The 115,343-nt window shown below is 42.4% G+C and carries 103 protein-coding genes (1 of these 103 running past the window's edge); 45 read left to right on the top strand and 58 right to left on the bottom strand.

The annotated features are described in order from the left end of the window. Nucleotides 1-481 carry the 3' portion of a superoxide dismutase family protein gene (locus WAZ74_RS02205; RefSeq protein ID WP_422305337.1) on the top strand. It extends 77 nt beyond the left edge of the window, so 481 of the gene's 558 nt are visible here — the last part of the coding sequence; the start codon falls outside the window, past its left edge; its stop codon occupies nucleotides 479-481. 118 nt (nucleotides 482-599) lie between these two features. Here WAZ74_RS02205 and topA read toward each other — a convergent pair whose 3' ends face one another. Together topA and WAZ74_RS02195 are read right to left on the bottom strand one after the other, a co-directional pair. After that, nucleotides 600-3,290 (bottom strand): type I DNA topoisomerase, encoded by a 2,691-nt coding sequence (gene topA, locus WAZ74_RS02200; RefSeq protein ID WP_422305335.1) that lies wholly within the window; start codon nucleotides 3,288-3,290, stop codon nucleotides 600-602. A gap of 282 nt (nucleotides 3,291-3,572) precedes the next feature. After that, nucleotides 3,573-4,169 carry a hypothetical protein gene (locus WAZ74_RS02195; protein ID WP_422305333.1) on the bottom strand — a complete coding sequence of 199 codons (597 nt, stop codon included), beginning with the start codon at nucleotides 4,167-4,169 and terminating at the stop codon, nucleotides 3,573-3,575. Nucleotides 4,170-4,512: 343 nt separating this feature from the next. Here WAZ74_RS02195 and WAZ74_RS02190 point away from each other — a divergent pair, with 343 nt between their 5' ends. Continuing rightward, nucleotides 4,513-5,052, top strand: coding sequence for a DUF2799 domain-containing protein (locus WAZ74_RS02190; protein ID WP_422305331.1), 540 nt, complete (start codon nucleotides 4,513-4,515; stop codon nucleotides 5,050-5,052). Between the two features lie 268 nt (nucleotides 5,053-5,320). Here the strand turns inward: WAZ74_RS02190 and WAZ74_RS02185 are convergent, their stop codons facing one another. The 3 genes from WAZ74_RS02185 to WAZ74_RS02175 form a co-directional block, all read right to left on the bottom strand. Next, a complete protein-coding gene (locus tag WAZ74_RS02185; RefSeq protein WP_422305329.1) occupies nucleotides 5,321-5,722 on the bottom strand; it encodes an ExbD/TolR family protein in 402 nt (133 codons plus the stop codon). Between the two features lie 103 nt (nucleotides 5,723-5,825). After that, entirely contained in the window at nucleotides 5,826-6,515 is a 690-nt protein-coding gene (locus WAZ74_RS02180) for a MotA/TolQ/ExbB proton channel family protein (protein ID WP_422305327.1), read from the bottom strand. An 84-nt stretch (nucleotides 6,516-6,599) separates the two neighbouring features. After that, nucleotides 6,600-7,613: a TonB family protein gene (locus WAZ74_RS02175; protein ID WP_422305325.1), complete on the bottom strand. Its 1,014-nt coding sequence runs from the start codon at nucleotides 7,611-7,613 to the stop codon at nucleotides 6,600-6,602. A 406-nt stretch (nucleotides 7,614-8,019) separates the two neighbouring features. Between WAZ74_RS02175 and WAZ74_RS02170 the strand changes: the two genes are divergently transcribed. The 4 genes from WAZ74_RS02170 to WAZ74_RS02155 all read left to right on the top strand — a co-directional run bounded on the left by WAZ74_RS02170 (nucleotide 8,020) and on the right by WAZ74_RS02155 (nucleotide 12,267). Continuing rightward, nucleotides 8,020-9,072: a siderophore ABC transporter substrate-binding protein gene (locus WAZ74_RS02170; protein ID WP_422305323.1), complete on the top strand. Its 1,053-nt coding sequence runs from the start codon at nucleotides 8,020-8,022 to the stop codon at nucleotides 9,070-9,072. Between the two features lie 89 nt (nucleotides 9,073-9,161). Beyond that, nucleotides 9,162-10,280, top strand: a complete 1,119-nt coding sequence (locus WAZ74_RS02165) for an ABC transporter permease (protein ID WP_422305321.1) — start codon at nucleotides 9,162-9,164, stop codon at nucleotides 10,278-10,280. Between the two features lie 62 nt (nucleotides 10,281-10,342). Continuing rightward, nucleotides 10,343-11,401, top strand: coding sequence for an iron chelate uptake ABC transporter family permease subunit (locus WAZ74_RS02160; RefSeq protein ID WP_422305319.1), 1,059 nt, complete (start codon nucleotides 10,343-10,345; stop codon nucleotides 11,399-11,401). Between the two features lie 107 nt (nucleotides 11,402-11,508). Next, complete coding sequence (locus tag WAZ74_RS02155; RefSeq protein WP_422305317.1) at nucleotides 11,509-12,267, top strand: ABC transporter ATP-binding protein; 759 nt, start codon at nucleotides 11,509-11,511, stop codon at nucleotides 12,265-12,267. A 38-nt stretch (nucleotides 12,268-12,305) separates the two neighbouring features. On the opposite strand, the gene WAZ74_RS02150 is transcribed toward WAZ74_RS02155, so the two are convergent. Beyond that, the gene (locus tag WAZ74_RS02150; protein WP_422305315.1) at nucleotides 12,306-13,643 is read right to left on the bottom strand and encodes a PepSY-associated TM helix domain-containing protein; all 1,338 of its coding nucleotides are present in this window, start codon (nucleotides 13,641-13,643) and stop codon (nucleotides 12,306-12,308) included. A 203-nt stretch (nucleotides 13,644-13,846) separates the two neighbouring features. Then, complete coding sequence (locus WAZ74_RS02145) at nucleotides 13,847-15,916, bottom strand: TonB-dependent receptor domain-containing protein (RefSeq protein ID WP_422305313.1); 2,070 nt, start codon at nucleotides 15,914-15,916, stop codon at nucleotides 13,847-13,849. Nucleotides 15,917-16,596: 680 nt separating this feature from the next. On the opposite strand from WAZ74_RS02145, the gene WAZ74_RS02140 reads away from it, so the two are divergent. Further along, entirely contained in the window at nucleotides 16,597-18,009 is a 1,413-nt protein-coding gene (locus WAZ74_RS02140) for a uracil-xanthine permease family protein (RefSeq protein WP_422305311.1), read from the top strand. Nucleotides 18,010-18,368: 359 nt separating this feature from the next. Here the strand turns inward: WAZ74_RS02140 and WAZ74_RS02135 are convergent, their stop codons facing one another. Then, complete coding sequence (locus WAZ74_RS02135) at nucleotides 18,369-19,034, bottom strand: TetR/AcrR family transcriptional regulator (protein ID WP_422305309.1); 666 nt, start codon at nucleotides 19,032-19,034, stop codon at nucleotides 18,369-18,371. A gap of 302 nt (nucleotides 19,035-19,336) precedes the next feature. Between WAZ74_RS02135 and uraD the strand changes: the two genes are divergently transcribed. From uraD to WAZ74_RS02080, 11 genes are all read left to right on the top strand, one after another. Next, nucleotides 19,337-19,858, top strand: a complete 522-nt coding sequence (gene uraD / locus WAZ74_RS02130) for a 2-oxo-4-hydroxy-4-carboxy-5-ureidoimidazoline decarboxylase (RefSeq protein ID WP_422305307.1) — start codon at nucleotides 19,337-19,339, stop codon at nucleotides 19,856-19,858. Between the two features lie 40 nt (nucleotides 19,859-19,898). Beyond that, the gene (gene uraH, locus WAZ74_RS02125) at nucleotides 19,899-20,267 is read left to right on the top strand and encodes a hydroxyisourate hydrolase (protein ID WP_422305305.1); all 369 of its coding nucleotides are present in this window, start codon (nucleotides 19,899-19,901) and stop codon (nucleotides 20,265-20,267) included. A gap of 208 nt (nucleotides 20,268-20,475) precedes the next feature. Continuing rightward, the gene (locus WAZ74_RS02120; protein WP_422305303.1) at nucleotides 20,476-21,810 is read left to right on the top strand and encodes a urate hydroxylase PuuD; all 1,335 of its coding nucleotides are present in this window, start codon (nucleotides 20,476-20,478) and stop codon (nucleotides 21,808-21,810) included. A gap of 233 nt (nucleotides 21,811-22,043) precedes the next feature. After that, complete coding sequence (puuE, locus tag WAZ74_RS02115) at nucleotides 22,044-23,036, top strand: allantoinase PuuE (protein ID WP_422305301.1); 993 nt, start codon at nucleotides 22,044-22,046, stop codon at nucleotides 23,034-23,036. 412 nt (nucleotides 23,037-23,448) lie between these two features. Beyond that, entirely contained in the window at nucleotides 23,449-24,009 is a 561-nt protein-coding gene (locus WAZ74_RS02110; protein WP_422305299.1) for an ureidoglycolate lyase, read from the top strand. 212 nt (nucleotides 24,010-24,221) lie between these two features. Continuing rightward, complete coding sequence (locus WAZ74_RS02105) at nucleotides 24,222-25,058, top strand: bifunctional allantoicase/(S)-ureidoglycine aminohydrolase (RefSeq protein ID WP_422305297.1); 837 nt, start codon at nucleotides 24,222-24,224, stop codon at nucleotides 25,056-25,058. Between the two features lie 270 nt (nucleotides 25,059-25,328). Continuing rightward, a complete protein-coding gene (locus tag WAZ74_RS02100; RefSeq protein WP_422305295.1) occupies nucleotides 25,329-25,604 on the top strand; it encodes a Trp family transcriptional regulator in 276 nt (91 codons plus the stop codon). A 65-nt stretch (nucleotides 25,605-25,669) separates the two neighbouring features. After that, nucleotides 25,670-27,088 (top strand): anthranilate synthase component I family protein, encoded by a 1,419-nt coding sequence (locus WAZ74_RS02095; RefSeq protein WP_422305293.1) that lies wholly within the window; start codon nucleotides 25,670-25,672, stop codon nucleotides 27,086-27,088. A 36-nt stretch (nucleotides 27,089-27,124) separates the two neighbouring features. Continuing rightward, entirely contained in the window at nucleotides 27,125-27,772 is a 648-nt protein-coding gene (locus tag WAZ74_RS02090; RefSeq protein WP_422305290.1) for an anthranilate synthase component II, read from the top strand. A 7-nt stretch (nucleotides 27,773-27,779) separates the two neighbouring features. Continuing rightward, nucleotides 27,780-28,538: a hypothetical protein gene (locus tag WAZ74_RS02085; protein ID WP_422305288.1), complete on the top strand. Its 759-nt coding sequence runs from the start codon at nucleotides 27,780-27,782 to the stop codon at nucleotides 28,536-28,538. A gap of 323 nt (nucleotides 28,539-28,861) precedes the next feature. After that, on the top strand, nucleotides 28,862-30,121 hold the full coding sequence (locus WAZ74_RS02080; RefSeq protein WP_422305286.1) for an MgtC/SapB family protein: 1,260 nt from the start codon (nucleotides 28,862-28,864) through the stop codon (nucleotides 30,119-30,121). Between the two features lie 579 nt (nucleotides 30,122-30,700). Here WAZ74_RS02080 and WAZ74_RS02075 read toward each other — a convergent pair. The 4 genes from WAZ74_RS02075 to WAZ74_RS02060 form a co-directional block, all read right to left on the bottom strand. After that, a complete protein-coding gene (locus WAZ74_RS02075; RefSeq protein ID WP_422305284.1) occupies nucleotides 30,701-31,444 on the bottom strand; it encodes an amino acid ABC transporter ATP-binding protein in 744 nt (247 codons plus the stop codon). A 73-nt stretch (nucleotides 31,445-31,517) separates the two neighbouring features. Beyond that, nucleotides 31,518-32,201: an amino acid ABC transporter permease gene (locus WAZ74_RS02070; RefSeq protein WP_422305359.1), complete on the bottom strand. Its 684-nt coding sequence runs from the start codon at nucleotides 32,199-32,201 to the stop codon at nucleotides 31,518-31,520. A gap of 68 nt (nucleotides 32,202-32,269) precedes the next feature. Continuing rightward, a complete protein-coding gene (locus tag WAZ74_RS02065; RefSeq protein ID WP_422305282.1) occupies nucleotides 32,270-33,106 on the bottom strand; it encodes a transporter substrate-binding domain-containing protein in 837 nt (278 codons plus the stop codon). Nucleotides 33,107-33,351: 245 nt separating this feature from the next. Then, nucleotides 33,352-34,143, bottom strand: a complete 792-nt coding sequence (locus WAZ74_RS02060; protein ID WP_422305280.1) for a UTRA domain-containing protein — start codon at nucleotides 34,141-34,143, stop codon at nucleotides 33,352-33,354. A 374-nt stretch (nucleotides 34,144-34,517) separates the two neighbouring features. Here WAZ74_RS02060 and hutU point away from each other — a divergent pair, with 374 nt between their 5' ends. The 5 genes from hutU (at nucleotide 34,518) to hutI (ending at nucleotide 42,009) form a co-directional block, all read left to right on the top strand. After that, a complete protein-coding gene (gene hutU, locus WAZ74_RS02055; RefSeq protein ID WP_422305278.1) occupies nucleotides 34,518-36,233 on the top strand; it encodes a urocanate hydratase in 1,716 nt (571 codons plus the stop codon). A gap of 46 nt (nucleotides 36,234-36,279) precedes the next feature. Beyond that, nucleotides 36,280-37,677 (top strand): YjiH family protein, encoded by a 1,398-nt coding sequence (locus WAZ74_RS02050; protein ID WP_422305275.1) that lies wholly within the window; start codon nucleotides 36,280-36,282, stop codon nucleotides 37,675-37,677. A gap of 115 nt (nucleotides 37,678-37,792) precedes the next feature. Beyond that, complete coding sequence (gene hutH, locus WAZ74_RS02045; protein ID WP_422305273.1) at nucleotides 37,793-39,352, top strand: histidine ammonia-lyase; 1,560 nt, start codon at nucleotides 37,793-37,795, stop codon at nucleotides 39,350-39,352. Nucleotides 39,353-39,423: 71 nt separating this feature from the next. Further along, nucleotides 39,424-40,491, top strand: a complete 1,068-nt coding sequence (hutG, locus tag WAZ74_RS02040) for a formimidoylglutamase (RefSeq protein WP_422305272.1) — start codon at nucleotides 39,424-39,426, stop codon at nucleotides 40,489-40,491. Nucleotides 40,492-40,689: 198 nt separating this feature from the next. Then, nucleotides 40,690-42,009, top strand: a complete 1,320-nt coding sequence (gene hutI / locus WAZ74_RS02035; RefSeq protein ID WP_422305270.1) for an imidazolonepropionase — start codon at nucleotides 40,690-40,692, stop codon at nucleotides 42,007-42,009. Nucleotides 42,010-42,255: 246 nt separating this feature from the next. Here the strand turns inward: hutI and gdhA are convergent, their stop codons facing one another. Beyond that, complete coding sequence (gene gdhA, locus WAZ74_RS02030; RefSeq protein ID WP_422305268.1) at nucleotides 42,256-43,602, bottom strand: NADP-specific glutamate dehydrogenase; 1,347 nt, start codon at nucleotides 43,600-43,602, stop codon at nucleotides 42,256-42,258. Between the two features lie 683 nt (nucleotides 43,603-44,285). Here gdhA and WAZ74_RS02025 point away from each other — a divergent pair. The 5 genes from WAZ74_RS02025 to WAZ74_RS02005 all read left to right on the top strand — a co-directional run bounded on the left by WAZ74_RS02025 (nucleotide 44,286) and on the right by WAZ74_RS02005 (nucleotide 47,490). Continuing rightward, entirely contained in the window at nucleotides 44,286-44,648 is a 363-nt protein-coding gene (locus WAZ74_RS02025; RefSeq protein ID WP_194197747.1) for a roadblock/LC7 domain-containing protein, read from the top strand. Nucleotides 44,649-44,882: 234 nt separating this feature from the next. Beyond that, a complete protein-coding gene (locus tag WAZ74_RS02020; RefSeq protein WP_422305264.1) occupies nucleotides 44,883-45,377 on the top strand; it encodes a PAS domain-containing protein in 495 nt (164 codons plus the stop codon). 3 nt (nucleotides 45,378-45,380) lie between these two features. Continuing rightward, complete coding sequence (locus tag WAZ74_RS02015; RefSeq protein ID WP_422305262.1) at nucleotides 45,381-46,130, top strand: PhnD/SsuA/transferrin family substrate-binding protein; 750 nt, start codon at nucleotides 45,381-45,383, stop codon at nucleotides 46,128-46,130. 74 nt (nucleotides 46,131-46,204) lie between these two features. After that, nucleotides 46,205-46,822 (top strand): hypothetical protein, encoded by a 618-nt coding sequence (locus WAZ74_RS02010; protein ID WP_422305260.1) that lies wholly within the window; start codon nucleotides 46,205-46,207, stop codon nucleotides 46,820-46,822. 53 nt (nucleotides 46,823-46,875) lie between these two features. Continuing rightward, nucleotides 46,876-47,490 (top strand): hypothetical protein, encoded by a 615-nt coding sequence (locus WAZ74_RS02005; protein ID WP_422305258.1) that lies wholly within the window; start codon nucleotides 46,876-46,878, stop codon nucleotides 47,488-47,490. 367 nt (nucleotides 47,491-47,857) lie between these two features. On the opposite strand, the gene WAZ74_RS02000 is transcribed toward WAZ74_RS02005, so the two are convergent. The 7 genes from WAZ74_RS02000 to WAZ74_RS01970 form a co-directional block, all read right to left on the bottom strand. After that, nucleotides 47,858-48,379, bottom strand: coding sequence for an HdeD family acid-resistance protein (locus WAZ74_RS02000; RefSeq protein ID WP_422305256.1), 522 nt, complete (start codon nucleotides 48,377-48,379; stop codon nucleotides 47,858-47,860). A gap of 163 nt (nucleotides 48,380-48,542) precedes the next feature. Beyond that, nucleotides 48,543-49,109, bottom strand: coding sequence for a GNAT family N-acetyltransferase (locus WAZ74_RS01995; RefSeq protein ID WP_422305254.1), 567 nt, complete (start codon nucleotides 49,107-49,109; stop codon nucleotides 48,543-48,545). A gap of 32 nt (nucleotides 49,110-49,141) precedes the next feature. Further along, entirely contained in the window at nucleotides 49,142-49,927 is a 786-nt protein-coding gene (locus WAZ74_RS01990; RefSeq protein WP_422305252.1) for a nucleotidyltransferase family protein, read from the bottom strand. Beyond that, a complete protein-coding gene (locus WAZ74_RS01985; protein ID WP_422305250.1) occupies nucleotides 49,924-51,345 on the bottom strand; it encodes an XdhC family protein in 1,422 nt (473 codons plus the stop codon). Before WAZ74_RS01985 ends, WAZ74_RS01990 begins: the two co-directional genes overlap by 4 nt. 122 nt (nucleotides 51,346-51,467) lie before the next feature. Further along, entirely contained in the window at nucleotides 51,468-53,888 is a 2,421-nt protein-coding gene (locus tag WAZ74_RS01980) for a molybdopterin cofactor-binding domain-containing protein (RefSeq protein ID WP_422305248.1), read from the bottom strand. A 2-nt stretch (nucleotides 53,889-53,890) separates the two neighbouring features. Then, a complete protein-coding gene (locus WAZ74_RS01975; RefSeq protein WP_422305246.1) occupies nucleotides 53,891-54,883 on the bottom strand; it encodes an FAD binding domain-containing protein in 993 nt (330 codons plus the stop codon). Continuing rightward, nucleotides 54,880-55,542 carry a 2Fe-2S iron-sulfur cluster-binding protein gene (locus WAZ74_RS01970; RefSeq protein WP_422305243.1) on the bottom strand — a complete coding sequence of 221 codons (663 nt, stop codon included), beginning with the start codon at nucleotides 55,540-55,542 and terminating at the stop codon, nucleotides 54,880-54,882. The genes WAZ74_RS01975 and WAZ74_RS01970 overlap by 4 nt, the downstream gene beginning before the upstream one ends. 397 nt (nucleotides 55,543-55,939) lie before the next feature. Between WAZ74_RS01970 and WAZ74_RS01965 the strand changes: the two genes are divergently transcribed. Next, on the top strand, nucleotides 55,940-56,593 hold the full coding sequence (locus WAZ74_RS01965) for a DsbA family oxidoreductase (protein WP_422305241.1): 654 nt from the start codon (nucleotides 55,940-55,942) through the stop codon (nucleotides 56,591-56,593). Between the two features lie 27 nt (nucleotides 56,594-56,620). Continuing rightward, on the top strand, nucleotides 56,621-56,869 hold the full coding sequence (locus tag WAZ74_RS01960; protein WP_422305239.1) for a DUF2164 domain-containing protein: 249 nt from the start codon (nucleotides 56,621-56,623) through the stop codon (nucleotides 56,867-56,869). Nucleotides 56,870-57,012: 143 nt separating this feature from the next. Here the strand turns inward: WAZ74_RS01960 and WAZ74_RS01955 are convergent, their stop codons facing one another. Further along, complete coding sequence (locus WAZ74_RS01955; RefSeq protein ID WP_422305237.1) at nucleotides 57,013-58,143, bottom strand: S-(hydroxymethyl)glutathione dehydrogenase/class III alcohol dehydrogenase; 1,131 nt, start codon at nucleotides 58,141-58,143, stop codon at nucleotides 57,013-57,015. 227 nt (nucleotides 58,144-58,370) lie between these two features. Here WAZ74_RS01955 and WAZ74_RS01950 point away from each other — a divergent pair, with 227 nt between their 5' ends. Further along, on the top strand, nucleotides 58,371-58,547 hold the full coding sequence (locus WAZ74_RS01950) for a helix-turn-helix domain-containing protein (protein ID WP_422305235.1): 177 nt from the start codon (nucleotides 58,371-58,373) through the stop codon (nucleotides 58,545-58,547). Nucleotides 58,548-58,579: 32 nt separating this feature from the next. Then, a complete protein-coding gene (locus tag WAZ74_RS01945; protein WP_422305233.1) occupies nucleotides 58,580-59,128 on the top strand; it encodes a LysR substrate-binding domain-containing protein in 549 nt (182 codons plus the stop codon). A 37-nt stretch (nucleotides 59,129-59,165) separates the two neighbouring features. Here WAZ74_RS01945 and WAZ74_RS01940 read toward each other — a convergent pair whose 3' ends face one another. From WAZ74_RS01940 to epmB, 9 genes are all read right to left on the bottom strand, one after another. Further along, nucleotides 59,166-59,456, bottom strand: coding sequence for a DUF4031 domain-containing protein (locus WAZ74_RS01940; RefSeq protein ID WP_422305231.1), 291 nt, complete (start codon nucleotides 59,454-59,456; stop codon nucleotides 59,166-59,168). A gap of 182 nt (nucleotides 59,457-59,638) precedes the next feature. Further along, nucleotides 59,639-60,058, bottom strand: coding sequence for a PACE efflux transporter (locus tag WAZ74_RS01935; RefSeq protein WP_422305229.1), 420 nt, complete (start codon nucleotides 60,056-60,058; stop codon nucleotides 59,639-59,641). 88 nt (nucleotides 60,059-60,146) lie between these two features. After that, nucleotides 60,147-62,414: a transglutaminaseTgpA domain-containing protein gene (locus WAZ74_RS01930; RefSeq protein ID WP_422305227.1), complete on the bottom strand. Its 2,268-nt coding sequence runs from the start codon at nucleotides 62,412-62,414 to the stop codon at nucleotides 60,147-60,149. Continuing rightward, nucleotides 62,411-63,472, bottom strand: a complete 1,062-nt coding sequence (locus WAZ74_RS01925) for a hypothetical protein (protein WP_422305225.1) — start codon at nucleotides 63,470-63,472, stop codon at nucleotides 62,411-62,413. Before WAZ74_RS01925 ends, WAZ74_RS01930 begins: the two co-directional genes overlap by 4 nt. A 33-nt stretch (nucleotides 63,473-63,505) precedes the next feature. Further along, entirely contained in the window at nucleotides 63,506-64,465 is a 960-nt protein-coding gene (locus tag WAZ74_RS01920) for an AAA family ATPase (RefSeq protein ID WP_422305223.1), read from the bottom strand. Between the two features lie 56 nt (nucleotides 64,466-64,521). After that, complete coding sequence (locus WAZ74_RS01915) at nucleotides 64,522-64,980, bottom strand: c-type cytochrome (protein WP_422305221.1); 459 nt, start codon at nucleotides 64,978-64,980, stop codon at nucleotides 64,522-64,524. A gap of 193 nt (nucleotides 64,981-65,173) precedes the next feature. Beyond that, nucleotides 65,174-67,267, bottom strand: coding sequence for an EAL domain-containing protein (locus WAZ74_RS01910; RefSeq protein WP_422305219.1), 2,094 nt, complete (start codon nucleotides 67,265-67,267; stop codon nucleotides 65,174-65,176). Between the two features lie 241 nt (nucleotides 67,268-67,508). After that, nucleotides 67,509-69,368, bottom strand: coding sequence for a hypothetical protein (locus tag WAZ74_RS01905; protein WP_422305217.1), 1,860 nt, complete (start codon nucleotides 69,366-69,368; stop codon nucleotides 67,509-67,511). A gap of 184 nt (nucleotides 69,369-69,552) precedes the next feature. Then, nucleotides 69,553-70,560 carry an EF-P beta-lysylation protein EpmB gene (epmB, locus tag WAZ74_RS01900; RefSeq protein ID WP_422305215.1) on the bottom strand — a complete coding sequence of 336 codons (1,008 nt, stop codon included), beginning with the start codon at nucleotides 70,558-70,560 and terminating at the stop codon, nucleotides 69,553-69,555. Between the two features lie 224 nt (nucleotides 70,561-70,784). Between epmB and efp the strand changes: the two genes are divergently transcribed. Then, entirely contained in the window at nucleotides 70,785-71,360 is a 576-nt protein-coding gene (gene efp / locus WAZ74_RS01895) for an elongation factor P (RefSeq protein WP_422305213.1), read from the top strand. Between the two features lie 167 nt (nucleotides 71,361-71,527). Here efp and WAZ74_RS01890 read toward each other — a convergent pair whose 3' ends face one another. From WAZ74_RS01890 to WAZ74_RS01840, 11 genes are all read right to left on the bottom strand, one after another. Continuing rightward, nucleotides 71,528-73,366, bottom strand: a complete 1,839-nt coding sequence (locus tag WAZ74_RS01890) for an ATP-binding protein (RefSeq protein WP_422305211.1) — start codon at nucleotides 73,364-73,366, stop codon at nucleotides 71,528-71,530. 21 nt (nucleotides 73,367-73,387) lie between these two features. Further along, the gene (locus WAZ74_RS01885) at nucleotides 73,388-74,221 is read right to left on the bottom strand and encodes a tRNA threonylcarbamoyladenosine dehydratase (RefSeq protein WP_422305357.1); all 834 of its coding nucleotides are present in this window, start codon (nucleotides 74,219-74,221) and stop codon (nucleotides 73,388-73,390) included. A gap of 121 nt (nucleotides 74,222-74,342) precedes the next feature. Continuing rightward, nucleotides 74,343-75,419 carry a TatD family hydrolase gene (locus tag WAZ74_RS01880; protein WP_422305209.1) on the bottom strand — a complete coding sequence of 359 codons (1,077 nt, stop codon included), beginning with the start codon at nucleotides 75,417-75,419 and terminating at the stop codon, nucleotides 74,343-74,345. Between the two features lie 164 nt (nucleotides 75,420-75,583). Further along, nucleotides 75,584-75,721, bottom strand: a complete 138-nt coding sequence (locus tag WAZ74_RS01875) for a hypothetical protein (protein ID WP_422305207.1) — start codon at nucleotides 75,719-75,721, stop codon at nucleotides 75,584-75,586. Nucleotides 75,722-76,026: 305 nt separating this feature from the next. Continuing rightward, on the bottom strand, nucleotides 76,027-78,291 hold the full coding sequence (gene gspD, locus WAZ74_RS01870) for a type II secretion system secretin GspD (protein WP_422305205.1): 2,265 nt from the start codon (nucleotides 78,289-78,291) through the stop codon (nucleotides 76,027-76,029). Nucleotides 78,292-78,446: 155 nt separating this feature from the next. After that, a complete protein-coding gene (locus WAZ74_RS01865) occupies nucleotides 78,447-79,349 on the bottom strand; it encodes a type II secretion system protein N (protein WP_422305203.1) in 903 nt (300 codons plus the stop codon). Further along, nucleotides 79,350-80,177: a type II secretion system protein N gene (gene gspN, locus WAZ74_RS01860; protein ID WP_422305201.1), complete on the bottom strand. Its 828-nt coding sequence runs from the start codon at nucleotides 80,175-80,177 to the stop codon at nucleotides 79,350-79,352. 265 nt (nucleotides 80,178-80,442) lie between these two features. Next, entirely contained in the window at nucleotides 80,443-80,766 is a 324-nt protein-coding gene (locus tag WAZ74_RS01855; protein WP_422305199.1) for an H-NS family nucleoid-associated regulatory protein, read from the bottom strand. 491 nt (nucleotides 80,767-81,257) lie between these two features. After that, the gene (gene ssb / locus WAZ74_RS01850; RefSeq protein ID WP_422305197.1) at nucleotides 81,258-81,932 is read right to left on the bottom strand and encodes a single-stranded DNA-binding protein; all 675 of its coding nucleotides are present in this window, start codon (nucleotides 81,930-81,932) and stop codon (nucleotides 81,258-81,260) included. Between the two features lie 271 nt (nucleotides 81,933-82,203). Then, a complete protein-coding gene (locus WAZ74_RS01845; RefSeq protein ID WP_422305195.1) occupies nucleotides 82,204-82,827 on the bottom strand; it encodes a DUF3833 domain-containing protein in 624 nt (207 codons plus the stop codon). 54 nt (nucleotides 82,828-82,881) lie between these two features. Continuing rightward, a complete protein-coding gene (locus WAZ74_RS01840; RefSeq protein WP_422305193.1) occupies nucleotides 82,882-84,246 on the bottom strand; it encodes an MFS transporter in 1,365 nt (454 codons plus the stop codon). 648 nt (nucleotides 84,247-84,894) lie between these two features. On the opposite strand from WAZ74_RS01840, the gene uvrA reads away from it, so the two are divergent. Beyond that, complete coding sequence (gene uvrA, locus WAZ74_RS01835) at nucleotides 84,895-87,801, top strand: excinuclease ABC subunit UvrA (protein WP_422305190.1); 2,907 nt, start codon at nucleotides 84,895-84,897, stop codon at nucleotides 87,799-87,801. Between the two features lie 201 nt (nucleotides 87,802-88,002). On the opposite strand, the gene WAZ74_RS01830 is transcribed toward uvrA, so the two are convergent. The 3 genes from WAZ74_RS01830 to WAZ74_RS01820 form a co-directional block, all read right to left on the bottom strand. After that, complete coding sequence (locus tag WAZ74_RS01830; protein ID WP_422305188.1) at nucleotides 88,003-89,256, bottom strand: hypothetical protein; 1,254 nt, start codon at nucleotides 89,254-89,256, stop codon at nucleotides 88,003-88,005. 941 nt (nucleotides 89,257-90,197) lie between these two features. Further along, nucleotides 90,198-90,479, bottom strand: coding sequence for a DUF503 domain-containing protein (locus WAZ74_RS01825; RefSeq protein WP_422305186.1), 282 nt, complete (start codon nucleotides 90,477-90,479; stop codon nucleotides 90,198-90,200). A 109-nt stretch (nucleotides 90,480-90,588) separates the two neighbouring features. Then, a complete protein-coding gene (locus WAZ74_RS01820; protein ID WP_422305184.1) occupies nucleotides 90,589-90,957 on the bottom strand; it encodes a hypothetical protein in 369 nt (122 codons plus the stop codon). Nucleotides 90,958-91,206: 249 nt separating this feature from the next. Between WAZ74_RS01820 and WAZ74_RS01815 the strand changes: the two genes are divergently transcribed. Beyond that, on the top strand, nucleotides 91,207-91,416 hold the full coding sequence (locus WAZ74_RS01815) for a hypothetical protein (RefSeq protein ID WP_422305182.1): 210 nt from the start codon (nucleotides 91,207-91,209) through the stop codon (nucleotides 91,414-91,416). Between the two features lie 9 nt (nucleotides 91,417-91,425). Here the strand turns inward: WAZ74_RS01815 and WAZ74_RS01810 are convergent, their stop codons facing one another. Both WAZ74_RS01810 and WAZ74_RS01805 read right to left on the bottom strand, forming a co-directional pair. Beyond that, nucleotides 91,426-92,052, bottom strand: coding sequence for a GNAT family N-acetyltransferase (locus WAZ74_RS01810; protein WP_422305180.1), 627 nt, complete (start codon nucleotides 92,050-92,052; stop codon nucleotides 91,426-91,428). A gap of 92 nt (nucleotides 92,053-92,144) precedes the next feature. Continuing rightward, a complete protein-coding gene (locus WAZ74_RS01805) occupies nucleotides 92,145-93,830 on the bottom strand; it encodes an FAD-dependent oxidoreductase (protein WP_422305178.1) in 1,686 nt (561 codons plus the stop codon). 377 nt (nucleotides 93,831-94,207) lie between these two features. On the opposite strand from WAZ74_RS01805, the gene truD reads away from it, so the two are divergent. After that, a complete protein-coding gene (gene truD, locus WAZ74_RS01800; protein ID WP_422305355.1) occupies nucleotides 94,208-95,404 on the top strand; it encodes a tRNA pseudouridine(13) synthase TruD in 1,197 nt (398 codons plus the stop codon). Between the two features lie 62 nt (nucleotides 95,405-95,466). Here the strand turns inward: truD and WAZ74_RS01795 are convergent, their stop codons facing one another. Beyond that, nucleotides 95,467-97,029 (bottom strand): diguanylate cyclase, encoded by a 1,563-nt coding sequence (locus WAZ74_RS01795; protein ID WP_422305176.1) that lies wholly within the window; start codon nucleotides 97,027-97,029, stop codon nucleotides 95,467-95,469. 267 nt (nucleotides 97,030-97,296) lie between these two features. After that, on the bottom strand, nucleotides 97,297-98,178 hold the full coding sequence (locus WAZ74_RS01790) for a PHP domain-containing protein (protein ID WP_422305174.1): 882 nt from the start codon (nucleotides 98,176-98,178) through the stop codon (nucleotides 97,297-97,299). Between the two features lie 218 nt (nucleotides 98,179-98,396). Here WAZ74_RS01790 and ispZ point away from each other — a divergent pair, with 218 nt between their 5' ends. The 4 genes from ispZ (at nucleotide 98,397) to mnmD (ending at nucleotide 102,149) form a co-directional block, all read left to right on the top strand. After that, entirely contained in the window at nucleotides 98,397-98,948 is a 552-nt protein-coding gene (gene ispZ / locus WAZ74_RS01785; RefSeq protein ID WP_422305172.1) for a septation protein IspZ, read from the top strand. A gap of 203 nt (nucleotides 98,949-99,151) precedes the next feature. Beyond that, nucleotides 99,152-99,493 (top strand): YciI family protein, encoded by a 342-nt coding sequence (locus WAZ74_RS01780; RefSeq protein WP_422305170.1) that lies wholly within the window; start codon nucleotides 99,152-99,154, stop codon nucleotides 99,491-99,493. Then, on the top strand, nucleotides 99,490-99,960 hold the full coding sequence (locus tag WAZ74_RS01775) for a hypothetical protein (RefSeq protein ID WP_422305168.1): 471 nt from the start codon (nucleotides 99,490-99,492) through the stop codon (nucleotides 99,958-99,960). The genes WAZ74_RS01780 and WAZ74_RS01775 overlap by 4 nt, the downstream gene beginning before the upstream one ends. Before the next feature lie 71 nt (nucleotides 99,961-100,031). Further along, on the top strand, nucleotides 100,032-102,149 hold the full coding sequence (gene mnmD, locus WAZ74_RS01770) for a tRNA (5-methylaminomethyl-2-thiouridine)(34)-methyltransferase MnmD (protein WP_422305166.1): 2,118 nt from the start codon (nucleotides 100,032-100,034) through the stop codon (nucleotides 102,147-102,149). A gap of 39 nt (nucleotides 102,150-102,188) precedes the next feature. Here mnmD and yiaA read toward each other — a convergent pair whose 3' ends face one another. Continuing rightward, complete coding sequence (yiaA, locus tag WAZ74_RS01765) at nucleotides 102,189-102,749, bottom strand: inner membrane protein YiaA (protein WP_422305164.1); 561 nt, start codon at nucleotides 102,747-102,749, stop codon at nucleotides 102,189-102,191. A 165-nt stretch (nucleotides 102,750-102,914) separates the two neighbouring features. Here yiaA and WAZ74_RS01760 point away from each other — a divergent pair, with 165 nt between their 5' ends. Together WAZ74_RS01760 and WAZ74_RS01755 are read left to right on the top strand one after the other, a co-directional pair. Beyond that, a complete protein-coding gene (locus tag WAZ74_RS01760; RefSeq protein WP_422305162.1) occupies nucleotides 102,915-103,547 on the top strand; it encodes a hypothetical protein in 633 nt (210 codons plus the stop codon). Nucleotides 103,548-103,720: 173 nt separating this feature from the next. Continuing rightward, nucleotides 103,721-104,341, top strand: coding sequence for a hypothetical protein (locus WAZ74_RS01755; protein ID WP_422305160.1), 621 nt, complete (start codon nucleotides 103,721-103,723; stop codon nucleotides 104,339-104,341). Between the two features lie 117 nt (nucleotides 104,342-104,458). Here the strand turns inward: WAZ74_RS01755 and WAZ74_RS01750 are convergent, their stop codons facing one another. From WAZ74_RS01750 to ffh, 7 genes are all read right to left on the bottom strand, one after another. Continuing rightward, the gene (locus WAZ74_RS01750) at nucleotides 104,459-105,136 is read right to left on the bottom strand and encodes a DUF4112 domain-containing protein (RefSeq protein WP_422305158.1); all 678 of its coding nucleotides are present in this window, start codon (nucleotides 105,134-105,136) and stop codon (nucleotides 104,459-104,461) included. After that, nucleotides 105,129-106,052, bottom strand: a complete 924-nt coding sequence (ubiA, locus tag WAZ74_RS01745; RefSeq protein WP_422305156.1) for a 4-hydroxybenzoate octaprenyltransferase — start codon at nucleotides 106,050-106,052, stop codon at nucleotides 105,129-105,131. Before ubiA ends, WAZ74_RS01750 begins: the two co-directional genes overlap by 8 nt. 111 nt (nucleotides 106,053-106,163) lie before the next feature. Beyond that, nucleotides 106,164-106,403, bottom strand: coding sequence for a hypothetical protein (locus WAZ74_RS01740; RefSeq protein ID WP_422305154.1), 240 nt, complete (start codon nucleotides 106,401-106,403; stop codon nucleotides 106,164-106,166). Nucleotides 106,404-106,468: 65 nt separating this feature from the next. Beyond that, nucleotides 106,469-107,371, bottom strand: a complete 903-nt coding sequence (locus WAZ74_RS01735; protein ID WP_422305152.1) for a class I SAM-dependent methyltransferase — start codon at nucleotides 107,369-107,371, stop codon at nucleotides 106,469-106,471. Between the two features lie 67 nt (nucleotides 107,372-107,438). Beyond that, on the bottom strand, nucleotides 107,439-108,281 hold the full coding sequence (locus tag WAZ74_RS01730; RefSeq protein ID WP_422305150.1) for an undecaprenyl-diphosphate phosphatase: 843 nt from the start codon (nucleotides 108,279-108,281) through the stop codon (nucleotides 107,439-107,441). A 145-nt stretch (nucleotides 108,282-108,426) separates the two neighbouring features. Continuing rightward, nucleotides 108,427-109,110 carry a tRNA (adenosine(37)-N6)-threonylcarbamoyltransferase complex dimerization subunit type 1 TsaB gene (gene tsaB, locus WAZ74_RS01725; protein WP_422305353.1) on the bottom strand — a complete coding sequence of 228 codons (684 nt, stop codon included), beginning with the start codon at nucleotides 109,108-109,110 and terminating at the stop codon, nucleotides 108,427-108,429. Between the two features lie 210 nt (nucleotides 109,111-109,320). Further along, complete coding sequence (gene ffh, locus WAZ74_RS01720) at nucleotides 109,321-110,868, bottom strand: signal recognition particle protein (RefSeq protein WP_422305148.1); 1,548 nt, start codon at nucleotides 110,866-110,868, stop codon at nucleotides 109,321-109,323. Between the two features lie 344 nt (nucleotides 110,869-111,212). Between ffh and WAZ74_RS01715 the strand changes: the two genes are divergently transcribed. Beyond that, nucleotides 111,213-112,019, top strand: a complete 807-nt coding sequence (locus WAZ74_RS01715) for a cytochrome C assembly family protein (RefSeq protein ID WP_422305146.1) — start codon at nucleotides 111,213-111,215, stop codon at nucleotides 112,017-112,019. Between the two features lie 162 nt (nucleotides 112,020-112,181). Here the strand turns inward: WAZ74_RS01715 and purU are convergent, their stop codons facing one another. After that, nucleotides 112,182-113,126, bottom strand: a complete 945-nt coding sequence (gene purU / locus WAZ74_RS01710; protein ID WP_422305144.1) for a formyltetrahydrofolate deformylase — start codon at nucleotides 113,124-113,126, stop codon at nucleotides 112,182-112,184. Between the two features lie 184 nt (nucleotides 113,127-113,310). Continuing rightward, entirely contained in the window at nucleotides 113,311-114,354 is a 1,044-nt protein-coding gene (locus tag WAZ74_RS01705) for a hypothetical protein (protein WP_422305142.1), read from the bottom strand. 484 nt (nucleotides 114,355-114,838) lie between these two features. Here WAZ74_RS01705 and rpmB point away from each other — a divergent pair, with 484 nt between their 5' ends. Both rpmB and rpmG read left to right on the top strand, forming a co-directional pair. Beyond that, nucleotides 114,839-115,075 (top strand): 50S ribosomal protein L28, encoded by a 237-nt coding sequence (rpmB, locus tag WAZ74_RS01700; RefSeq protein ID WP_010201401.1) that lies wholly within the window; start codon nucleotides 114,839-114,841, stop codon nucleotides 115,073-115,075. A 133-nt stretch (nucleotides 115,076-115,208) separates the two neighbouring features. Then, nucleotides 115,209-115,343, top strand: a 135-nt coding sequence (gene rpmG, locus WAZ74_RS01695; protein ID WP_422305351.1) for a 50S ribosomal protein L33, incomplete at its 3' end; no start/stop codon positions are given.

Genomic DNA, 115,343 nt, shown 5'->3' with positions numbered 1-115,343 from the left:
TCAAATGCAAACGGGCAATCCTTTGAGCCAGCCTGCTCTAAAGTCGACCATTAATGCTGTCGCTGGTAACAAAAACGAAGTGGGACAAGTTTTCTTACGCCCAGTCGATGGCGGTGTACAAGTTTACGGTAAGCTAATGAACTTGCAGCCGGGCAAGACAGTATCCCTACATATCCATGAAACGGGTAGCTGTGGTGATATGGGTAAAGCAGCAGGTGGTCACTTTAATCCAGATAATAAGCCTCATTCTAATCCAGACGATATGAATGGTCATGCTGGCGACTTACCTAATCTGACTGCCAATGCTGATGGCGTTGCAACGATTAACTATGTGAATAAGAAAATCTCTGCCGCTGAAGCGGGTAAATATAGCGTCAACCGCTTAGCCTTTATCGTGCATAACGGTGTTGATGATTACACAAGCCAGCCAGCGGGTAACGCAGGTGATCGCGTCGCTTGTGGTATCATCGAAAAGAACTAATAGTATTTAATAGAAAGCTTTGTCTTTAATGTAAAAAAGCGATATAAAAAAACCTCTTAGATTATCTAAGAGGTTTTTTATCGTTTAAAACTACCTACGGCTTAAAGGTAAAAGAGCTTTACTCCTCTACCCACTCGCCTTTACGCCAATACACACCCCAACGTGTCGCCTTGCCATTTTTCTCAGAGCCAATATACTGCTCTTTTTTCTTACGCGACCAGCGCAGAATCGTTGCATTGCCATCAGGATCTTCATCGGGTCCTTCAAACAGATACTGGAATTTATCTTCCATTTTATCTTTGATTTCGCGTAGCTCAGCAAGCTTTGGCGGACGCGTCTCTCGTACTTTTGGAAACTTAGACGCGGCTAAGAACATACCCGCCGCGCCTTCACGCAAGATAAAGTAATCCTCATGCTTCACTGATTTGAGCTCTGGCAGATGGATAGGATCCATACGTGGTGGCGCTGCCTCGCCCGTTTTTAATACTTTACGCGTATTGTCACATTTCTGGCAAGCAAAGTAAGGACCAAAGCGTCCAGTCTTCAGCTCCATTTGTCCATCGCACTTATTACAGTCAATGGTTGGAGAATCAGAACCAGGAACTTCGAATTTACCTTCTTCTAAGATATAACCGTCACAATCAGGATTATTACCACAAACATGTAGCTTAAGACCGCCATCAACAATATAACCATTCATTGCCGTACCACATTTCGGGCAACGCTTTTTCTCCATCAAATCTCGGACTTCTGCCGCTTCATCATCGCCTTCCGCGTCATCAAGATTGGCAAAAGCTTCGACTGGCATTAAGTTCTTAGTACCTTTACAGCGCTCTTTTGGTGGTAGGTTATAGCCTGTACAACCTAAGAATACACCTGTTGAACCCGTACGCAGTTGCATCGGGCGATCACAAAGATCGCAATGTACATCTGGTACATCAGTCGGATCATTCGGGCGCATACCGTCTTTTCCTTTGGCGCGATCGAGTGTCGTCTTGAAATCTCCGTAGAAATTATCAAGGACGTCTTTCCAATCTGTATCGCCATCAGCAACATGGTCAAGCTTGTCCTCTAACGCGGCAGTAAAGGTATAATCCATCAAGTCTGGGAAACTGGCTATCAGTCTATCGGTGACAATATCACCCATTTTTTCAGCAAATAAGCGTTTATTCTCTAACTTCACATAACCGCGATCTTGAATGGTCGAGATAATAGAAGCGTAAGTCGATGGACGACCGATGCCTTTTTTCTCAAGCTCTTTAACCAAGCTTGCTTCAGTAAAACGCGGTGGCGGCTTGGTAAAATGCTGACTCGGATCAAGCTTATCTACCGTTAATTTATCGCCTTTTTTGACATCAGGTAATAAGGTATCATCTGTTTTCGCTGGTGGCATAACTTTGGTATAGCCATCAAATACTAGCGTACGACCGCGGGCTTTTAGCTCGACATCCTCAGCAGCAACGAATAAGTTCACTGACAGGTATTTTGCTGGCAGCATCTGACAGGCGACAAACTGACGCCAGATTAGCTCGTACAAACGTATCGCATCACGCTCAACAGCTTTAAGCTGAGTTGACTTCATATTGACATTAGACGGACGAATGGCTTCATGCGCCTCTTGTGCGCCTTGCTTATTGCCATAGAAGGCTGGTTTTTCTGGCACATATTTTGCGCCGTAGCTATCTTCGATATAACCACGCACAGCGGCTAACGCATCACCAGATAAAAACGTCGAATCGGTACGCATATAAGTAATATGACCCGCTTCGTACAAACGCTGCGCCAAAATCATGGTTTTCTTAACTGAAAATCCCAATCGTGTACTGGCTGCTTGTTGCAAAGTCGACGTAATAAAAGGCGCGCTTGGACGTGACTGTGTGGGTTTCTCTTCGCGTTCTTTAACGATAAAGTCGCTTGCTTTAAGCACCTCTAATACTTTATCGGTCTGTTCTTTATTAACCAGTTTTAGTGTTTTTCCACCTTGTTTGGTCGCTTCCAAACGAATCGCAATTTGCTCAGCGTCTATGTCTTTTTTGGCTTTGCTATCGGCAATATGCGTATCTGCATGAATCTGCCAATACTCTTCTGGAATAAAGGCGCGGATTTCATGCTCACGCTCAACAACCAAGCGCATAGCAACGGATTGCACGCGACCGGCAGATAAACCGCGAGCGACCTTTTGCCATAATAATGGTGACACCATAAAACCAACGACACGGTCTAAAAAACGTCTCGCTTGCTGGGCATTAACGCGATCGATATCGAGTTTGGAGGGTTGTTTAAAAGCATTTTGAATGGCTGTTTTGGTAATCTCATTAAATACCACGCGTTCATACTTACTATCTGGACCGCCGATAACTTCTTTAAGATGCCACGCAATCGCTTCCCCTTCTCTATCCATATCCGTTGCGAGATAGATTTTGTCAGCGTCTTTAGCTAAGGCTTTTAGCTCTTTAATGACCTTGGTTTTATTTGGCAATACTTCATAGACTGCCGCCCAATTATGCTCAGGGTCAACGCCCATGCGCCGTACCAATGCTTGCTGAGTTTTCTCTTCTTTGGTCAGACTGTCATCTTTTTTGGTCGTTGCTGGTTTCTTTGCGCTTTTGCTCGCGCCAACAGGTAAATCTCGGATATGACCGATACTAGAGCGTACGATAAAATCATCACCCAAGTATTTATTGATGGTTTTTGCTTTAGCAGGTGATTCTACAATCACCAAAGATTTGCCCTTTGGACTGGCTTTTGGGCTGCCTTTAGGTTTGTCAGCAGCCGGAGCTGCGCTTTTTTTGGTTGTGGTTTTTGTCATAGGTGACGGCACCATAATAAGTAAATTAGAGTAAAAATACATTCAGCAGCATGGCCATTTATAAGCGTTAGCTATAATGACTCAGCGAATTATTGTAGTAATGGCTGCTAGTAAAATTGGTTATAAAATAAACGATAACCATAACGAAAGGTTTCAGTTATAAAGACGTTACACTGCTAAGGCTTAAACTGTCAACTTAAAATGACTGAGCGTCTGTCAAAAGCACTTGCATATTGTCCATTAATGGAGACGAAAAAACAATTTGCTACCCTGACGCAATTTTTATAAGCTCTTTTGCATCTGTAGCGCCCATTGTTCAAGCTTTTCTTTAAGTACCAACAAATCACTCTCAATCAATTTTTGCTGGTAAGTAGGATTGGTCGCAGGACGCACGTAAGCGATATCTTCCCAATAAATCACAATGCTATTAGCCTTCGTCAATAAGCCTTTGACATAAGGCTCAATACTGACTGGTAAATCTAGTGGCATCTTATCCAAACTGAAATTAGTCTTCTTGACCGTCGTATGTTTATTGCTTTGACTAGACCGAATAGCACTTGGAATATTGAGCTTAGTCGCATCTGTAGCGGTATCGATAAAACTGCTATCTGGTCGCCATTGCCCATCAATCACTTGATAGCGTGTATATGGCAGCTGCATATCTTCTAGCACTAAGCAATATTGACCCATCATCCCGCGACCATACTCGTTGTCTTTACCCTTTATCCAGTCAGGACAGCCAATGAGCTTTGGATTCAATTGTAAGCGGCGCGCAGTCATGCGCAGCTTATCCAAACGCTGATCAATACCGTTAGGTTTGAGCGCCATCATACTCCCTAATACGAATAGTACAATGGCGATCGCAATCCACATTCCCATGACAATCTGACCTTTTTGCTAAAATAAAACGGTGCAAGTCGCACATAAAAGCCGCTATTTTTTATAGGATCGACCTTTATATGAGTGTTTAATATTGAGCGCTTAATATTCTGAGTGCTTAATATACAGCTACTTATAATGCGCACGAACCGTTAAAAATCAAGCATCAAATTTTGACTGCTACTCAACAACCTGTCATCTGCCTTATAGTAGAACAACTATTTATATTGGCAGATCAAACACTTAGCGCAGCTGAGAACAAGCATGATAACAAGATACAAAAAGTCGTGCATATAAAAAGGTGCTATGATAAACCATAATTTTAAACGCGCGCAGGTTTATTATGAATAATATTATTAAGCGAAACTCATCGACCGCTGTTTTTACTAATAAATTGGTCAGTAAAATTACGAGTAAATCTAGCCTTTCACTATCGTTGATGGGTGCGGCATTGTTCACCTTGTCAGGCTGTGCCACCACCCAAAGCCTAACGCCGCAGCAGTGTCAAAGTAGCAACTGGCAAGAAGTAGGCTATGCTGACGGTATCCGAGGACGCTCAGGCGCTTACTTTGGGCACTATGCTGATAGCTGCACCAAGGTAGGCGGACCAATGCCTAATCGCATCCAGTGGGAGCAAGGTCGCCAGCAAGGGCTTAAAAACTACTGTACTGAGCTCAATGCCTACAAACTTGGTCGCGAGGGTTATGACTGGCAGCCCGTCTGTCCACTTGAGGGTATCGAAAAGCTTGAAGAAGCGTATTCGCAAGGGCGTTATTATTATATTCGCCAGCGCGACCTTGATTACCTACGCTCGCCTTATCCATTTGGTTATGGCCCTAGACCCTTCGGTTATGGCTATCGCCCGTTTGGTTATGGTTGGTAATAACTTATGCAGGGTAATACCCCATATAAATGTGATTAATTTTGACTTAGTTTGAGACGAGTTATGGCGAGCATTCAGTCAGTGATAAAATAAAGGAACTTTACATAAAGAAAACCTCACAAGGTTACCCATGTGAAGCCGGAGAAAAAATTTATTATTTTATTTATTTTTCTTGTTATTTTGACAATATTTTTGCTGATAGCCGCGCTAGTTTATATAGGTAGCTTGCTACTGTAGCTGGTTTATTCATATAAATTTATATGAAAAACTATTCATTCACAAAAGCTATTTTAGTCAATCCTGCTTGACTCGCCGCCGCTAATACTTGCGCAACCGTATCGTATTTGCCTTCTTTATCAGCGCGCAGTTGTATAGAAGGGTCTTTGCCAGTGGCGCTTTGTTGTTGCAAGCGCATCTCTAGCGCTTCCATGCTAATGGGATCGCTGTCCCAAAATATCCCTGCATCTTTATCAATACTGATTTGAATGGCCTCTGGCGGTGTTTCATTTACCTCAGCACTGGTCTTTGGCAAATCTAATGGCACCGTCGGATTCAGTACAGTCGCCGTCAACAAAAAGATAATCATCAATACCAGCATGACATCGATCAGCGGAATGAGGTTCATCTCATTCATGCCTTGGACGTCATCATCACCTAATTGAAATGCCATAATTATTCTCAATAACTTTCTTTATAAACATTGCAGCTATGACTTTATAGCTTCTCTGTAGCTTTGCTTGCTCTTAACTTACAACCCTATCAATCAATAAGGGTTAGGGCTGCGATGGTACTGATTTGTGATAATGTTCTTTTTGTTGAGTAGCCTCTTTATCTGTATTAATACCTTTCGCTGGCTGAGCTTGAGTAACGCTAGATTTACTGTCTATCGACGGCTGTTGTGTGGCTGCTAGCTCCGTAGATTGCGCCAGTAAATCATGCGCTCTATCATTGGCATGGTACATCACACGGCGATTGATACGTACTGCAAGGTTATAAAATACCACCGCTGGAATCGCAACGGCAATCCCCAAACCGGTCATAATAAGCGCCTCACCAACCGGTCCTGCGACTTGTCCCAACCCCGCTTGTCCACTCACCCCAATATTATGCAGCGCATGAAAAATACCCCACACCGTCCCAAACAAGCCAATAAAAGGCGCAATCGCTGCCGTCGTACCAAGTATAGGCAATCCACGCTCGCTGGCAAAACGGTAGCGACCAATGTGCTTGAGCAAGGTCTGCTCAAGCACCAAACGCCGCGTCGCAGCATCTGAATCTCTTAGCTCAACTTGTTTAACCTGAATTTGCTCACTCAAGTCGTCGGCAACATTGGCAGCCAGTTTGCGGCTTTGTAGCACACGGATGATGCCAGTTACCCAAGAGGTGATAGATAAAGCGAGTAGTAAAAAGAACAAGGCTCTTGTCACCAAGTCGCTGTATTGCCAGTAGGTTGTAAAGTCCACGTCAGACTCCTTAAAGTGTTATTGCATTACTTGCTATTTTTTTATTGATGACAGTAGCGTAAGTTAATATTTTATGCCGTATTTCTATGGGACAGTATAAGCGATGGGTAATGTGACATTGCCGACGACTGCTGCACCATCTTTCATAAAGGGTTTAAATTTGCCGGAGCGTACTTGACGCTGGGCTTCTTTATCTAATATGGCATTTCCAGAAGACTGAGCGATACGCACACTATCAATGCCGCCCTGTTTATTGACTCTCAATACCAGCACAACGTTGAAAGTATCACCTGAATGAGCTCGACGGGCTGCGCGATCGGGAAAGTTAAAGTTCGGTGCAGATGACCAATTTGCATTACTGGCAGTAAAGTTTACAGGTGTATCATTTGCGGCAGCAGCAGCTTTGGCAGCAGTGTCTGCTTTGGCTTTCGCTCGGGCAGCCGCTTCTGCTTCTTTAGACGCGCTTAATTCTGCCGCTTCTTTTGCGGCTTTGGCATCTGCTTGAGCTTGAGCATCCCGAGCGTTCTTTGCATCTACTAACCTCTTGGCATCTTGTACTGTTTGAGCATATGCTTCTTGTGCAGCTTTTTCCGCCTGCGCTGCCACTATGCTACGTTGTTCATTAGCTCGTTGCTCATTAGCTCGCTGCGCATCGGCTATTGCCTTATCGATATTAGGATGCTGCTTCTTTTCTTGTGGCTTGTTCTCTTGTTGCGTTTGTTTCTGCAACGGTTTTTCTTGATTAACAGTCGCTGTTTTCTCTTGCTTAACTCTTGCTGTAGTATCCGGTTTTTTCTCTTGCAGCTTTTGTTCTTTAGATTTTTGTTCCGGTTTTGGCTTTGGTTTTGATATAGGCTGCGGTTTTGGCGCTGCTTCTTGTAAATTCACCTCAACTGCCTCACTCTCAACAGGTAATGTGGCAGCCAATGAAATCATTTCTATTTCAATAGGCGGTTTTTCTTTTACCAACGCCACCTTAGGCGCTGCTGGTTTTATCGCTACTAACGCGACTGCCGTGAGCACATGTAGCCCGACTACTATGAAAATAGCCATCAGTATTGATCTAAGTGGTGGCGCGTCTAAATCCATTGAACTCATAACACCCTAACATTTAACCGTCATTGAATGAGGGTGATAATAATGCAAACGATAATTATTATCAATAGTAAATTTCTAATATTTCAGGTACTGTTCGTGATTTTTCAAACCAAACCTAAGCGAAACACACGACTTTACAGGGCTGATACCCTTAAAATCAGCTATGTTAATAAAAATCATTATCATTAATATTGATAATAAGTCTCAATTACTTTACCATGGCGGCTCGTTTGTTATTCCCGTTATAAATAAATAGCCGAAAAAATGAAGACTATAAACGGTCTAACCCTCGATAAAAATTATGATCAAAACCAAAACTTATTTCATTAGCGCCAAACAAGCTATTGTATTTTTATCTAGCAGATTTTATAAAAACTGCCCAAACCCATGATATACCGAGTTATCTATGTCTACTATCCTATCTTCTAGCCACGCGGCTCCCCCTCTTTTTAAACGTCCTTTATTGGCTGCTATGATGACCGCACTCCTTGCTACTGTCAGTTTGGCAGGTTGTAGCTCGGCTGACCCTAGCGATGCTGCATCATCAGACACAAATGCTGAAAACCAAACCGCTGATAAGGCCTCAAATGTTGCCGATAATACTGCTGTCGCTGTGACTACTGTCGATATCGATACGGTCAAAGGTAAGGTTAGCTTACCAATTAATCCATCGCCTATCGTGGTGTATGATATGACGTTGATGCAAGATTTGGCAGCGCTCGATGTGGCTATCGATGGTAAGCCAAGTAATCTAAAATTAGATAATTTGCAATCAAAAAACCAGCCCAATCCCAAAGAAGTGGGCACGGTATTTGAGCCAGACCTCGAAGCACTAAATGCGATGCAACCACAAGCTATTTTAGTCGGTTCGCGGATGGCTGAGAAATATAATGCGCTATCAAGTATTGCGCCAACCCTAGATATGACTATCGACACTGCCAATATTTATGAATCGAGCAAGCAACGTTTGCATGACTTAGGTGCTTTGTTTGGCAAAAGCGACGAAGCATTAAAGCTACAACAAAATATCGATGGTCTTATTGATGAGACTAAAACTTTGACCAAGAATAAAGGTAATGGCTTATTGGTCATGGTCAATGGCAACAAGCTATCAGCATACGGTGATCAGTCACGTTTTGGTTTTGTGCATACCGTACTGGGTGTACCAATGGTTGACAATCAAATATCAGATGCCCGTCATGGTCAGCCAGTATCATTTGAATACTTACAAAAAACCAATCCAGACTGGTTATTCGTATTAGATCGCAGTGCTGCTATTGGTGAAGACGGTGCCGGGGCAAAAGCGGTGTTAGACAATCCATTAGTGGCGCAAACCACCGCATGGAAAAAAGGCCAAGTCGTCTATCTTAGCCCAGATTCTTATTTGGCTTTCGGTGGCTATCAGCAGTGGATGCAAGATTTGACCAATATCAAAGATGCCTTTAGCCGAGTTCAGTAATGTCTGATCTCGCTATCAATGCTCGTTTTAATAAATGCTGTCTTAAGAACAATGATGGTAACTAACAAAGCCGTAGGTTGTAACTCGTTATGTCGTTATTTTCTAACCATGGCAATAACAGCGTTATTGCCAACCATAGTGATAGCTCTTCCCTGCCAACCACGTCATCGTGGCGGCAGCGAGGTGTTAGTAATAGTGGCTTTAATAAGCATAAACAGCGCCGCGCCGCATTACCACCATGGTTAATTAACACCGGTAGCCTCATTATAATGGGGCTTTTGGTGTTGCTGAGTCTATCTATTGGGGTGGCAGACTTTTCATGGTCTGGTATGTTCCATAGTCTTATTAATCATAGCGCTAACTCAGACAGCTCACTGATGTTGGTCAGCCGTTTGCCTCGTACTATTGCTATCATTTTGACCGGTATTGCGATGGCGGTTGCCGGCATGATTATTCAAGTGGTGCTCAAAAACCGTTTCGTTGAACCGTCAATGGTTGGTGCGACGCAGAGCGCGGCACTTGGGTTATTAGTAGTTAGTCTCTTGTTTCCTGCCAGCGCGCTCATTATCAAAATGAGCGTAGCAACTATCGCTGCGGTGTTCGGCATGATGCTATTTATGCTGCTCATTCACCGTATTCCGCCGACTGACTTTTTAATGATTCCACTGATCGGTATTGTCTTTGGCGGTATTATTACTGCAATTACCACTTTTATTGCGTATCAAACTGAGACGTTACAGATGCTCAGCGTTTGGCAATTCGGTGACTTTTCAGCGGTATTAGCTGGTCGTTACGAGCTGCTCTGGTTAACTGGTGGTCTGTGTGTCATCGCTTATATTATCGCTGATAAGCTCACTATCATTGGCTTAGGCGATAATATCGCACTCAATTTAGGTATTAGTAAACGCCATGTAACGTGGATTGGGGTTGGGATGGTCGCAATGATGAGTGCGGTGGTAGTAGTCACGGTTGGGGTCATTCCTTTTATTGGTCTAATTGTCCCTAATATTGTCAGTCGCATCATGGGTGATAAGCTCAGACGTAGCTTGCCAGCCGTTGCCTTACTTGGCGCTTCGGCAGTTTTACTCTGCGATATTATTGGTCGCTCTATTAGATATCCGTTCGAAGTGCCTGTTGCTACTGTGTTTGGCGTAGTCGGTACGGTGGTATTTTTATGGCTATTATTACGTGCCCCTGCTGAATCCTAAACGTTCTAAACCATTTATGTTTTCATTATTTTATTTGCCATTCTCTTTTATAAGATTAGCGTATGCTTTTACATTCTGCCCCTACAACAACAGATATAGATACTGATATTGAGTCACCTGAACATGCAAAGTTATCAGGATTTTGGGCGCAGCGGTGGGCACGACTTTGGGCAATAGTCACTCAACACCCAAAATCTATCGCTACCCTCATTTTACTTATTTCAGCTATTTTATTTTTGACCGTTAATGTTCATGGACATTGGGACTTTGCGCTACCATTACGTGGTAAAAAACTACTAGCGCTAATGGTGGTTGGCTATGCGATTGGAGTTTCAACCTTACTGTTTCAAACCTTAACCCATAATCCTATCTTGACCCCGTCTTTACTTGGTTTTGACTCGCTGTATGTATTATTACAAAGCTTATTGGTATTTTTCTTAGGCTCAATTAGCTATACCAGTATTAATCCAATAGCAAAGTTCGGGCTTGAGATTGTATTGATGTTTGGCGCGTCGTTATTGTTGTTTAAACTGCTATTCTCGAAGAGCAGTCAGGACTTAACGCGGCTGATTTTAGTGGGTGTTATTTTTGGCGTACTGTTCCGTAGCTTATCGGCACTAATTGCAAGGCTGATTAATCCCGATGACTTTGTGGTGGTGCAATCAGCCAGTTATGCACAGTTCAATACAGTCAATCCTGATTTACTTAGCATTAGCATCATCATCTGTGCTATTAGCGCGGTATTCATCTGGCGCTGGCGTTATCAATGTGACGTGTTAATGCTCGGTAAAGACCAAGCGATTAACTTAGGCATCAACTATCAGCGCTTGGCCTTTGGGCTATTAACGGTTATTGCTATTTTGGTGGCGACTGCGACGGCATTGGTCGGTCCGGTAACCTTTTTTGGTTTATTAGTCTGCGCCTTGACCAATCGGCTCGCCCGCCATATGTATCACAGTGAACGGCTAATACTAGTCAGCTTAGTAGCGATGATTTGCTTGGTATTAGGTCAAACGGTATTTGAGCAAGTCTTAGGAATGGCTGGAGTATTGTCCGTAGTCATTGAGCTGGCAGGTGGTTTAGTATTCTTAGTATTAATATTTATGACCCATCGCCGCTAGTTATTTACTTATGTGACTTATTAACAGTGCTTTACTTATTAATGCAAAAAAAACCTAACATTTAGTAAAAAACTTATCGCCATATTTAGAATTAAATAAGAACGACTATGATTAAAATAAATAACGTATCGCATCATATCGGTAAGCAGCAAATCTTACATGACATCAGCTTATCACTGCCAAGCTCACAAGTGATTGCCCTTATTGGCCCTAATGGCGCAGGCAAATCTACTTTTTTTTCGGTGATGGCACGTCTGCAACCGTTACAGGCGGGAAAAGTTAGTTTTGCGGAGCACGATATTGTCAGCGGTAATGCGCGTACCCTTGCCACTACCGTCGCCATGCTCAGTCAAGACAACCAAGTACAAGGGCGATTGCGCGTCCATGAGTTACTGATGTTCGGGCGCTACCCGTATCATCAAGGCCGCCCAACTGCCCACGATCAGCAAAAGGTCGATGAGATTATTGAGCGCTTTGAGTTAGAGTTATTAGCCGATCGTTTCTTATCGGCTCTCTCTGGTGGACAGCGGCAGCGAGTACTGATTGCGATGATTGTCTGCCAAGATACACCGTATCTATTACTTGATGAACCACTGAATAATCTCGACATGTATCACTCTGGGCGCTTGATGCGTGAGCTGCGCGAGTTAAGTCATAGCCAGCAAAAAACGGTAGTGATTGTCTTACATGATATCAATCAAGCCGCGCAGTTCGCCGATACCGTAGTGACGATGAAAGACGGTCAAATAATGGCAATTGGCCGTCCGGTTGATGTCATTACTCAAGAAACCATGAAAGATCTGTATAACGTTGACGTTACGGTACTTAATCATCAAGGACGACCGGTGATTGTCGATAGTGTTTAGTTAATAGTTTTTGATTAACAGCTATTAGTTAATAGCGATCAACTAACCGTTGCTGCTCCTTTTTGGATATTTTGTGAGATTTTTAACCGTTGTTGCCGTCCTTTCCACCATAAATAAACGCCTGTGCCAGATAATACTGCTACTGCCAAACCAACCAATGCTAAAAATATTTGATACAGCAAATGACCTGCACCACCACTGATATGCCCCATGTGTAAGGTTGATAGCCATTGATCTGTTTTGCTGCCAAATGACGAGCTTTGATACCCAAAGTTGACGCGCTCGACACTGCCTGATCCTGCATTTACTGTTATAGATGAAGCGCCGCCCTTTTTACCAATATCTTGATTGGTTTTAAAGCGCAGCTGCCATTGGTTGTCCTCTTCTATCCAACGAATACCCAATAATTGCGTGACGCTTAAACCATTTTTTTGCGCGGCTATATTCGCCTGCGCGCTCAAATAGGCAATACTATTAGCTTTATTAACAACATCTTGATTAACAGTATTTTGATGAACAGTATTTTGGCTTGCCACTTTAGCATTCAGTGTGGGCAAATCTGTGGATTTATTTGGCTTTTCTCCCCTTGGCTCAAGCCCCACAATCGCTTGCATAACAGGCTGATAAACTTGCTTTAAATTAAAACCAACACTTGACCATGCAACGACAAATAACATGAGCCAAAGCCATAATCCAAATGCATGATGCAAATCATAATTGAGCTTAAACGTATTGGTTTTGGTACGGACTTTCCAAGCAGGTAGCCAACGCTTCAATAATGAGCTGCGTTTTTTAGTCGCATGCTTATTTTGGTTTTGCTTCGCTTGGTTGTTTTTAGTTTTTCTCGGCAAGGTCAGATAAAAACCGATAAAGCAGTTAAGTGTCCACACCAATGCAACGATACCCAATATCAGCTTACCGATGTCACCAAGCAATAGGTCACGGTGTAGCCAAAATACCTTCCACATGGTATTGCGCCACGCCCACTGCTCTTTATCACGAGTGCCAATAATGTCAGCGCTATAAGGATTGATATAGACTTCTTGGAATAGAGGTTCAGGCTCTACTTTTACATCGCCCTTATATTTATCAACAACAAACACAACGGCGCGGTTAGGCTCGATTGTCACTGGCATCGTCGAAAAACCATATTCTGGATAGCGATTAATTACTTTGTCATGAAGGGACGCGATAGAGAGTTGCGGCGTTTGCAGCTCATCGACATAAGCCAAGCGCTGATTGAAAATATTATCAAGCTCATCATGAAATGCCAGTAGTGTGCCGGTGATACTGGCGATAATTAAAAAACCGGCCATCGCAAGTCCGGTATAACGATGAATCCATAGGCAGGTTTTGCGAAGGCTAAATGAAGTCATTGGTCATAATTCTTTATTAATTTTGGATTTAAAATGGCTATTAAAGACTGTCTTTCGCTGAAGAATACTTTAGTCTTAAAAGTGGTAGGTTTAAAAAACAGTAGATTTTAAAAGTGGTCAATTTAAAAGTAGTTTGACACTAAAAAAGCCAGCTCTCCTTCAAAGACAGCTGGCTTTTTACATACAATCAAATGATCGTCAGATTAGAACTGATACGTTAATGACGCTTTGATATTACGACCTTTCTCAAAGTCAGTAGCAACATCATCAATCGGATTTAGACGAGATGAGTGGCTGGCATAAGCTTCATCAAACAGATTATAAACGCCGACCGTCGCTTTTAATCCATCAACTTGTCTTGGTGAATAGTTCATAAAGATATCATGGACGTTATAGCTTGGTTTTTTAATATCATTTCCAGCAGTATTTGGCATCACTGAAGCGACATAGGTACTGCGCCAGCCAACATCTGTCGTCTCTGTTGGGCTATAAGCCAGATTGACCATATATTTATCGCCTGATTCTGAGCTGCTTCCGGTCACTGATGGAATGCTGTAGCCCGTGTTTTCACCTTTACTGCGTGCGCGCGAATAGCTCAAACCCATACTAAAATCATTCATTTTATAATCAGCAGCGAGCTCGACACCTTTGATCTTATAATCTTCATCTTTATTGATGACACCTTGGCAAGCGCCAACTGGCTGTCCGTTTTCACAGTTTAAGCCCGGTCTTGTACCACCTGATCTCACAAATTCAATATAGTTTTCGATATCGGTTTCAAAGTATTTACCGCTTAGTTTTAGTGCATCACCCACTACCGTTAGGTCACGCAAGGTTGTGACGATACCCACTTCAGCGTTAGAGCCTTCTTCTGCTTTTAAGTCCTTATTAACGTAAGTTTTATCACCACTTGAATTAAAGATGGTTTGGCTTAAATCAGGACCATTAAATAACTGCGTATAGCTGGCAAATATTTGTGTCAATGGTGCAATCTCATAGCTTGCGGCAAGTGCACCGACGACATTATCATAGGTTTTGCCACCAGCGATAAACTCAGGAGATTTGTAGCGGTCATAACGCACACCAGGTGTTAAAGTGAGCTTGCCATTTCTCCACTGATCTTCTAGATAAATAGAGGTGTTTGTTGCCTCATCTGAGCCTTTTTTGACGAAGTCGCGCTCCATCTCGGACTCTTTTTTGTAGTGCTCAACACCAGATATCAGCTTGTGTGTGCCAACATTAGTAGTGATGTTACTGGTGTTTTGGATTTTTACGCCTGTAGTTTGAACTTGTGCGTTAAAATCAAACCCTGGTTTTGTAAGATACTCAGAATCACGCAAAATACGGGTTTTGGTTTGATAGACATTGGCATCTATATCAATCAGTGGATTGCTAGGATTAAAGCTATAGTCAATACCATAAGTATCGCGCTTCACCTGTTGCGGAATTGGTGCCTCAGAGCGACTAGGAAAGTCTGGGCGGAATGGGAAAATACCTGTCTTTTCAGTTCGGCTAAAGTTTGCACCAATACGATGGTCATCTGCGATGTAAGCACCGGCTTTTAATAGGATGCTTTCAGTTTTACTGTCTTCAAACAGCTCACGACCGTTACCATCTTCGCCAGAATTCGCATCGCGCTTGCCATAATAAGCAAGCAAATCGATATTTTCTGTTGGCGCGGCAAACACCGTCGCTGAGGTTAGTAGCTCGTCATTATTACTAGCGTATCCTGCATGAACTTTAGCCCCTATTTTTTGACCCGGTTTTAGCAAATCCACTGCGTCAACGGTTTTAAAAGCAACCGCACCACCGATCGCATCATTTCCTAGCGTGACAGAATTGTTGCCAACCGAAACATCGGCTTGCTTGAGCAAGTCAGGATCAAGGGTCAAATCACCCATATGATAAAAAAGTTTACCTTCTTGACGGGCACCATCGATAGTGACTTTAAGGTTGCTGTCTTCAAGACCACGAATACGAATACGCTGATTGACCGCTGAGGTACCACCTACGGTAACCCCAGGAACGACATTTAAAAAATCGCTCAAATGACTCGCTTGTGCAGCTGGCGTGTAGTCATCTATATAAACGGCATCCTCTTGGACATCGTTTCTCACTGACTTATTAGCCGTCACCGTGATGGTCTGTAAGGTGGTAATAGGCATGTCTTTTACAGTGCTCGTAGTCGCTGCTTGCGAACCTTGTGACCACAGTACCGCTGCCACACCCATGGACAATACGGTCAATCGACTAGAAAACTTTACTTCACGCATAACACACTCACTTTATTTACGATCAAAAATTAGGATTTTGAGAACAGTTTTTAATCATTACTTTTAAAAATTATGTATTCATGGTCTTTGCCAAGACAACCTTTAAAAAAGCTTGGTATTTAAATAACAATCAAGCTAGATATGCGAATAACATTATTAATGTTAATGATAATGATTAGCGTTTAAATAATGACAGGCATAATAACGAAGTATTAACAATTTGGCAATAATTAATATTAGAAATTTTATATCGATAAACTATGTATGCTTTTGACCTCATCTCTATTATCTATGTAAACCTTGAAGGGACTGCGCTCGTAGTGATTTTAGCCACCAACAAGTTGCGCTAATACATTAGCTATATTCAATAAATAAACCTGTTATATAAAAAAGTCATTGCAATAGATGGTCGTTTGCCTATACCCTTAGATAGTTGACTAATTAGTCAGGTTTACAATCATGACTATTAGTGAGATTAAGAAAAAGCTATTAGTCAGATTAAAAAGCAGCTATTTGCTTGTATTTATTAACATAAGGATAAGGACAACTCTTTGGTAGATAGATGAGAAATGTAAATTTTCAGAGAGTTAGCAATTTGTCTCTCTTCTCTTTTTATTCGAAAATTTGCTTCATTGTCTGCACAGAGCTTGGACTAAAACTCACTTCACAAGGAAGTTAAGATGAGTGAAAATACTCAAGGGAATCCCGATTTATTATATGGACTGCATGACCGTCCTGCCCCTGCAAAAGCATTTTTAGGCGCAATACAGCACGTACTTGCCGCTTTCGTCGGTATTATTACCCCATCATTAATCATTGGCGGTGCTTTAGGTTTAGGTGAACACATCCCCTACCTCATCAGCATGTCTTTAATGGTATCTGGGGTGGCAACCTTTATTCAAACGCGTAAGGTTGGTCCGGTAGGGTCCGGCCTTATGGCATTACAAGGCACCAGCTTTGGTTTCTTAGCCGCCGTACTTGCCGCTGGTTTTGTGGTAAAAAACAAAGGCGGTAGTCCAGATGAGATTCTCTCTGTCATCTTTGGGGTCTCATTCCTTGGCGCATTTATTGAGATATTCTTAAGTCAGTTCATCACTAGGCTCAAATCGTTGATGAGCCCTATCGTGACTGGTTGCGTCATTGTGACTATTGGTCTGTCATTGACCAAAACCGGTCTGACCGATTTGGCAGGCGGCGTTGGTGCTGAGAACTTCGGTAGTATGGAAAACCTACTACTGGGCGGCGGTGTGCTGGTAAGTGTGGTACTGATTAGTATCATCGATAACAAAGTCATTCGCTCTAGTGCCATCTTTATCGGTCTGATGCTAGGTTTGATTGCAGCGTTATTTATGGGACGTATTGACTTCTCATTAGTCTCTGAAGCCCCTTTACTGACTATCCCAGTCCCTTTTAAATTTGGTTTTGGCTTTGACTGGCAGGCTTTTATTCCTATCGCCTTTATGTATGTCATCACCAGTATTGAGACCTCAGGTGACTTAACGGCGACTTCGATGATTTCAGGCGAGCCTATTAAAGGTCCGGTATACGAAAAACGTATTAAAGGCGGTGTATTAGGGGATGGTGTCAACTCTTTGATTGCTGCCGTATTTAACACTTTCCCAGTGACGACCTTTAGTCAGAATAACGGCGTGATTCAAATGACCGGTATTGCCAGTCGCTATGTGGGTCTTTATGTCGCTGCTATCATCTTCACGATGGGTCTGTTCCCTGTCCTTGGTGCTATCTTTACCCAACTACCAAAACCGGTCGTTGGCGGCGTCACGCTATTGATGTTTGCGACTGTAGCCACTGCCGGTATTCGCATTTTATCAACGGTTGACTTTACCCATCGTAATATCTTGATTATTGCGACCACGCTAGGTTTAGCAATGGGTATTGCCTTTGTCCCTGATGTATTCGCCCAAACGCCGCAGCTATTCCGTAATATCTTTGGTTCGGCCGTAACCATGGCAGGTGTGGTCGCTATCACTCTTGATATGATTTTACCGAAAAACTATGGGTCTGAATACGATACACCAGAGCAAAATGCTAAAGTTGAAGAACAGATAAACCTTCTGAAAAAAGCCTCTTAAGAAAGCACTGTTATTGATAAGATAAAATAAAGACTCAGCAGAATATTCTGCTGAGTCTTTATTTCCGTCTTAATCACACCAGCCTTAATTACACCAGCCTTAATAAAGCGGCTATGATTAAAGTCGTTTTATATACGTATAGTTATATCAAACGCATTGACCCTGAATTAATGTTATAGGTCTAAACAAAGCTGGCTAAGACTGGCAAAACGGTTATAGACTTAAAGGCGTCTCAAGCTATTAAGCGTTGCTCAAGACAGTAAGAGCCAAACGTCATAGCAGCAATTTATCGCTAAGCTATTGATTATCGCTAAGCTATGACTCTATGAAATACCACTGTTTTATTTAATGCCACAACGTTATTCAATACCACAACCGCGTAAGATAAACGGTACTAAGAAATCAGCTGCACGGGCTTCATCTTGCTCATCGTAGGCATCTTTTTGCATTAAGCCGACGATTTCAGTTTCAAATTCTGCATAGCGTTGGGTCGTTGCCCAAATTAAAATCAATAGCTGAAGCGGATCAGCAATACCAATTCTGCCTTGCTCGTGCCATGTCTTCATCACCTGTGTTTTATCAAGCGCCCAGTCTTTCATAACGCTTGACATAAAATCATGTAAATGCGGTGCGCCGCCGATGACCTCAAGGGCAAACAGCTTATGGCGATTTGGATGCGCAAACGCTTGATGTAACTTGGTACGGACAAACTTTTCGATGACGGTTTTTGGATCACTATCCACTGTCATCGTCACTAGCCCTTCATTCCATTCTTGAATAATAGAACGCAACACAACTTTATAAAGATTTTTCTTATTTTTAAAGTAATAATGAATATTGGCTTTTGGTAGCCCTGCTCGATCGGCGATACCTTGCATCGTGGCACCACGATAACTTTGTAGCACAAACTCTTCTTCGGCGGCTATCAAAATCACCGCTTGGTTTTGTGCACGAATATCCTGCTGATTACGATGAACCGTATTCTCAGAAGAAGTAGATGCATTTGCTTTATGGTTTTGAGTCATGGAATGAGCCGTTAGACATTATGGTGAATAAACGACCATATCCCAGTATATTATTAGGACAGACAGTAAATTGTCGCCCCAATTTCATGAAATATAGTCAATAATAGAAATTATTTTGCATAAAGTAGTTGACCATTTGGTCAGGTTTAAGCAGAATGGTTAATATTAAACCAATTACCACTCAACCGATACCACTTTAGCATGAGTTTTTTACTTCTGATTTATATAATCAAGAGACGTGATGCTTTCGCTGTAAATTCATACTAAGCAAAAATGCTGTATCAAAAAACAAGGATGTTACCGTGAGCTTATCACTATCTCAATTTAATGCCCTCTCGCAAACCGATGCGACCTCGCAACTATTGACCTGTTGTACCAGCACCAGCTGGGCGAATAATTTAGTAGGCGGACGTCCTTTTAAGGATATAGACGCGCTACTTACCTCTAGCGATGCAGCATGGCAACAAGCACAAACCGAAGAAGACAATTTGCTAGAAGCGTTCGATGGTCATCCACAGATTGGCAATGTCGATTCATTAAAAGAAAAATACCGCAATACGCAAGACAGTGCCGCTCATGAGCAATCAGGTGCCAATAACGCTGATGACGCAGTGATTGAAGCGTTGGCGCAAGGTAATCAAGATTATCTCGATAAATTCGGCTTTATCTTTATCGTCTTTGCCACAGGTAAAAGCGCCCAGCAAATGCTGGATTTATTGAAAGCGCGCATGCCAAACGATCGTGATACAGAACTATTGAATGCAGCCACTGAGCAAAATAAAATCACGCGTTTGCGCTTACAAAAACTGCTAAGCGACGCTTAAATCTTGCCCAATTAGACCAACATATATAAAAGGAATTATCATGTCAGGTACTCTTTCATCACATATTTTAGATACCCATCTTGGCAAGCCTGCCGCTGATATCGCTGTGACGCTACATCGCGTGAGCGCCAGCGGCGAGCCGTCATTATTGGCCAATGGTATTACTAACGCTGACGGTCGCGTGACTACCGACGGTTGGGTATTTAATCCAGAAATTGATATTGCCGAGTATCATTTAGATATCGGCCGTTATACGCTAACTTTTGATACCCAAGCGTATTTTGATGCACAGAAACTAACAGTATTTTATCCGCAAGTGGTCATCGATTTTATGATACAAGATAACGGTCACTACCATGTGCCACTACTACTTAGCGCTCACGGCTACGGCACTTATCGCGGATCATAATTTTATAGCTTTATTACTCAAAGCCTTATAAGAATAAGGCTATACGAGCGCTGGAAACTTTAAAGCTCTGACAGTGAGGTCAGAGCTTTAAGACCAAATAAATAATGCTGGTATCGCTACGTTGTATCACAATCTTTTATAATAACGAAGGTGAGCAAAAGTCGTTACGAGTTACCAAGATATAATAATATAAAAGGACATTGACAACATGGGTGCATATCTTCTCGATTGGCTAAGCTTATTCTTCCGCTGGTTTCACGTTATCGCTGGTGTAGCGTGGATTGGCGCATCATTTTACTTCGTATGGCTAGACATGAGTCTTCAGAAGCCACCAGAATGGAAAGCTAAAAAAGGCATTTCAGGCGATCTTTGGGCAGTGCATGGTGGTGGTTTCTACGAGATTGCCAAATACAAGCTTGAACCTGAATCTATGCCAAAAACCTTGCATTGGTTCAAATGGGAAGCCTATACCACATGGCTGACCGGTATGGCGATGCTGATTATCGTTTACTACATCAATGCGACGGCTTACTTGATTGATCCGAGCAAAGTTGATTTTGGTAGCAACGTTGGTGCTATCTCGACCAGCCTACTGTTCTTATTCGGTAGTTACTTTATTTATGAAGTCATTGTACGTAGCAATGTCGGCAAAAATAAACTGGCTTTTAGTGTCACTATTTTTGTACTAATGATTATTGCCACTTGGGGCTCATATCAGCTATTTAGTGATCGCGCGTCCTTTATCCATGTCGGTGCCATTTTAGGTACTATCATGGCAGGTAACGTCTTCTTTGGTATTATGCCGGCTCAGCGTGCACTCGTAGATTGTGTACGTCGTGGCGTGAAACCAGGTCCAGAAGTAGCAGATTTAGCATTGATGGCCAGAAACCGCTCATTGATGAATAACTACTTTACCCTACCGCTCATCTTTATCATGATTAGTAATCACTATCCAATGATGTATTCACATGCGCATGGTTGGTTGGTATTGGTATTCGTCGGTATCATCACGGCAACGGCTCGTCATTATTTCAACGAAAAACACTTGGGTCGCAGCAGACCAAAATTCTTAGTGATTCCTGCGATAGCAACCATATTACTGATTATTTGGATGCGTCCAGCACCTATTGAGCCAGTACCAGTTCCTGTCATACCTGTGGCTTCTGCAGCAGAGACGACTGCACCAGCACCGACAGATACGCCACCTGCTGTAGCCGGAGAGCCAGCTGCCGTAGCACCTGCTACTGCTGCTGCTCCTAGTACAGATACGACTGCTGCAGTGGTACCTGTTGCTGCTTCAGCTGACGACGCTATCATAAAAGTGGTACAAGCAAAATGTAGCGTTTGCCATATGGCACAACCAACACAGGCTGGATTTAATGCGCCGCCAGCGGGTATTATCATCCAAACCCCTGAAGACATGAAGACTCATAAAGCTAAGATTGTGACTGCCGTACAAAGTGGCTATATGCCACTAGGTAATATCACTCAGCTAAGCGATGAAGAACGTCAACAGATAGTCGCTTACGCTTCAGGGTTATAGTAAATACGGTCTCAATGCTTAAAGCAGTGATTATAAAAACGATATTTATAAAAGATGGTTATAAAGAAAATGTTCTCATTATTGGTAACGCTGATGTCCATAAAATTCAGCGTTACCAACATCTAATTTTATCGATATGTATCATTCAATGATTACTGCCCAAGCAACAACGGTATCCCCTGCCCCAGCTTAATCTTATTTCATCCAGCTTTAGTTTATCTAGGATAATGACAATGACAAAAAAAATAACCAGCGACTTTGATCAAGCGAGCTATCCGCGTGATTTGAAAGGCTATGGCGACAATCCACCCAAAGCCAATTGGCCAGGTGGCGCTAAAATAGCCGTACAGTTTGTACTCAATATCGAAGAAGGCGCAGAGAATAGTGTGCTTCACGGTGACGGTCAATCAGAGCGTTTTTTATCAGACGTTTTAGGCACGCCAGAGTTTACCAATCGTCACCAGTCGATTGAATCAGCCTTTGAATACGGTAGCCGTGTCGGCGTTTGGCGCGTATTAGACACCTTTAAAGAATATGGTTTGCCCATTACTACCTTTACTTGTGCTGCCGCTGCTGAAAAAACACCGCATATCGTCGAGCGCATATTAGAAGACGGTCATGAGATTGCAAGCCACGGCCTGCGCTGGATTACCTATCAATATATGTACCGCGAAACTGAACGTGAGCATGTACGCCGCGCCACTGAAATCTTTGAGCGTATGGTCGGCAGTCAGCCTCTTGGCTGGTATACCGGTCGCGATAGCCCAAATACTCGCGAGCTGGTCGCAGAACAAGGCGGCTATATTTATGACTCTGACTCTTATGCTGATGAGCTCCCGTACTGGCTCAACGTTAAAGTAGAAGAAGGTAATAAGATTGCCCGCAAACCGCATTTGGTCATCCCCTACACGCTTGAGACCAATGACATGCGTTTTTCTTCAAGCCCTGGGTTTACCCATGCCGAACCTTTTTATCAGTATTTAAAAGACAGCTTCGATACTCTTTATGAAGAAGGCGCTAAAGAAGGTAAAAACCAACCTAAAATGCTAACCATTGGTTTGCATTGCCGCATTATCGGTCGTGCTGGTCGCATCAAAGCGCTCAAACAATTTTTACAATACATCACCAGCAAACCCGATGTTTGGATCTGTCGCCGCGATGAAATCGCTAAGCACTGGTATGAAAACCATCCAGCTACGGCTGATAACACCGCCAACTGGATGTAGCTATACTGGATGTAGCTATACTGAATATAACAATCATCAGACGTATCATCATATTCACAAGCACATACGTATAGCAACTACGTAAGCGAACGGATGATACGCTCAAGGCAGTTTTTATACCTCAGCTGTTTCATTGCGCCAAAATCATCTCTTGTGTCCTGTGTTTCCCTCGTTTAAATAAGTAAGTGCTAGCGACACTGACACTGGGTTTGATTGTTCGGTACTATAATTATTTGTTATTATAAATAACAAACTGCCTGACTATCATAATCGTGCAGCGCTAGAAAAAGCTCAGGAATGAAAACCACGAATAAAAATATAATACCGCTATCGACCACTGACGGTCTATCACTTAATAAGTTGCTAACATAGCTGAATAAATGATATTGCTAACTAACATAAAGGTGAACTTATGAAAACCACAATAATTGCGCAACCTTTAACCAAAGCTGCTTTTGCGCCTTATGGCTCAGTGATTGAGCCTTATGATGATCAAGAAAAGTGTCCTGAAAACAGTTGGGATATCAATCGCGGCTTTGCCTGTCGCCATGATTCTATCTCAAAAGTTCAAAATGACGGCGGAGAAGTCGGTTTTAGTATTTTTCGTACCAAAAGACGCGATTGTCCGATTACGTTATCAGTGATGGAATACCATCCGTTTGGTAGCCAAGCCTTCTTTTCTATGAATAGCACAGACTATATCGTTGTTGTCGCAAAAGCTGGCGAGCCACCAAAATCAGTTGATGATTTAGAAGTGTTTTATGCCCGTTCGTATCAAGGTGTACAGTACGATGCCAATGTTTGGCATCATCCCCTACTGGCGCTAAAAGCGGATTGTGATTTCTTAGTAGTCGATCGTATCAATGGTGATGGTAATAACTGCCATGAGTTCGAAATTGATGATTGGGAAGTTTGCGTTGATGTCTCTGCTGAGGAAGCTAAGTCAAATAGAGCAAAGGAAAATGCTGTTTAGAAGTTAAATAAATAGTATTTTGATTGTGCTTTAATTTGATGATGCTTTAATTTGACTGTACTCTAATTTTATTGCGCTCTAAAAAGCTCACTGGCAACAGACATAGCAACAATCGATATAAAAGAATATTAAATAAAATTCTCTAGAATAATTATCAAGATTTTTAGAGAAACAACACTCTGTTTTAACGAAGACAACAAGGAAATCCAATCATGTCAACTAAAAGTACTTATTACGCACCTACAGGCGGCTTACCACCACAAACACAATTACTATCAGATCGCGCTATCTTCACCGAAGGTTATGCGATTATTCCAAAACGTGTACTAACCGACATTGTTATTAGCTATCTGCCGTTTTGGACAGGCATGCGCATGTGGGTGCTTGCACGTCCACTTACCGGTTTCTCTGAAACCTTTTCACAATATATCGTCGAAGTAGAGCCTAATGGCGGCTCAGAAAAACCTGAGCTAGATGCAAATGCCGAAGGTGTTGTATTCATCGTTGAAGGCGAAATGGATATCACTATTGAAGGTGAGTCTCATCATCTTGAATCAGGTGGTTATGCATTTTTACCACCTGGCTGCAAATGGACGCTGAAAAACAATAGCGACAAACATGTTAAATTCCATTGGATCCGTAAAGCTTATCAATTTGTAGACGGTATCGATGCGCCTGAAGCCTTTGTAACAAGCGATCACGATGTTGAAGCGATTGAGATGCCAAACACAGGCGGCGTATGGACAACCACTCGATTTACAGAGCAGTCTGATATGCGTCACGACATGCATGTAAACATTGTGACTTTCCAGCCAGGTGGCGTGATTCCCTTTGATGAAACGCATGTGATGGAACATGGTTTGTATGTATTAGAAGGTAAAGCCGTCTATCACTTAAACGGTGAATGGGTAGAAGTTGAAGCAGGTGACTTTATGTGGCTGCGCGCATTCTGCCCACAATCTTGTTACGCCGGCGGACCTGGTCCATTTAGATACTTACTATATAAAGACGTGAATCGTCATATGCCGTTTATTCGTCCAGTAAGATAAATAATCTAGAATAAACAATATAAAGTCATAATTGTTCATTCGAATAGATCATTTATTAGTTTTTAGAACACTACCAAAATTTTTAATAATCAAGCTAGCTAATTACGATTAGCTGGCTTTTTATTTTTATGCTGAATTGAATGTTTTTAAACAGCGCTTTAATCAAGCAATGCTAAAATATTAATCACTTTACTTGTTTTTTATGTACTACTGTACTAGAATACTGAAACAAGATAGCTATTATCTCTTTTTTTATGAAGATTAAATATTATGAGTACTGACCCCTATCGCAGCTTATTAAACCATTTAGCCAATTGTCATGACAGCACCGATATCGACATGCTGCTCAATGCGCTACTAACCGATAAAGAGCAATTTGAGATTGCCAATCGTATTCGTATTTTTGATTTATTAGCGCGCGGCGTTACCCAACGTGAAATATCTGAGCAGTTAGGCGTCGGTATTGCCACGGTCTCTCGCGGTGCCAAGGCCATGCAAATTCACGATGTCAGTGCACTGCTCACGACCCACAGACAAGATTCTTAATGCATTAACCAACAATTCCTGATTTTATTTTAGCACTACCTATTTGAATTACTTTGGACCTCGTTATGACCTCTTTTAAGCCCCAACATGACAAACCTGTTGCTATTGATATTCCAAGCAAGCCGCAGCGGATAAAGCTGACGCAAGATATTGATTTTTTCGCCTTATTTAAACGGATTGAACGGGTTTTCGACACCTGTTATTTGCTCGAATCCTTGGGCGAAGACAGTCATATGTCACGCCATCATGCTATTGGTTTTGATCCAGTCATGACTATTGCAGCGATTGACCGCACGACGCTTGCCATTACCGATAATAAAAGCGCTGAAACCAAACATTATCAGACAGAAAACCCCTATCAGCTGCTACGTACTATCACGCCACAGCACGTCATTGCCCGTGAGCAAAGCGGTGGTTTGGTTGGTTACTTGGGTTACGACAGTGTCAATTTCTTTGAGCCAAGTGTCAATGCGAAGCCTAGCGATGATTTTGAGCCGTTTAAATTCGGCGTCTATCTAGATGGCTTGACGCTCGATAAGATGACGGGTGAAATTTTCTATTTCTATTACCCAACCGCTCAGCAAGACAACCGTATCGAACAAATCAAAGCGTTACTTGATGCACCAATTCCAAGCTATGAGCCACCCACCGTTCAGTTTTTGGGTGATGGCATGAGTCAAGAAGAGCACGCTAAAGTCGTCATGCAAGTCAAAGAAGACATCATCTCTGGGCGTATCTTTCAGTGTGAAGTTGGCTTTAAGTCCAAATATCGTATTGCTGGCGATAAGATGCCGATTTATGAAAAGCTGCGTGCGGTCAATCCATCACCGCACATGTATTTTATGAAGTTTGCTCAGCAGTGCATTATAGGTGCCTCGCCTGAATTGCTGTTTCGCTTGCGTCAAGGCGAGATGGAAACGTATCCGCTCGCCGGCACGGCAAAGCGCGGCATCGACGTGGCTGAAGACCGTCAACTTGCTAGAGCATTACTCAACGATGCCAAAGAGATTGCTGAGCACAATATGCTGGTCGATCTGCATCGCAATGATATTGGGCGCGTCGCACAATTTGGTACCGTAAAAGTGCGTAATTTAATGGATATCAAACGCTTCTCACACGTACAGCATATCTCCTCTGAAATCGTCGGTATTCTACATCCTGATGAGGATATGTTTAGCGCCCTTGCTAGCAATTTCCCTGCTGGTACCTTGTCAGGTGCACCAAAAGTTGAAGCAATCAAAGTCATTAATGAGCTAGAGCCAGATGGTCGTGGTGCTTATGGCGGTGCGCTTGGATCCTTTAACTTTAACGGTGACTGTATTTTTGCCATTCCTATCCGCAGCTTATTCATTAATGGCGAGTCCGCCTACGCACAAACCTGTGGCGGCAATGTCTACGACTCTAATCCTGCGGATGAATATTTAGAAATTCAGCGTAAGCTTTCTGCGATGAAAGTGGTATTAGACAGCTTTATGCAGCCGTAATTAAATATATATAATTTATCAAAGAGTTTATGACCCATGAATGTTTTAATTATCGATAATTACGACTCGTTTACCTTTAATCTTTATCAATATATTGGTGAGATTTTGCAAACGATGGGCGGTGATAAAGAATCTAACGTCATCGTTAAACGCAATAACGAGATTACTTTAGCAGATGTACAGGCGATGAATCTTGACCGAATCATCATCTCACCCGGTCCTGGCGCACCTGATGATCCTGCTTATTTTGGTATTTGTGCCGAAGTGATTGAGGTGATGGGTAAGACGACGCCGCTATTGGGCGTCTGCTTAGGTATGCAGGGTATCGCTCATGTATTTGGCGGTGACGTGATACGTGCTAGTGTACCGATGCATGGCAAAGTCTCAGCCATTCGCCATGATGGCGCAGCCGTTTATAACGATTTGCCGCAAGAAATAGAAATCATGCGCTATCATTCATTGATGGTACAAGCAGATACGCTACCGGATTGTTTGACGGTCACAGCTGTCGTTGCCAGTAATGAGCATGCTGAGCTAAGCTTGACTGATGCAGCGCTAGCAGGTGATGAGATAATGGGACTACAGCATAAAGACTATCCGATTCAAGGCGTACAGTTTCATCCTGAATCATTTGCGACTGAAGGGGCCAAGCGTTTGCTCACGAACTTTTTATTGCAGGTATAAATATATTATGGTTATCTTCAACCTAAATAAATCGAGCTTACTGACCTATCAATGGCTATACCGTGCGAGTTTATTCGTCAGTCCGATGCTAACCGCTTCTTTTAGCTCAGCCGTGACGCCTGTAAAAGCAAATTTTATATTAGGAATGGATGTACAAGGTCAACGCTTAAACCTTTACCATGGTTGTGGTGAAGGCAGTGTCAGTTGTGATGATATGCTACTGGTTGCACCAGATTTGGGACGCTTATTGCAAACCAAACAACTTAGAAAAAGACAAAGTAAATCACCCTATGTCGTCAAGCTATATTCTGCTAAGACCAAGCATAGCTTATGTAACGATGGCGTGGCCCCTTGTGGCTTTCAAGGTTATCGCTTCAAGGGTGAGGATGTTAATGGATTTATAGAGCCAGCAAATAATGAAATATATATAGAGAATAATCGGACGCAAGATAGCGCTACTTTCTCCTATCAAGAAAACTCAACTTATTTGCCATTGGTTTCGCAAGCTGGGCTTATTGATAGCTTATACAAGAATTCTGACAAGGCATTAAACGATAACTATCTATCAGTTCGACGCGACATAATAAACAACTACGGGCAAACCTCGGCAAATAACTTTAAAGAAGACCAACTTAAATGGGTTATCAATCGTTCAAAAGACTGTGGCGCTGATACTAAACATCTTCCAAGAACCCAAGCTGAAAAAGTATGTTTTATTCAAAAAAATACTGAGCGTATGGAAAGCTATTTCTTATGGATCGATTAAGGCGTGTCCTCACTTTGAGAATAGACTTATCGCTTAAGTCGGTGCCTTAGCAAGATTTATCACGCAGTATTAGGCAACTTTAAGCATCAGCAATACCCATTTATGAATCGTTAAACCCACCCTAATAAAGTGATTCCATTATAGCGGTCTATTTTAAGTAGTCTATTAATGGATTTGAGGGGTGAAATGACTGGCTCCGTTGTGGTATAGATCGCTAAGACAGGTGTGGTGTGGTATGGTTTGATTTTTATCGTCATGCTGCGTAATCGAAATCTCCCAAGTTTAGTTATACGGATTTGACAGCAGGGGTCATAGAGAGTGGGATGAATTTCATAATGGTTAATGCATTTACGATTGAACCTGTCCAAAATTTAATTACTGCATCTACTGCAGCATTAGGTTGTGGACTACTCATTGGTCTAGAAAGAGAACGTAGCAAACAACGTGAAAATCAACACAGCTTTGCAGGTATTAGATCTTTTGCAATTTGCGCTCTATTAGGAGCAATTTGTTTTTCTTTCGGTTTATTTATGGGACTCGTAGGGGCATTGATAGTAGGTGGTATAAGTATCATCTCTACTAATAAACAAATTGAAGATCCAGGTGTAACCACTGAACTTGCTTTTATACTCACCTATTTTATAGGTGGACTATGTTTATGGCATATTCCTTATGCAGCTGCACTTACAGTCGTCCTTACCTTCCTTTTAATGACAAAGCATTCAATGCATGGAGTAGCGGTTAGATGGATTACTGAGCGTGAATTCAAAGATGGTATCTTTTTACTGGCTTTACTTTTAATTGCACTTCCTTTAATCCCCGATAGGGCTCTTTGGGGTTCAGTACTAAATCCTTATATTATTTTAAAATTATTGACATTGATTTTAGCAGTGCAAGCACTAGCACATATAGCAAAGAGGCTTCTACCATCACGCCACGCCATGTTTGTATCTGCTTTAGCATCAGGATTTGTATCCAGCACAGCCTGCGTTGCAAGCCTTGGAATAGAAGTTCGTCAAGGTCGTGCAGATGCAAAAGAAAATGCTGGAGCTGCCCTTATATCCTGTGTCGCAACAGTGGTACAACTTCTTATTATTGTTGCAGGTGTAAGTTTTAGTTGGCTTAAAATTTTATTATTCCCATCTATTACTGCCATTATAATTTTAATTATTCCTGGAATATGGTTGATGAGAAAAACTCGATCTGAAAAGAAAGTTAAGTTAACTGATACACCCATGTTTAGTTTAAAAGAGGCGGGTATCATTGTAGTTTCACTTACTATTATTCAAGTACTTGTTTATGGTTTAAGTTTATGGCTGGGTGACGCAGGTCTTATAGCAGGAACCGTACTTAGTTCTATGTTTGAGGTGCATGCAGCAATGGCTGCCGTAGTAATGCAAGGGAACCCAACTAACCCTATTTTATTGCTCGCCTTATTATTAGGCTTAGCGACACATGCAATTTCTAAATCAATTAATGCGGCAATTACTGGTGGTTTCCAATACGCACTTGCTTTTGTTCCAACCCAAATTATTCATATGACTGTTTTAATTATCTTGATATATACTATGACGAATAATTAAAATATTTCTCTAATTTATTGGCGTAATGGACATTTTTCATGCTGATACAGGGTCTAATGACATATGTACAGTTACGTCAGAGCGTTTCTAAAATTTTAAGGTAAGTTGCTTCACACCCTTGAATTGAGGTCGAACCCATCGAAAAACTTTGAGATATCATCAACAAGTACACTGTGATGTATACTTAAAGCAACAATCTACAGTTAATAATATAAATATCAGCAACTTACCTATCAAGCATGGTACCCGCAGAGGGAACTACATCTTTTAATGAACAGTAAGCTACTGGGCAACAGTACCCACCCATAGTTAAAGAGTTATGTTAAATGAAAATTGGTATAAAAAAGCTACTGTGTCGGTTGCGCTAAAATAGCGATATCTTTAGACAAGTATGTTTAACAGGTATTAGGGTATATTGAATACAGACTCATATCGAACGTAAATGATAAAGACTTATGCAAAAGGTCTAATGCTGATAAAAATGAGGAATGAGCCAAAAAAAATCATCAGCCGATTGACTGATGATTTTTTTACAACTGAATACGTTACAACTAAACACGTTATAACTGATTAAGCGGCTTACAGCTGAATACGCTGTAAAAATGCCTGCGTACGTGGGTGCGTTGACAGCTCAAACATCTGCTCAGCGCTACCCTCTTCGACTACTTGACCATCTTCAATCAAGACTACATGATCTGCAACATCGCGGGCAAAATTAATCTCATGCGTCACCACAACCATCGTCCAACCCTCAGAAGCTAATTGCTTCATGGTTCCCAGCACATCTTGTACCAGCTCAGGATCAAGCGCAGACGTCGGTTCATCGAATAACAACAATGACGGCTCGATAGCGAGCGCACGGGCAATACCAATACGCTGCTGCTGACCGCCCGATAGCTGAAATGGGTAAAGATCAGCCTTATCTGACAATCCTACCTTATCAAGTAATGCCACTGCCTGCTCACGCGCTTGCGCTTTGCTGCGTCCTTGTACCACCGTCGGTCCAAGCATCAAATTTTCAATCGCTGTCTTATGCGGAAACAAATTATAAGACTGAAAAACCATACCTGACTTACGCTGCAAAGCCAATAAAGTTTTCTTTTTGGGTTTGGTGGCAAAATCGACCGTCAAGCTGCCATCATCAAAAGCTATCACCCCTTGATCAGGAATCTCAAGCGCATTCAAACAACGCAAAAAGGTGGTTTTACCAGAACCTGACGGTCCTAATATCACCACCACTTTACCTTTATGAATAGTCAAATCAATGCCTTTGAGCACCTGATTGCTGCCAAAAGCTTTATGAATATTGGTGATTTGAATCATAAGAGGTCCACTTGCAAATTAAAAAACACACGGATTAAAGAGATGAGCAATGTAGCATCGATTGATAGCGATATCATTTGGCAACATAACGATCAAGACGCGTTTCCAGCCTACCTTGGATAAAGGTCAAAAACAGACAAATACCCCAGTAGATAACGGCCGCTTCGATATAGACCAACATAAACTCATAGTTACGCGCGGTGATAATCTGCGCTTGTTTAAATAGCTCAGTCACCAACACTAGCGATGCTAATGAGGTATCTTTTACCAAACTGATAAAGGTATTAGATAGCGGCGGTACGGACACGCGCAATGCCTGCGGCAAAATAACGTGGCGAAAGGTCTGTAAATACGTCAAGCCAACGGTTGCACCCGCTTCCCACTGCCCTTTTGCAATAGACAAGATAGAAGCGCGCACGGTCTCTGACGCATAAGCACCAATGTTCAGCGAAAAAGCAATAATCGCTGACGGAAAAGGGTCAAGCTTAACCCCAACGCTCGGTAAGCCATAAAAGATAATAAACAGCTGCACCAGCATCGGCGTGCCGCGAATGGCAGACACATAAATGCGAGCAAGCCGGTAAACAATCTCGTGAATCCAACCAGCGCGCGGCACAATACGAATCAGTGCTACACTCAAAGCAATAGCCATACCGATCGCAAATGAGATCAATGCCAGCGGTATCGAATAATAGATACCGCCTTTAAGCATCGGCCAAAAGGACGAGATAACAATCTGCGCCCGCTCAGGACTCATAAATGGCAAGAGTGCCAATAAATCTGCTAACCCTGACGTTATAGAAGCTGGCATAATAGAAGCAAGCATTATTTTTGCTGACTTATATCAGCACCAAAGAATTCTTGGCTCAATTTGGTAAGCGTGCCATCAGCTGCCAATGCTGCCATGGCTTCGTCTAACTTTGCTAACACCGCATCATCACCTTTTATCAATACCAAGCCCGAACCTGTTTGCTCACTGACAGGGGCTGTCAGTTTAATCTCAAGCGCCGCATCTGGGAATTTCTTTAGATAATCCAATATCGCAAGATTGTCATTCATGGTAAAGTCAGCGCGGTCTTGTTTGACCAACTGAATCGCTTGCGCCATACCATCAACAGGGACGATTTCAGCTTGATAACGCTCTGCAAGCTCGCCATAGTTACTGGTCAGAGATTGAGCGCTACGCAAACCTTTTAACGCTTCCCACGAGCTATAACGGTTATCATCCTTTGGCGCTAAAACGACTGCGCCTGACCAGCTATAGGCTTGCGCTTTGTCATACTTCGCTAAACGCTCAGGCGTAGTCAAGCTAACTTGGTTGGCGACCATATCGAAGCGTTTTGAATCAAGACCTGCCAGCATCGCATCCCACTGAGTTTCTTGAAACTCTACTTCAACACCCAATTTATCAGCAACAGCACGTGTCACTTCAACATCATAGCCGGTCAACTTACCGCTCTCGTCATGATAGGTGAACGGAGGATAAGTGCCTTCGGTACCAACGTTGATGGTGCCACCACTATTGATACGCTGTAGCAAATCAGAACCACCGCTTGCAGCGGTGTCGGTTGCCTTGGTTTCAGTATCGTTAGTATTAGACTGGCCACAAGCGGCGAGAAATAAGGTACTAGCGGCAAGCGCTAAGAGAGTACGACGTTTCATAAGACGTCCTTATAATAGTGAATAAATGAGCGTTATTAGATAAAACGGTATTATTTGGCTTTGGCTGTCCGATTTGAGGATTCTTGGCACCTGTTTCAATGCTGTTTTTATATTATCTTCAAATATTTGCAGTCTTTTAGGTTAGTTTTTGACGTTATCGATGCTAATCAAATAGTCGCTCATCCATATACTAGCTCACTTCAGAAAGAATAAACGTACAAAAACAGTGAGTATGCGTAAGGTTATTATAGTTCTCCTGAGAATTGGTAGCGATCTCCTGCATGCCACATTTTGACAAACGTTAATACGCGACCGAACGAATACGTCTGGCGGCGTAACACTAAGGTCGGCGACTGAGGCGCAATCTTTAGCGCTTCGGCAACCTCAGTCGGTGCCGCTAAAGCTCTTATGGTATAGCTGCCACGCTCTAGGGGACTTTTTGCAATTAAATAGTCGCTGGTATTAACCAGACTAAAATCCTGCTCAATGAAATGAGGTACTTTCCTCGCATCGACCCAGCGCTCTTCAAATTGTATTGGTTGATCATCAGCAAAATGAATAATTTTAACTTCGTACAACACAGGCTGGTCATCATCATTAACGACGCCATTCGTATTATTGTTATCCATCTGCTCTTGAGCTGACGATGCTGTATCGTCAATATCAAATTTTTTGCGCATCCAATCATCAAGCATGGCAGCGGTAATGGTGCGTTTACTGACTACTTGCGCCTGATAATCACGATTGGCTGACTTTAAGTCTTCAGCGATATTGCGCACTTCTACAAAGGTATGATTAAACTGCTGCTGTGCAACAAACGTCCCCGACCCTTGCCGACGCTCTAGTACGCGCTCCTCACTCAATTCTTTTAAAGCGCGATTGACGGTCATTCTTGATACGCCAAACTCTTCTGCCAACGCCATTTCTGTCGAAATCGCATTGCCCGCTTGCCACTTACCAGAGTGAATATTATCTAATATTGCATTTTTGATGCGTTGATACGCTGGAACTGTCTTTTCTGTATTCAGTTTTACCATGCCGATTTTACCTTTATTACTTCTATTTCTAATTGTCAGTTTTAATCGTCCATTGCACACACATTAATGCCGCCATAATATCACGTCATCGTCAAAATCATGGCTTACTTGCTAGCCGATTGCAAATAATTGCATCCTAAATAAAAAAAGTCCTTGCAACATAAAATCATTTTTGATAATTTGTATATACAACTTCTAGATAATACTAACAGGTTCTTAGCTTAATTTAGCGTCATTGAGAAAGCGTTATTAACTGCTCTTGGTTAATTACCCTTGATTAGTTACCTAACGTTAGAAAAAATTTAGACCCGTGTTTTAAAGACTTTATATTAATTACCTTTTTTGCTATGAACAGATGATCTCAAGGAATGACGATGACTACTAATGGAATAAATCAGAATAACGAATTTACGCGCCGTGATGAGACACGCAATATTGCTGCCCCTACTGGTAGCACCTTGCATTGCAAAAGCTGGCTGACCGAAGCTCCTTATCGCATGCTACAAAATAATCTTCATCCTGATGTCGCTGAGAACCCTAAAAGTTTAGTGGTTTATGGCGGTATTGGTCGCGCTGCCCGTAACTGGGAAAGCTATGATCAAATTTTGGAATCCTTAAAAGTCTTAGAAGATGACGAAACTCTATTGGTACAGTCGGGTAAACCAGTGGGTGTTTTTCAGACTCACGAAAATGCACCGCGTGTATTAATTGCCAACTCAAACCTAGTGCCGCGCTGGGCGACGTGGGAGCATTTTAACGAGCTCGATCGCAAAGACTTGATGATGTATGGGCAGATGACGGCGGGTAGCTGGATATACATTGGCACTCAAGGCATCGTGCAAGGTACTTATGAGACCTTTGTCGAAGCAGGCCGCCAACATTACGATGGTAGTTGGGCTGGACGCTGGATTTTAACTGCGGGTCTTGGTGGTATGGGCGGCGCGCAGCCATTAGCCGCGACTTTTGCGGGTGCGACTTCGCTAAATATTGAATGCCAACAATCCAGCATCGATTTTCGTCTACGTACCGGCTACGTCGATAAGCAAGCGGATGACTTAGACCACGCTTACGAGCTGATCAAACAACATACGGACGCTGGTGAAGCGGTCTCTATCGCCCTACTGGGTAATGCCGCCGATATCTTACCTGAAATGGTCAAACGCGCCAATGCAGGTGGCATGAAGCCTGACTTAGTGACTGACCAAACCTCAGCTCACGACCTAATCAATGGCTATCTCCCTAGTGGTTGGACCGTTGATGAATGGAAAGCCGCGCAAGAAGATCACAGTCAACATGCGGCACTGACTAAGGCTGCGGCTGAGTCTTGCGCCGTCCATGTACAAGCTATTTTAGACTTACAAGCGATGGATATTCCAGCAACCGACTACGGTAATAATATTCGCCAAGTCGCGTTTGATGAAGGGGTTAAAGATGCCTTTAACTTCCCAGGTTTTGTACCCGCTTATATTCGCCCGCTATTTTGCCAAGGTAAAGGCCCATTCCGCTGGGTGGCGCTATCAGGTGATCCAGAAGATATCTATAAGACCGATCAAAAAATCAAAGAGCTATTTCCTGAAAATACCCATATCCATCGCTGGCTTGATATGGCAAAAGAGCATATTCAGTTTCAAGGGTTACCCGCACGTATTTGCTGGTTAGGTTTGGGTGAGCGTGATAAAGCAGGACTTGCCTTTAACGAGATGGTCAAAAGCGGCGAGCTAAAAGGCCCTATCGTTATTGGTCGTGACCATTTAGATACCGGTTCAGTTGCCAGCCCTAACCGTGAAACAGAAAGCATGAAAGATGGCTCAGATGCGGTATCTGATTGGGCATTATTAAACGGTATGCTCAATGTCGCAGGCGGCGCCACTTGGGTATCACTACATCATGGCGGCGGCGTTGGCATGGGTTACTCGCAGCACTCAGGTATGGTTATCGTCGCTGACGGTACGGATGCCGCAGCCAAACGCTTAGCTCGCGTATTGGTTAATGATTGCGGTTCAGGTGTGATGCGTCATGCCGATGCGGGTTACGAGCTGGCGATTAAAACGGCTAAGGACTATGGCCTAAATCTTCCTATGATTAAGTAGCGTTTCCTTATAAGCGTATAAATAACATTTTATCAAGGAGGATAATATGGTTGAGCAAGATACTATTGAGCAAAATACTACTCAGCATGGGCAGCATGGGCAACCTGCTAACACTACGCCCGATATAACGCCACCTGAAAAGCTACTATCAACACCTATCGCAATATTACAGCTGATCGTATTTAGCGCGATAGGTTTGGTAATGTTTTTTGTACCGTTTACTATCGGCGAAAAAAGCACCATCTTATTTGATCACGGGGCAACTTATCTGGTCACTCAGCAGCATACTCTTGCAATAGTGCTGTTATTTTTACTCATGATTTATGGGGTGGGTAAGCCTTTTTATGATGGCTCGTGGCGTAAAAATATTACCAATACGATATTGACCGTCTTTAAAGTCATTGGCTTGGTACTGGCTATTATGTACGTCACTGGTGCCGCACCTGACTTTATGATGGAAAAGGATATGCTGCCGTTTCTATTTGAAAAACTGGCGCTGCCGGTTGGTATGATTGTTCCTATTGGTGCATTGATCTTAGCGTTTTTAGTCGGCTTTGGCTTACTTGAAACGGTTGGCGTACTGATGCAACCTATCATGAAGCCCATTTGGAAAACTCCGGGTGCATCCGCCATTGATGCCGTTGCCTCTTTTGTCGGTAGTTATTCTATTGGTCTATTAATTACCAACCGCGTTTATCTACAAAAACAATACTCTGCACGTGAAGCGATCATTATTGCTACTGGATTTTCAACCGTGTCAGCAGCGTTTATGGTGATTGTTGCTAAAACATTAGGGCTAATGGAATTTTGGAATGTATTCTTTTGGTCGACACTGGTCATTACTTTTATCGTTACCGCTATCACTGCTCGTATTCCACCGATTAGTCGTGCTGATAATGAAGTAGAGCGTCCAGAATTAACTTATAAAAAAGGCACGCGTTTAGCAGCCGCGTTAGATTTAGGGATTGCGACTTCACGCCAAGCGACCGATTTAAAACATATTTTATGGTCTAACTTTAGAGACGGCATCACGATGGCTGCTGCTATTGTGCCCTCTATTATTGCGGTTGGTTTAACGGGATTGTTGTTGGCAAAATATACCCCTGTTTTCGACGTGCTAGGCTTATTACTTTATCCGTTTACTTGGTTGGGCGGATTACCAGATCCGCTAGTCGCTGCTAAAGGAATGTCAGCAGGGCTTGCTGAGATGTTCTTGCCTGCCTTGTTACTCAGTGATGCCGAGATTTTGACCCGCTATGTCGCCGGTGTGATTTCAATTAGCAGCGTACTGTTCTTTTCCGCGATGATTCCGTGTGTGCTTGCAACCGAAATCCCATTGTCAGTGGGCAAAATGGTCATTATTTGGTTTCAGCGGGTGGTACTGAGTATTCTACTGGCCGCAGCGTTTGGACAGTTGGCCCTATATTTTGGTTGGATTGCCTAGCTTTCTTTTATCAAAATATTATGACGCTTTAATCACACTTTAATCCCGTTTTAATCACTTTTTCAAGCGTATCAATAAAACGAATTATATAACCAATATAAACAGGAACACCTTTATGACCACTATAAAAAAACTAATGCTAAACCCACGCCAATTAAGCTTTGAGATGTTACGCGGTATTTATGATCAGCCAGTATCCTTAACGCTGCCTGATAGCGCTTATGAGGCGATCGATGCCTCGCACGAAGATGTACGTACCATCATTGCTCGTGATAAAAGCGCCTATGGTATCAATACCGGTTTTGGCTTATTAGCAAAGACTCGAATTAGTGATGATCAGCTTGAATTACTACAGCACAATCTTATCGTGTCGCATTCTGTTGGTACTGGCGAACCCTTACCAGACAGCGTGGTTCGACTGATTATGGTCATGAAGGTTGCCAGCTTAGCACAAGGCGTTTCTGGCGTACGACGCGTCGTCGTCGATGGTTTATTGGCATTGATTAACCATCAAATTACTCCGCACATTCCGGTTAAAGGCTCAGTCGGTGCGTCCGGTGATTTAGCGCCTTTGTCCCATATGACGCTAGCGCTAATGGGCGAAGGAGATGTCTATGTCGATGGTCAATGTGTGCCAGCCGCTGACGCTCTAGCGCAGCATGGCCTTGAGCCCATCACCCTTGCCGCGAAAGAAGGTTTGGCATTAATCAATGGCACGCAAGTGTCAACTGCACTTGCGCTACGGGGCTATTTCTTAGCGCGTGACTTATTAGAATCGGCAACTATCGTTGGTTCACTGTCTATTGACGCGGCAAAAGGCTCGGATGCACCATTTGATGCCCGTATCCATGAAGTCCGTGGTCATCATGGGCAAATTGAAATTGCCAAAGCGCATCGCCAATTGATTAGAGGCAGTGCTATTCGCGCCTCTCATGATGGCGAGCAAGACGATAGAGTGCAAGACCCTTACTGCTTACGTTGTCAGCCGCAAGTGATGGGCGCATGCCTTGATATTATCAATCAAGCAGGCCAAACCTTATTAATCGAAGCCAATGCCGTCACTGACAATCCGCTAATCTTCACCAACGATGATGGTCCCGTTGCTATCTCAGGCGGTAACTTCCATGCTGAACCGGTGGCATTTGCCGCTGATATTTTAGCCTTGGCGATTGCTGAAATTGGTGCGATGTCTGAGCGCCGCGTGGCATTATTAATTGATGCAACCTTGTCCGGTTTACCGCCATTCTTGGTCGATAATGCTGGCTTAAACTCAGGCTTTATGATTGCGCACGTGACCGCAGCGGCACTAGCATCAGAGAATAAGTCCATCGCCCATCCGGGTAGTGTCGACAGTATCCCAACTTCTGCCAATCAAGAAGACCATGTGTCGATGGCCACTTATTGCGCACGCCGTTTATACGAGATGGCGCAAAATACCGCGACCATTATCGGTATCGAGCTACTAGCTGCCGGTCAAGGTATCGATTTCCAGCGCGGGCTTGAAACCTCAGAGCCATTGACGACAGCTCATCAGCTTCTACGCGCGCAAGTTACTTTTTATGATAAAGACCGCTACTTAGCGCCTGATATCGAAGCGGCAAAGCAGCTAATACTCAGTCGTACTTTAACCGACCATTGGCAGGATCTACGTGGCGACTGGTATCTTTCTAAATAAAGATGACTTTTAAATAGGAAGTTTTTCTAAATAAATAGCTAGCTTTACATTTCTTTTAAAGGAGATCAGTGATGACCATCATAACCGTGAATCACACTGCCGCTGATATGAGTCAATGGACTGGACGCGCTGAGCCATTTGAAAGTGAGCGCGCCTGCTATTGGTATCAACTGGCACAGCCTTATGCGTATGATAGCGATATATCAAGTGCAGGACAGCGTATTGGGCTGGTCGGCTTCGCCTGTGATCAGGGCGTTAGACGTAATCAAGGGCGCGTGGGCGCAAGAGCCGCACCGCCACTGATTCGAAGTGCTTTTGCTAAGCTACCGGTTATCGCTGAGCTACAGAAAAACTTTGGTGGAAATTTAGCGACCTTATTAGGTGATGCCGGTGACATTCACTGTCAAGATAACGATGATTTTGCTGAGCAACTGCTTGAGCAAGCTCAGCAGCAATATGCTAGTGTTGTCAGTAACGTTATTCAACAAGGCAGTCTACCTATCGGTCTTGGCGGTGGTCATGCGATGGCTTATGGTAGTTTTTTGGGATTGTGGCAGGCACTTCAGCAAGCAAACGTCAACGACCATCCAGACTCTGCGCCTATTATTGGCATCATTAACTTTGACGCCCATCTTGATATTCGTCAGTCTGATGTGGCGACGTCTGGTACACCTTTTCGCCAAATTTCTGAGCATCTAACCGAGCATCAGCAGCCGTTTCATTACTGCTGTATTGGTGTCAGTCGCTTCTCTAATACCGCCGCGCTATTTGATCGTGCTGACGAACTAGGTGTGCTCGTTATCAGTGATGAAGATTGTACCAATAAGAAATGGAAAAAAATTGCTGCTCAAATAGTAAGTTTTATCGATAGCGTTGATATTATTTACTTAACGATTGATATGGATTGCTTGCCATCAAGCATCGTACCCGGTGTCAGTGCGCCAGCTGCCTACGGTATTGAGCTGAGCTTCGTTGAACGCGCGGTCAAACTTATTATGGCGTCCGGTAAAGTAAAAATAGCCGATATTGCTGAGATTAATCCGACCTATGATATTGATGCTCGCAGCTGTAAAGTTGCGGCGAGACTATTAGCCACAATTATTGAACAGTACTTATTAACATCGGAAAGCACTTATTAACCTTATAACTGGCATATAGGCTGGCTGTAATCATTTCAAAATAAAACAGATATGAATACGCGTAGCTGATAAAAACTTTCTTGCGTGCTGTTCGTCAGCGTGACAGAGGCTGCAAAAAATGCTATCAGCCACACTGCATCTGTTTTAAAGCGAACCGACTATTGGATATAAATAATTAACGCCTAGCAGGAGTATATTATGACTAACACTACAAACCAAACGACGACTGATACCACAATCATAACGTCTTTCGATCAAATTATTATCAACGCCAATCTTGCCACCTTTTCAGCGAATTATGGTTTTGATGTACATAGCAACAGTAAAGAAAACGGTAAATCAACATCGGAAAACTGCGCACCTTATGGTCAATTAGAGAATGCCGCTATCGGTATCAAAGATGGCAAAATTGCATGGATTGGGTCGAACGAACAGATGACGCCGCATCTTTCTCATTATCAAGCTACTCAAATCAAAGATGCTAACGGCAGCTGGATAACACCGGGCTTAATCGACTGCCATACGCATTTGGTCTATGCAGGTAATCGTAGCAATGAGTTTGAAGCGCGTCTGCACGGCGCCAGTTATCAAGATATTGCCGCGCAAGGCGGCGGTATTGTTGCGACGGTCAGTGCCACTCGCGATGCCAGTATTGAGGAAGTCTTTGCCCAGAGTGAAAAACGTCTTGTGGCACTGCTTAAAGAAGGCGTGACCAGTATCGAGATTAAATCTGGCTATGGCTTGGACTTAGACACTGAGCGCAAAATGCTGAGCGTCGCCCGCCAACTGGGCGATAAGTACGACATTCATGTTAGCACCTCTTATCTCGCTGCCCACGCCTTACCCCCCGAATATAAAGACTGCGCGGACGACTATATTGAGCAAGTCTGCGAATGGTTGCCTATTTTGCATAACGAAGGTCTAGTCGATGCGGTTGATGGATTTTGTGAAAATATTGCTTTTAGTACAGAGCAAATCAGACGTGTTTTTGATGTTGCACGCTCATTAGGCTTGCCTGTCAAGCTCCACTCTGAGCAGCTGTCTGATATCGGTGGCAGTGCCTTAGTGGCTGAATTTCAAGGACTATCTAGCGATCATTTAGAGCATTTGTCAGAGACAGACATTAAGAAAATGGCGGCCAGTAATACCGTTGCTGTGCTATTACCGGGCGCATTTTATACTTTGCGTGATACTAAGCTGCCACCGATAGCAGCACTACGTAAGCATCAGGTTGCTATTGCTATTTCAACCGACTGTAATCCCGGCACGTCACCGCTGACCTCGCTATTACTGGCGATGAATATGGGCTGTACGTTATTTTATTTAACACCTGAAGAAGTGCTAGCCGGTGCAACTGTTCATGCTGCACAAGCATTGGGCTTATCACATAAAGGTAAAATAGAAGTCGGTTGTGATGCCGATCTAGCACTGTGGGATATCACTCGCCCTGCGGATTTGTGCTATCAAATTGGTCTTAACCCGATTACTGGTATTATGCGTCAAGGTCAGTGGCGCTAAGCTTTATAACTTTAATTTTACAATAAACAAAAAAAGCCCCAACCATGACTGTCATGATTGGGGCTTTGCTATACAACGCCGATTATAATGTCGGTCTTTTATCTTAAGCGTACTATACTGATTAAGTGATCTTTTACATGATATAAAAAAACACGCCTACTATTTAAGTAGGCGCGTTATATATCTATCAATAATACCAGCTATTATTGTAATCAGGTGCTAGCATAAATAGCAATAATGAAAAGCTTAGTTCAGAATACCATAGGCAACTAGCGCATCAGCCACACGTTTAAAGCCTACCATATTAGCACCAGACATATAATCAATATAACCATCTTTAGTCTGGCAATATTCTTCTGAAGCTTCAGCAGCACTATCATGGATGTTTTTCATAATGATTTTAAGGCGCGAGTCAATTTGCTCATGCGTTTTGTATTGGCGTACTGAGTTTTGTGACATCTCAAGCGCAGAGACTGCAACGCCGCCCGCATTAGCTGCTTTGCCAGGCGCATAATGCACATGATGTAAGCGGATATAATCAATAGCGTCAGCAGTCAATGGCATATTAGCGCCTTCAACGACATACCTGATACCATTCTCAACCAATTGCTTGGCATCCTCTTCATCCACTTCATTTTGTGTGGCTGATGGAATAATGATATCGGCTTTGAATTGCCATGGTTTTTTACCAGCAAGCCATTCACCACCAAAAACATCAACATATTCTGCTAATGGTTTACTTTGCTCTTTTTGCTTTTTGAGCCAATCAATTTTTTCTTGATTCAGGCCTTTCTCGTCATACAAGGTACCTTTTGAATCAGAGACAGTCAGAACGATACCGTCTAGCATGCAGACTTTTTCAGCCGCATGTAGTGAAACATTACCAGCACCTGATACCAGTACCTTTTTACCTTTGATATCTTCATTTTGAGCAGCGAGCATGCTTTCCAAGAAATATACCGCGCCATAGCCAGTAGCCTCTGTACGCATTAAGCTACCACCAAAACCAACGCCTTTACCGGTGATAACACCTGTAGATTCGCGCGTTAGATTCTTATACATGGCATACATATAGCTGACTTCACGGCTACCCACACCGATATCACCGGCAGGTACGTCAATGTCTTTATTCACATAGTGATGTAATTCGCGCATAAAGGCGTAGCAAAAACGGCGAATTTCAGTTTCTGACTTTCCTTTAGGATCGAAGTCAGAGCCACCTTTACCACCACCGATTGGCAGACCAGTCAACGCGTTCTTAAATATTTGCTCAAAGCCTAAGAATTTTAGGACAGATTGGTTGACAGTAGGATGGAATCTAAGACCACCTTTATAAGGACCTAACGCATTACAAAACTGGACACGCCAGCCACGGTTGACTTCGATTTCCCCTTTATCGTTTTCCCAGTTGATACGGAAACAGATAACGCGATCAGGCTCTACTAAGCGCTCAAATACTTTTAAGGTTTCATATTCAGGATGAGCATCATAGAGAGGGGCAATAGTAAGCGCAACTTCTTTTACTGCCTGAATAAATTCAGGCTGATGGGCATAACGTGCTTCAACTTTTTCGATGGCTTGACTGATACTCATATAGTTTCCTTAGGGTAAAGATTGTAATCGTGCTGATTTACATCGACGTTTTATCGCATAACTGCAAACGATAGGATGGCAAACGCTGATATGGGATTGAAGTCGCCCCTATACGCCATTTGTGTTTAGTATAGAAACTGGTGGGATTAGAAGCCAACTGTTTGTGCCTCTAAATCTTAAACTCAGACGCACAAATAATTTTTATCTCATATCTATATATCATTTTTTTGGGGTATAAGTCTAGTAAATATCGCCATCATCAAAATTTATGAGCTACTTTTTTATCATTATAATCTATAGCAGACCTTAGATTGAAAACGCCATATTCAAAAAGCTCATATCTATCACTTAAGTATTTTTGCACTATTTTATGATTAAAAGCTTACTTTTATCTCATTGATTATACAAACTTATTTTCATGATATAAGCATCAAATAAAAATCTAAAGTAATGAGAAAATAATGAAAATCAACTTTTATTTACTCTTATAAATAAGTTAACGATGAAAGGTAATGAAATTAAGATAAAAGGTTAAAAATATTTAATATTTAGCCCTGCATTCGCTTCCTGCCATATCAATATTAATTGTAAGGGTTTATAATATTGCCCTTTAGTTAAAGACTATTTAAAACATTACTAACCGTTATTTTATTCATTTAATAACCCGTCATAGAGAATTCGATATGCGTACTGATTCATTCCAGCAAATCTTGGAAGACCTAAACAGCTCATCAGCCGATGTTGAAGCATCTGCCCTTATTTCTAACGATGGTCTTATGATTGCATCTGCGTTACCAGCAGGCGTCGATGAAGACCGCGTTGGCGCTATGTCAGCCGCTTTATTATCACTAGGTGACCGTGCAGGTCGAGAATTGGCTCGTGGTAGCATTGACCGCATCATGATCCAAGGTGAAAAAGGCTACGTGATTATGACTTCATCAGGTGATGAAGCGGTACTGACTATTATGGCAAAACCGAACGCCAAACTTGGTTTGATATTCTTAGATATTAAACGTGCGTCTGAAGCACTCGCAAAACTTATCTAATCGTTGATTTTAAAGTGCTAACGCTATGGTTTTATGCCATGCCTACAATATAAACACCTTCTGTGTATAATACTTTAAATGAAAACGGACGCACTGTCTTATAAAAATTATTTAAGGTATTGCACACTGTTTAGATTGAATGAATGGTTTAGAAAATAAGCCTGTAAAAAATAAGCTTACAATAGATCCTCTTATCAATAATTATGCATACAACAATAAATAAAGGAGATTACGATGGGTTCTCCACTCCCTGATGCAATTAAGCCTGATGTACCCGCTGAACAGCTCACTCTTAGTTATTATGATGGTACGTCGCGGACTATCTATGATACTGGTATTGAACGTCCTTACCCTGATGGCAAGCTAATTGTATCGCGTACTGATTTGGAAGGCGTTTTGACTCATGTTAACGACGCCTTTGTAGAGATTAGTGGTTATAGCGTTGATGAACTTATTGGTCAGCCACAATCTATTCTACGTCATCCTGATATGCCAAAAGCTGCCTATAAAGATTTATGGTCAACGGCTGAAGCGGGTCAAAAATGGCATGGCTACGTTAAAAACTTATGCAAAGATGGCAGCCATTATTGGGTTTACGCAACTGTCGTACCCAACGTTCGTCGCGGCGAAACCGTTGGCTATACGTCTGTACGCCGTAAGCCATCGCGCAGCAAAATTGATGCGGCTATCGCCCAGTATGCCCAAATGAAACAAGACGAGGAAGGTTAAGTCATGACGACACATAATATGTTAATCGCCCCTGATTTTTCGCCTGAGCGTTTTGCAGGCTGGCATATGTTTAATATCTTGATCCAAAAACGTGCCAATCTTAATATGCACCTGAATATGCCTGCCTCGCATGGTGAGCAAGAAGCGCTTATCAAGGCAGGCGACATGCAAGTCATTTATGCCAACCCTTTTGATGCAGCAACGCTCATCCGTGAGCAAGGCTATCGTGCGGTTGCGCGTCCTATTGGTAAATCTGATGAAATGGTTATTGCCGCTTCATCAAATAGCGATATCAATGCTCTAGAAGATTTGGCTCATGGCGCAACCATTGCTATGGCAGATAACCGTGATGTTAAGCTGATTGGTTTACGTTTGCTTGAGGCGGTAGATTTAGAAGAAACTGACTTGAGCTGGTCAGTGACCGAAACCTATCAAGCAGCAGCGCGCCAAGTGATCAAAGGCGATGCCCAAGCAGCATTTTTTTTGGCGGAGATTTTTCACAGCTTTTCACGCTTGACCAAAGCTCAATTAAGCGTATTAATCGAAAGTGATTTGGCGGATATTAGCCACGTATTGCTGATTAAAGAGGGCTTCCCTGATACAGACATTCTGATGAATGCCATTCTGAATTTGCATAACGATGATGATGGCAAAGAAGCACTGGCTGAACTTGGTATGCCTCAAGGTTTTGAAGCGATGGACGAAGAAGACGCTGAGTTTATGATCGACTTGATGGAAACTTTAATGGACTAGCAGGTTCACTGGCATCTGACTTAGGTCATAGCCTCTTGCGCTACCATATTGGCTATGACTGACAGGACACTATTATGTCTGATTTAGACCTTATCAAAGAAAGTGAAATGGCCGCACGTCGAGTATATCGTCTTTACTCGCGTAAGATATTTTTGGCACCAAACAATCGCCATTTTCACGAACAACGTATCAACGCAGCACTGTTATTAAACGAAAAAGAGCCACTGCAAGGTGCCATCGCCGATTTCTTTTATGGTTGTTGGTATGATATCCCTTACGATGTCACCAACATGTTTACGCGCTTGCAAGGCCGTCTATTGCCCCATATCGAACAAGGCTTCCGCGATTGTATCGACAAAAAAAGTTATATTCAAAAGAACAGTATGCTGGCGACTCGCTGGAGCGTACTGGTATCGCCTTCACTGAACGAACAGACACAGCGCTTACGTATCAGTAGTGATGATGCCAAAGAAATCGCTAAAGACATCACTAGCGAACTGATGCTAGCACGTGACAACCAAGACCTAGACACGATAGAACAAATCGAAAATGAGTTCTTTGCTCATTGTATTGCTCGTAACGACCGTCTGGCATTTTCCTTAGTTTGGTTTCGCTTAGGTAAAAGTGATTGGCAATTCAGTGATCGCTGGAATAACTGTCAACAAAAACTTGATCAAACCATCAAAGCCTAGATTTGCGCTTTTGTTAAAACCAATCATAAAACTTCATTTAAATGGTAGCTATTATGTCATCTTATTTAAACGCTGATAAAACGTATCTGACCTTGACTCCAGCCGGTATTTTTGAGGCATTTTCACAAAGTGAGCCGACTGCTGAACAGCTATCGTTACAAGACTTATTATCCTATAGCGAGACCTTGCTAGCGGCTGATTGGCTTGAGCGTTACTCTGATGAGTGGTTAGATAGCTTTTTAGAACACGGCTGGATCGAGAAGCTGTCGCTATTCTTACCCGCTCCCAATTTACCATTAGATCAGTTTTTACCTTATGTCGTATCGAGCTTGTCTGGTAAACGCCGCGCAGCGATTGGCTCTGATGAAGGGTTTTGTCTGGCGCGGATTGGCTATACCCAAGAAGAAGCTGATATGCTCAGTGTGGCTGCTGCTGATTTTTCGGGCTTTATGCTACGCCAAAAACAACGCGGTTGGGCCGTAGAAAGTCAGGCGATTTCATTCTTTCAACAAGTTGATTTACTGATTCCTGAAACCAGCTTTGTGTTTTTATGGATTGATGGTTCAGGCTACGTACTTATCATTGATGGCGAACCTTTGACCAATAATCGTGCTTTTGTTGAGCTGGTCTGGGCATTGAAAACTTCTGGGCTTAGGTTTGTGAATTAATATTCCTAAATTAATATTTCCGAACGAAGTTATTTGAATTGAATAAAGCTAAATTAAATAAAGCGAAAGAATCCAAGCGATTAAGTGCGCCTTATTATAAATAATAGGCGCATTTTTTATGGAATTAAAATATATAGTCGATCCACTATTAAATAAATACAGCGCTACTGGGATAAATTTTGCGCAGCCTCTGTCTGCGCAGGCACAGTAAGCAAGTAAAATTTACACCAGTAGCGTCTGATAATAGTTGTACTTTTTTATTTAGGACTGACTATATATTGATGAAGTTTAAGCTTTTATTAATAATGTATAAGCAAAAAAAAGACTCCATTTTACGGAGTCTTTTAATATTTTTTATTACTAATATCTATATATTACGAACCAAAAGCGGTTGTACACGTGAATACATGATGAGTGATATACCGTTAGAGATTAGCTCGACTGCCAATAGTACACCAAGCATATAAGTTGCTGACTGCGGATAGCCACTAAATATCATAACAGCTAAAGCAATTGAAATAAGTCCTGAAATTAATAAGGGTATAAAAGCCACTGTCTTGCGTAGCCCAAAAGCGACAACGACTCTGACAATACCCGTTGCCATAAACAAAATAGCAACCACCATCGTCAACGTTAATATGCCTTGCAAAGGATTTTGTAGTAGTTCAATGCCAAGCAATACACCCAGCACACCACCTATGGCAGCGAGCACTTTACCAGTAGTACTATGCGCACGAAAGAGTGCGATAAACTGTAAAATACCCACGAGAAGGAAGGTAAACCCTGCTAACTGTTCAGCCGCGAAGGTAGCGCTAAGAGGATTAAAAAACGCAAAGATACCGCCAAGAATACTGATAATGCCCACCACCAGCCACAATGTACGACTCATAAAACGACCTTAATTTACATTTAATAGAAAGAAAATTATATCGTAGAGTATTTTACATCTCGTATCATGGTAGTAGTATATTCAAGTAGTCCTGTTACGATAAGAGCTTAAGCATTGTATTGTACTGATAAGCCTGCTAACTGTTTATTTGGTTTTAAAAAAATCAATCCCTACTACTCCACTGCTGACGCGTAATTTTGTAGAGCACGTGCTCAGCCAGTGGATGGTTGGCATTAAGCGCAGGATGGTAAAAATTATCCTGCGTATCCGTCATGCCGATACGTTCCATAATAAGTTGCGAGCGCTGATTGATGACAGCAGTAAATGCAACTATCTTATCAAGTGCCAGCTCACTAAAGGCAAAATCCAAAGACGCACGGGCAGCTTCAGTAGCATAACCTTGTCCCCAAAAATCTTTGCGCAGTCGCCAAGCAATCTCGACACAAGGTGCAAAATGCAGATCAGCATGCGTCTGATTCAAGCCGACAAAACCGATAAAGGCATGAATCTGTTCTGAACAGTCTTTTAAACTGACTGCCCAAAATCCCCAACCGTTATCTTTAATCAGCTGCTGGCATTTATTCGCAATGACATCACTCATGGTAGCTGATAATAACTTGGGAAAATACTTCATCACTTCTGGATCAGCGTTCATCTCAGCAAATATCGCAAAATCGCTTGCTTGCCATTGTCTAAGATAAAGACGCTCTGTTTCTATATAGCCTGTCATTTAGTACTCTATAACACTCATTAAACTGCCCATTAATAGGATTTATCAAGCCAGCCCTGTTGTTGCGCATAAGCAAGCTGCTCAGGCGTATCAATATCATAATTGAGTTGATGATTGATAATTACCTGTATTTGATTGGGTGACAATCCTCGAATAAGATGACGCAGCCCCTTATCACCAACTAATTCTGACTGCCATTGTTTAAGTAGCTCATAATTAATCACCAAAGGCATACCGATAATATTTTTTTTAGACGATTCAGCAAGTGGTGTTTTATCTAGTGCCATTTTATCTCTTAGCAACTTATCTCTTGGCAACTTATCAGAGCGCTGCCAGTCATTATCACCACTATAGCTACTTGCCACCACAGCCTGCTTACCTGCTAGTAATGCGATTAAATGCTGTTTATCTAAGAGTACTTGGTCAATTCCTATGATTAATACTCGGTTTAAAAGACGATTATTAACGTCAGTTAACGCATCGATACCTAATCGCAAGCTCTGTGCCATACCCGTTTCAGCTGTTGGATTGATGACTGTATGAATCATTGGGTGCTGAGTGGCTAACGGTTCAATAGCATTAGCAATAAGCGGCTTTTCTTTAGGAATGACAAGGATGCTTTCTTGCGGATAGGTACTCAACGCCAATTTAAGCATATGACTGATTAAGGGTTCACCATCTTTGCAAAGTAGCTGCTTGGCTTTTCCAAGACGGCTACTTAACCCACTTGCCAAGATAATAATCGCATGATCTTGCTGCTGGGCATGGCTTTTCTGCTGTATGTTAGCGTCTACTAGCGTCGATTCATCGATGTTCATACGCAGCTCAACGTCTCAGCACCACTCATAGCTACTGTCTCTGAAAGCTTGGTATCTAAAAGCTTACCTCCTAAGAGATTAGTATCTAAGAACTTGGTATCTAAGAGCTTATTCTCTAAATATTCACTGTCTGAAACTTTAGTATCGGAAAGCTCTGCTGGTGGCGTTTGGCTGTGCATGACTGCATTTATTTCTGCCATGATACTAAGTGCCAACGCTTCAGGTCCGTCTCCCCCTAACTTATAACCAATCGGATAATGTAGTTTATGAATACCATTAATTAAGACATGAGGATTTTTTTTAACCGCACGAATCTCATTAATTAAGCGCTCGGTACGATAGCGTGGACCTAATTGACCAAGGTATTTATAATAGCTCGAATGCTCTAACAACACCACAAGTCGAGCACGATCTTGAGTGAGGCTATGTGACATCAAAGCGACTGCTGCATTGTCACTCAGTTTGAGCAGTTTTTCGTGATCATCTAATAATAACGGCATGACGATATCCGCTTGAGGAAAGCGCAATCGCGTGGCATATTGCGCGCGACTGTCAATGACGGTTACATGCCAATCTTGCAGCTTTGCCATGGTCACAAGCGGCGTCACATCGTTACCGGCACCGCAAATGAGCAAACGTATTTGCGGTTGCAAGCGTTGCAGCAGCCATTCTGTTGATAAATCACCATTTTTTAAGACAATATATTCGGCACTTTTATCAGAAACCTCATACTTTGATAATATTTCAATAGCGGCTTCAACTGTATTTTCAATCGGAGAAATAACTGTGTTTGACGCCTCAGATACAGCTGGATTAGAAGTACTATTACCATCAATAATCGTTATTTTTCCACTATCAATATAAGCATCTACATCAACTCGCATACCAATTTGTAAATGTTGCTTATCCTTGCTATCAAAGCGAATTAAAGTCGCTATCGTTGCAGGTTGTTGGGTACGACGAACGTGACTAATAATATCTAACATGGGCAACGCGGTTGATAAGCGCTCAAACAACACATGTACGCGTCCGTTACAGCCCAAACCAAAATTCAGCTCATTGTCTAAATAGCTATTACCACTAAGTTCCTGATCTTCAAATGCCTTGCCTTCAAATTCATGCTCTTTAAGTTCATGCTCTTCAATTTTATAGTCTTCATCCGACTGTTCATCACCCGTCTGGTAAACCTGCACATTAGCACCGTTGCGCGTCAACCAAAAGGCGCGTTTAATGATATGTGGTTCAAGGCAGCCACCGCTAATCATACCAACGGAGCGTCCATCTGCACAGATAAGCATCATAGCTCCCGCACGCCGATATGCCGATCCCTCAGTACGTACTACCGTTGCCAGCACCGCATCAATATTTTGCTGCTGCGTCTCGCCTGCCAGCTTAAGAATATCAGCGACCTGATTCATAAACCCTCTTATATGCCATATATTTTTATAGCCATTATGACCCGTTTATAAAAACCCGCTAGCTATCATCACCATTATTACGGTCAGCGGGTTTCTTTTATCAATACATTTAGCCAAAAATTCTACTCTGGCAGCTCATATAACAGCTTATCAAGTGTAATGGGGAAGTCATAAACTCGGACGCCTACTGCATTATAGATAGCATTGGCAATAGCAGCGGCAGCACCTGATATAGCGGTCTCGCCAATCCCTTTGATATGCATTGGGTTGGTATAAGGGTCGTCTTCTTCGACTAGTATCACCTTTAACTGGGGTATATCGGCATTGACCGGAATATGATACTCAGCAAGGTCATGATTACATAAGCGACCGTCACGCTTATCATGGATGACTTCCTCCATCAACGCTGAACCAATCCCAAACACCATACCGCCGTAGCACTGTGAGGTGGCCGTTTTATGATTAAGAATACGCCCTGCCGCAAATGCGCCCGTCATTCGTTTGACTCGAATCTCACCGGTGACTCTATGCACTGCCACTTCAGCGAAGTTAGCCCCAAAAGACGCTTGGCGATGGCTTGTAGCATTTTTACCCGGTTTGATTTGTCCTTTGGCGCTAATTTTTTGTTCATCATATGTAGCAATGATATCGGCCAAGGCATAAGACTGAAAGTGACTAAAATCGTATTTTCCCTCGCCAGCTTTTGGCAAGGATAAATCTGTTTTTTCGGTCACTGTATTTTTTAAACCTTCTAATTTATCTTTGACGGTTTCAATAGCAGCTTCTGTCACGCTAGGATTGTGCTCGCCTGCTTGCTTGACTTGACCGTTATCAAGCTGGATCGTATCAGGATAAAGACCAACTTTGTCTGCCAGCATTTCACGCAGTTGCTCACAGGCGAGATAAACCCCACTACCAGCACTTGCGGCGCCCATGCTACCACCTGAACCAACTGCAGGTGGAAAATCACTATCGCCCAATTTCATCTCGATATGATCTATCGGTAAGCCCAGTAAATCAGCCGCCACCTGAGAAAATACCGTATAAGAGCCGGTACCGATATCAGTCATATCCGTTTCGATAATAGCTTTGATGCCAAGCTCTTTTGAGTCATCTACTTGCAGGGTTGCCCGTGCTTCTGAAGGTTTTAATTGGTTACCACGAGCGGATGCCGCCATACCCGTGCCAATCCACCAATCGCCTTCCAATTGACTAGCAGGTTTGGCATTGCGCTTATCCCAACCAAACTGCTCAGCCCCTTGTTCCATACAAGCAATAAGCTGGCGCGTCGAAAATGGAATATCTTGGCTCGGGTCTTGCTCAGGTTCATTGCGGCGGCGCAGCTCAATGGGGTCGATATTCAACTGAGAGGCCAACTCATCCATCGCACATTCAACGGCAATCATGCCTACTGCTTCACCGGGGGCACGCATTGAGCCTGATAGTACTTGATTCATATCTACTTTTTTATAATTTACGCGACGGTTTTCACCGCGATATAAATATTTAGTAGACAAAGCCGTCGGTTCAAAAAATGCCTCGCCCGGTAAATTGCTCGTCACGGTATCGTGAATCAGGGTATTGATAATGCCGTCTTTATCACAGCCAATCGCAATACGCTGACGGGTATTTGAGCGTCTTACTGTTGCCTCCATGACTTGCGGACGAGTCATACAGATCAATACAGGGCGACCTAACTCTTTGGCAGAAATGGCCGCTGCTATTGATTCAGGAGCAATGCCCAGCTTACTACCAAAGCCGCCACCGACATAATGTGAGATCAATTGCACTTGATCTTTCTTTAAGTCCAACGCATCCATGACTTGCTGCTTGCAAGAAGCAATCATTTGGTTTGATGTATACATGATGAGCTTATCGTCTTCCCAATACGCCAAAGTCGCATGCGGCTCCATAGGAGAATTACTCTGGCTTGGCGTATGATAAAAGCGATCAAGAGTCACGGCGGAATCAGCAAGACCTTGCTCTGGGTCACCATTTATCGCATTTTTATCTGAGCCTTTTTTCTCATCAACATCATGGGCATTAGCAAGCTCTTTGGTAAAATTCAAAGCTGCTTGTTCAGTCTCATCTTTATAACTGACTTTAAGCGCGTTTGCACCTTCGGTCGCTGCTTCAAAAGTTTCCGCTATCACCACGGCAATCGGCTGACCATGATAAAAAATCTCACTAACGCCCTGTGTTGGAGCTTTGGTTTCGCCGCCTTGCTGTGAGTTGCGTAAAAAATGTTGCCGGTCAGTCACAACCTTAATGATGCCCGGAATATCGTCTAATGCGCTACTATCGATATTCTCAATCTGACCTTTGGCAATCTTGGCACTGACCAATACACCATAAACTTGATTTTCTCGATAAATTTCTGCCGAATAAGGCGCTTGACCACTTACCTTCAATGAGCCGTCGACACGGTTAATTGGTTTGCCTACCAAATTGCTCGCTATTTTGCTAAATAAGGTTTCGACAGGCTCATTCATCATCATTTTTTTGGTGGGTTCTGATGGAAGTATTGAGTCTAATAATGACATGATTATGCTCCCTCGCCCGCTAATGCGCGCTGAATAACTTGTTTTAATAAACGACGCGTTAGTGGTATTTTGAAGTCGTTTTGACCTTGACCTTTGGCTTCTTTGAGTAATAAATCTGCCGCCTGCCCAATACTGTCGTCATCACCCTTGGTATCCGTTAACAGCGCTTCAACTGCTTCATTGCGCCACGGCTGGGTACCAATACCACCAAATGCCAAACGTACGGTCACTAGATTGCCTTTATCATCAACGTCTATCACCGCGGCGCACGATACCAAAGCAAAGGCATAAGAGGCGCGATCACGAACTTTGTCATAAGTGTGTATGCCTTTAAGAGGTGCAGGCAACAAAACATGAGTAATAAGCTCACCAGACTCTAAGACGTTTTCGATATGCGGGGTGTCTTTCGGTAGGCAATAAAAATCTTTGATCGCAATGTTGCGTGTACTGCCATCCGCCTTAACGGTCTCAATCGTGGCATCGAGCAAACGCATGGCGACAGCCATATCGGAGGGGTGCTGGGCAATACAAGCATCACTCGTCCCTAAAATAGCCAACGTACGATTTTCGCCATTGATAGCCGGACAGCCAGTGCCAGGGTCACGCTTGTTACACGGGCTATCAGTCTGATAAAAATAATAACAACGCGTACGCTGTAAAAAATTACCACCTGTCGTGGCTTTATTACGCAACTGTCCAGTCGCTCCAGCGAGAATCGCCCGTGATAACACTGGATAATTGGCAATGACTTCAGGATGTGCTGCCAAGTCGCTATTGGTCACCAGTGTACCAATACGTAGACCGCCATCAGCCGTGGTTTCTACCTGCTCTAAAGCTAAGCGAGTCACATCGATCAACTTGATAGGCGTTTCTATCTCTAGCTTCATTAAATCTAATAAATTGGTGCCGCCTGCGATAAACGAGGCGTCTTTTGCGCTAGCAGCATTGGCGGCTTGCTCTGCGGTGTCAGCACGGCTATATTCAAAGCGTTTCATAAATGACCTCCAGCTACCGTTGCTGTACTTTGATTATTCTGTGATGGCTTACCTAGCTGGGCTTCACTGGGCGGCGGCGACCAAATACCGGTTACCTCTGAGCTTTTTGTTGCTGTATTTTTAGAAGCGTTAGCTGTTATTTTACCTTTCATTTCATTCTCTAAAACTTGCGAGATAGCGTTAATAATATTGGGGTAAGCAGAGCAACGACAAATATTACCACTCATACGCTCAGAGATTTCTTGTGCGAGTAGCCCATCAGGGTTTTGCAAGTCGGTGGTCACATAGCTTGGCCAATTTTGTTTCACCTCCTCTATCAATGCGGTCGCTGAACATATCTGCCCAGGCGTACAGTAGCCGCACTGAAACGCATCGTGATCTTTAAAAGCTTGTTGTAATTCTGACAGCGATTCCGGTAAGCCAATCCCTTCGATTGTCGTAATCTCATCACCGTCATGCATGACCGCCAGTGTCAGACAAGCATTAACCCGTCGCCCATTAATGAGCATGGTGCAGGCACCACATTGACCGTGATCACAGCCTTTTTTTGGTCCCGTAATTTGCAGATGCTGACGACATAGGTCGAGCAATGTCGTGCGTGGGTCAAGATCATCGAATTGATAATCTTGCTTATTAATCGTTAACGTCAAAGTAGACATGCTGGCTTCTCGCTGGCAGACAAACATAAAAAGGATAAGATAAACGCGCTTAAAAATAGCGCGAATTGATTTATTATGGCTTATCAAAAACATCGCTTTGTTTTTACTTTGTAGTTATTGCATTGTATTTTTTTAATCAGACGCAAGTTTGTAACACTTTAGTTTTAGCCTTATTGATGATTAGAGTTGAAAATTTTTATTGGTAACTTAGAGCACATTGTAATCGCTCTACCTTTCTCTTAGTATTGATTGACTTAGCATTTTTTGACTTAGCCTTTTTTGACTTGAGTCTTATTGCATAAGTATGGATTGATAAAGTCTAAGACAAGAGACGTCAAAATTTAAACAGACAAAATTTAAATAGATAAACTATAAATAATAAATGAGGTAGAAAAATATGAATCAGTTAAAAAAACCACTACGCATCGATATCGTATCAGACGTCGTCTGCCCTTGGTGTGTCGTCGGCTATCGCCAACTGGCAGCCGCACTAGAGCAGACCAATACTGCCCATGAGATACACTGGCATCCGTTTGAGCTAAACCCTAACATGCCAAGCGAGGGGCAAAACATGCGTGAACATATCACAGAAAAATATGGCTCAAGTAAAGCAGAGTCCGACGCCAGTCGCGCCCAAATAACAAAGGTAGGTTCTGATGTCGGCTTTAAGTTTAATTTTACTGATGAGCTGCGTATGCATAATACCTTTAATCTGCATCAGCTTTTGCATTGGGCTGAGCAGCAAGGACGGATGCATGAGTTAGAGCAGGCGCTATTTACCGCGCACTTTACCGATAATAGAAACCTCTCTGATATCGAGGTACTTGCGGATATCGCCGCCGAGACTGGCTTGAGTCGCGAGGAAGCACTGGCAGTTTCAGAAGACCAACGCTTTGCTAATGACGTACGTGAGGTAGAGCAGCATTGGCAACGGCAAGGTATTCAAAGCGTCCCTGCAATCATTTTTAATGAGCAGCACTTGGTTAGCGGCGCGCAAGGCGTCGACAATTATGTCAATATTTTAGAGCAATTAACTAATATGCAAGATTAAATCAATATTTTTAGTAGGACTATTTATATGAATAAAGAGAAACTGATGACATTGTCAGATGAGGCGGAAGTTCTTGTTTTAGACGAATTGAGAACTTATATGAGCGATGAATTCGATGTCGATATCGGTAATCTACCCGCTAAGTTTTTATTGGATTTCATTATTGAAAAGATAGGCCCGCATTTATACAATCAAATGATTGATGATAATGAACCTTGGTTATACGATAGGTTTACGGCTATCTTAGAAGATATGCATAGCTTTAAAAAAGACTGACAGCTCATTGAAGGTTAATTATTCTCCAAACGAGAACACATGATTCAAAACCAACCGTTAAAACATATTTAGCAAAAAAATGCTGCACCTATTATTAGATGCAGCATTTTTTATTTAAACAGTAAAAACTCAATCATGCGTGCTTATACATCAAAATGAATAACCGTACGGATACTCTCGCCTTTATGCATCAAGTCAAAGGCTTCGTTTATGTCTTCTAGCGGCATGGTATGAGTAATAAAGTCTTGTAGTGGAATCTCACCAGCTAAATAACGCTCTACATAACCTGGCAATTCTGAACGACCTTTGACGCCGCCAAATGCTGAACCGCGCCAGACACGACCAGTTACTAGCTGGAATGGACGGGTTGAGATTTCTTTGCCCGCACCAGCGACACCAATAATAACCGACTCGCCCCAACCTTTATGACAGCACTCAAGCGCTGAGCGCATGATATCGACGTTACCGATACATTCAAACGAATAATCTACACCGCCATCGGTCATCTCAACGATGACGTCTTGGATTGGCTTATCATAATCTTTTGGATTGATGCAATCGGTTGCGCCAAGCTTTTTGGCCAGCTCAAACTTACTTTCATTGATATCAATAGCAATGATACGACTGGCTTTTGCCATCGCTGCACCGATGACTGCTGATAGTCCAATGCCGCCTAGACCAAAGATAGCGACGGTAGCGCCCTCTTCGACTTTTGCCGTATTCATGACCGCGCCCATACCAGTGGTCACGCCACAACCCAATAAGCAAACTTCTTCTAGCGGTGCTGCTTTATTCACTTTCGCTAAAGAAATCTCAGGTAAAACCGTATATTCAGAGAAGGTTGAGCAGCCCATATAATGATAAATTGGCTCACCATCTTTATAAAAACGGGTGGTGCCATCTGGCATTAGACCTTTACCTTGGGTCTCGCGTACCGCTGAGCATAGATTAGTTTTGCCTGAGGTACACATTTTACAGACGCCACATTCTGCCGTATACAACGGAATAACGTGATCGCCAACTTGGACACTGGTAACACCTTCGCCGATTTGCTCAACGATACCGCCGCCTTCATGACCTAAGATCGCTGGGAACACCCCTTCTGGATCTTCACCAGATAGTGTAAATGCGTCGGTATGACAGACACCACTGGCAATAATCTTTACCAATACTTCGCCTTTACGTGGCAGCATGACATCCACTTCTTCGATAGATAGTGGCTGGTTTGGGCCCCAAGCAATAGCGGCTTTAGATTTAATAAATTTATCTGACATCGTTGTCTCTCTTTTTAATTAGTTGTCATGTACTAGTTTTTATATACAGCCTGTTATAGTCAACACAAAATCTAGATTCATTCAGCTTATCTTGCTTATCGAATGTAGGCAAGCTTGATTGATGTCGTACTACCGTCTATTTGCATTGATATTTACTATTATAGTTTTTTCTATAGCGATAACAATATGCTATATTTGCAAATATCTTTTACACACTGGTAATAATCATGCGCTGGGATGGCATTAGCGAGTTCGTTTACGTGGCAGAATACGAAAGCTTTACGCGCGCTGCAAAAGAATTGGGTATCTCGACGGCGCAGGTCAGTCGGCAGATAAGTGCATTAGAGAAGCGGTTGAATATTAAATTACTATATCGTACGACGCGCAAGGCAGAGTTAAGCTAACCGCGCCTGTCACTTATGGTGAGCAACAATTATTGCCGCTGATCAATGATTTTATGCTGCAGTATAGTGATATTGAAGTGACAGCTTTTTTGAGTAATCAAAAAATGGATTTGATCGAAGGCAGTTATGATTTAGCGATTCGTATTGGTAAATTAAACGACTCAACGATGATGGCAAAAAAGCTCAGTCATCGCACCAACTTTGTCTGTGCAGCGCCCGCTTATCTCGATAAATACGGTGTCCCACAAACCTTAAACGAGCTTAATCAACATAACTGTTTGCTTGGCACTCGCGACTATTGGTATTTTAAAAACGGAGATAAAGAACAAAATATTCGAGTAATGGGTACAGTGAAATATAACAGCGGTTATAGCTTAGTCGATGCCGCCTTAAAAGGTTTGGGTATCGTCCAATTGCCTGACTATTATGTAAAAAAATACTTGCAGTCAGGTGAATTGGTCAGCTTACTGGACAATTATAGAGAGCCTGAAGAAGCTATTTGGGCAATATATCCGCACAACCGCCATTTATCACCAAAAATTCGGCTATTAGTAGATTACCTAGCAGAGTACTTGGCTTAAAACTTTTTTAAGGCGTCAATGTAGGATCAAAAAACCCTTATTCAGCAAACTTAGACAGTGCTATTTGGTCATGTAATTCTACTTTAAGCTTCTTTGCACATTCGATGATTTTCTGCCGGTTAGCAGGGATGGCGCCATATTTAATTGCTGTTTCTCGCATTTGTACCGTGACATCATAATGTGGATAGCTGGCATTACGATGGAATAAACGCTTATCAATTTCAATAAATGCCGCAAACTCATGTAACTCTTGCAAAGTATCCGCTAGCATATGGCACCACTTATAGCCTTTAAATTCTATCTGCATAAAATCTACATATATCGCCATATAGCAGCTCCTTTTATCCGTTCTATCAAACACTTCAAACCGTTTTTTTTACTCTAGTATATTTGCTATTAGCCAATCCATTTAGTATTGGTAAATGGGCATTGGTAGATAAGCCTTAGTAAATAAGCAATGCTGAATGAGAATTTACTATTAAATAAAACTCACATGCTTGCAGCAAAATTTTAACTACTTTTAGGAATAGGAAATACTTTGTCATAAATCCAGTTATAGATAAAAGCATATATCAGGTAAAAGGTCGCCATAGCAATGTCCATCTTAAACGCATCCCAAAGGCTAATATTTAAATACCAAGCAATGGCTGGTAGAAATAGCAATAACAATCCGCCTTCAAACAGCACCGCATGCAACACTCGTATTGAAACGGTCTTTTGCACTGTACCGCGTAATTTGAACATGGCACGATCAAATAAAACGTTATAAAAGTAATTCCAAATGGTGGCGACGATAGAGCCAATTAATGCCATGACTCCCATCAATTGCAGCTCAAAGCCAAATACCAGACTTGCCAGCGGTGCAAAAATCAGTAGACCGATGACTTCAAACCCTAAAGCATGACGAATTCGATCTTTTCTAGTACGCATGAAACTTCCTAATTGATGTATTTATTAGCTTACTATATTTATTGGCTCAATGTATCTATCAAATATACCTAGCAACTCTTCAGTAGATTTAAAATAAATCACGTATATTTATTTTGAGCTGCTTTAGCACTTTTTGGTACTCACTAGCACTGATATCAAGTGTGCTTAAGCGTCCATAGCGTAGCTGACGATAGTCGTGTTTAATTTGCATGATGGTTGCTTGAACAATCTTTGGATCACTACTGTCTGTTAATTGACTAACTGTAGTGGACTGAGTAATCGCCTCATTATCGCGACTGTCAATAGCGATCGCCAAACGCTCAAGCCATGCCAACTGCCCTTCGTTCTCATGTCGAGCCAATCGCTTATCGCGTTTGCCCATAAGTTTTGACAGCTGTACAAGCGGCAGGTCTGCTGGGTGCCAGCGTTTGCGGCGGCGTTGCCAAATGACAAAAACCAAAATAGCCATGACTGTAATCGCACTACTAGCCAGCCAAATGATTTGCTCCATCATCGAGCGGATATTAAACCATTTGAGTAACGAGTCTGCTTGTTTGTCTTGGTCATAGCCAACGACGTCTTTTTGCCAATAATAGCTAGCTTGGTCAGATAAACGTCGCAAGGTTTGCAGCATTTGATACTGCTGATAGCTAATTTGTGCACTAGCGCCATTGCCAAACATCGCAGCTCCTTGCGCTTGTGTCAGTGTATCCATACCTTGCTCGACACGCTCAGGGGCAACAAAAGCAGTCGGGTCGACCCGTACCCAGCCTTGACCCTCTAACCAAACCTCTGTCCAAGCGTGCGCATCCATTTGCCGTACTTCCCATACATTACCGCTACGACTCAGCTCGCCGCCTTGATAACCCGCCACTACTCGCGCAGGAATACCAGCTGCGCGTAGCATAAAGGTAAAGCTTGAAGAGTAATGCTCACAAAACCCTGCTTTAGTCTCAAATAAAAACTCGTCAATACGGTTATTGTTCAGCCGTGGCGGCGATAACGTATAGCGAAAGTCTGTTTGATTAATCCAGCGCTCGATAGCTGACATATAACGTACTGGGTCTGAACCTGATTGGGCAAAAAGTTGCTGAGCTAACGCTCGTGCTTGAGGATTGCCGTCTTTGGGCAATGCAAGATTCAGACGCCGTGACTCATCACTCAAAACGCTATCGATACTCATGGGCGCAAATTGCAAAACATCGTAGCGCAGCTGCTGGGTAACAGGCTGGTCTTTTAATAAAGTAAAGTCTGAGGTGATACTGACATCTTGCTGCTGGGAAAAAGGGTAATCAAGCCCAAATAGCCAGTTTTGCTGCGTAGGCTCTAGGATAATCTGATAACTATTCGGCGCGACTTTCACCTCATCAGGAACAGTCGCAAACGCATTTTCGATCCAAACAGGTGTTTGTAGTTCAGGTTGCCATTGGCGTTGCTGAGCGCTAGGACGCCATGTAATCCCATCAAAGTCGCTAAATACTAAGCCACGCCAATACAGTTGCTGCTGCGGCGGGCGTTTGTCTTTAAACTCTACCCGAAAAGCCAGCTCGGTCGACTGTCCCAAATTAGCAAAGTCACCGGGAGACATGCTGTCAGAGACGCCCGTGGTCGCTTGCTGACCGGATAATTGTACTGACCATAGCGGCGGTAGCCTTGGAAAAAACAAAAACAGCACCACCAACAATGGCAACGCGCCGATGCCCAACACCCCTAGGGTACGCAGACGGCCATCACCGTGAGTATTGCCATCGTCGTTTAGCGCAATAAACGCCAATAAAACAATGACTGCCCCTACTATTACCTGTAGCGTGGTAACGATACCTTGGTCCATCAAAAACAGCGCCGCCAGTACAAACAGTGATAAGTTGAGTACCACATAAGCATCACGGCGTTTATACAATTCCCACAGCTTACTACTAAGACACAGCACTAAAAATGCCACGCCCATATCGAGTCCAAACGCCGTATTATAAGTCAGCCACAGACCTACCAACCCTAATAAGAAGCCAAGCATTTGCATGCCTTGATAGACACGTTTTAAATGATGACCTTTTTTAAACTTCGCTTTAATACGTGGCAGCTGCGCAATAATACTGACAACCGCAAAACCTATTAGCCATAATGGCAAATGCGCGGCGTGAGGTAAAATAACGATAACTTGGGCGATTAATACCCAATAGTAGGCTGGCAGTGCCAATAGCTTACGATGCCATTTATTATCGGCAGTCATACCCGTATGAGCACTGACATTTTGACCCAATGCCAATCGCTCAAAGCTGGCGGTAGATGCTTCCATAGACGCTTGTATAGATAGCTTCTTAGAGAAGGCTTTAATTGGGCGTTGAGTGTCATTCATGGTGCTTTCGCCAATCTTAGCAAGCAAGCTTGGGCAAAGCCATCGCCTTCGCCCATCGCTGCAGCAGACGGCGCCTCATTAGGTAAGCGCATTTTAAATGGTACGCCCAGCTGACCCAGTGTCATCGCACCGTACGCCAGTTGCGCAAGTTTCTGCTCATGATGTACCGCTGGCATATCCGCATAATCTAAGGTTTGCTCATGACCGACAGGATCTGCAAAATGCTTGGTAAACATCCCCTGACCTCGCGCCACATGGCCCCAAGAAACTCGGGCTAGTGACTCCCCTTCGATATAAGTATCTAGCCGTTCAAAATCATCTTGACCTTGACGATACTGTCCGCCTATTGGCAAATCTTCCAAGCTTGCGGTTGAATACTGCGCTTCCCAGTCAAATACTTCAGGCTTAGGATAAACCCAAACAGTACGCGCAAAATAGACGTAAGACCATGCCCGCATAATACCTAAAGGATAAACCGTTTTTATCTTTAATCGCGGTAATTCAAGCTGACCGCGAGTATAGGTTTGAACAGGAAGCTGGATAACATGCTCGCCTTGTAATCGTGTCACTAACACTGAATGTTGACCAGCAGCGCTCGCTTTGATTTTTTTATCAGCTTTCTTATCCGTTTTTTGGTCAGCTTTTCGGTCAGTTTTTTGCTTAGCCTGCTCAAAGCTAAATAATAGTTGCCGCCTTGGTTGTCGGCTCTCACTACGTAGCTGCAAAGTGACCCAAACAGGAGCGCCCGCTTCTACCATTGTCACTTCCAGCAGCTGTACTTGTAGTCCTGAAATATGAGCAAAAGTCACATGAAAACTGATGAGCCAAACGCTAATTAAATAAAAGCACAAGCCCAGCACCAAGTTATTGCCGTAGTTGATACCAGCGATAAAGGTAATGACTAATAGCACCGCAAACAGCATACCCTCACGGCTAAAAAAGATATAAACGTTACGCAAATTGAGTTTGGCGCTGTCACTTTTGGGCGCGCGCGAAGCAAACCAACGACTAACGGCTGAGGTGATTGGGGCGGTAAAGGCTTGTGGTAACAGGCTCATAATTACCCTATCCTTACCATAAAATCGAAAATATCATTGGTATACAGCCACGTCAGCCAAGATACGTTGTGCGATAGTCTGGGTTGCTTGTCCACCAGTCACATGCGCGGGTACAAAGCGCTGACCAAGACGATGATCCGTAACCGCAGCAAACACCGCTTGGACATCTTCTGGGGTCATTTCCATGTGCCCCGATACATAAGCATAAGCCTGTGCGGCACGCTGTAGCGACAGTACACCACGCGGTGATAGACCATGATACTCGTGGCTTGCTCGTGTTTTTGCGACCAGTCTTTGCAGATAGTCTAAGACCACATCAGCGACATAAACGTGCTTGACGCCTTGCTGGGCTAATAAAACTGCCTCCGTATCAAGCACCGCATCCAATTCTTTTAATAGCTCACGGCGATCCTGACCTTTTAGCAGTTCGCGCTCTGCCGTAGGCGATGGATAACCAAGCGACAAACATAATAAGAATCTATCTAGCTGCGACTCAGGAAGTGGATATACACCTGCTTGCTGCAATGGATTTTGGGTCGCTATGACGAAAAACGGCTGCGGCAATGGGTAGGTTTGCCCATCTTGTGTCACCTGCCGCTCCTCCATTGCTTCGAGTAAAGCACTTTGCGTCTTTGGACTAGAACGATTAATCTCATCAGCAAGTACCAACTGAGTGAATATAGGACCGGGGCGAAACTCAAACTGTAGCTTGCTTTGGTCGTAGATACTCATACCTAAAATATCTGCAGGCAGCATATCATTGGTAAATTGTACCCTGCTGAAGCTCAGCCCTAATAGCTGCGCCAATCCTTGCGCTAAGGTGGTTTTACCCATACCCGGTAAATCTTGTAAGAGTAAGTGCCCGCCAGCTAAGATACCACTAAGCGCCAACTTAATCACCTGTGGTTTATCCAGTACAATTTGATTTAATTGTGCCATTAACTGAGCGATTTTTTGCTGATTATGGTGATAGTCGATAGCTGCATGGGTCATGATAAATTATTGGCTCATTTTTTATAGGGATAATAATTAGAAGTTACTTTTAGAAGTTACTTTGCATCATCTTCAACTAGCGGCGCTGCGGCACGAAGGGTAGACAAGTAAGCAATCACATCAGCCCGTTCTTTAGCATCAGGCATAGGATCTGCTAGCATCTTTGAATCTGGCATAGTTTTTTCAGCGTCCGCGATATAAGGATCAAGTGTTTCAGCATCCCATACCCAACCTGATGTTTTTAATCCTTCACTATAGGTATAGTCTTCTAGCTCGGCAGCTGGTGCACCATAAATATTCATCAACTGCGGGCCTTTTTTATTCAGACCTGGATTCAGCTGATGACATTGACTACAAGCGTTTTTATATATGAGAGCGCCGTTATCAGCATCACCTTCTGTATATAGTGGCAGCGTAACAGGCGCACGATAATCAGGCGGTGTACGCTCACAAGCAGCAAGCATTAAAACAGCGGCGAATATACCGCCCAATTGATATTTATTGACCATAGACATGTTGTTGTAATCTTTAATTGAGGAGGCGTTGGTTATGTATGAGTCCACATCAACCATAATGCAATGCAAAGATTGGTGGACATACAAAGCCGTACGTAGACAATAAACGAATTATTGCTCATGAGAATAAAAGAAGATAAAAAACGTTTACTAACATTTAAAAAGCTAACACGATTGAATTAAATAAATAGGCTTAATTCTCGTTAGATACTTTTATGTTATTACTAGGCGCTTCCAGATAATATCCTTGCAGATAGCGCGCGCCCACACTCCATGAAACGGACATGGTCGCAGCATCCTCAATATAAGGCATCAATACATCAACCTTAATCTCATTGGTGCGGACGATAAGCGACTTGACTGCTTCTAGATTGTCTACTGCATCAATTCCTTCGACATAACTACGAGCTAAGCGCACCATATCGGGCTGAACAAAATTGGCAAGCTCAATGGATTTCGCAGACGAGCCAAAATTGTTGATACCAAGCTGACAATGTACTTGGGTGAGCGCTGAAAACTGAGACTTCGCTACCGTTAAATGGTCAGCGATATCTTTCTCATTAAACTGTAACGTTAAGGCGCCAGCTTTGCCACCGACAGCGTTGATTAACTGGCTGGCGACACTGGGTAATTTTTTATCGACTAAGGAAGCACTGGTCAACTGTACCAGTAAACGCGCTTCAGGATGAGATTTACGTACCTCATTGATTTTTTTACAGGCGTTAATCAGTACCCAGCGGTCGATCTTTTCAAGCAGTTCATGGGATTTGGCAACCGCCATAAATTGGTCGGGAGTCAATACAGTATTTTCGGCATCTGCCAGTGGCAACTGTAGATATACCTCAAAGAAGTCACTACGATCATTATTAATGTCATATATCGGCTGGAATGACAACTCAAAACGATTATTTGTAATCGCATCAACCAGAGATTCTGCAAGCGCATGATCGTCACTATTGGCATGTTCGCTAGCATCGTACAAATGATATTTACCACCATGATTGGATGTCTCAATCATAATCTGACTGATAGCATCCATTGCGCGCTCAAGCAATACTCTCGGCTCAGGGGTATTTTTTTCAATTTTAACGATAGCAATACTGGCTGTAGTATTGGTGGTACGCTTATCAACTTCGATAAACATCTTGCTGATATTCAAACCAATTTGTTCAGCCAGCTTTTCAAGCTCTGCCGTTGTCTGATTTTCCACTAATATGGTAAACGCAGTATCACTAAAACGGCTCACATGACCATCTGCTACCAGCTCATCTAACGCCTGAGCAACCTGTTTAACCGTGCTATCAATACCTTGCAGACCCAAGCTGCTTCTAATTTTACCGATATTATCGAGTTGAACGTATAAAAGACCAGCCGTCAAAGATCCCTGCTTTGCCTGCTGGTATAATGATGTCAACTGCTCTTCAAAGCCGCGGCGGTTATCAATGCCTGTTAAGCTATCTTTACGCTCAGCTTCGGCCAGACGTTTGGCCACTTCAGCACTGTTACTGTTATTTTGTTGAATAATAATCTGAGTAACTGGCTCACCATCAAGTGTCGCGACGGCTAACTGTAATTTTGCCTCAAACGTACTACCGTCAGTACGCCGACTCTCAAAATTAAACTCAACGTCTTTACGGCCACCTTTATCAAATTGACGTAAAAACTGTTTAAAGGCTTTAACGTTGTCGCCACCTGCGATCAAATCAATAATCGGTATACCAATGATGTCGTTCATCGCCTCAAAACCAAATAACTGCAGATACGGGTCATTGGCAAAAATATGAATACCTTGATCGATATAAGCAACTGCACTTTTAGAGTTTTTAATGAGTACGTTCGCCCGTTGCTCTGCCTCAGACAGCACGTGACGCAAGGTTGTAAGCTGGCGGCGACTACGCAAATTGTCGTGCAGCAAGCAAATAGATATGATTACAGCCATTTCTCGTTCTGCACAGATTGCCTTAACCATCGTACCATTCACAATAGACGGCAAGCCTTCTTGATTATGAGCATTACCTGCAGTATCTTTATTTATCAAACAAACCGATGGCAAATCAACACCTTGTTCTTGAACGATACCAACCACATCGGTAAAATTCATATCGTAGGCTTTACCAAAAACCAATACATCCCAAGACTGCCGTAGCGACTTTAATAATTCATCTTTATCATCCAAAAAACCTAAATTCACACTGTCATAGTACGAACCTAACAAGTGTACGAGTCGCTCAGCGTAAAGCTGATCATCATCGATAACCAATAAGTTTAAGATGGACTGAGTACGCATAGAGAGCCTTTTTTAATCTTATAAAATAATTTGATGAGTCATTATCGCTCATGGCGCAGCTACTAAATAAAAGAAGTATAACATAGCTATTATAAACAATAATTTAACCGACTGCTGCTTAACTTACAATGGCAATTGTTAAATCATGCGAATCAATAAGGATGTTTTAGACTGCAAGTTAAATTTATATGGTTGCGCCTATACGATACCTGCATATTAGTAGCAACTAGAATGCTACTAACTAGATTTGTACCACTTCATATTGGCTAAACTCATCGGTGGTCATCAAATGACGCACTAAGCGCAAGGTCTTTTGTTTATTATCGATGCGCATTATCACTCTATCACCTGTTTGAAAATGAGAGGTGGGTAATAATAGGCTATAAGCTGTTTGTAATTGCTCATCGTCACCGACCACAAGTGCTGGTATAAAATGCCGACTGCGAGTTCCTCTATCCTGTAGGCGGACTCCGCAGGGAATTAGCTTATGACCAAGCACTTGCCATTCCAGCTCAGGTTTTTCAGTATCCAGATTGAGCCAGCGTACTACGCCAATTGACCAATCAGAAGAGGCAGCATTGTCAGAGCGACATAGTAAAAAAAGACTCATTATTGGTAGTGGCGGCGGTGCAATACCAGTAGGAGTATCATTTTTGCAAGTCTCGTTTTTGCAAGTCTTGTGTTTAGAGGTTGTGCTTTCATTAATCAGTGTTGTATCGCATGCTGCTTCAGTATTGGCTTTGACGCTTGCTATTGATACCCTAGCAGCCGTTAGAGGTTGGGATTTTTTAGTGGAGGATTGTGCATCTGAATCTGAATCTGAATCTAACTGTAGCCGTAGCGTACGAAAGTGTGACAATTGATTATCACTATCAAAAATATCTACCGCTAACGCTTTATGGCTAGATGTATTGTTTGGCAAAGTATCATAGCGAGGCTGCTGATGGTCTGGTAGCGCTTTTGCTTCAATCAGGCTTGTTAAGCCTTTTCCGTTACTAACACGATAATGGATGTCGTTAAATCCCGTCACTACCTGCGCAATTTTTTTTGCACTATGTTTGATAGGTAATGTTAGTTGCGGCTGAATATAACGATAGCTGATCGTCATCGAGACATTATTCATCAAACAGTACTCAGCCCCTTCTTTACCTGTATCGATTAACGCTTGAGCACGTGATTTTAAATACGTCACCATAGCCGCCAGTTCTATAAACAAGCACGTATGACACGCGTCGTAAGGATTAATACTAGAATGGGCAGTCAAATAAGTTGGAGGCTCTTTACTATCCAGGTCAACGAATACTCGTGTTGCTGTGTGCGGCTCTATGGTCGCCACTATATGCTCAGCCCACTGCGGCAGCAAACGCTGAACCAGTAAAATATTAGGTCGACGCATCGCACGTACATTCAATAAGCTGTGCAAGCATATTTGACAGTATAATTGATGAATAGTATCAGCGCGGTGAGTAGCAATGTACGCACTCAAATTGATATCAGATGCCTGTTGCTGACAAGCCATATGGTACAGCTGATTGAGGTTCGACCAAACATATGCTAGTGGTTTTTGATAGCAAAGGGCGTCTTCAAATAGCAACTTTTGATACATCAGCAGCGTTTGGTAAGTGGCTATAGCCAAGGTAATTGGCGACGACCTTTCGGTGGTGAAATAGCGCTGCCAAAGACTGGGGGAAGATTGCTGCTGTTTGTCCTTTAAAAAATTGATTTCGCGGTGTATTACACCGTCATAGGTCATAATCATTAAGTAATATAACGACTTTACCCGAGCAACATAGCCAAGCTGAGTGTCATTAAAAGCGTCTGTCTCGTAAATATAGTGTTGTCGCAATGTTGCGATTAACTGATTGGCTGCATCAATCACAATGCTGGTTAATGTTAGACGCTGCCGATCATCCATGTTAGCCACACGTAACTCTGTCAGTATTTTTTCTAATTGTTCTGCTTGCTGCGCTTCTGTTTGCGCAGGCAGCAATGCCGCCCATTTACGCAAGTGCGGCTCATTGCTACTCACAAACGCATTTTCCGTCTGCAATAAGGATACATCAGCTGCTAAATATTCTTGGAATGTCGATAAATTTACCATTACTATCCTTAGTAATTGCTCAAGTTATCCATAGGCTTATAAGAATTTATGCTTAAAGGCGAATGTTAATCCCATGCATGACCATTTACTGACCTATTTATGCTTGGTTGATTGGGCTTTATTGGCTAAACAACTTTAGTCGCTCTTTGTTTACTAAAATTTTCAATAAACCATATTGCCCACTTTACACAGCATTGTAAATATCAATCGGCACCTTAAAAGGTTTATTTGGCAACTCCCTAACCAATTTAGGCACTAAATAGCCCGGTAACTCCGCGAGTAATGACCAATAAAGCTCAATTGCTACGCGCTCCTCATTATCAAAATGGGCGGCGCCTGCTACTTTATCTAATACATGTAGATAATAAGGCAGTACTCCCGCCGCAAACAAGCGCTGACTTAACGCCGTTTGTGCAGCAACGCTATCATTGATTCCTTTTAAAAGTACCGCTTGGTTTAACAAGGTAACTCCAGCAGCTCGAGCACGCTGCAAATACTCTGCGGTGAGCGCATCTATCTCATTGGCATGGTTACAGTGAATCACCATGACGATTTTACAGCGGCTTTGTGACAAACGTTCTAATAGCGCATCGTCCAGCCTTGCTGGTATCACTAAGGGTAGACGGGTATGTATACGTATGGTGGTCAATTGCGCAATTGCTTCTAACGTATCTAGCCAAGCAAATAAACGTCTATTGGTCACATTCAACGGATCACCACCACTCAGAATCACCTCGTTAATTTCAGGATGAGCGCTGATATAATCGATGATGCTTTGCTTTGTATGAGCCGTTGGCATATTGGCACTATAGTCAAAATGCTGACGAAAGCAGTAACGACAATGAATCGCACAAGCACCAGTAATCGTTAACAACACTCTTGATTGATACTTATGCAGTAAGCCTTTAACTGGATTGTGGGCATTTTCAGCCAATGGATCTGCCACGTAGCCCGTAACTATGATTTGTTCTTTTTGATTGGGCAGTACTTGTCTTAATAAAGGATCGTTACGATCACCGACTGTCATTTTTGCCACAAAAGCACGCGGCACTCGCAGCTCAAAATGGTCAGGTACATAGACTTCTGCGCGCAGTGATTCAAGCTTTAATAGTTCAAGCAACTCATCAATAGAGGTGATGGCTTCGGATAATTGCGTTTGCCAGTTTTTTTGTGTGATTAAATGGTTTATCATGACAACCTAATACTTGTAAGCCAAAAGTCGATATTATACGCTCTTAGTACGTAGCCTATCAAAGCATATGACCTATCCTTTAAACACTGAGGGAAATAATGAATTTTTGCACTGCAAGTTTAATATCCAACTTTTAATGACAATATGTAAAACCTTTACTGATAAACACTTATTCATGAATCCTTATTTATAAACCCTTATTTATCAACCCTCAGGAGTCTTCCGTGGCAAGTTTTTCTACTAATGAATTTAAAGCTGGTCTCAAAGTCATGCTCGATGGCAATCCTTATTCCATCTTAGAGAATGAGTTCGTCAAACCGGGTAAGGGACAAGCCTTTAACCGCGTCAAAATGCGCAATCTACGCAGTGGTCGCATGCTCGAGCAGACTTTCAAATCAGGCGAGAGCTTAGAGGCGGCAGATGTTATAGATACTGAAATGAATTATCTGTATAACGACGGTGAGTTTTGGCACTTTATGCATCCTGAGAGTTTTGAGCAGCTACAAGCAGACAAAACAGCGGTTAGTGATGCGATAAAATGGTTAAAAGACAACAGTAACGCCTTATGCACCATTACTTTGTTTAATGGTGTGCCGTTATCAATTACGCCGCCTAACTTCGTTGAGTTACAAATTACCGAAACTGATCCCGGTCTACGCGGCGACACCTCGGGTGGCGGTGGCAAACCTGCCACGTTAGAAACCGGTGCCGTGGTTCGTGTACCATTATTTGTACAGCAAGGCGAAATAGTCCGTGTTGATACCCGTACCGGTGATTATCAAACGCGCGTCAGCCAATAGTATTGCTAAAATTCTGATTCTATTTAAATGGTAATGCCTATTTAATAACAGTTTAGAGCAAATTAAAATAGCTTTTATGCATTATAGTTTTAACAAAAAAAGCTTAACCGCTCTATGAGTGGTTAAGCTTTTTTACTGGTTTATCATTCGCTATTTCAAACAGCAACCTACGCTTCTGACGATCGCTTATGCATCAGCCAATACTGTACCAACGCATTCAGTTGCTCTTGCTTAAATGGCTTGGTGCAATAATCCTGCATACCAACATCGAGGTATTTTTTGCGCTCGCCATCCATCGCATTGGCAGTCAATGCAATAATAGGCGGCAAGTCTTGAGGCGCATAGAGCTCATGCAGTTTAATAGTTGCCTGTACGCCATCCATAATTGGCATATGATGATCCATCAAAATGACATCATAACGCTCAGGATACAAAGCAAAAATCTCAATCGCTTGTTGCCCATCACTGACATGAGTAACAGTATGACCGCTATTATTGAGTGCTTTTTTGGCAATCATAGCGTTGACACTATCATCTTCGACCAATAGAATATGGCCGATAAGCTCGTCGCTAGGCACTGTCATGGTAAGGTCATTGGACGCTTGCCATGTCTCATAGCCTTCTTCATCAATAGGCGGTAAAGGCAATAAGACTCTAAAAGTGGTACCAACACCGACTGTACTATCCACTTCGATATAGCCACCCATGAGTTCAACCAAAGATTTACAAACAGACAATCCGAGTCCCGTACCGCCATAAAGGCGATGGGTAGATTTATTTGCTTGATCATAAGCATCAAATATCGCATCCAGAGATTCCGGCTTAATACCAACACCCGTATCTTTGACCTCAATACACAGCGTCATACCTTTATGAGCAACCAAGTTAACACCATCGGCCTCGTCATAAATCCCATACTCTACATCCCTGTTTTGACCTTCTACAGCATCGTGATCCATAGCACTGTGACGCATGACATTGCTACAATCATCACTATCTTCACAAGGATTGTTTCGCATATGCTTGACATCAATACTCACTCGACCGCCTTCACGCGTGAATTTAATGGCATTGTTAACCAGATTTACCATCACTTGTTTGAGCCGTACCGGATCCCCTTTGACGTAAGGCGACAATGACTCGGTATAATGATAATCTAAAACCAGACTACGTTGACGGGCTTTGATAGCAAATAAGCTGACCACCTCATTACATAAACTGGATAAGTTCATCGGAATAGAATCGATGGTCATTTTACCCGCTTCGACTTTCGACAAATCTAAAATACCATTGATAATCGCTAGTAAATGCTCGTTTGAGATTTTTATATTATCGACATACTCTTTTTGTTCAGCGCTAAGCTCAGTTTCACTTAACATCTCAACCATACCGATAATGCCATTCATTGGCGTCCGTATTTCATGGCTCATATTGGCCAGAAACTCTGATTTCATCTCATTGGCATGCTTGGCATTACGTTGCTGGTCCTGTAACTGTAAAGCATCGGCAGCCATCATCGCAAACTGAGCCAATAAATCAGCTTGTTTATCAGTAAAATCATGGTGAGGCTGCATATCCATCAAACATAGCGAGCCCAAACGATAGGTTTTACCGTCTTCATGCATAATGATTGGCGCACCCGCATAAAACTGTATCTTAGGCCAATCGGTAACCAATGGATTCTGATTAAATCGACTGTCTTTCGTTAAATCTGGCACCACAAAAACGTCATTTGAGAGCACGGTATAATTACAAATAGCCACTTTACGCGTCGTCGTACAAACACCACCAAGCCCATGGACAGATTTTAGATATTGGGTATCCTCATCCATAAAGGTAATGGTCACCACTGGCATGTTAAAAAACAGTTTGGCAAGCTGCGTTAATCGCGCAAAAGAAGGTTCTTCATTATTATTTAGCACCTGATATTTTTTGAGCTTATTGATACGCTCAACTTCATCTATGGCGATGGGATAACTATTCTCTAGCAAGTTGGATGTAGACAAAATGGACTCCTTTAATTCATATCAGACGCTTGGCTTAGCAGCCGCCTGCTTGAGCAATAATTGTAATGCTTCACTCACCATAAGCATTGCGACTACAGAGGTAACGACTACCGCCGAGCCATAACCCCCACAGTGCAAACCACCAGTCTGACCACTTTTATCTACGCGCGGTGGTTCTGTCGAATAAACACACTTGATACCAAACTTTTCTTTTAAGGCACTATTAATGCCTTTTTCATGGCGTAACTTATTACGTAGTTTGGCAAGTAGTGGGTCTTGGTAACTATCGCGTAAATCGCCGACTCTAATCTGGCTTGGATCTATCTTACCGCCCGCCCCACCTGCACAAACCAGTTTTAACTTGTTAAACCGGCAATGCAGCGCGATAGCAAGTTTGGCATTCATATCATCAACACAATCTAATATCACAATTGGGCCATTTTGAGCAGCAGCCTTGGCTTCTTCACGGCTGGGTAATAATGTGGCTACATTTTCAACAGTCAGAAAGTCATCAATTAAATGCAGTGTAACTTTTGGATTGATTTCACGAATTCGCGTTGCCATCGCCGCAATCTTACTCTGCCCAAAAGTGCTATCTAAAGCAGGCAGCTGCCGATTAACGTTAGAGGCAACCAATATATCCAAATCAATCAACGTAATACTACCCACTGCCGTTCGAGCCAAGGCTTCTGCTGCCCAAGAACCTACCCCACCAACGCCAATCACATAAACATGTGCTGCGGCAAATGTGTCTACTGCTGAAGTGCCATACAGCGTCTGTGTGCCTTTAAAACGGCGCTCATATTGCTCATCTAAATCATCAGAGCTCTGTGATTTTTTAATAACAGGTTGCATTTTTTCAGTAGTGCTCTGCTGGGTAATGGTTTGCTGCCGTTGTATTTCTTCAGTCATAACAATTTAAAGGCTCTTTTAAAGAATTTTATTATTTGTTAATCAGCTTATTAATAAGCATAAGCTAAATTTTGTAGATCGGATAATGCCATTTTGTTTGTAAAGCCATGCAACTGTTGTGCCACAATTGCTCAGCAAGAACAGCAGGTGGCACATTAAGTAACTCACTCAGACTTAATAACACATAGGGTAAATTAGCAGGCACATTTCTATTATAAGTAGGCGTATCACTCCATTCGTTATCTGGACTTTGTCCGAACACTGACGCTTCATCGTATAAACTGCCGTATAAATCACTATCTAAAGTGTTATCAGAAGACATAATAGGAGTCATATCTGGACAGTCAGTCTCGATAACTAAACATTCAATACCATAATTATCGACAGCTGCTTGAATAGCAAGGCGCAATTTTTTCGCATTGGGATTGGTTATTTGACCAGTAACGCCAAGCTTAAAACCTAATTTCACAAATGCTTTGGCTTCCTGCACACCACCACTAAAACTATGCGCAATACCGCCAAGCTTATGTGCGTCATACGTATGCGCTTTTAATAACGCCAAGGCTTCAGCATGAGCTTTGCGAATATGGAGCATCACCGGTAGCTGATGAACCACTGCCATATCCAGCTGAGCTTTAAAAAAATACTGCTGCTTGGCAAGCATTTCAGGCTGCTTCATGGTATCTGTAAAAGTATCTAAACCAATTTCACCAATGGCAAGCGGACGCTTTTTATTGAGCATCTGCGCCATATTTTCTAAATGCGCTTCAGTATGCTGCTCGATATAAAAAGGATGCAAACCTAGCGCAATATGCGCCTTGAGAAGTGATTTTTTTTGATAAAACGACTCTTTTTGGCGAATATCCTTTCCTGTAGTAGACGGCATTTCTTCAACTAATCGTAGCTCTTCATTTGGTAGTTCTTCATTTAATAATCGCTTTGTTTCGTAGAGTCGATCAAAATGTCGATACAAATAGCCAACTAATACCAGATGACGTACGCCCTGATCATAAGCAAGCTGTGCCTGCTTACCTCTATCAGAATCAAACACAGGTGCATCGAAATGAGTGTGTGTGTCAATTAGAGGAAAAATAGTAGGTCGTGTTTCATCGTCGATAAATGATGTCCTAATAGTAGTCATCAATAGACTCCAAAATTAATAATTGGTACCACAATTTTTCTTTTATAAATAATGAGGTTCAAACCGTTACCTTTAAAAAACTATCTTTAGACCATAAGATTTAAACAGATAGATTCTCTACTTTACCATGCATTTATTTTTGCTATTAATTTTAATCGTCTGCTTTAACCGCTATCTTTATTGTTAGATTTACGCAACAACGCTCTATCTGCCTTTTTGCTACTACGCCGTGGGATTAGTAATAGGGCAACGCCAACTGCGCTTAAGGTAAGCCACTTTTTTTTATTGCTAGAAGTTGCCATTGTATTTACCTTTTGAAATTTACCTTTTTGAATGAGACAGCTGCGAATTTATTACTATAATTTTATCAATATCACTGCATCGCAGTACATACTTCATCGCTATACATATTGCTACTATTAAAAGCCTTATACGCCTATGTTATCTGCTTTTATTATACTCGTATACAAAGGTTGCTATGTTTATCTGTGTTATGAATACGCAAGCTAATGTACGGTGTATCTATGACACCGTACATTGATAATAACTTAAGATTCGTATTTTACAGTATGCTTTGAGAGACGCTTTACAAAGTGAATAAAGGCCGTTAACGATTTAATGGATAAGTGGTGATACCACTGCTTGGACTATCGACTTTCGTAAAACCTTGCGACGTCGATTTCGGCTTTTGGTCGCGCTTAGGAATAAGGGGATTGAGTGGCATCAATTCGTAGTCTGCACTGACATTGCCATTCCAGCCTTCCGTACCACTTAATGGCAGCTGTTTAATCGTACCGTTTTTATCAATAACCAATTGTAGCACGCGCATTTGATTATATTTACGCTCTGTGACGCTTGCCACCGCGCCGCCATCACGTAAGATAGTCGGCTGTAAAAATATGATTAAATTGCTTTTTTGGCTATTGTCATTGTCCGAGCGGAACAATCGACCAATAAAGGGCACATTACCCAAACCTGGAACCTTTTGTTGGCGCGTGGTGGAGTTGTCACGCATCAACCCACCTAAAGCAATGGTCTGCTGATCATCTGCCAAAATGGTCGTATTAATAAGGCTTTTATTAGTAATCAGACCACTAGCGTTTCCAGTACTACCTGGTACAACTGACGAAACCTCTTGTGAGACCTCTAAACGTACAGTGCCGTTTTCACCAATATGTGGGATAACATTTAGATTAATACCAATATCTTGCCGATCGATCGTCTGAAATGGGTTAGTCGAAGAGTCACTACCAGTAGTATAAGAACCTGTTACAAAAGGCACGTTTTGACCAACCAAGATACTGGCTTTTTCGTTGTCCAACGTCAAAATAGAGGGCATAGATAGCAGATTGGCACTGGTCGAAGAATCAAGTGCTTGCAAGATGGCGCCGTAAAACTGTGCATTACCTTTGCTGTCTTTACTACTACTGCCAATACCAACCAAAGCACCCACGATAGAGCTGGCAGCAGCACTAATAGCTCCTCCACCTGCTGCTCCACTTAACGCTGCTGCTGCCAGACTGGTTGCACTCGCACCGACGTTATTAAAGTTCACTACGCCGTAGCCACTATTGGCATTACCTAGCGCCCATTGAACGCCAAGCTGAGTGGCATCATCACCTGACACCTCTACAATCGCAGCTTGAATCAATACTTGAGCGCGGCGACTGTCCAACTGATTGACAGCATCTTCAATTTCAAACATCAGCTCAGGTGCTGCATTAACAATAACTGCATTCTGAGTTTCATCAGCGATGATACTAAAAGGTCGACCACCGATACCTGTACTTGCACCACCTGAGTTGTTATTCGGTAAAGCGGCGCTACTTGTGTTTCCAACACTGTTATTACCCACACTACCGTTAGCGCCACTATTTAACGTCGATCCTGTCGTAGCGGCATCGTTCAATGATGCTGACTCTAATGTTGAGGTTGCGCCAGAGCTGTTGATAGATTGGCTAGCAAGTAGTCCGCGGAGCATTTCTGCAATATGACCGGCGCTAGCATATTTTAAGCGAAAGACACGTAGACCACTCAAACGCCTTGTAGGGGTTGTGTCCAACTGATTAACCATTTCTTGAACTTTGGCAATCATCTCAGGACTGCCTTTAACCAGCAGTCTATCACTAGCTGTATCAGCGATAACTTTGAGTTGATTATTAGCACCTTGTGCTTGCCCGCTACCAGCGCTCGCAACCAGCGCGCTAATCAACTCCATCATACGTTCGGCATCGACATGACGTAGCGGTATCACTTGCAACCCATCATTCACATTGCTGTCTAAATCGCGTATGAGCGCTGTCAATTGGTTCAGGCTATCAGCACGATCAGACAATACCAAAGCATTAACCCCAGGCACAGCGGCGGCATGTGCGGACGGTGGCATCAGTGGTCGGATAACGCCTAAGACTTCTGTCGCTTGTGTATTGGTCAAATAAATCACGCGCGTTGCTAATGCTTCACCGACACTTTCACCGCGTAAATCTACAGCCACACCAGTTTGTTTGGCGACATTATCTGGTACCAGCTTAATCGTTGTTCCTGAATCGATAGCAGCAATACCATTGACCTGCATCACACTTAAAAATAGCTGATAAATCTCATCACGCGACAATGGCTTATTGGAGATAACGGTCACATTACCGTTGATGCGCGGATCAAGCACAAAGTTTTGATTAGTAATTGTCGCCACTTCATTGATAAATGCTTTGATATCAGCGTCTTGTAAGTTGACTTTCCAGCTCTCAGCACTGACCAGTCCGGTACTAGCCGCCCATAATGGCACTGCTAAGCAAAGCGGACGACACAGCCGCATCAAACGCTGCAAGATATGATGCAAAGGCGTGACTGAAAAATTATAAAAACTGACCATATTGATAATTACCTACAGTGATGGCGCTTGATATGTACTGAGTTTAATGTGCAATGAGCTTAATATGTATTGAACGTTGTTGGCTATAATATTGCTAACGATAGCATTGATCAAATAAATATAGAAAAGAATACCTTTAAACCAATCTATATTATTTAAAACTGCTGACGAATCGTAATCACTTGATCGCCACGTTGTACCTCTATCTGTGCTTCACCTGCTTGTTTGACTTGTTGCAATACATTAGCATCCTGTACAGGATTACTACCAACACTTTGCCCGTTTACTTTTAATACTTTATCACCAGGCTCAAGTCCTAAGCGATTACGTACATTGGCAGGCATGGCTGCCGTCACTTGATAGCTATCGCCACCAGCCATGACGCCCATTCGGCTCAAATAACTGGCAGGGTTTCCTTGTAGCTCTGTGACCGCCTCATCAATAGCAGACTTGGGAGCGTTTTCGCCTGTCGCTTCGGCAGCTGGTTGATTATCAGTATTGGTTTGGTCAGACAAAGGAGCATTAGGTAACATATTACTATCTTGCAAACGCTGATTACTGACGCCACTAGCCATCATAGCACTTTGGTCAAGGGGCATTGCTTCTGGCATTCGAATTACCATTTCTTTATCAGCGGCATCGGCGATAACGATCTCGTTCCAAGCAACCGCGACTAAGCTATAATCACTATCTTTTAAAGTATCACCAATTCGGTAGTTTTTGACCTCGCCATTGACCTCTAATAACGCTGAAGACAGACTCTCTGGTATGGCAAGTAAGACGCCTTTCAATACAATATTAGGTGGCGGCTGTACCACAGCAGCGACTGGGTCAGGATCGGCAAAAATAGCGAATAGACTACTATAATCTGTGCTGGATGCGGCATTATTCTGTAAAGGCACGAGCGGTAATGCCGGTGCTAAAGGGGGCGCTAGCAGCAACCATAATAGCCGCGCTGCGGTCCAGCATAACCAAGCAATCGCCAATAAAAGCAACCAAGTTGAAAAGCGATTCAAAATATTAAGCACAGGTTTTAAACTGGTAGAGACAGTTATCATCTAGCGTGCCCCTAACCCATTTGACAGCGGCTGACGCACGCTAACGACTGGCGTATCTTGTGGCGCTTGTCCTTTGTATTCTGGCATGCTTTCTAGTAGACGCTGCGTCAAGCTTATATCCAACATATTATCGCCATCGATATACAAGTCGCCTAAACGCTTATCTTGATTGTTTACTAGATTGATATGCAGCAGGTTTTTATTATTCTTCTGCTCAGCACTGAGCTCAGCACGCAGCGCAGGTATGGTGATATAAAAAACCTTACCACCACTAGGATAGCCTACTTCACCGCCAACCCAGGTCAACTGACCATCCGCTTGACTAAACCCAGATAGATTTTTGGCCGAATCATTATCTGCTACTTTACTTGATCTAGACTGACGTTTTAGCGATATATTATTAACCTGAATCGGTGTATTTGGCAATTGCCAATCGACGACACTACTCAAAGTCTCAGGCGCAATTTTACCACTCATGTCATGCATCTCCCATGAGCTTAGACCTACTTTTACTTGTCCATTGAGGCGAGTTTGCTCCGAGCTGATATTGACTTCTGCACCAAGCTTGCCCAATAACAAATGCCATGGCTGCCAAGACCAGTCAGCGGCACCTGTCAGCGGCGTCGATGACAAAGGCAGTTGCCAAATCGCTGAGCCTTGCCATAAATTGCCTGACACGTGCTGCACATAAGGCGATTCTGGTGCATATTTTTCAAGTAGCCATGCTGCTGGCATTTGCAAAACAGCAAATAGCGCAAATAATATGAACCCAACCAGCCACCACAGCTTACGGGGACGCTTATGAGACGATGCAGATACTTGGGGCACGGTTGCATAACTCTTATATAAGACCAAAACGTCATTATCATAGCAAACAATCGCATACAGATGACAGAAAAAAAGCCAGTATCTTTTCGCCAAAATATTGGCAATAAAAATACTGGCTAAATTCTGCCTACAAGCTTTTGATCTAATACTTATTAAACGGAATAACTCTAGAATTTAATCATGATTAATAAGGCAGTCAAATCAGACAAATCATTATGATTATCATTAGATTGTCAACTCAGACTTATAGTATTAAATAACAAAACTAGATAGCAAAATCTTCAAGTTTACGACCTGCGGCTAGAGCGTCTACCAACCATGTTGGTTTACGTCCACGACCGGTCCAAGTTTCTTCTTCGTTATCGGTATTACGATACTTAATACTGCGCTTTTTTTCTAGTTTCTCGCCCGCTTGTAAAATCTCTTCAATACTGGCATCACTTTCTTCTGCAATTTTCTCAAACTGCGTGTAAGCATCATACAAACGCTGGTGTTGCTTTTGAGCAATAAGTTGCTGCGCATTTTCAGTAATAGCGCGTAGCTCATCGACATTTAAGCTATTTAAATCAATAACGTTATTTTTGTTCATAATATTTTCCACATTAAAATAAGGGGTATAAATTAAATAGAATTTGCAATACTAATTGATTGCTAAAAAACAGATTGATTGTTAATAATCAATTGATTGGTGATTAATATTCTATTAATACTTAAAATGGTAAGTAACGATAATATAAACAAAAATACTAACTATAACAACGGCTGATTGATGTTTTTTATTAGAAATAAATAAGTGATAATCAATATCATTAAAAGGTAATGCTATTTATATAGCCCATTCAAAGTAAAAAGAATTACTTAAAGTATTGGGAGTCATTAAAAATATTATTCTGCCTTCATCAATCTTGCTTGCTTGATTGCTGTGTCGATTCCAATTAAAAAAGAGGCTTGCAAAAATTATCTCAGTAGCATGACATCGTTTTTTAACTGGTTTAACTATACCTTTCCCTGAATAACAACAGCCCCCGTAATAACGAGGGCTGTATGGATTATTCTTTACATTAAAGTCTAAGGTACATCCTAGAACGGAATATCATCATCTACAGGACCGTCTGGCATGGCAGTAGGTTTAGACTGAGCCGGTGCTTGAGTCGGTTTATTAAACTGGTTCTGCTGAGTAGGCGCATTCTGATTGTTAAAGCTGTTTTGATTGCTACCTTGTGACATACCTTGAGCTGCACCGCCACCTTGGTTATAACCACCTTGTTGAGCTGGCTGGTTGCCTCCTTGCTGACCATAGTCGTTTTGGCCACCTTGATTTTGACCACCAAATCCACCGCCCTGATTGCCGTAACCGCCTTGACCCTGATTTTGACCTGAGTTTTGACCACCAAATCCACCACTGTCGCTACTGCCACCAGTCGCACCATCTAGCATTTGCATTTGTTCAGCGCGAATTTCAGTAATATAACGATCTTGGCCATTGGGATCTTGGTATTTACGCGTACGCAAGCTGCCTTCGATATAAACTTTACTGCCTTTACGAAGATACTGCGCAGCGATTTCGCCTAAGCGATTGAACAATGAAATGCGATGCCATTCAGTCGCTTCTCTTTTTTCACCGCTTTGTTTATCCGTCCATTGCTCTGATGTCGCAACCGAAATGTTGGTCACGCTACCACCATTGTTGAATTGACGCGCCTCAGGATCTGCTCCAAGGTTACCGATGATGATAACTTTATTAACTCCGCGCATAATATCGTCCTTTTACCTATGAAGAATATGATTACCAGCTTTAATCGAGTCTTTAATATAAACAATTAATTCTAGCAGTAATATGGTTTTACTTTAACTATTTTTTTGCCAAATATCTAGTAGGCGTTGTCTGCTAGACGACACACTATGTCGTGCATTTTTAATTTCTTTAGCTTTACGGCTATTAGCAAAAGCTATTGGTTGTTTTCTTAATAGTCATGTTCATTAATCATCATAAAAAAAGCCTTATATCTCTCGATAAAGCTCCAGCTTATTTCTTGTTCCGATGCATGCTTAAGGTCACACTACCCAGCTCAACACCAAACTTCTTCATCACTGAGCGATTTAACATGACATCTTTATCGACCAAATACATCCAATCATCGAAATTTACTTTATAAGTTTTATCATCAACGGGCAGCTCTAATAAGTACTGCCAATGTAAAGTATTGCCAGTGACTTCACCTTTTGCTTCGCCAATGACATCACCTGCCGTTCCTCTCCAACTACCGTCAGCTTGCTTGGTTAGTCGCCATATACGTTGCGATTTTGAGCCATCTGCCCATGAGAACTTTTCATCCAATACAATAACATTATCGCCTTCATGAGTCGCATCGATATCGACATAGAAACGTTTTTTGACCTCGCCATTACGACCTTGAAACATTCCCCAACCATCAATTTGACCTGAAAAAAACTCGTGCATATCAAGCGTTGGCGTGGTGTTTTGATAAGCCTGAATGTTTTGGGTAGCGCAGCCTGAACTCAATAGAGTGACTGACAGCACAAAACCCATCGCAAGCTTAGATATAGAGCTATTAACATTGGCTAAAGATTCGGTTGTTTTAGCTGCTTTGATAATCGCCCTACTAGATAGCCTATTAAATTTACTCATCTCAATTCCTTTTTAGATGGGAAATATCGTTATTCTATAATCTACGTCACATTCTTAAATATCTAAAGGACTTTGTGCCAAACTCGAGAGCTGTTGCCTTGAATCATCCGTCAATTGGGTTTTATCTAGCTTCAGATACGCCACTTGCTCTTTTGCCATGACTACCAACTCATCAACACCATCGACTGCCAGCACTTGCCGTGACCAATCTTGAATATTGATATTTTTCGGTATTGTCACAGTGGTACTTGCTAAATACGGTGGATCAGCAATAGGGATAATAAGCAGTAACGACATCCCCATAATGACCGCTAGGATACCCCATGCTAATAGATTAGGTTGACTTAACAATAATCCGCCCATCGCTCCGCCAACAAATGCGCCAAAAAACTGGCTCGATGAATTCAATCCCATCGCGGTCGCTTTATTGGCGACTGGGGCACGCTTAGATATCCATGATGGAATCGTTGCTTCTAATAAGTTAAAGCCCATAAAGTATAGCAATAAACCTAATATAATACCGACACCAACCTGACTACCAAGCGCCAATAAAGCTAAGGCAACGGTCATCAATGCAATTGCGCCCAAGAACACTTGGCGCATCTTGCGTTTCTTTTCTGCGATGATAATAAAAGGTATCGCAACAGCAAAACCAATAAACAATAATGGTAAATATATTAAACCTTGCTGACGTACCGACAGCCCCATTACCTCATTAAGCTGATGTGGCAAAATGACAAAGATAGCAGTCATGGTCAAATGTAGAGCAAAAATACCAATATGCAATCGATTTAAATCACCAATTTTTAGCACGTCTGACAACTGCTGACCAATCGACTTACTGTCTAAATTATGTTGCAGTACTCGTAGCGGTGTGGGTACAAACAGTAATAATAACATCGCTAAAACAGCAAAGCCTGCGGTTAGCCAAAACAGCCCAGAAATACCAAGCGAACCGACCAATAAGGGACCGAAGGCAAAAGCCAGCATGATGGAGGTCGCAATGGTCAAGCCCATCGTCGCCATCGCTTTGGTGCGCATTTCCTCACGTGTGACGTCCGCTAGTAGTGCCATTAATACCGCCGAGACCGCACCACTACCTGCCAGCGCCCGACCAATAATAACCTCATAAATATCCGTCGCATTTGCTGCAATGATACCACCGAGGGCAAATAAGATAAGACCTAAAAATATAATAGGCTTACGGGGGAATTTATCAGCAGCAAGACTCATCGGTATCTGAAATATCGCCTGCCCTAGTCCATAAATACCGACTGCCAAACCAATCAGAAACGGCGTTGCATGCGCATAATTATCACCATACACAGAAAATACTGGCACAATCATAAACAAACCAATCATCCGCAAGGCAAATATGCCACCCACCCCGAGGATTGCCCGTTTTTCTACGCTATTCATACTTGCCTCACTGGTTCATCATTGCTGGTTTATCAAAGCTGCACTGCTGATTTATCATTACCGCTGTGCTTTTTATCATTACCGATCTATCAAGGCATTGGCTACAAATTAAGCCCTCTAGTATAAGACATTCACCGTTTGCTTGCCGAGACTTTTGCCTTACCACGATCGCATCATCACTGGCACTGACTTAAGTTATTCATTTTACGCGATAATTTTGTTACCAAGTGCATTTCATGCGTTATCGCACCTTGAATAATGCCTCTGTCATGACAATAAAGTAAGACGTCGGAAATGTTATTGTCTGACAAGATTCAATGAAAAATATTAAAAAAATACTTATAAAGCCATGTTCATAAAATGACATTTTTCGACTAAATCTATAACAAACTACACATGTCAGTTAACAGCTATTTAATTTAGATTACCTTTATTAATTTCAAGTATGAAGTTCAAAACCTAGGATAAACAACTATTAATATTGCTTTGTGAAAACGGCACATTTTTATAAAGCCATATTAATTTGAGTAGCAATTTTAAAAAACCTACACTTTTTATTAATTAATTATTTAACTTATCTTTATTTAGACTTTTAAATTCCAGACATTTTTTTATATACCACTTTATCAAATAGGAAATCCTCAACCGATGGCACACGAGTATATTAAGGTTCGCGGCGCACGCACTCATAATCTAAAAAATATCGACTTAGACATTCCACGAGATAAATTTGTGGTGATTACTGGTTTATCAGGCTCTGGTAAATCGTCATTGGCATTCGATACCCTTTATGCTGAAGGGCAACGTCGTTATGTCGAGAGCTTGTCGGCGTATGCGCGTCAATTTCTCTCACAGATGGAAAAACCAGACGTCGATAGTATCGAGGGCTTATCGCCAGCGATTGCTATCGAGCAAAAATCGACTAACCATAACCCACGCTCAACGGTCGGTACGATTACCGAGATTTATGACTATCTGCGCCTACTCTATGCGCGCATCGGTACCCCTTATTGCCCAGAGCATGGCGAGCCAATGGTTGCGCAGTCGGTCACCGAAATGGTCGATCAAGTTATGGCGTTGCCAGATGACACCAAAATTATGATATTGGCGCCCGTGATTCGTGAGCGTAAAGGTGAACATACAGTCTTACTTGAGCAGTTGATTGGTCAAGGCTTTGTGCGCGTGCGCGTCGACGGTGACGTTTATGATACTGATGAGCTACCGACACTCGATAAGAAGAAAAAGCATACAATTGAAGTCGTTGTTGACCGTTTTAAAGTCCGTGATGACTTAGGTAACCGTGTTGCTGAAAGTTTGGAAACCGCTCTACGCTTGGGTCAAGGGTTGGTCACTTTGCACTTTATGGATGGCAATCCAAAAGAAGGCGGCGATGAAAACCAAGTCATGTCAGCCAAGCATTCATGCCCTGTCTGTGATCGCGCAGTTTCTGAGCTTGAACCGCGGATGTTCAGTTTTAACAATCCATATGGTGCTTGCCCAAGCTGTGATGGTCTTGGTAAACGTCAGTATTTCTCTGCCGAAAAACTGATTACCCATCATGAAAAATCGCTCAATCAAGGCGCGATTAATGGTTGGGATAAACGTCATGCCTATTACTTTGGTTTGCTCTCTACCGTCTGTAATCATTTTAAAATCGACATGGATGCACCGTGGCAAGATTTACCAAAAGAACAGCAAGATATCATCATGCAAGGCTCTGGTAAAGAAAAGCTCACCTTTAACTTTACCGATGAGCGCGGTCGTAAAACCAATAAAACCGTGCCGTTTGAAGGCGTATTACCTTATTTAGAGCGCCGTTATGCCAAAACCCAAAGCAACCTCGTCCGTGATGAGCTAGCGAAATACTTAGCTGATACGACTTGTAATGTCTGTGACGGCGCGCGTCTGAATGAGATTTCACGTAATGTCCGCGTTGATGACCAAACTATTGCTCAAATCGTCAAGCTGTCTATCGGTGATGCGGCGGAATATTATAAAACGCTAAAGATTGGCGGTCATAAAGGCGAAGTCGCCGAGAAAATCTTTAAAGAGATTAATGAGCGCTTAAATTTCCTCGTCAGTGTCGGGCTTGATTATCTGTCACTTGCCCGCTCTGCTGAAACCTTATCAGGCGGTGAAGCGCAGCGTATTCGTCTTGCCAGCCAAATTGGTGCAGGTCTGATGGGTGTGATGTATGTCCTTGATGAACCATCAATCGGTCTACATCAACGTGATAATGATCGCTTGCTCAAAACCCTAACACGCTTGCGTGATTTGGGTAATACCGTACTGGTCGTTGAGCACGATGAAGATGCCATTCGCCAAGCGGATCACGTCATTGATATTGGTATCGGCGCCGGCATACATGGTGGTCATATCATCGCTCAAGGTACGGTCGATGACATCATGGCGAATAAAGAATCGCTGACTGGACAATATATGTCTGGGAAGAAAAGAATCGAGATTCCAACCATTCGTCATAAGGCCAAAACAATCGATATGGAAGTCAAAGGTAAAGCAAAGCCTAAACAAGTTCCGATGACCATCGAGCTAAAAGGCGCAGCAGGTAACAACTTACATGATGTCGATTTGACTTTACCAATCGGTATTATGACTTGTATTACTGGCGTCTCAGGTTCTGGTAAATCGACTCTGATTAACCGTACTTTAATGCCATTAGCAGCGACTCAGTTAAACAACGCCTCAACGCTTATCGCAGATAAGCATGACAGCATTAGTGGTCTTGAGCATTTGGATAAAATGGTTGATATCGATCAAAGCCCCATTGGTCGTACGCCACGCTCAAACCCAGCGACTTATACTGGTGTCTTTACGCCAGTACGTGAGATGTTTGCTCAAACTCAAGAAGCACGCGCTCGTGGTTATAAAGCTGGTCGCTTTAGCTTTAACGTTAAAGGTGGACGCTGTGAGATGTGTCAAGGTGATGGTCTCATCAAAGTTGAGATGCACTTTTTGCCTGATATGTATGTGCCGTGTGATACCTGTGAAGGCAAGCGCTATAACCGCGAAACGCTAGAGATTCTCTATAAAGGTAAAAACATCGCTGACGTCCTAGATATGACCGTAGAAGATGCGACTGAATTCTTCTCAGCTATTCCAGCGATTTATCGTCGCCTACAAGCCTTGATGGATGTTGGTCTTAGCTATATCCGTTTGGGTCAGTCTGCACCCACGCTATCAGGCGGTGAAGCGCAGCGGGTTAAACTGGCGCGTGAGCTTGCCAAACGTGATACGGGACAGACGCTTTATATCTTAGATGAGCCAACCACCGGTTTGCATTTCCATGATATCGATAAGCTACTCCATATCTTGCATGCATTACGCGATAAAGGTAATACCATCGTGGTCATCGAGCATAACTTGGATGTCATCAAAACGGCGGATTGGGTGATTGATTTGGGTCCTGAAGGTGGTAAAGGTGGTGGTCTGATTATCGCTGAAGGTACGCCTGAAGAAGTCGCGGAAGTGAAAGGCTCTTATACGGGTGAGTTCTTGAAGCCGATGCTTAAGCAAGCGATGAAGCAAGTGAGCTGATAGAAAATTAGTTAACTTTTGATAAAAGGCTACTCTTTAGGGAGTGGCCTTTTTGTTGGTGAGGAGGGATAAAGCAAAGCACTGCTTTGCCCCAACGCAAGAGAAAATCTGTGATTTTCTAAGCGATATTATACTTGTTAAAATACCGCTCATCTCAAAATAGGCGGTATTCTATATAAACATTTGCACTATTTTAGCGATCTAACAAGCAGAATATATCTCAAGCTCTCTAGCAGTGAATTGATTAGCTTTTATCATTGCTTCTTCAGAAAGCTCCATTATAGGCTCGTGTCCCCCATATTCCTCTACACCTGCAAAATCTCCAAATTCCCAGTCATCGTAGATAGTTTGACCTTTAGAATTATAAGCTCTAGTTTGCGGACGTATCTTAGAACTTAAATGGCTTTTAATTTCCAATAAGTTTAAGTCTATTTTATCAGCAAATCCAAGCCAGCCTTCTATTTGTATAGCTAAAATTTCTTTTCCATCGTCTTCACAGCTTTGATAGCTGCTATCAAGCTCTTGAATGAACTGTTGTATATTTTGAGAGATTTCAAGGTTGTTTAAACTGACAATAGCTTTATGAATCTTGTCGTTTTTTGCATCACAACCTATATTCTTTAAAGTTTTCTCAAGTTGACAAAAAACGCGGAAATGATGGCAGTGTTCATAACTCTCAACATCAAACTGATTATAAGAGCCTAGTTCATAATAAGACCATAATGACAATATTGTTTGATTAAAATCTAATTTTAGACAAAAATTGATAGTATTTTTCATCTCATTTTGAGTAAACTCTAAAGCTTCTTTTACCTTTATGTAACTATCCAAGAGACTTTGAAAAGTAGGTGATATTTTTTCTCCTGCTTTCCAACGTTTATACAAAATCGCCCCATCACTTAATGCGAAATCTTCTTCATATAAATTTTGGTCATCAAGAGCCTGCTTAGTCATTAAAAACTTTAACTGACATTTCAGTAGCTGATAGTTTGAGTTATCATCTTCACTTGAGGCCCTTGAAATTGCTTGGTATAAGCTGTTATTTTTCAAGTAAAATTCAGCATTAGCGTCAGGCTCATACCAATCAATTTCTTGGACACTATCATAATAATCTTCATGATGTATTACACCCAAACTCTCATAAACTAGATTTTCAAAGTTATCTAAGCCAATAATACAAATCTCATTCCTCATTATTGCTTCTGAAATGATTTGATAGAGCGATTCATGAAACTCACTGAAATGGAGTTTTGAACATCGTTTCAAAAATGAGGTTTTATTTAATGAAATAGATGTAAAGTTACCAGTAATCGCTATTGATTTTTGGCGAAATAACTTCTGAGAGTTAAATCCATACAACGAAGCAACCAATTCATATATTTGGCTACGCGTCAAAATAGAAGTTAAGTTTTTAGTTTGTTGGTGTATCTGATAAATAACAGTAGATAAAGTCATATTTCTTCTCACATAATATACGCAAAGCAAATCATCACTATAATTTATAGGCACATGAAAAAATGACTCACTAAGCTATGAAAGAAAAAATAAGCTTATATGAGAATGGTATTAAATTTTTTATGCAAACTTAAGGTTTGTAAATGTCTGTTTTTACTCATGTGCAAAGTAAGGGAGACCCCGTCGGACAACTATATATAAAACTAGTTGCTATTTCAAACTTTATTATTGCAAGGAACTGCCTAATTTAGCCTTTAGGTTAGGTTGACAAAGGACACCCGATAATTCAATATTACGCACGATCATTTTGTTGGGTCTCGTACCTCGACACCAACATACACAGAAAACCTTAATCTTTTCACCTTCAAGTTAAAGGTGGACTTGAGACGCGGTTTAGCCCCGATTGTAGCGATCATCCTTGGTTGAACACTAGATTGCGGTGACTTAGCTAAGAGTAGTATCGAGACAACAGGAATGCTACTGGCTATTAGTCACCGCTCTAGTGGGTGACCAAGATATGAGTGGAAAGCGGGATTGGCTCCAATATTCAGATGTTAGGTCTTCTACCTCAACGCCAACCTACTCGACACCCAATATCAAGACACAAGATAAAAATCAAACAGCCACTTTTCGATATTTCTTCGCAAAAAAAAGGTAAGTCAAAAGATTTACCTTTTTTGATAATATTTACTGAATTATTTACGTTTAATGGTTCTAGTAGTTACTTTTGTAGTTGCGTTAGTAGTTGCCTTAGCAGGTGCTTTAGCCGCCGCTTGATAAACAGGCATCACTTCAGGTAAAAGTGCTCGAATTTTAGCGATACGCTGTCCAGAGACAACAGGAATGCTACGGGCTATTAGTCACCGCTCTAGTGGGCGACCAAGATATGAGCGGAAAGCGGGATTGGCTCTCCATAATCGCTATAGCAAAACCACCCAAACCTAAACAAACTCCCTCTCAACACTTATCACCCGCGCATCTACCGTCCGTTCTATCTTTTCTTCAATTTGACTGCATTGCGATTCGACCTCGCGTTTGGACAGCCCTACGACCACAAACGTCCACTCGCTAGCGTCATGCCGATCACGCTCGCCGCTCTCACATACCGCGATACTTGGCGTATTACCAAAGCGTGCATGCAAGCCGCCCATACGTTGGCGCTTCTCTTTCAACGAGCTGCATCCGGGTAGAGAGAAAGTTAGCGTTAAGATGGCAATATGCATTTGTATCTTCCTTGCTAAATACCCCTTGCTAAAACATGCTGTCTAAAACCGCTCATTGCTTAGAGTTAATAAACAGTTTCCAAAGTTAAATAAATTGACGACCTAGCTTCTAATTACCCAATACCCACTCATCATTGACTTGATAAACTTTAAAATTTGTCTTATTGGTACGGCTAGTACCTGCAATCGTCTGCGTGATATCCGCCGTACACATATAGGTGTTTTCACCCTCAGTAGTATCACAATTTATGTTCTCGACACCTTCAAGCTTTGGCATCATACCTTCCATCATGCCGCTCATGGCTTTTGCCATTTCATCATTGCCCGCATTCGCCATCGCATCATCCATTATGCTATTGGCTTGCTCATATTGCGCTTCGATTAAGCCTTCGACCGTGCTTTCAGAAGGCGCATTAGAACACGCCGCAAATAACGGCGTTAGTAATACGATTAGCGCTAATTTCTTTAAATTTTTCATGTCATCCTCGATATAATTATAAAACCAATGTATCTATAAAGTTACCCGAACTATACAGAGTTATTACTAAAAACCCAACTTAATTTCATGATAGTTATCGATGCTTATTTAACATTGCCCTTCTGATGCTTATCTAACACTGCATTTCTATAATGCAATGACTTTAAGAAATTTAAAATTTGGCTACTACAGACAGCACAATCCTGATACTGCTATGATGAGATTAACAATGACCATTGAGAGATAACCATGTGGCAGGTATATTTTTTTATTTTACCGATTGGTCTAGGTATTATGACCTTGGCAGCAAGTTTGTTGTTTTTGTTTGCCTACCTAATGTCCAATGATAATGCCACGCGCTTGCCAGCGTTTAACTGGTTTAAGCGCTTAATCATCGTGGCATTTATATTATTGAGTGTCGGGCTATTTATGACTTTTAGACATTTTTGGGGCCAGTAAAAGTAGACTTTAACTGTTGATAATTTTTTCTAATTCTAATAACTCTAAATCCTGACGTTTTGGCTCGCCATTATTACCATCGTCTGGGAACGGCATCTTATTACCATTTAACTGATAACCGCGACGCTGATAATAAGACAATAGCTCAGGACGATGGCTTAAGATAGACATGGTCAAGCGAGCGGGATTTTTATCAGAGGCTTGCCCATCCGATTGCAAATGGCGCTCAGCAAATGTCTCTGCTGCTTGCAATATAACATTGCCAACACCCTGCCCTTGTAGCTCAGGATGTACCGCAAACATGCCGATATAGGCTTTTTTATTACTAACATTTTTATTGGCGTCAGTATTAACTTTCATATCGACAGCGATACAGCCTAATAACTCACCGGTTTCATCTCCATCGCGTTCACCCGTTGTTGTTTTTGGATAAACGAAGAGATAGTGTTTTGGATTAGCAATAATGCTAGCAAGCTCAGTTTGAGTGATACGAATACCACCCACTAAATCTGCTTCATTGGTCCAGCCTTCTGTCTCCCGATAACAGCGGTTTAATAACTGCTCAAGTGCGCCAATATCATCAGCTTCAGCTTGACGTAAAAATATTGATTCTCTATTTATGTGGTCTTTATTCATATTGTTTTTATCCTTTTCTTATCGATATATTATAAAAGGCTGGCTCAGATAACCAAGCCAGCCTTAATAGTAATACTTATCAGTTTTGAGTACTAGCGTGATAATACCTGCGCTTGATCGATAATATCAAACCCTGCATTAATCTGTGCGCGCGTTGGCGCATGACCACGGCGCAATAGCTCAGAGAATGCAACCAGCTCTTTATCACGTCCAAGCGAGCTTGCGGCACTAGCACGCGTGTTCTCACTATCGTCATCAAAGTAATATTCAATATAATTAAGAATATCTGGCGAGCCTATTAAAATACCATGATCTGGCGTTGTAGCATGGCCGCTATAGCGCAAGCTTTTGCCATATTGCATCGTCCAAAAGAAAGGAATGCGCTCCTCTAGCGAGTTGATATCATCATTTAAGATAGCAGCGGCCGTTACCATGCCATGCTGCAAAGCCACACGCCAATGTTCGATACGCATACGCCCCAGCTGATTGGGCGCTTTAGCGATATCACCCAGCGCATAAACGCCATTACGCAGTTGCAGATGACTATCTACTTGTACACCGTCTGCATCGTTCACTTCATGCAATAGCTCGATACGTGGAGATACGCCAGTGCCTAAAATGACGATATCAGCGTCAATCTGCTCACCATTGTCTAATTTGACGCCACTTACTTGTGAGAAGTTACCATCATCGTTGCTATTAGCATTATTAACGATATTGCCATCATCATTGCCACTATTACTGTCATCAGCAGCTTTTTCGACCTCAGTAATTTCAGCGACGCTGGCATTGAAGACAAAATTAATGCCATTGTCTTCATGCAATTTGATAAGCGCATTACTGACGGTTTCAGAGACGATATTGCCCATCACGCGATGGTCTTGTCCAATCACCGTGATAGACGCTGTCGTGCCCGCTTGTGCTAATGCTGAAGCAACCTCCATACCGATAAAGCCTGTACCAACAATGACCACACGCTGATCATGGCTGGCCGCTTTGATTAATTTGGCATCATCCATACTACGCAGCGTATAGACACCATCAAGCTCAGCACCTTTAAATGGTAGTATGTTTGGCTCAGCACCGGTTGCCACGACTAAATAATCTGCTGTCTGCTTTTCATCATTACCGTTCTTATCTTTGATGACAACAGTGCGCTCATTTGGTAGTACTTCGCTAACGGTTTGGTTTAAACGCAGCTTAATATCTTGCTTACTCGCCCAATCTGCTCCGCCCAATAATAGCTTTTCTTCTGGCATATTCCCTTCCAAAAATGCTTTGGACAATAAAGGGCGGTTATAAGGAGCTTTGTCATCGGCGCTGATCAAAGTAATTTTGCCGCCATAGCCAGTATTGCGCAGTTGATGAGCCGTCATAAAACCTGCACCGCCACCACCAACGATAATGGTATGGGTAGCAGTCAGCTTGTCATTTTTAACCTTTTTATCACTCTTGGCTGACGTATTTACCGTTAAGCTGTCACCATGATCGGTAATTTCGTATTGGGTTAAACCTTCTATGGCTAATGGCTCTAGTAGCGTGCCGTCGCGACTATCAAAAGTCGCATGATGCCAAGGACAGACCACACGATTGCCACAACGTAAACCATCGCCTAAGTCAGCCCCTGCGTGCGGGCACTTACCATCGAATGCATGAAACGTACTGTCGTCGCGGGTAATTAAAATGATACTATCGTCATCTTGCTTGTAGGATTTCATCCCACCACTTGGAATGTCAGCTTTACTAATCGTGACTGTGTTAATCGTTGCATTGGTCATAAGTCTTCCTTAACAGTTACAATGACTTCTTGGTTAAAATAAGGTAAAAGCAGGTTGAAAGTGACCATATCGAATCAGGCACTTCCAACTAAAAGTATCATGCTTTGAAATACTTTTTAAAACGCTCTTTTCATAGGCTATTCATTGATAGTAGCAAGACCGTTTGAGATACGCTGTTTTATTCTATGTCCACTGCGTTGCAAAACGTAATGTTTACCTTTAATCCATCTATCCATTGCCTTCTTCTAAAATTTATCACCAACATCAAAGACTATTTTATGACTTCTCAAGATAACGATATCCAAACGACAGTGACGACTACTTCTACTTCTCAATCAGTGGTAAAAAACGAGCCATTTAATAACGAAGCCTTTGATATGGCAGACATCGATATTGCAGCAGTAACTGATACCACGCAACTACCGCAGCCAATTCAACCGCCTTTAAAACAAGCCACTTATAAAGCCAATGCCACCGATTTTGTTGTCAATGAGATACTGCCGTTAGAATTTACCGGCGAAGGTGAGCATTTATGGCTGCATATAGAAAAATCAGGAATGAACACTGCCTATCTGGCTAAATTACTATCTGAGTGGGCAGATATTCCATTACGCGATGTTGGCTATTCAGGACTAAAAGACCGTCATGCACTGACGACACAGTGGTTTAGCCTACGAATACCAAAAAAACAATTACCTGAGTCTGAATTTGCACCCATAGATATCGGCGTAAATGAGTCGGTCACTATTCTTGCCCAGCATTGGCATAATAAAAAGCTCAATCGCGGCACCCATCGTGCCAATCAATTTATCATTACCTTACGTGAGATTCAATTTGCAGGTTTTGACGCTTCTTTATCAATGCAATCGTCAACGCCTGAACAATTATTATCTGCTAAGCAAGATGTCGAGCAGTATTTAGCCAATATCAGCCAAAGCGGTGTACCGAATTATTTTGGTCCACAGCGTTTTGGACGTAATGGCAATAATATTAGAGAAGCCTTATCATTGTTTGCGCGTCCCGTACCTGCAGCCCGTCCACAACCAAAGAAAAGTAAACGCAAAAGCGCGCCGCGAGAGCAAAATACGATGGAATTATCTGCTGCTCGTAGTTTAATATTTAATGAGATATTGGCAGCGCGCGTACGTGATGGCAGCTGGAATAAAGGTCTGGCAGGTGAAGTGTTTAATTTGGCTGGCTCAGGTTCCATATTTGCTAGTGAAGCATTAGATGACACTTTACGTACACGACTTGAGACTGGCGATATTCATCCAACTGGTGTGTTATGGGGCGTGGGTAATGATAAAGTTTGTAGCGCAGCGGCGTCAATCGAGAATGATATTATACAGCACAGCCCGGTATTAACGCAGCTAGCAGCAGGCCTAGAGCAGCGCGATATCAAAGCTCAAAGACGAGCGCTGCGCTTACCGATTGAAGCGCTAACTTGGGAATGGCATGATAAAGAGGATGAGCAGATACTGGTATTAAACTTTACTTTGACGACGGGTAGCTTTGCCACCAGCGTATTGGCAAGTTTGGTACAAGAATTAAATACATCGTCATCATCTATTTAATAACTAACTATGTAACAGTTGACTGTATAACAACTGACTGAATGCTCAAAAGGGCCGAGTTGCTAGATAATGGCATAAAGTGAGGTAGCCTTACTACTTTCTACCATTAGCATATCATTGGCACTGACGACCTGATTGCGCCCACGATCCTTGGCCTCATATAAGGCTTTATCGGCAATACAGATTAAACGCTGGCAAATATCGCTGGGCAACTGCGCCTTTGCGATTTCCGTGGCGACTCGTTTTCTTCTATGAGCCACTCTTTTTTGCGAGCTACTTTGCTTCGAACTGCCTTGCTTCAAACTGTCTTGATTAGAATCGAATTGCTTTGAACGACCTTTTTGTGAGCCTTTGATATTGTCATTCTGTTTTTGTGAACTGGTTAAAGGCTGTGTGCTCTCTTTGAGATCTGCCGCTTTATACTCGTTTTGGATGCGAGCGCGCTCATCATGAGTCAGGGTATAAACCCCTAAACTGGCAGTGACGTTAAAATCCGTACTAGTGTCACTGCTGATGACATGCTGAGCAATATCTAGGCGGAGCTGCTTGGCAATGGTCATCGCGCTATCATGCTTGGTATCTGGAAGGACAATCAAAAACTCTTCCCCGCCGTAGCGACTCACAATTGCATCTTCTGTTACAGACTTTACTAGGGTCTGTGCAACTTCGGACAACACTTGATCGCCAACATCGTGACCATAATTATCATTAATACTTTTAAACCAATCCAAATCTAATAAAATAACACTGAAATCCTGCTTATCTCCCATTTTCAAAAGTGCTTGCTGCATTTGTGTCAAGCCGTAGCGGCGACTCTTTAGCTGAGTCAACTCATCTTGATTGGCATACTGCATTATCTCAGCTTTACTATTATCTAATATTAACAAGAGCGTACGAAACATATAGATGATAAAAATCGCTTTTGGTAGCGACATATAAATATGCGTGCTACGCCAAAAAAATGCTGAGGAAAAGCGTAATTGATTAAAGGTATCCCAACTGAGCGTACCGTTTTTAAAAATAGAGGCGGAGATGGCATTTTCGATCGCCGTCGTTTCGCTATAGGTGAGATAACTATAAGTATCTAAGGGAAACGAAGTAATCGTCATTTGGCGTAAATTGGGTATGGTAAATCCAAAATAGGGAATCAAGGTGACCAAAAAAATCAGTACAATGTGCCCCAAAAAAGCTTTCCATACGTAGCGCCGCCGTATCAGCATCATGCCTAGCATCGCTCCACCAACCAGCGAAACTCCAGAGACCAAACTACTGTGACCCATAACTAAAATAACTAAGGCAATATAAATACTATAAAGCGTCACTAAAATAGCCTGCCATTTATATAGCGAGCCATTGTCTTTTCTAATAGGTGATGAACGACTGACCATCCATAAAAAGAATGCGCCTAATACTGTGATCCCAATCCATAAAGGGTATAGCAGCTCCATGTTAACGTAGGAACCATAAATATCTTGGCGCCACCAGACAAATAAACACCAGAGCCAATGTGAGGTAATTTCCATTAAAACAAACACTGCCAGTAGCAATGCTCTATCAGCAGCTTGCCACTCAAAAATCACTCGAGAGAGTTTTCTGTAGCCTAGATGAGATATCGATAAAGCCATAATGGGCTACCGCAAATAATGAAAGTTATTGAGCTAAAACCAGAGCAATTAATCAGGCATTATGATTTGTACTAAATTTAAACCGACTCATTTAGTGTGGCAATTTTTTTCTTGTTTATCAATCCGTTTAAGTGATTTATACGTCATCAAATGACACCTTAATTTAGCGAGCATTTAATCATTATTTCAATAAATACTGGCTCATGCAGCGATTGCGACAATGTAAGGTTTTCGAATTAACATTATTTAGTGATGGCAATTTTGATACTAAGATAAAGCTGCAAAAGACTGCCAAATACCTTGCTGTTCAGGATGCAGATTTGGTACATCGCCTATACGTCGCCATGGCATATTACTACCATGAAAGTCGCTACCTATCGATGTGACCAGATTGTGTTCAGCGATACTACGATCAACCATTCTACGAGTACTTACAGGTTCACTATTGGCAGGTAACTCACAGGCATCGCCGCCAAGCTGGGCAAACTCTTCGATAAGCTTACGCACGCGAGTCGCTGAAAGCTGATAGCGTGTGGGGTGTGCTAGCACCGCCTTACCGCCGCAAGCCTGTATCAGCTCGATGCCGTGCTGCATTGTCAGCGCTTCAATCGCCACATAAGCAGGCTTATTATCAGCCAGATATTTATCAAAGGCTTTTTGTACCGTCTTAACCTCACCGCGCTCAAATAAAACTTGCCCAATATGCGCGCGCCCAACGGCTTGTGGATTGTTACCCGCCTTATGAAGAACGGCTTGCCACAGCTCATCATAATCAATGTCTAACAACTGACTGAGCTTTTCTGTAATACGTTGACCACGAGTGGCACGGCTGTCTTGCAACTGCTGTAAGGTCGCGTGCATTTTTTCACGATCGGTAAAATCCAATCCAAGTACATGAATGATTTTATTGGTAGATTTATTTTTACCATAACCGCCGCTGAGCGTGTGCTCACAGCTGATTTCAACACCATTAATTAATTTTATATTACAAGCTTCAGCCGCCGCGCGCGCCTCATCGATACCCAATAAAGTATCATGATCGGTCAAAGCCAACACGTTAACTCCAGCACTGTGGGCGCGCTGTACCACTTCTGCCGGCGCATAAGTACCATCTGAACGAGTGCTGTGACAATGTAGGTCGATTTTCATAAAGCTGGCCTTAAAGTTTTGAATATGTTGTTAATTTAGATGGGTTGTTAATAGGTTATTAATTGAAACTTTTTTTCGATAATGAATATGGTAGCAGTAAAATGAAGTAAAAATGGTCAAGGCGTGTCATATAAGACGATTATCGTGTTGATTGCTTTTTTTTGCTGCAGTAGACGTGTAAACTACCCCATACGTTTTTGTTGGACAAACTATCTGCTATGAAAGCCTTATTAGACTTCATTCCCTTAATTGCTTTTTTTATTGCTGCCCGTACCCATGGTATTTTAGCAGCAGCAGGCGCATTACTTGCTGCCACTATCATCATTTATGCTATTCACTTTGTGCGTCAAAAAGGCAAGTTTGATAAACAACAATGGGTCGTTCTATTATTAACCATCGTCTTTTGTGGTGGCACCTTGCTATTACGTGACGACATCTACCTGCGTTGGAAGTCACCGATTATTAACGGTATCTTTGCTGTAACACTGTTGGTAAGTGCGGCTATTAATAAGCCACTGATGCAATTGGCGATGAAAGATGTTTTTTCGCTCACGATGAATGGCTGGAAGAAATTAACCGTCGCTTGGGCACTGTTTTTTGCCTTTATGGGCGTGCTGCATTATATCACGGCATTTACGATGTCAGATGAAGCTTGGATTAACTTTAAAACCTACGGCTGGATGCCAATTATGCTGGTATTCGTGGTCGCCCAATTTTTAGTGTTAAAAAAGCACCTCAATCCAGCACTAACCGACAAAGCGGCTAAGTAAAAGGCCATCAAACAGAAAACTGTCAAATAGAAAACTGTCAAATAGAAAACAGTCAAATAATATTCATTATCTTATAATAAGTAACCCCTTATCTCTAAATGCCAATTATGACAATGATTAATCATAAAGTCTGATTAGACAAAGTGATTAATCATTGTTATTGATTATAGCGCTTTATTCTTACTATTGATTGAGGAAGAACTATGTCCTTATTTGCCATTATTGGTTACGATGTTGCGGATAGCAGCGGCCAACGTCAGCTGACACGCGCTGAACATCTTGAACGCTTACAAGTATTAAGTTGTGAGCAGCGACTGATTATCGCCGGTCCAACACCTATTGAGCACGGAAAAAGCGAGATGTCGGGCAGCCTGATTATTGCTGACTTTGATTCTCTTGAGGCGGCTCAAGTTTGGGCAAGTGCGGAGCCATATTTACGTGACGGCATATACAGTCATGTGGATATAAAACCGTTTATTCAAGCGTTACCAGCAGCGACTGACAGCTCTATAAATAAGCCATCAGACAAGGTAGCAGCATCGTGATTCAGCCGTTATCCTTATTAAATAGTTATATCTATAAAACTGTCTTTACCAGCATGGTACTAATCGCTGCCGTATCGGTACAAGCTGCACCAACCGTTAGCAATGCCGATCCAGCAGCAGGAATGACGCCCGTCACAGCGCCCAACGATGGCGTCCAAACAACGGCTCCGACCACCGCTACCAATACAGCGCCAGCGACTAATATTAATGATAGCTTAAAGTTTAACGATACCTTGGCGGCACAGCTGCAACCATCAAATAAAGCACTATCCTCAGCCAATCAAGAATTACTCAGTCGCAATGCCCAGCTCCAGCGCCAAGTCAATGATTTGCAAACTCAAGCAAACGTCTTGGTCTATGAGAGCAAAGGTCAATTGTTTTTATATGGGGCATTCACCGTCTTAATTAGCTTGTTAGTCGGTATTTTTATTTCATGGTTGGTGTTTGTCCGCCGCGAACGCTGGTAGTATCATTTTTTTATCCACTCACTCACTCTATTTAATTGATGACTGTTTGATCACTAATTGAGGACTTATCTATGTCAAAGCCCTCTTCTGCCACTATCGATACACCTCGCACAGCTACTAACGCTCCTAAACATACTGAACTACCAAACGTTATCGTACCTGCTAAGATTGAGTGGCAGACGGATGACGCTGGTAATAAAGTGCCCGTATCAGGGGAGTTCGGCGATGTCTATTTCTCACATGCAGATGGTTTAGCAGAGTCGCGTCATGTATTTTTAACGCATAATCAATTGCCGGAGCGACTGGTAAATCTTGCAGCGAAGCAATGTTTTACTATCGCTGAACTGGGCTTTGGCACTGGCTTGAATTTTTTGGCGACCTGGCAACTCTGGTGCCAACTTCGCGCTAACCATCCTCATTTAGCGACTGCTCGCTTGCATTTTATTACCACCGAAAAACACCCCGTACCACTTAACGACTTAACGCAGATACTAACACTATGGGCACAGCGTGCTCCTGAGCTAGCAATCTTGATTGAGCAGCTTTTAGCCAGCTATCCACCGCTTATTGCTGGTTGTCATCGTTTGAACTTTATCGAAGATAACGTAACCCTTGATATCTGGTTAGGCGATGCAGGCGACAGTTTAGCAAGTTTAGATTCTGAAGCGGTCATTCAGCGACCTTACATTGATGCATGGTTTTTAGATGGATTTGCCCCTTTTTGTAATGGGACATTATGGGCAGATGCTATATTTACGCAGATGCAGCGCTTATCTCGCGCTGGTACGACTGTCGCCACTTATAGCTGTGCTGGTATAGTAAAACGTGGTTTGCAAGCTCATGGCTTTGAGATTAACAAAGTCAAAGGGTTTGGACGCAAACATGAGATGCTAACGGCGGTTATGATTGAGCCTTTACAACGGGATAATCACATTCCAGCGTTGTCTAAGCAGCTCACCTTATCTAAAGCTCTGAGCCACACAGTCGTTATTGGTACCGGTGTTGCAGGACTGCTCACTGCTTGGACGCTGGCCAATCGCGGTATTAGCGTAACCATTTTAGATAAAGTGGCGCCGCTTGCTGGTGCATCCGGTAATCCGCGTGCACTCCTCGCGCCAAACATGACGCCTATTCATCACGTTTATGAACACCTGCATTCTATCGGCTATTTATACAGTGGCAGATTATATCGTTACTTTAATGAGCAAGCCGCTATCCAAAAGACGCCGCGGATACTTGAACAGACCGGTACCCTAGATTTATTAGTCAAAACCAATATTGGTACTGAGCAGATTGCAGACTATCCAAATGCGATGGCAACGACCATTAGTACTGAACAAGCACATGATATCAGCGGTTTAAAACGGAAAGATTTAGCCAATAACTTGTATCTACCTCAATCTGGTCTGGTCAATCCACAGGCTTTAAAAACCATCATCCTTGCGCACCCAAATATCATTTATCAGCAGCTCAACGTTACTAATATTAAAGAAACCGAAGAAGAGATTACTGTTACGGGTTGTGAAAGTGATAAGAATGGTCAGCAAGCCGCTTTGACTATCACCGCTGATCATGTTGTAATTTGCGCCGCTTATGAAAGCCATCAACTAGACAAACGTATCGTTGAGTGCCGTACTATTCGCGGGCAACTGTCTTGGTTTAGCCCAACTGCTGACCAAATAACCAAGCTGCCTCAATTACCGCTCAAATATAGTGGCTACTGCGCGCCATTTATTGGCCAAAGTGGTGATGCTGAGTTAAATAATATTATCGAAAACCAGCAACAATTTTTACTTGGTGCCAGCTTTGTCGATGGTGATGCCAACATTGATATTCGTCTTGAAGACAACCAGCAGAATTATGATAAATTGATGGAAGATTTGCCTGAATTGAGCCGTGTGTTGCCAAATGATATTAGTACTTGGCAAGCACGCGCCGGCATTCGCACCCAAACGATTGACTACCATCCACTGGTCGGTCTGCTCGCACAAAGTAAGCGTCTATGGACACTGTCAGCGATGGGTGCAAAAGGTTATGCGTTAGCACCGATATGTGCTGAAGCATTAGCGGATAAGATGTTAGGTTGCTTTACGCCGTTATCTGGCGTTATGTTGGCACGGCTGTCACCCAATCGGGCGCGACTGCATAAAGTACATAACAATGTAAGAAATAAGGTAAGTGAGCAATAAAATAAGTAAGCTATCGAGCTAATTTCTATAAGAGTATTCTTATCCTTCCTTATCGTCATGACTCTCTATACGAGATTTAACCGCACCAAACAATGATTTTCCTGAGTCTGATTTTTGAGTAGGTATTCTGGTCACACCTTCATCATTTATGCTCATCGTTGGCGCAATTAAGGTTTGGATTTGCGCTTCATCGCGGGTATTCTTTTGAATGGTTACTGCAGCAAACAGACTCATGGTAAACGCCATCATATAAAAGCCTTTTTCACTGAGGTTTAAACTGCCCGCATTCATCAAACCAATCGCAATAAGCACAACAGACAATCCTAAAGCCGCCCAACTAATAAAATAATACATATTCGTCGTTGGTATACCTTCACTACGATCACGAAGGGTTTTTTGCAAGCTAATCGCTGAATACAGACCAAGCGCCAACACTGCGATATAATAGCCTTTCTCATTCAACAACATACTTTTTGCATTCCATAGTCCAAAAAGATATGCCAGCACACCAACTAGCATGACGGCCCAAGAAGTCCCCACATAAGCAGTCGTTGGCTTATAAGCTGCTAGCTGACTCTTAGTAATCGTGTCGTTATTCATCATCATCCTTAATTAGAAATAGGCAAATACTTAATAGTCGGATATATAGTAGCGAGATACGACTTTTATCGACCTCTGTTTTGCCTTAACATAACACAAGCATGTTATATTGTAATCTAAAATTATTTTTAAAATAAATAGCATTCTTAATGACAGAGTCCTAACATGTCTTTTTTTACCTTACTCATTCTGCTTAGCCTTATTCTTATCGTGCCCATCATTTTTGTGATGAGAGAAAAATCTAAGCGCACGCAAGTGGCATCGATACAACGTCATCAAGAATATCTAGCATCTGCAAGTACTCTTGCTAGTCAGTCTCAAGCAAATACGGCATTAAGAGAAAAGGTAAGTAATGAGCAAGGTAATGAGCTTGCTATCATTCATTTCTCAGCCAATCATCCCTTTATTAGACTGCTCTATAACGAGCAAGTGCCTAAAGCGTTTCGAGCGACGATGGACGATATTGGGCAGCAATATGAGTCTACTCATCACGATCAAATCACTGAATCACAATTATTTACCCTCAATAAACTCATCGCCACGCGTATTCCAGAATTGATTACCGACTATCTTAGCCTCGATCAAAACTATGCAAAAACTGTCATTATTGATAACGATAAACAAAATACCAGCTATAATATGGTACTAGGTCAACTGAACTTGATTTTAGATTTCTCGCAAAAGCTTAATGTTCAAAGCCAAAGTGGTGTCGTAGACAAGCTCCTTGCCAGCCGCCGATATCTAGATGATGTTTATAAAGAAAGTGGCATGGCAGCTGATAACCTAAAGATAAAGTGATTGTCTTATACCTTGGCGTATTTGCCATATATTAGAAGGCGCAGAAATGATAGTGGGCTGTAAAGGCTGGTTATTATCGTCAAGACTTAATAGTATATGATCACTAATGGTAGATTATTCTACGTGATTTACTATGCTTAAATGAAACCCTATGAATGGATAGCTATCTTATTATGAAAACCTTTCGCTCTAGCTTTGCAAAACCAAAAATCTACTTTGGATCTGTTTCTACTGTACTTTTGAGCATATTACTATTGAGTGCCTGCCAAAAAACACCAGAACCCGAAACGGCTAATGAGACACCAACTGAGACGGCGATACAAACGACGCCCGTGACTTCTAACATTAACGCGCCAGAGGGTAATGATGATAGCAATACCAATGCGTCTGCTGTAAATCCAGAACAAGATGTAAGCTTAACAGAGCTAGAGGATAATCTTGACACAACAGATACCTCAATCAATGACCCTGCTCCAGTGCCCAATCCAGAGCAAGCCATTAAAGGCGCGCAAATCACTGACGTTAAGTATCGAAGTACTACAGGTGAATCATTATCCGTCGTCTTTGAAACCTCGGCAGCGGGTATGCTTAATGCTATCATTACCTTACCGAATAAACCAAAAATGACTTTGAGCGCACCTGAAGGTCAAGGGAACAATCCTACCTATCGCTCAAGCGATGGCAGTATGCAGCTGGTCAGTCATGCTGGCGGCGGTACGATAGATTTTATTCAAAACAATAAAATGACAAGCTTTGATGCCATTAGTGCCGATGCGGAAGTGATTACCGAGTAAGCTTCATAAGCATAAAACCATATAATAAAGGTAGTAAAAAATGGCAATAAAAAAGGCTGCAAACGTTGATATCGTTGCTGCCTTTTTTATTACATCTTTAGCCTTTTTTGCTATTATTTAGCCAAATCCAGTGGTTTTACCAAACAGACCTACAAGCCAGCTCATCAATGACCATAATCCCCAACCGATAATAACAATAACAATGAGTCCCAACATATCAGGAATATGTAGATATAACCAAGCCACGACTGGGTTGCGCCAAAAGAAACCAAAGCGACTGTCATGCTGTTTATCTTCTAGCGATTGATGTAAAAATGGTCGATCCATATGCATGGTTTCGGTGATGCCATACTCATCTTGCAAATGCTCATGCACGATGCTCAAGGTCTTACGACTAGGACGAATAAAAATATCGAGCAGTGTACCAATACCAGGTACGATACCGACCACCATATCAATCAGCGCTAATCTGACAGCGGGTGTCATTTTATGCGCTGGCACACCCAATTGACGACCCAATACAAAAGCATAGCTGGTCAAAGCCAGTCCCGCCAAATCACCCGCCAGCGGAATGGTTGAAAGCGCAGCATCAGCGCCCATACCTTGTTTGGTAAAAGGAATACGAACGAGAGAATCCATAGTGTTGGCAAACTTAGCCAGTTTGCGTTCGGTCTCAATGACTTGCGCGCGCGTCAGCCCATGCTCAGCCAATCTTGCCTCATAATCTACGATAGATAGATTGGAAGCACCCTTTTTTCCCGCTTTTAACCTTGAGAGCTTCTTGAAGTTATCCATTAACAGTCGTCCATATGCAAGCGATGGCTATGATAGCAAAGACATAACGTCCTACCCAGATATTGGCTAAAAACGCCTGAAAGCAGACCAAAGCATTGCGGCTAGCACAAGCGCTATTTTGCTTGGCAAACATCATGGCTACCAAAGCCAGTGCAAATATTGGCGTTATGCCTAGACTGGTTGGTGCAAAATAATGCCACATGACCGCACCCATGATGAGTAAAAATAAAGTTTGTAGTACGGAAATAATAATCACATCATAGCGACCAAATAATATCGCCGTTGATTTGACCCCTATTTTTAAATCGTCTTCACGGTCAGCCATAGCGTACTGAGTATCATACGCCACTGTCCAACACATATAAGCCAAGAATAATAGCCAACACCAAATATCAGGTGCGCCTTGTATCGCCACATACGCCATCGGTATTGCCCAGCCAAAAGCGGCAGCCAAAAATACTTGCGGCAAATGGGTATAGCGTTTCATAAATGGATAAATAAACGCTAATATAACCGCACCAAACGACCAGTAGAACACTTCAACAGGCAAGAAGAATAACAGACTGCCACTTAATAACACCAATACTAAAAATGCTACAATGGCTTCTTTACCAGATAGACGACCATCGGCTAGCGGTCGACCTTTAGTCCGGCTAATGTGACCATCGACTTTGCGATCGGCAAAGTCATTAATCGCACAGCCTGCTGCACGCATCAATATCGCACCAAGGGCAAAAATCACAAAGATACTTAAACTCGGTAGTCCTGCCGTAATGCCTTCACCTTGTTGCTGTGCCTGCCCCATTGCGGCTAATAATACGCCCCATAATGTTGGCCACAGCAGCAGCTCAATACCTACGGGTTTATCAAAACGGGTCAGTTGAATATAAGCTTGTAGCTTGTCATTAAATGTCATGGCGTTTTAATTGTCATTAATAGAAAGTTTTGGATGAGGATTTGTTTGAGTTTGAGTTTGAGTTAGTGTTTGGTTGCGTCAGTCTTTGGTTGCATAATGGTTTGATAGACGCTAGATTTGTTGCCACATCTTATTTGCTTCCACCATTGATATCTCAGGATATTGTTTTCGTAGAGCTTTAATCGCAGGAGCCTTCTCTTTTTTTGATGCTTGCTGACGCAAAAATGCCAACTGCTCTTTCGGGTTGCTCAATTCTTTTAAACGGGCTTCAAGCCTTAAAATTCTAGTACGCAGCATAATATTTATTAATAATAACGCGGCACCCATCACCCAAACGATTAACACTAACATTCCCTGCTCCTAAGTCCATTAAGGTTAAGCACTCTAGTTTCATTAGCTAACTGCATTTATCATACTCAGACAAAGTAGCCATCAAAGCGCACCGCTTCATTATGCCAGCTCTCACTTGGCTGTTGATGAGCAAGTAAGGGCGCAAATTGCGGACGCTTAACAATGACGCGACCTTGTTTTTGACCATTTTGACTGACGACTGCTTGCGCACTTTGCAGCAATTCCCTTTCTTCGTCTGATGTCGGTGGGCATGCCAATTGGTGCAATGCTTGCATATGTTTGCCAACTTTAGCACCCTTTCCCGTCTTGCTATCTTGATAGCTATCCTCTGGAAACATAGGATCTAGATACACCACATCGACGACTTTACTGTTATCAACTATCTTGTCAGCTTGTAGGTTTTTAAAATAACTGCGTGCATCAATATTAATAATCTGCAGACGTGACATCAGCTTTTGCCAATTAGGAAATTCACTCATACGCCGCTGTTCTGCTAGTAATAGCAGCGCCATCAAAGGCTGCTGCTCAAGCATTGTTACCTGTGCACCGGTACTAGCCAATATCAGACTGTCATGACCAAAACCAGCAGTCGCATCAATAACCTGACTATCTGCGGTTAACTTTGCCGCTTGCAATAATAGCTCAGACTTGCGTCCTGCACTCACCACACGCCGCTGCAGTTTATCCCATTCAGGGGCAACGCTTAATCCATCACTCAGCCATGAGAGCTTATCTTTTTCATCCAACAGTAAAATAGGCTGAGTCGATGTTTGACTTAACTGCTGGCGACGTTTTTGATTTAATTTATCTGTCGCTAGTTCAGTATTCAAAATAATGGGTAGTTTATGCTCAGCTATCAACGCTTGCAGGCTCTCAATCTCTATTGTCTGCGATTCGTTCACGTAGAATAGTTGGCAGTTTATAACAGTGTTTGGTAATTGGCTCGCTACTTGCTTTATATTGGTCACAACTGCCATTCCTCTTTAATACTTACCCCATCATGAATTGCTATCAAAAACCATTCCATTATAAAGCTTAGCCCGCCATCTGATAACCAAAACCCCAAGCGGCTATTAAGACCAACACACCAGTGATAATACGCAACCATGCAAAAACCTTAAAGTCACGACGACTGACCCATGCGACTAATAAGCGAATACAAAGTAAAGCAACGATAAATGACACAACGGTACCGATACCGAGCACCAACCAATCTTCGCTACTGACCAAAACGTTACGATGCTTAATAAAATCTAGTAGTGCTGCACCAATGATGACAGGAATACCCAAAAAGAAAGAAAACTCAGCGGAAGCTTTACGTGAGACGCCAAGCCACAGCGCACCGATAATAGTCGCGCCTGAGCGTGATGTACCAGGTATCAATGCCAGACATTGCAGCAAGCCAATCATCAATGCTGTTTTTAAACTAACGTCTTCTGCCTCTTCTGCAATAATCGCCTTAGGGCGGTTTTCGACATAAAATATTAATAAACCACCGATAATCAGCATAATAGCAACGACAATAGGATTAAATAAATAAGCTTTAATCTCATCAGCAAAGGTAAAACCAACAATCATCACTGGAATAGTGGCGACAATTAAGCTCAAACCAAGCTGCCTTGGGTTACTCATGCCTTCTGCTTTACCGGTCAGTAGACCCATTAGAGCCTGCCACAGTCTGCCCCAATAGTCATAAATAACCGCTAAAATAGCGCCAAACTGCACGACGACGACAAACAAATCGACTTTTTCTTTGGTCCAGAAACCCATCAAATCAGCGGATAAAATTAAATACCCGGTACTAGAGATCGGTAAAAATTCAGTGATACCTTCAACGATACCCATGATGACAGCTTGAATTAATAAAATGATATCCACAATTTTTTTCCTAACCAAAAATCGAAAAAAGCGCTGCCGCCTACTCTATATTGTTATATTCATACCGTTTTTATTATCGCTACGGCTTGCTAAGCTTGAGCACTTAATATTAAACTTAAAACCAAATCTAAACTCAAACCTGAGGCTATGCCTTACCCTGCTCTTTGAGCGTTTTCCACGCTTGGTTGCGCAAATACTTTGGTAAGGCTTGCGATGCTTCTGTTCCACCAGTTGCTATAAATTGAGCAATACCAAGCTGCCCTATCACAGTAGCGTCAGGATGAATCTCAGCATAGATTGTCTGACCGTCATGCAGAGTTAATAAACTGGCACCATTACCAGCGATAGGAATATCTAGCGTTGTCTGGCTATCATAATCAAGTAACTGCTCAGTATCTTCGCCATTGTCTTGATTAACGGGCTGCATAATATTGTCTATTAGCGCATATTGCCCGAAATATACCTGCTGCATACGCGCATCAAGGGCGCTATATACTTCGCTCAAACCGTATTGCTGATACGCCGCTTGCGCAATCGCCTGTAAGCTTGAGACGCCCACGCAAGGAATGTCATGCGCCACAGACAGCGCTTGTACTACCGCTGTATTAATCCGTATACCGCTAAATGCACCAGGACCTCGATTAAATATGAGTGCTTGTATATCAGCAAGTTTTAATTGCGTCTCAGATAAAGCAGCATCAATCATCGGTAAGATTTGCTGCGTCTGCTGGCGCTTACCCGTTTCGGTATGACTCGATAGCACTTGACCACGGGCATCTAAAATCGCGATCGAGCACTGATCAAACACGGTATCCATTGCTAAAAACATCATAACCTCGGCTTATTCACTTGCCATTATAAAACAGCGCCTATCATAGCATTTAGGACAGATTAATTGACTGACTTTCTGTATTTTTCATACGCTATTCATAAGAGTGTACCCAATTAGGATAGATAGAAAGTAAAAAACCTCAACACCATTTAGCATTGAGGTCTTTATTATTAAAATACTATTTAGTAGCCAGTAGCACTAAATCACTTAAAAGCGTTTTTTGAAACTCTTAGGTGCTTGGCCTTGTAGCTCTTGCATCTGCTTTTGCATTTCTTCAGTGCTAGGCATATTGTTTGGATCAAGTCCCATCTGTTTCGCCATTTGCTGTGGGTTCACATCTTTAACGCCGCCTTGCTGACCACCACCGCCGAATAATGGACCACCACCTTGCTGACCACCGCCGCCACCCATTAATCCTTGCATCGATTTCATCATTTTACTGATTCCTTCAGGCTTAGAAATCATCTTCATCATTTTTGCCATTTGCTTGTGCTGCTTGAGCAAACGATTGACGTCTTGAATCTCACGACCAGAGCCAGCAGCAATACGGCGCTTACGGCTTGGATTAATTTTGTCAGGATTCTTACGCTCAAATGGCGTCATCGAATTAATTAATGCTTCCATCTCGCGTACTTTTTCTTCAGGCTTAGCATCTTCAACAGCTTTTTGCATATCAGAGCCGCCCATACCTGGCATTTTATCTAAGAAGCCTGCCATACCGCCCATACTTTTCATTTGCTGGAACTGGGTCAATAGATCTTCAAGGTCGAACTCGCCGCCCTTTTGCATCTTTTTCGCCATTTTCTCCGCTTTATCGCGGTCAATCTTTTGCTCAACCTCTTCGACTAGGCTTAAGACGTCACCCATACCCAAAATACGTTGGGCGATACGTTCAGGATGAAACAACTCTAGCGCGTCAAGTTTCTCGCCGCGACCCAAGAATTTGATCGGTTTACCTGTGATGGCGCGTACAGAAAGCGCCGCACCGCCGCGAGCATCACCGTCAGTCTTGGTCAAAATAACGCCCGTTAATGGCAGCGCATCGTTAAAGGCTTTAGCGGTATTAGCCGCATCCTGACCGGTCATAGCATCAACGACAAACAATGTCTCAGATGGATTAACCGCAGCGGTCAGCGCTTTGATTTCATCCATCATCGTTTCGTCAATAGCCAAACGACCCGCTGTATCAATAATCAAAATATCTTGATATTGAATTTTGGCCTCTTCAATAGCACGCAGCGCAATATCAATTGGGTTTTCGTCGCTACTTGAATTAACAAACTTGGCATTCACTTGCCCAGCGACTTGCTCAAGCTGGGCAATCGCTGCTGGACGATAAACGTCAGCAGAAACCAACATGACTTTCTTTTTGTGACGCTCTTGCAGATATTTGGCTAATTTACCAGCAGTGGTGGTTTTACCCGCACCTTGTAAACCTGCTAATAAATAAACGACCGGCGGCTTACCCGTCATCTCTAATTGCTGATTGGCGCTGCCCATCATTTCGGTCAGCTCATCATGGACAATTTTGACAAATGCCTGACCTGGCGCTAACTCTTTAAGCACTTCAGCGCCGAGCGCTTGCTCTTTGACACGCTTCACAAAATCGCGAGTGACCGGCAGTGCCACATCGGCCTCTAACAGCGCCATACGTACTTCGCGCAACGTGTCTTTGATATTGTCTTCGGTCAATTGCCCTGTGCCTGCGATATTGCGCAAGCTCGATGATAAGCGTTCTGTTAAGGTATCAAACATAAATAACTCTCAGTTAAAATAATTCTCAATTAAACCATTTAAATGGTTTATAAATAGTATTAGGGTATATTATAAAATATTGGGTCGCGCTTTTATAAAAGCAGTTATAAAAATCACTATAAAAAACAGCCTATTATCAATACCATAGCATTAAGCCCACGCAAGATTTATAGTCGCTCTACAAATAATAATTTTGCCCATAATCGTTTTGCAATTAGGAATACGTAAGATGGTACTCAATTGACTGCCATTTTATGATAAATTGGGTGATTGTTCTAATAATACCATTTTAGCATTAAATTGAGCGCTCATTTTTTAGCATTAAATTGAGCGCTCATTATGAGATGAGGTCTTTTATCTTGCAACTTGCATTCTTAATTGCTGGTATGGCTTACCTCTTAGTCAGCATTCACATTGGTTGGGCGCTGATTAAAGATAAACCTATCCATAAAGGCACAAGCTTAGGCTTATTGTTTGTGGGTATGCTGGCACATGCGACGCTACTCTATCCGCATGTTGTTACGCTTTATGGCTTAAATTTTAATCTGTTTAATATCATTAGCCTGATCAGTTTGTTTTTCTTATTTTTTTACGTCATGTTCTCTTTATATCGTCCTATTGTTAGTTTGGGCATCCTAGCAGCACCGACTGCACTGATGGGTATGATAATCGGCTATATTGGTCGCGCTCCTTATCGCCCGCTCACTGATATTACTGTCGGGCTTGAAGCTCATATATTGCTATCGCTTGCTGCTTATTGTGTGCTGCTGATGGCGGCGGTGCAAGCGCTATTTTTGCGTCTGCAAATACGTGAGCTTAAGCACCAATCAATTCACCGCTTTTGGGTGAATAAACTGCCGTCGCTACAAAGTATGGAAAGTCTGTTATTCGATATGCTATTGGTCGGCTTTGTTCTGCTGAGTATTGCACTGGGAATCGGTTTTATCTACGTAGAAGACTTAATGGCGCAGCACTTGGCACACAAAACCGTGTTTAGCCTGCTGTCGTGGCTGCTATTTGGCTCGCTACTGGTAGGTAACTGGCGTGCTGGGTGGCGTGGAAAACGCGCTGCTAATATGACTATCTATGCTTTTATATTATTAGCGATTGGTTTTGTTGGTAGCAAGTTTGTGTTAGAGATGCTGCTATAAGCGTGATGTTATAAACGCGCTGTTATACGAATAACTTCATAGAAGTTATATTATAAAAACGCTTATGAAAATTTATGGCGTTCAGGTCATTAGCTATTTTGATAAATAACGACCTGAACGTCTAATCCCATTACTGCACAGGTTCTTTTAATTAGAACAATTTTAATTAAAAACCACCGTTTTATTTCCCTCTACAATCACGCGATTTTGTACATGCCAGTTTACGGCACGTGCCAATACATTACGCTCGATATCACGACCAATAGCCCGCAGCTCTGTCACCCCTTGACGATGAGTCACACGATGCACGTCTTGCTCAATGATAGGTCCTTGATCAAGCTCAGCCGTCACATAATGCGCCGTCGCCCCAATCAACTTAACACCTTTATCATAAGCTTGGCGATAAGGATCGGCACCGACAAACGCAGGCAAGAATGAATGATGAATATTGATAATCTGCATTGGCCAACGCTTGACAAAATCAGATGATAATATCTGCATATAACGCGCTAATACCAGTAGATCATTTCCTGCCATCAATTTATGAATCTGCCCTTCTGCTTCCACCTTATTATCTTTAGTCACTGGAACATGATAAAAAGTGATACCGAAGTTTTCTACTGATTGCTGTAAATCAGGATGATTACTAATCACACAGGTAATTTCGCAATCGAGTAGTCCGCGCTGATGCCGCCATAGCAGATCCAATAACGCATGATCAAACTTGGATACCAAGATTCCGACTTTGGTCTTAATGGCATTATCATGTAAGTGCCAATCCATATTGTGACGCTTGGCGACAGTATGCCCAAAGCTGGCTTCAAAGTTATCAATAATCTCGCTCAATCCTGCTAAGGCAAACTCTAAGCGCATAAAGTATTGACCACCTTCGTGTGCGGTCGAGTACTGATCTAGCGTAATAATATTGCCGCCATAACGATGAATAAACTCAGATACCGCTTGTACGATACCTGCTTGATCACGGCATTTAATTAATAATGTCGCAGTATCAATAACAGTGGTTATAGGCAGCACTTTAGATGTCTGTCGGAATGAGGTTTTCGGTGAAGCAATCGTTGCAGTGTCTGATATTGTATTGCTTAACATAGTACGCCCAATCAAATATTAAACTTGCTGCCAACTTTGAATACTGTCAGCAGAATGGAAAGCTGACTATTCTAATCGCTTTTGTGAAAATTTGCTGATTGAGTTACTTGTTTTTAGTTATTGAGATTATGAATACAAAAACCCCCAACGTGGAGTTAGGGGTTTTTGATGCATAGCTGACTCTCTACTGTATGAATATGGTTCTAGTCGTTGTAGTTGCATCTGGTGCTGGTGACTGAACCGTTACTTTGATTTTATCATTGGCTGCACAACCCGTATAAGAAAATGCATAGCTAACATCACTATCGTCAACTGATTTAACTCCTAAATTAACAAGACTAGGAATAGTCGAATTACCAGCAATTAGCTCTGCCTGACAACTACTTCCTTCAGCGTCAACACTAATAGTAGTTCCTGATGCCATCGATACTGTTTGTTCTGAATTACCATACATTTTAAAATTAACAATTGAAGTACTCATTGAGTTCAAATTTGCATCAAGCCTAGTAGATAGACCCTTAAACGTAGGTTTATCTGACGCTAAGCCTAATACAACTTGATAACGTAATACTGCAGAAAGATTATTATTACAAGTATTGACGACATTAGATTCATTAAATGATGATGGCGCACAAGTAGCACCTGAGTCCCCTATTTGATATAAAAATTCACCAATATTTGAATCATATTGATTATTCTCATTATCATCACGGAAAAAATCGCCAATATTTTGACGTAAGGTATCGATACCTATGTCATATTCATTATTTGCATTCATATCGACATAGCTTTTGTCACCTTTTACATAAGCGAGTACAGACACTCGATTGTCTGAAGGGCGTGGACTTTGTGTACTGAACTCAACTGTACATATGCCGTTGCTAGTTACGCAGTTTGGCGTTACTCGACCACCTTCACTCACAAAGGTGACTACTGCTCCATCAGGTATAGGATTACCGACTCTATCAACTAAGCGGGCGGTAATGTTAGCGGTATCACCATCAACGCCAAATGATAGTACATTTTTAGTTAACGATACACTAAAACCATTCTGTGTAACGCGTCCTGTGTTGTCCGTCACACCCGTATCAGGCTGCACTCCCAAATCAGGGGCAGGCGCAATAGAATCGACTGTATCCCCACCACCACAACCTGCCAATGCTAAAGCGCAAGTCAAAAAAGTAAGCTGAAATAACTTAGAAGTAAGTGGTAGTGCGTTATATGACATTTTTTGAACTCCGCAGCAGCAGTAATTTATTTGAGTAAATATATACAATCATTACTTCGCCAAATATTGGCATAGGCAATGATACATAGAATTACAATAATAGCAGTTATATTAACAGATTGTATTAAATTTATGACTGCAACTTTACTGACTTTTGTCATAACTTACAACTAAAAATTGAATCCTTATTATTAAATAATCAATCACATAGCCTGCTCAATTCAAGGTATAATAGTTACCGTTTAAACCAACAACTATCACAAAAATATTTGAGTATTCATTACTTTTATGGTATAAATGTCGGCTTTAAAATTTTCTGAATTGGTTTGCCTGTTATTTGCCTTTAATGACAGTAAATCAGCTCAACCTTCATATAGTTTTGTTTGGTGCAAAGCTGCCGCTTGCTGTGTCCATGCCGCAAATACGTGCAACTTGCCCAGACTGGTATGAGAAAACCTCATACTTCATAGATCAGGAGTTCGCCATGTCTAGAGTTTGCCAAGTGACTGGAAAGCGCCCTATGGTGGGTAATAATGTTTCGCACGCAAACAACAAAACCCGTCGTCGCTTTCTACCAAACCTACACAACCATCGTTTTTGGGTAGAGTCTGAAAATCGTTTTGTACGTCTACGTGTGTCTACCAAAGGTATGCGCACTATTGACAAACTTGGTATCGATAAAGTGTTAGCAGATATGCGCGCACAAGGTCAAAAAGTATAAGTCACGACTGGCAGCTTAATATTTCGATAATTTTCGTCATTTAAGCTGCTTTTCTGCTACATCTTATGTAGCTACTTAATATTTTAGATCCGTACCTATCGTTTGAAGACCCCTCATTTACAGGAAAGCTATCATGAGAGATAAAATTAAATTAGTATCAACAGCTGGTACTGGGTATTACTATACCACTACTAAAAACAAGCGCACTATGCCGGGCAAAATGGAAATCAAAAAGTTTGATCCAAAAGTACGCCAGCATGTGATCTTC

The sequence above is a fragment of the Psychrobacter sp. genome (assembly GCF_049295055.1).
Lineage (GTDB): Bacteria > Pseudomonadota > Gammaproteobacteria > Pseudomonadales > Moraxellaceae > Psychrobacter.
The sequence above is the reverse complement of the archived record's forward strand: the minus strand, read 5'-3'. Positions and strand labels throughout refer to the sequence as shown.

Coding starts and splice junctions, on each gene's coding strand:
- topA (WP_422305335.1), bottom strand. CDS start 3,290: ATGACAAAAACCACAACCAAAAAAAGCGCAGCTCCGGCTGCTGACAAA.
- WAZ74_RS02195 (WP_422305333.1), bottom strand. CDS start 4,169: ATGGGAATGTGGATTGCGATCGCCATTGTACTATTCGTATTAGGGAGT.
- WAZ74_RS02190 (WP_422305331.1), top strand. CDS start 4,513: ATGAATAATATTATTAAGCGAAACTCATCGACCGCTGTTTTTACTAAT.
- WAZ74_RS02185 (WP_422305329.1), bottom strand. CDS start 5,722: ATGGCATTTCAATTAGGTGATGATGACGTCCAAGGCATGAATGAGATG.
- WAZ74_RS02175 (WP_422305325.1), bottom strand. CDS start 7,613: ATGAGTTCAATGGATTTAGACGCGCCACCACTTAGATCAATACTGATG.
- WAZ74_RS02170 (WP_422305323.1), top strand. CDS start 8,020: ATGTCTACTATCCTATCTTCTAGCCACGCGGCTCCCCCTCTTTTTAAA.
- WAZ74_RS02165 (WP_422305321.1), top strand. CDS start 9,162: ATGTCGTTATTTTCTAACCATGGCAATAACAGCGTTATTGCCAACCAT.
- WAZ74_RS02160 (WP_422305319.1), top strand. CDS start 10,343: ATGCTTTTACATTCTGCCCCTACAACAACAGATATAGATACTGATATT.
- WAZ74_RS02155 (WP_422305317.1), top strand. CDS start 11,509: ATGATTAAAATAAATAACGTATCGCATCATATCGGTAAGCAGCAAATC.
- WAZ74_RS02150 (WP_422305315.1), bottom strand. CDS start 13,643: ATGACTTCATTTAGCCTTCGCAAAACCTGCCTATGGATTCATCGTTAT.
- WAZ74_RS02145 (WP_422305313.1), bottom strand. CDS start 15,916: ATGCGTGAAGTAAAGTTTTCTAGTCGATTGACCGTATTGTCCATGGGT.
- WAZ74_RS02140 (WP_422305311.1), top strand. CDS start 16,597: ATGAGTGAAAATACTCAAGGGAATCCCGATTTATTATATGGACTGCAT.
- WAZ74_RS02135 (WP_422305309.1), bottom strand. CDS start 19,034: ATGACTCAAAACCATAAAGCAAATGCATCTACTTCTTCTGAGAATACG.
- uraH (WP_422305305.1), top strand. CDS start 19,899: ATGTCAGGTACTCTTTCATCACATATTTTAGATACCCATCTTGGCAAG.
- WAZ74_RS02120 (WP_422305303.1), top strand. CDS start 20,476: ATGGGTGCATATCTTCTCGATTGGCTAAGCTTATTCTTCCGCTGGTTT.
- puuE (WP_422305301.1), top strand. CDS start 22,044: ATGACAAAAAAAATAACCAGCGACTTTGATCAAGCGAGCTATCCGCGT.
- WAZ74_RS02110 (WP_422305299.1), top strand. CDS start 23,449: ATGAAAACCACAATAATTGCGCAACCTTTAACCAAAGCTGCTTTTGCG.
- WAZ74_RS02105 (WP_422305297.1), top strand. CDS start 24,222: ATGTCAACTAAAAGTACTTATTACGCACCTACAGGCGGCTTACCACCA.
- WAZ74_RS02100 (WP_422305295.1), top strand. CDS start 25,329: ATGAGTACTGACCCCTATCGCAGCTTATTAAACCATTTAGCCAATTGT.
- WAZ74_RS02095 (WP_422305293.1), top strand. CDS start 25,670: ATGACCTCTTTTAAGCCCCAACATGACAAACCTGTTGCTATTGATATT.
- WAZ74_RS02090 (WP_422305290.1), top strand. CDS start 27,125: ATGAATGTTTTAATTATCGATAATTACGACTCGTTTACCTTTAATCTT.
- WAZ74_RS02085 (WP_422305288.1), top strand. CDS start 27,780: ATGGTTATCTTCAACCTAAATAAATCGAGCTTACTGACCTATCAATGG.
- WAZ74_RS02080 (WP_422305286.1), top strand. CDS start 28,862: ATGAATTTCATAATGGTTAATGCATTTACGATTGAACCTGTCCAAAAT.
- WAZ74_RS02075 (WP_422305284.1), bottom strand. CDS start 31,444: ATGATTCAAATCACCAATATTCATAAAGCTTTTGGCAGCAATCAGGTG.
- WAZ74_RS02070 (WP_422305359.1), bottom strand. CDS start 32,201: ATGAGTCCTGAGCGGGCGCAGATTGTTATCTCGTCCTTTTGGCCGATG.
- WAZ74_RS02065 (WP_422305282.1), bottom strand. CDS start 33,106: ATGAAACGTCGTACTCTCTTAGCGCTTGCCGCTAGTACCTTATTTCTC.
- WAZ74_RS02060 (WP_422305280.1), bottom strand. CDS start 34,143: ATGGTAAAACTGAATACAGAAAAGACAGTTCCAGCGTATCAACGCATC.
- hutU (WP_422305278.1), top strand. CDS start 34,518: ATGACTACTAATGGAATAAATCAGAATAACGAATTTACGCGCCGTGAT.
- WAZ74_RS02050 (WP_422305275.1), top strand. CDS start 36,280: ATGGTTGAGCAAGATACTATTGAGCAAAATACTACTCAGCATGGGCAG.
- hutH (WP_422305273.1), top strand. CDS start 37,793: ATGACCACTATAAAAAAACTAATGCTAAACCCACGCCAATTAAGCTTT.
- hutG (WP_422305272.1), top strand. CDS start 39,424: ATGACCATCATAACCGTGAATCACACTGCCGCTGATATGAGTCAATGG.
- hutI (WP_422305270.1), top strand. CDS start 40,690: ATGACTAACACTACAAACCAAACGACGACTGATACCACAATCATAACG.
- gdhA (WP_422305268.1), bottom strand. CDS start 43,602: ATGAGTATCAGTCAAGCCATCGAAAAAGTTGAAGCACGTTATGCCCAT.
- WAZ74_RS02025 (WP_194197747.1), top strand. CDS start 44,286: ATGCGTACTGATTCATTCCAGCAAATCTTGGAAGACCTAAACAGCTCA.
- WAZ74_RS02020 (WP_422305264.1), top strand. CDS start 44,883: ATGGGTTCTCCACTCCCTGATGCAATTAAGCCTGATGTACCCGCTGAA.
- WAZ74_RS02015 (WP_422305262.1), top strand. CDS start 45,381: ATGACGACACATAATATGTTAATCGCCCCTGATTTTTCGCCTGAGCGT.
- WAZ74_RS02010 (WP_422305260.1), top strand. CDS start 46,205: ATGTCTGATTTAGACCTTATCAAAGAAAGTGAAATGGCCGCACGTCGA.
- WAZ74_RS02005 (WP_422305258.1), top strand. CDS start 46,876: ATGTCATCTTATTTAAACGCTGATAAAACGTATCTGACCTTGACTCCA.
- WAZ74_RS02000 (WP_422305256.1), bottom strand. CDS start 48,379: ATGAGTCGTACATTGTGGCTGGTGGTGGGCATTATCAGTATTCTTGGC.
- WAZ74_RS01995 (WP_422305254.1), bottom strand. CDS start 49,109: ATGACAGGCTATATAGAAACAGAGCGTCTTTATCTTAGACAATGGCAA.
- WAZ74_RS01990 (WP_422305252.1), bottom strand. CDS start 49,927: ATGAACATCGATGAATCGACGCTAGTAGACGCTAACATACAGCAGAAA.
- WAZ74_RS01985 (WP_422305250.1), bottom strand. CDS start 51,345: ATGAATCAGGTCGCTGATATTCTTAAGCTGGCAGGCGAGACGCAGCAG.
- WAZ74_RS01980 (WP_422305248.1), bottom strand. CDS start 53,888: ATGTCATTATTAGACTCAATACTTCCATCAGAACCCACCAAAAAAATG.
- WAZ74_RS01975 (WP_422305246.1), bottom strand. CDS start 54,883: ATGAAACGCTTTGAATATAGCCGTGCTGACACCGCAGAGCAAGCCGCC.
- WAZ74_RS01970 (WP_422305243.1), bottom strand. CDS start 55,542: ATGTCTACTTTGACGTTAACGATTAATAAGCAAGATTATCAATTCGAT.
- WAZ74_RS01965 (WP_422305241.1), top strand. CDS start 55,940: ATGAATCAGTTAAAAAAACCACTACGCATCGATATCGTATCAGACGTC.
- WAZ74_RS01960 (WP_422305239.1), top strand. CDS start 56,621: ATGAATAAAGAGAAACTGATGACATTGTCAGATGAGGCGGAAGTTCTT.
- WAZ74_RS01955 (WP_422305237.1), bottom strand. CDS start 58,143: ATGTCAGATAAATTTATTAAATCTAAAGCCGCTATTGCTTGGGGCCCA.
- WAZ74_RS01950 (WP_422305235.1), top strand. CDS start 58,371: ATGCGCTGGGATGGCATTAGCGAGTTCGTTTACGTGGCAGAATACGAA.
- WAZ74_RS01940 (WP_422305231.1), bottom strand. CDS start 59,456: ATGGCGATATATGTAGATTTTATGCAGATAGAATTTAAAGGCTATAAG.
- WAZ74_RS01935 (WP_422305229.1), bottom strand. CDS start 60,058: ATGCGTACTAGAAAAGATCGAATTCGTCATGCTTTAGGGTTTGAAGTC.
- WAZ74_RS01930 (WP_422305227.1), bottom strand. CDS start 62,414: ATGAATGACACTCAACGCCCAATTAAAGCCTTCTCTAAGAAGCTATCT.
- WAZ74_RS01925 (WP_422305225.1), bottom strand. CDS start 63,472: ATGAGCCTGTTACCACAAGCCTTTACCGCCCCAATCACCTCAGCCGTT.
- WAZ74_RS01920 (WP_422305223.1), bottom strand. CDS start 64,465: ATGACCCATGCAGCTATCGACTATCACCATAATCAGCAAAAAATCGCT.
- WAZ74_RS01915 (WP_422305221.1), bottom strand. CDS start 64,980: ATGTCTATGGTCAATAAATATCAATTGGGCGGTATATTCGCCGCTGTT.
- WAZ74_RS01910 (WP_422305219.1), bottom strand. CDS start 67,267: ATGCGTACTCAGTCCATCTTAAACTTATTGGTTATCGATGATGATCAG.
- WAZ74_RS01905 (WP_422305217.1), bottom strand. CDS start 69,368: ATGGTAAATTTATCGACATTCCAAGAATATTTAGCAGCTGATGTATCC.
- epmB (WP_422305215.1), bottom strand. CDS start 70,560: ATGATAAACCATTTAATCACACAAAAAAACTGGCAAACGCAATTATCC.
- WAZ74_RS01885 (WP_422305357.1), bottom strand. CDS start 74,221: ATGCAACCTGTTATTAAAAAATCACAGAGCTCTGATGATTTAGATGAG.
- WAZ74_RS01880 (WP_422305209.1), bottom strand. CDS start 75,419: ATGACTACTATTAGGACATCATTTATCGACGATGAAACACGACCTACT.
- WAZ74_RS01875 (WP_422305207.1), bottom strand. CDS start 75,721: ATGGCAACTTCTAGCAATAAAAAAAAGTGGCTTACCTTAAGCGCAGTT.
- gspD (WP_422305205.1), bottom strand. CDS start 78,291: ATGGTCAGTTTTTATAATTTTTCAGTCACGCCTTTGCATCATATCTTG.
- WAZ74_RS01865 (WP_422305203.1), bottom strand. CDS start 79,349: ATGATAACTGTCTCTACCAGTTTAAAACCTGTGCTTAATATTTTGAAT.
- WAZ74_RS01855 (WP_422305199.1), bottom strand. CDS start 80,766: ATGAACAAAAATAACGTTATTGATTTAAATAGCTTAAATGTCGATGAG.
- ssb (WP_422305197.1), bottom strand. CDS start 81,932: ATGCGCGGAGTTAATAAAGTTATCATCATCGGTAACCTTGGAGCAGAT.
- WAZ74_RS01845 (WP_422305195.1), bottom strand. CDS start 82,827: ATGAGTAAATTTAATAGGCTATCTAGTAGGGCGATTATCAAAGCAGCT.
- WAZ74_RS01840 (WP_422305193.1), bottom strand. CDS start 84,246: ATGAATAGCGTAGAAAAACGGGCAATCCTCGGGGTGGGTGGCATATTT.
- uvrA (WP_422305190.1), top strand. CDS start 84,895: ATGGCACACGAGTATATTAAGGTTCGCGGCGCACGCACTCATAATCTA.
- WAZ74_RS01830 (WP_422305188.1), bottom strand. CDS start 89,256: ATGACTTTATCTACTGTTATTTATCAGATACACCAACAAACTAAAAAC.
- WAZ74_RS01825 (WP_422305186.1), bottom strand. CDS start 90,479: ATGCATATTGCCATCTTAACGCTAACTTTCTCTCTACCCGGATGCAGC.
- WAZ74_RS01820 (WP_422305184.1), bottom strand. CDS start 90,957: ATGAAAAATTTAAAGAAATTAGCGCTAATCGTATTACTAACGCCGTTA.
- WAZ74_RS01815 (WP_422305182.1), top strand. CDS start 91,207: ATGTGGCAGGTATATTTTTTTATTTTACCGATTGGTCTAGGTATTATG.
- WAZ74_RS01810 (WP_422305180.1), bottom strand. CDS start 92,052: ATGAATAAAGACCACATAAATAGAGAATCAATATTTTTACGTCAAGCT.
- WAZ74_RS01805 (WP_422305178.1), bottom strand. CDS start 93,830: ATGACCAATGCAACGATTAACACAGTCACGATTAGTAAAGCTGACATT.
- truD (WP_422305355.1), top strand. CDS start 94,208: ATGGCAGACATCGATATTGCAGCAGTAACTGATACCACGCAACTACCG.
- WAZ74_RS01795 (WP_422305176.1), bottom strand. CDS start 97,029: ATGGCTTTATCGATATCTCATCTAGGCTACAGAAAACTCTCTCGAGTG.
- WAZ74_RS01790 (WP_422305174.1), bottom strand. CDS start 98,178: ATGAAAATCGACCTACATTGTCACAGCACTCGTTCAGATGGTACTTAT.
- ispZ (WP_422305172.1), top strand. CDS start 98,397: ATGAAAGCCTTATTAGACTTCATTCCCTTAATTGCTTTTTTTATTGCT.
- WAZ74_RS01780 (WP_422305170.1), top strand. CDS start 99,152: ATGTCCTTATTTGCCATTATTGGTTACGATGTTGCGGATAGCAGCGGC.
- mnmD (WP_422305166.1), top strand. CDS start 100,032: ATGTCAAAGCCCTCTTCTGCCACTATCGATACACCTCGCACAGCTACT.
- yiaA (WP_422305164.1), bottom strand. CDS start 102,749: ATGAATAACGACACGATTACTAAGAGTCAGCTAGCAGCTTATAAGCCA.
- WAZ74_RS01760 (WP_422305162.1), top strand. CDS start 102,915: ATGTCTTTTTTTACCTTACTCATTCTGCTTAGCCTTATTCTTATCGTG.
- WAZ74_RS01755 (WP_422305160.1), top strand. CDS start 103,721: ATGAAAACCTTTCGCTCTAGCTTTGCAAAACCAAAAATCTACTTTGGA.
- WAZ74_RS01750 (WP_422305158.1), bottom strand. CDS start 105,136: ATGGATAACTTCAAGAAGCTCTCAAGGTTAAAAGCGGGAAAAAAGGGT.
- ubiA (WP_422305156.1), bottom strand. CDS start 106,052: ATGACATTTAATGACAAGCTACAAGCTTATATTCAACTGACCCGTTTT.
- WAZ74_RS01740 (WP_422305154.1), bottom strand. CDS start 106,403: ATGTTAGTGTTAATCGTTTGGGTGATGGGTGCCGCGTTATTATTAATA.
- tsaB (WP_422305353.1), bottom strand. CDS start 109,110: ATGTTTTTAGCAATGGATACCGTGTTTGATCAGTGCTCGATCGCGATT.
- ffh (WP_422305148.1), bottom strand. CDS start 110,868: ATGTTTGATACCTTAACAGAACGCTTATCATCGAGCTTGCGCAATATC.
- WAZ74_RS01715 (WP_422305146.1), top strand. CDS start 111,213: ATGAGGTCTTTTATCTTGCAACTTGCATTCTTAATTGCTGGTATGGCT.
- purU (WP_422305144.1), bottom strand. CDS start 113,126: ATGTTAAGCAATACAATATCAGACACTGCAACGATTGCTTCACCGAAA.
- WAZ74_RS01705 (WP_422305142.1), bottom strand. CDS start 114,354: ATGTCATATAACGCACTACCACTTACTTCTAAGTTATTTCAGCTTACT.
- rpmB (WP_010201401.1), top strand. CDS start 114,839: ATGTCTAGAGTTTGCCAAGTGACTGGAAAGCGCCCTATGGTGGGTAAT.